Consider the following 101,437-nt stretch of genomic DNA (forward strand, 5'->3'; position numbering starts at 1 on the left):
TCGAGCTCAACGAGAAGATCCACGAGCTCATCGAGGGCTACCGCGACGTCCAGCCTCCGGCGGGCACCGAGGGCGCCGCCCAGGTCCGCCTGCACACGCACGCCTTCCCGCGCTCCACCGACTGAGAGGACACGCTGTCGTGCACTCCGACATTCATCTGATGCTCCACGCGCAGGACGCGGACGAACTGCGCGCGGCCGCCACCCGTCAGGTGCCGCGCGAACGACTGCGCGTCCGACTGGGGTCGGCCTTAGTGGCGCTGGGGCTCCGGCTGCTGCGGCAGCCCTGCCTGAGCGCCGACCGCGTCGCCCGCCTCGCATGAGCGGCCAGGGGGGAACGAAGACGGCGCGGCGGGGGCCGCTCGCCGCCGTCCTGGCGGCCAACGCCGTTTCGATCACCGGCAACTCACTCACTCTCATCGGCGTCCCCTGGTTCGCTCTCCAGACCACGGGCAGCCCGGGCAAGGCCGGCCTTGTCGCCTTCTGCGCGACCCTGCCGGTCGTCGTCTCCGCCGTCGCCGGCGGCCCGATCATCGACCGGCTCGGGCGGCGGCGGGTCAGCATGGCCACCGACCTCGTGTGCGCCCTCGCCCTCGCCGCGATCCCGCTGCTGCACTACGCGGGAGCGCTCCGCTTCTGGATGCTGTGCGCGCTCATGGCCGTCACCGGCCTCTTCCACGCGCCCGGCGAGACCTCCCGCTACGTGCTCATACCCGACCTCGCCGAACTGGCCGGGACCCCGCTGTCACGCGCCGCGAGTCTTTTCGACGCCGTCTCGCGCGGCGCTCGCATGGCCGGAGCGACCCTCGCCGGCCTGCTCATCGCACTGATCGGCGCGGAAGCGGTACTGCTGATCGACGCCGTGACCTTCTGCGGGTCCGCCCTGCTCATCGCGGTGGGACTGCGCCGGGTCGGCGCGGCCGAGCCGACCCGGAACGCCACGCCCGTCTCCTTCACCGCGTACCGGGGCGAACTGCGCGAGGGATACGCGTTCCTGCTGCGCACCCGGCTGCTGCTGGGCGTCGTACTGATGGTGATGGTCACCAACGGCCTCGACCAGGGCTGGAGTTCGGTCCTGCTGCCCGTACACGCCAAGGAGAACCTGGGCGGCGCGCGCGACCTCGGCCTGCTGGTCGCCGTCTTCGGCGGCTGCGCACTCCTCGGGGCCCTGCTCTACGCCGCGGTCGGGCACCGCTTCCGGCGACGAGTGCTGTTCACCGCCGCGTTCCTGATCTGCGGACTGCCACGGTTCGTGGTCGCCGCGCTCGTCGACGGCACGGTGCCGCTGGCCGTGACGATGGCGGCGGGCGGGCTGGCCGCCGGAATGCTCAACCCGATCCTGACCACGGTCATGTACGAGCGGGTACCGGAACACCTGCGCAGCCGGGTCGCGAGCGCGACCACGGCCGGCGTGCTGATGACCACCCCCCTGGGGGGCCTGGCGGCCGGCTACATCATCGAACAGGCCGGCCTGGCGGCGGCACTGCTCACGATCGGCGGGCTGTACTTCGTCACGACGCTCGCGCCCGCGGTGTTCCCGAGCTGGCGCGAGATGGACGCGGGGCGGGGCGAGCACCCCGACGTCAGCAGCTCGGGACCTTCCCGCCCTGCTCCAGTGAACGCAGCGAGTCCACCGCGCCCTTGAGGGTCGTCACCGGGATCAGGCGCATGCCCTCGGGCAGCTCCGCCTGCGCGTCGGAGCACTCGTCCTCGGGAACCAGGAAGACGGTCGCCCCGTCGCGACTGGCCGCCTGGGTCTTCAGCGACACCCCGCCGACCGCTCCGACCTTCCCGTCGGCGCTGATCGTGCCCGTGCCCGCGATGCTGCGTCCGCCGGTGAGATCACCACCGGCGCCGTCCCCTTCGAGCTTGTCGATGATGCCGAGGGAGAACAGCAGTCCGGCACTCGGCCCGCCCACGTCGGCGAGATGCAGCGACACCTTCACCTTGGCCGGGTCCTCGCCGAGATACGCGAGCGCCGCGCGTGTGGCGACATCCTGCGACTCCTCCATGTCCGCCACGTTGTGCCGCTCGATCTCCTTCTCCGACTTGCCCGCCGGATAGACGGCGTCGCGCGGCAGCACGGCCCGGTCGCCGCGGAACCAGCCGTCCGCGACGTCGCCGAGATCCACGTCGGCGGCAGGGCCGGTCGCGACGATCGTCGTCATCCGCAGCGCCCCCTCCGTCTCACGGGTCGGCACTCCGGAGATCGTGATCACCGGCGTGCCCTGGTCCTTGCCGAGCACATCCGCGGTCATCCCGGGCTGGGCCACGACGAACGGCAGGGGCGCGAACCCGGCGAGGGCGACCAGCGCGACGACGGGCAGGGCGCAAACGGCGAGGGCGCGGGGGCGCGAAAGACTGGAGAGCACGGTGCCAATGTATCCGGGCCGGCCGTGCGCGCCCTTGGGGCGCGGTTGTTCCTGGCGGTTGTGGGTGGGTGCGGGGGTCGGTGGCCGCGGTGCGCGCCCTTGGGGCGCGGTGGGGCGTGTGGGTGGTGCGGGGGTCGGTGGCTGCGGAGGGGGGATCGCGGACTGCTTTCCCGAGCCTGCCTCTCCCTAGGCTTACGACGCTCTACGTCCGCTCACCCCCCTCCTCCGCCCCCGCCCCCCTCCCGCCCGGTAAGCCCCGTGCCAGTTCTGGTCGTTCCCACGGCCCGTGCACTGTCCGGAAGGTGGGTCCCGCTCCCGCCCATCGGCTCCCGTCACGCCGGCGGTAGCAACCGCCGCGGGGGGTACAAGGCACGCGCCTTCACCGGCCCACCGGCGGGGGCGAAGGGCGCGGGCAGGGGGGAGGGGGACGCGCAGGGGGCGTGTTCGGGACGTAAGGCGTCGTGAGCCTAGGGGGAGGCAGGTTCGGGAAAGCAGTCCCGGACATGCCCCCGGAGCGGCACCCGGACACCAAGCAACACGGACCAGGCCACGCCCGAGACACGCAAAACCGGGCCCCGCCCGGCAGCGGCACCCGGACACCAAGCAACACGACCGGGCCCGGCCGGAGACGCGAACAACCGGGCAACGCCCGGAGGCGCGTCAGCGAAGCGCGTCCGCTACCTCGCGAGCCGCGTCGATCACGCGCGGGCCGACTCGTTCCGGCACGGAGTCCGCCAGCATCACCACACCGACGCTTCCCTCTATGCCCGTGACCCCTACCAGCGCCGCCGCCGCGCCGCTCGCGCCTGCCTCGAGCTCTCCATGGGTGAGGGTGTAGTCGGGCTCCGTGCTCTTGCCCTGGCGCGCGGCGAGGATCGCCTTGCCGGCCGCGCCACGGTCCAGCGGATGCCGGAAACCGGCCCGGTAGGCGACGTGGTAGTCCGTCCACGTCGGTTCGACGACGGCCACGGCGAGCGCTTCGGCTCCGTCGACCAGGGTGAGATGGGCCGTGGCCCCTATGTCCTCGGCGAGCGAGCGCAGCGCGGGCATCGCCGCCTCGCGGACGAGCGGGTGCACCTGGCGGCCGAGTCGCAGCACGCCGAGGCCGACCCTGGCGCGACCGCCGAGGTCACGACGGACGAGGGCGTGCTGTTCGAGCGTGGCGAGCAGGCGGTAGACGACGGTGCGGTTGACGCCGAGTTTGTTGGACAACTCGGTGACGGTCAGACCGTGGTCGGTATCGGCGAGCAGCTTGAGGACACGTAGTCCCCTGTCGAGCGTCTGGGAGGTCTCCGCGGTCACGACGCCCTCTCCTTCGGAGTGAGTGACGGCGGTCCTCCGAAGGGGTTGCCGCGGCACCGGTCCCATCGGCGACGCACCCAGAGGCCGCCGGCAGGCCATGGCACACCGACTGCGCTCCGCGGCGGCGCTGCCACGGGGCGTTTGTATTGCGGGGACATTAGCGAGCGGCACCGCTCAGCGGAAGCCCTCGTCCAGAATCCGGGCGTCGGGCCGCCGGTGATGGGTCATTGCTCCCCGTATGACGCGCAGGCGCACGTCAGCGCATACGCGTGGCCCACTCCTGGACCTTCTTGATCCGCTCCCGGATCTGCCCCGCCGTCGCCTCCGCGCTGGGCGGCCCGCCGCACACCCTGCGCAGCTCGGTGTGGATGACGCCGTGCGGTTTGCCGCTCTGGTGCACGTAGGCGCCGACCATGGTGTTCAACTGCTTGCGCAGCTCGAGGAGTTCCTTGTGGGAGACGACCGGGCGCCGTTCGGCGGGGAGTTCGAGGAGGTCGGCCTCGTCGTCGGGCTTCTTGCGGCTGTGCGCGATCTGGCGCGCCTGCCGCTTCTGGAGGAGGAGCTGCACCTGGTCGGGTTCGAGGAGCCCGGGGATGCCGAGGTAGTCCTGCTCCTCCTCGCTGCCGGGGTGAGCCTGCATGCCGAATTCGGCACCGTCGTAGAGGACACGGTCGAAGACGGCGTCGGACTCGAGGGCCTCGAAGGGGAGCATGTCCTGCTCGCCGGTGTCCTCGTCCTGCTCCTTCTCCGCCTCCGCCATCTCCTTCTCGGACTCGGCGTAGGGGTCCTCTTCGCCGTCCTTCTTGGGTTTGTCGAGGACGTGGTCGCGCTCGACCTCCATCTCGGTGGCGAAGCCGAGGAGATTGGGGATGGTGGGCAGGAAGACGGATGCGGTCTCGCCGCGCCGCCGGGATCGTACGAAGCGGCCCACGGCCTGGGCGAAGAACAGGGGTGTCGAGATCGTCGTCGCGTACACGCCGACGGCGAGGCGTGGCACGTCGACGCCTTCCGACACCATCCGGACCGCGACCATCCAGCGGGAGCCGTCCTCGCTGAACTCCTCGATCCGCTTGGACGCGGCCGCCTCGTCGGACAGCACGACGGTCGCCTTGGTGCCGGTGATCTCGCGGATCAGTTTGGCGTACGCGCGGGCCGAGTCCTGGTCGGAGGCGATGACGAGGCCGCCCGCGTCCGGGATGCCCTTGCGCACCTCGGTGAGCCGCTGGTCGGCGGCGCGCAGCACGTTCGGCATCCAGTCGCCGCGGGGGTCGAGCGCGGTGCGCCAGGCCTGTGAGATCGCGTCCTTGGTCATCGGCTCGCCGAGGCGTGCCGCGATCTCGTCGCCGGCCTTGGTGCGCCAGCGCATGTTGCCGCTGTAGGAGAGGAAGATGACGGGCCGGACGACACCGTCGCCGAGGGCGTTGCCGTAGCCGTAGGTGTAGTCGGCGGAGGAACGGCGGATGCCGTCGTTGCCCTCCTCGTACGTGACGAAGGGGATCGGGTTGGTGTCCGAGCGGAAGGGGGTGCCGGTGAGGGCGAGCCGCCGGGTCGCCGGCTCGAACGCCTCGAGACATGCCTCGCCCCACGACTTGGAGTCACCGGCGTGGTGGATCTCGTCGAGGATGACGAGGGTCTTGCGCTGCTCGCAGCGATTGCGGTGCAGCATGGGGCGTACGCCGACTCCGGCGTAGGTGACGGCGACCCCGTGGTACTCCTTGCTCAGCGGGCCCGCGCTGTAGTCCGGGTCCAGCTTGATGCCTATCCGCGCGGCCGCCGCGGCCCACTGCTTCTTGAGGTGCTCGGTCGGCGCGACGACGGTGATCTGCTGCACGACGTGGTGGTGGAGCAGCCAGGAGGCGAGGGTCAGCGCGAACGTCGTCTTGCCGGCGCCGGGGGTGGCGACGGCGAGGAAGTCGCGCGGCTGCTCCTGGACGTACTTCTCCATGGCGCCCTGCTGCCAGGCGCGCAGCTTGTTGGCGGTACCCCAAGGGGCGCGGCCGGGGAAGGCGGGTGAGAGGTGGTGGGAGGCGGTAGTAGTCACGGTCTCCGGTTCGCTGGCTCTCGGGTGCGGGTCGCTGCGTACGGGGTCGATACGTAAGACAACCGGGCCACCCTACCGGTGGCCCGGTTGTCCTACGGGCCTGACGGGCCCGCCTCGCGAGGTATGCGACCGGGGTCACAACGCGCGCAGTGCACTGCCGATCACGGCGGGGTCCGCGATCCGTCCGGCGGCGACGGAGACCACGAGGTCGTACGCGCGGTCCTGGTCGGCCCGTGCGAGATCGACCCCGTTGAGCGCGAGGAAGACGACCGCGCCGAGCCAGGCCGTGCGCTTGTTCCCGTCGACGAACGGGTGGTTCGCCGCCAGCGCGTGCAGCAGCGCGCCGGCCTGTTCGCAGACGTCCTCGTAGGCGGACACTCCGAACATCCGGGCCCGGGGCCGGTGGACGGCGGACTCGAGCAGTCCGGGGGTGCGCAGCTCGGGCGGCGTGCCGCCGAAGGCGAGCGCCGCCACGGCGGTCACGTCGGCGACGGTGAGGTGGCGTGTCACTCCCCCAGCCTCCTCAGCAGCTCGGCATGGTCTGCCGCGTAGCGGGCGGCCAGGGTGCGGACGAGCTCGCGCTCGGCGTGCAGGAAGCGGCGCGCGGCCTCGTGGAGCAGCGCCTCGGGAGTCGTCCCGCGTGCGTCCGCGAGGTCCTGGAACTCCTGGTGCTCGGGCTCGGTGAGCGTGACGACGTGGTCGCGGGTGGTTCGCATGGCACGACCCTATGGACCTTCGGCGGGGCGCTTCACCCGGTTTTGGCCTTCAGTCGTGTCGCCACCCATGCCCCGACCAGTGCCACGCCCGCCATCGGCAGGAACACCGCCGCGAACGCGACCGGGTGCGAGCCGGACGCACCGTCGGCCACGACGTGGCCCGCTCCCACCACGCCGCCGCCCAGCGCGGCGAACGCCGCACCGCCCGCCGCCAGCAGCAGCACGTTCGACAGCGCGTCCGAGATCTGCAGGGCGGCCGAGTTCGCGCCCGCCTCCTCTGGCGCGGACAGCTTCAGGAGCAGCACGCTCGTCGAGCCGATCACCAGCCCCATTCCGAAGCAGCCGAACGCCCACGCGACCGCGACGGTCCAGGCCGGCACCGCCTCGATCAGCACGCTCGGCGCGGTCACGATCGCCGCCGCGACCAGCAGCATGCCGAGCACGACGAGACGTTCGCGGTACGGCTCGGTCCGCGGCCGGGACTGTACGTACGAGCCCAGCGCCCATGTCGCGCCGCCGACCGCCAGTGACAGGCCGGCCATGGTCGGGGAGAGTCCCCGCTGGGTGACCAGCATCAGCGGTACGAAGGACTCCGCCGCGATGAAGGACCCGGCGGCGACGCCCCGCAGCAGGACCACGGACGGCAGTCCGCGTGCCGCCCGGTACGTCCCCTCCGGCAGCAGGCCCAGCGCGGACGGTACGAGGAGCAGCGCGCCGACGGCCGCGGGCAGGAGGGAGAGCCAGCGCAGGTCCTGGCCGGCGTACTGGAGGAAAGCGGCGCCGAGCGAGATGCCGAAGGCCAGCCGGATGCGTCGCCGGTCGAACGGCGGCACGGGCGCCGACGGGTCGGCGGGTCCGGAGGCCGTGCGGCGGATCGCGGGCAGGGCGAGCGCCAGTGGCAGCACGACCAGCACGGGGATGCCGATGAACACCCATCGCCAGCCGAGTTGCTCGGTGACGGTCCCGGCCGCGAGCGGTCCGACGACGGACGGGATCACCCAGCTCGCCGCGAACGCCGCCATGATCGCGGGTTGCAGGCGCCGGGGATACGCGCGGCTGACGACGACGTACAACGCGACGATGACCAGTCCGCCGCCCAGTCCCTGAACGGCCCGCCCGAGCACGAACACCCACATGGCGGCCGCGGTCCCCGCCAGCATCAGGCCCGCGGCGAACGCGCTCATCCCGAAGGCGAGAGCGCCGAGCGGCCCGCGGCGGTCCGCCCACTGCCCGGCGACGACCATGCCGAAGAGGCTGGTGGTGAAGTACGCGGAGAACGCGAAGGCGTAGAGGGGGATGCCGTTCAGCTCACGGGCGGCCACCGGCATGGCCGTACCGACGGCGGTGGCCTCGAAGGCGATGAGGAGGACGACGGAGACGATGCCGATGCTGAGGGCCCGGTGGTCGCGTCCGAGGACGCCGCCGTGCCGGCCGGGCGGGTCGTCGTTCTCGGGTGCCGGCGCGGGGCGCCGCGGGGCCTCGGCGTCACGCGGTTCGAGGGCGGTCATGCCCACAAGAGTAAGGGGCAAGCCGTGGGATGGACCCTGTCGCAAGTCGGATCCGGGCCGGTCCTTCGGTCGTACGACCTTGAACAGCGGCATACGGTCAACCTGTTTCCAGCCCTGGTCGAACCCTTGAGCTTCACCTCAAGTCCGCCCTATCTTCAAGGAGTTGGAACGCACGGCCGTGTGCCCGAGAGGCTCAGGGGCTCGACTGCAACTCGAGTTACATCGGTTCGAATCCGATCGCGGCCTCCACACAGGGCGGCCGCCCCTCACGACGAGGGGCGGCCGTCGTCCTACCCTGTCGCTCCCCCGCCGCCAAGGCGGCGCGCGAGGCGGCTCGCGAAGCGGCTGAGACGCGCCGATCGCCCTGTAGCGCACCGTTACGGTGTGGTCGCCCCCGGCACCGAAGAGGCCGGGACGACGGGTGGAGGGGATCGGCATGGCCGACCCGGAGGCCGGCGCCCACCGCGGTGCCGCGGAACTGAAGGTGAACTCCGACGAGCTCGGCGCGGTCGGGCACGACGCGTACGTCCTGCACGGGCGGCTGACCCGGGACGGCGACCACGCCCGCGCCTCGACGTTCGCGGCGGCGACAGCGCTGACGAACGGGAACTTCACCAGCGGCGCGGAACTGCTGAAGGTTCACGACCGCTGGAACACGCAGCTGCGGACCCTGCTCGACGCATGCGCGCAGATCTCCAACCACCTCGACTACTCGAAGGCGGCGCACGCGAAGGACGACGCAGGCATCGGCGGCGACCTGACCGCGGTCTCCAAGATCAGCGAATACTTCAAGTAGTCCCTGGAGGAAGCACACGATGCTGAAGTACGAGGACGTCGTCGACGCGCCCGTCACCAAGTTCAAGGAAGCCGCCGACGACTGGTCCCAGATGCTCACCAAGCTGGAGAAGCTGGCGGAAGACGCCCGGCGGGGCATGAAGGCCAAGTCGGACAAGGCCGACTGGCGAGGCCTGAACGCAGGTGTCACCAAGCCTTTCATCACCAAGACGGCCAAGGAGTTCGACGACGCGGAGGCCCAGGCCAGGGGCATCAAGCTGCTCCTGGCGGACGCGCACACATCGTTCAAGGCCGCCAGGGACGCACTCATCAGGATCCGGGACGAGGAGGGACCGGCCGCGGGCATCCACGTGGACGCGAGCGGCAAGGTCCGACCCCGGCACGACCTGCAGACCGACACGGCGGCACGCCACGATCCCGGCTATGCGGACGCACTGCGCAAACAGGAGCAAGCCGTGGCCGCCTGGCAGCGAAAAGTGGACAGAATCGTCGAGGACTGCTCGGACGCCGACGACTCCCTGAAGCGCGCCCTCGCCGCGAACGTCAAGGACGCGCACAACTTCACCGCCCCCAAGTACAAGAGCCTCGACGCCGAGGAGGCCGCACGGGCCGCGGCGCTGGCCGGCAAGGGGAGCGACCTGACACACACCGAACTCCAGGCTCTCAATGACCTGCTGCACGACAACGCCAAGTCGCCTGAGTTCGCCAAGAACTTCTACGAGAAGCTCGGCCCGGAGAAGTCGCTCGCGTTCTTCGGACAGCTGTCGACGGACACGTACCACTATGGGAAGCTGGACAAGGAGCGTCTGAAAGATGTTCAGGCTCTCCAGAAGAACCTCGGCCTCACCCTGGCCACGGCATCTCACGACTCGAAGTTCACCGCAGAGTGGGGTCCGGAGCTACGAAAGCTCGGCACCGAGCGCATCTCACTCTCCCGGCAGGACCCGCCGGGCACTGGCCCCTTCGGCTACCAACTGCTCGGCGGAATCATGCGTTACGGGAACTACGACGCAAAGTTCCTGAATCCCATCGCGGAACATGTGGCTCAACTGCACCAGAAGACCCCTCACTTGTTCTCCGAGAACAAGGCCGTCAACAACAGCGCGAGAGACCCGTTCAACCCTTCCGGCCTCAACGGGTCAGGTTACGACCCCGTCATCTCCATGCTGGAGGCCCTGGGTCACAGCCCCGATGCCGCGAAGCGCTTCTTCACGGACACGCCGACCGCATACAACGAAGACGGCACTGTGAACAAGGATGCAACTGCGGACCTCGGCAAATATAAAAACGGCACCCAAGTCAGCAGCTACCTCGACTTCTTCGGGAACGACAAGTGGAAGTCGTTCCATGATATCGACGTCTCGATCCAGAGTGAAATCAAGAACTCGGCCAATTTTATGCCGGACGCACTTGGCCACGCCCTCGAGGCGGCAGCGCTCGGCTATCCATGGGATGACCCCAGCCCTCATCCCGTAAGAGACGCTTCCACAGCCCAGGTCATGTCAAACGTCGTGGAGAAGTACGCGCTGGATCCTGGCCTGCTCAGGCACCAGGAAGCACTTGCGGACAGCATCGGCAACATGAGCGCCGGGTACATCAACGACATCACCTGGGCTCTGGAAGCCGGGGAGCCGGGGAGTGTTTATGCACCTACGGAAAACATCGAGGCCCACGCGAAATTGACGCAGGATGAAGCCCGGCAACTACTCAGCACGTTGGGGCAGCATCCAGACGCCTACGCGACCGTATCCAAGGCGAATGAGGTCTATACGACCAGCGTACTTGAAAACCAGGTCGACAAAAGCGGAGGAATCGATGAGGGAGCCCTTCGATCTGCTGTCCACACGGGAGCGGAGGTGCAGGGGATGTTGGACCAATCGCGCGCCGACCAAGTCGAGGCCACGAATCTCAAGGTTCATGAAGAATACGAGAAGGCTGTTGCCAAACGGAACGCTTGGGTGAACTTCGGTGCCACCACAGCACTGGCAGCCGGCATCGCTTTTCTTCCCGTAACAGCCGCTGCGGGCGCAGCTGTCGTACTCATCCCGCTGGCCACCGACACGGCCAGTGGTGCCGTCGGCCAGTTCATCGGCCAGGCTATCGGCGACGAGTCGGACAAGTCTGTCGGAGAACACAAGCAGAAGATTGAAGATCTCACTAGCGCGGAAAGAAGAGCCGTATTCTCCGCTGGTGAAGGGGCCGCGGAGGCCCCCATGCAGAGGTTCATGCGCTACCACGACATAGACCACAACAGCAACCTCGGCATGGACCTGAAGGAATCTATGCGAATCGGTTACGGAACAGGAAACGATCGCGAGAATCAGCAGGGAAACAGCCCTGTAGCCTGACGGAACATTAGAGAACGTACATAGGAGACGTGAGGCCAGTGCCACGAAACCGTTGGGCGTTGCCCATAGCGCTCGCGCTGCTGCTCGGGGCAACGGCTGTCGCGTGCAGCAAAGGTCAGCAGGAGAAAAAGAACCCATACGTCGCGGCATCAGAAGTCTGCGACGGCGTGTTCCAAGGGGCATCCGCTCGCGCGGTCGAATCCACCATGGGTAGTAGTTCATTCTCTTCCATGAACGCCGGCATCAGGGATCGTGTCGCAGATGCCTTGAAGGAAGGATTTTCGAGCGGTCGCTCCTGGACGTATAGCGAGGAGTTTTGTGAACTGAATCCGAAGGGGACGGGAGGGATCGGCCACGCAGCGAGGATCCGCTTTTCAATCTATGCCCCCAGAGACATCGGCGACGGAAGGTTGGCCGCCGGGCAGCGCTTTTACGCCATGGGCAAGGAGGCGAAATCTGGGCCCATTGGTGCACAATTGTATTTCGAATGCGTGAGCCCGCAATTGAAGGGATCCTCGGCGAGCGCTGCGCGAATTCTGGGCTCCTTGAAGCTTGAGCGTGACCTGCGGCGAGATAGCGTTCATCACCGCCAAGCCAATCTCACCATCATCCACGCGGTCTCTCTCGAAATGGCCAAGAATCTTGAGTGCGCGAATGATGGCGGATTGCCCAGTTCGCCAAGTTTCAAGGAAATCCCACCAGCGGAGGAGCCTCCCCACTGAGTGGTGGACACCCCCTGCTGCTACACATGGCAAGGTGACTCCTGGCAGACACACCTTCCGACTACCGCGCCGTGACGGAGAGGCGGCGCAGTGGGCAGGCAGGTCAGCGAACGAGCCCGCCCAGATCGATGTCGAGCTCGAAGGGCACGGCGGCCTTGACCCGCTCGCGGTGGATTCCGGTCGCGACGTACGCACGCGTGGTGTCGTCCAGCTCGTAGGAGTGGACGACAGGCATGCCGTGCTCCTCCTCGATCCGCCAGAAGTGCCGAATCCCCGCGCGCTCTTGGTGCCTTCATCGTCATCTGTGTCTCGACCGTGTGACCGGCGGGCGCCTGGCCTTCCAGGGTTGCGGTCAAGCGGCGGATGACGCGATCGTGCCAAGACCGCTGCGGGCACACCATGAAGATCAAAGCTCCGTCGATCAGCTCGGCGTGGCGCGGCAGGTTCGGGATGCGGTCGAGATCGTCGGACTCCCACCCGCTGTCGCGCGGCGGATAGAGCCACTCGGGGAGCATGACGGTCATGGTGTTTCGTCCAGGGGACGCCCAGTCCGCCTAGCCATCCGCAGCATGAACGTCAGGCGGGCGGAGCCGGCGTATCCCGCGACTCCTTGAGCTGTGCGGGGTTGGGTACCTGCCCGTTTCACGGGAAGGCACCCCGCCCTTCACCTCAGCCTTCCAGCAACTCGTACACATCCGGCACCGCCGGAAGCAGCGACGCGCAGGGCGGACACGCGTACACGTTGAACCCGGGCCCAGAGTTCGCATGCACCTCGGACACGATCACCGGCCGATCAGTCACCACGCCACACCGCACGCACATACGAACCGGCCGCCGCGCCTCAGGCGCGCAGGCAGGACACGTCCGCTGAGATGCAACGCGCCCCGGGGTGCCGGTGTTGCTGATCCTTGCCTCGTCCACCACAGCCCCGCAGACGTCGCACGCGGCTGCACCTCCCGATGCGGTGACCAGGCAGCCCCCGCCTCTCGCGGATCCCGGGCGTAGGGGCCGATCCCGAAATCCGTTGCCAGAGCCAGGCCCAGCCGTCGTTGCCGCTGCCCGAAGTCCAGAAGGTAAGGACGCACCAAGGCTGTGTCCTGGCCATTGATCGACCGCTCCAGCCCATACGGCGAACGCGCCGCAGGGAGGCGATCCGGAACGCCGCCACGTGGAGAAGTAGCAGTCGGGACGGTGCGCCCCTGGTCCACGTGACGCTGCACCGCCTTGGGCCGGATTCGGTGCCGGCCTGAGCCACGACGGCCCAACAATGGGCTCACCCAGAGCCTGATTCTGCGGATAAGGTCATCCACGTTGACGCTCCACTTCAGCGTTGACCGTGCCCCGGGAGGTCTAGCCACCTCGCCGGGGATCTCACTCCGCAGTATGCTACCTGAAGCATTAGGTAGCAATAGGAAGCATGCGGATGCTACCGCATGTGGTGAGCAGCTACAGGGCGTCTTAGCTTGCAGCTATGTCAGATGACCGCGACTGGAGGCCCGACCCGACGAGTCACGTGTACGTGTATCTCCAGGTCGTGCACCACCTTGCCGAGCAGATCCGCACTGGGCGACTCCCCGCAGGGTCACGCCTCCCAGCCGAACGCGACCTTGCCGATCAGTACGGCGTGGCCGTCAACACCATCCGTCGGGCCGTTCGTGAACTCCGCGATCAAGAACTCGTCATCACGGTCCCCATCAAGGGCACGTTCGTACGCGCTGACTAGCCGCCACCCCGAGGCCCTGCTGGTATGCCCGCGTTGTCAGTGCCCGCTCGGCCAGTGGTTCCCTGGGGGCGGGGACGTGGCATAGGTTCCCGCAGCGGCTTCGGCCGCCCTGCGTCGCCGAGTTCGCACGGCGAGGACGGCCACGGCGCTCCCGAGGACCGCGGCGGCACCGATGCCGGCGGCGATCCAGACGGTCGGAGTGCTCTTGGGGTCGGCTGATGCAGTCGGTCCGCTCTGTGGCTGGGCCGAGGCGTCCACAGGGCTGGAGGACTCCAGTGACGGGGACTTGGCGGTCTCGTAGCTGAAGTCCGGCAGCGGGTACTCGTCCGCAGGGCCGGGGTCACCCGGGGTCTGCAGCGCGCGCAGAGGACGCAGTGCGCCATAACCGATGTGGTCATTGCGCTTGCTGCCGCTGGTCGGGCCGCTGATGGTGTTGAGCATGACCCGCAGGACCTGGTTGTTGGTCCACTCCGGGTGCAGAGACCAGATCAACGCGGCGGTGGCGGAGGCGATGGCGGTGGCGTCGCTCGTGCCTTCTCCTTTGCAGATGTCGCCACTGCGACATGCGTGCAAGATGTCCACTCCTGGCGCAGAGACGTCAACCTGCGGGCCGTACTGGGAGAACTTCGCTCTCTTGAGGTCTCTTCCCAGGGCTCCAACGGCAACTACCCCTGGTGTCGAGGCCGGATACATCTCCCGGTTCAGACCGTCGTTGCCCGTACCCGCGAAGATCAGTGAACCCTTCTCCATGGCATACCTGACGGCAGCCGCCAGTTGCGGCGCCCCTTGGTCGACGGCCACGGACATATTGATGACCTTGGCACCTGCATCAACGGCGTAGCGAATCGCTTCCGGAGCAACGGCGTTGAACTGTTCGTTCGCTTCGGCCTTGTTCGCCAACCGCTCTTCCTCCGGCATACGAACCGGGAGGATCTTGGCGCCGGGCGCCAGCCCGAATGCACCATCCCCTCCTGCACTGCTGCCAGTTCCCGCGATGATGCCGGCCATCCCGGTGCCGTGGCCGTCATAGTCTGTCAACTCGTCTCCGGACTCGGCTGGGGCCAGGTCCTTGCCCTTGAGGACGCGACCTCGGAGATCTCCGTTGTCGGCATCAACGCCGGTGTCGATGACGGCGACGGTCACGCCCTTGCCGGTGCTGATCTTCCAAATCTCCTCCGCCCCCATGGCGTTCAGGTGCCACTGCTGTGAGCGGATGGAATCGGCGTGGGCCGGGGTGACCGCAATACCTGCCAGTACCATCGCCAGGAGCGTGGATGCCACGGCTCGGGTGCGTACCCGGCGATTGATGCTGGCAGGCATGGAGATCCTCTTCATTCGTGTCGGGTGATGCTCAGTCGATGACCGGTGGCACGACGCGACGGCTGTTCTGCTGCCAGGTCTCGTCGTCCTCGGCGAGGTAGTTCGGTCGGCCACCCTCAGTATTCTCACGGTTTGAGGAGGACCGCGAAGGCGTGCCCGTGGTTCCTCCACCTGCCGGTCCAGAACCGATTGGGGCGGACGGACGGCCGCCTGTCGTACCCGTCTGCACCGGACGGCCACCGACGATGCCTCCGGACTCGTTCGTGAAACGCCGACCGCCGGGGCTGCGATTTTGGCCGGATCCCATGCCTCCTCCCATGCCACCGGCACCGTGGGCCATGGGCGGACGGGCGTGCCCGGCGCCCTCGCCGCCGATCACCTGCCCACGTGGGATGCCGGTCATGGGCCCCGAGGGGTGGGTCACGGGACGTCCGCCGAAGATGCCATCCCTCGGAGTCCTCGCGCCTCCAGAGGAGGGTCCCGGCAGTTGGGCCGGCTGCCCCGGCAGCGTCGGCACACGAGGAACGCTCGGCACCCGCCCGGCTTCGCTCTGCTTCGCAGACGGCGGGACGGGGCCTCGACCGGGCAGCGGCGGTGTCGGGTTCACCGGCGGGTTCGTCGGGCCGCTTTCGGGGCGTACCGGACCGAGCACCGACGGGGCCGCCTGGGTCGGCGGCAGCGTGTTGACGCTGTCGATCTCCATAGCGACGGGGGGCTTCCTCAGCTCAGTGATGCCCGTAGGTGCCTCAGGCCCACTTGTGCGTACCGCTGCCGTCCCCTGAGCTGGTGATGAGCCACCCGAGACAGACGGGGAAACGGCCTTCCACTCACCGGCCCCATCGCCCGCAGAGGTGTCGCGTCCCGAGCGATACAGGTCCTGGTTGCCAACGGACTTGTCCGGCGGCGGCACGAACTCCGCCGGTGGTGGTCGGAAGGTCGGCTGCTCCAGGTTGTCCATCTGCGACGCCGACTGGTCGTACGCCTGCGCCAGCTTGCGCATCTCGGCGGCCGCCGCCAGGCGGTTCTGTTCCTGGGTGGCCGCCAGGGCGGCCTCCGCCTTGGACGCCACCGTCGACGCGTCGGGGTCGTTGTGGTGTGCCTTGGCCGCGTCGAGGTTGGCCTGGGCCTGGTCCTTGGAGGTGTAGCGGGGGATGGCGGCCTGGGCCCGGGCGATGGCGCCGGAGGCCTGGCCGAGCCACTTGGACGCGTCGTCGCTGTAGTCCGCCAGCCGGAAGGTCGAGGAGGCAAGGCTCGCGCCCCATTCGACGAACGCCTCGAAGCCCTCGCCCTCCCACCTCACCCGCTCGGGGCGGAACTTCAGCTGCTGAGCGATGCTCCGGATCTCGCCCGCGGCCGCCGACAGCCGGTCGGCCGCTTCCTGGACGTGGAAGCTGCTTGCCTGGTCCAGCCAGGCAAGCATCGCCTCGTGGGACATGCTCTCGAAGGGGGTCCGGCCCCTTCCGCCGCCTCCGCCACCGTCGTTGGCCATCTCCTGCCGCCTCCCCCTGCCGTCCACCGAAAATCTCGTACCGAAGCGCTACTTGAGCCCGCCGGCGCCCGCCGTGTCGCCCGGCTGGGCCGCCGGTGCGCCGTCGGCAGGTGGGCGCTGCTCTGCCGTCGGGTCCTGGTCGGCGTCGTAGTGCCGCTGTGTCCGGTGCTGGATCGCCAGCATCCGACGGCGGATGTCGTCGTCGATGTCGGCGTAGCCGTTCTTGGCGGAGACGACGGCGATGCCCATACCCTCCAAGCAGTCGCCCATCAGCTGGGACAGCTCCTTGAGCCGCTCGATCACGAGCTCGTACGACGCGTTCAGGCCCGCAGCCTCGGCCCAGGCGCCGTCGCCGCCCCCGAAGTGGTTGCGCTTGGTGTAGGCCGTGCCCACCTGGTCCGGTGCCGCGGGAGAGTCGCCCAGGTCGATGACGAGCTGATCGACCCGCTTCTTGAACGACACCATCGACTCGGCGTCGTACAGCATCGAGGCCAAGCCCGGGTTCACCGAGCGCAGTTGGCGCTCGTCGGCGGACATGCCATCCAGTCGGTCATCGTTGTCCGCCATCGCGCAACTCCCCCCGAGAAACACAGAAGACCAGTCCGTCACTCTACCGAGTGGTACAGACACTCGAAGGCCCCGGAAACAGTACCGGCCACACCCGGCCTGCTGCGTCCACGACTTGGGCGACGCCGACCACTGCTGCTCGTGGCTGGTCGGGAGCGGCTGAGCGGGCGGTCGGTGCGCCGGTAGGCTCCTGTGGCGTTGTCAGGCCTAGGGGGATTCGCAGATGGAACGAGCGCAGACGGAACGGCCACGACAGGGCGGCCCGCGCCGGATCGGCCCGTACCACCTCATCACCCGTCTCGATCCGACCGGCCCCGACTTCCCACCGGTCCCCGAGCAGCGCTTCGTCGCACGCAGCCCGGACGGTGAGCGCACGGTTCTCGTCAGCGCACCGCTCGACGGCGCCGATCCGGGACGTTTCCTCGTCGAGGCGGACGCCGCACGCCGGCTCGACGGTCCCTGGACGCTGCCGGTCGCCGAGGTCTCCCCGACGCCGCACAGCCCTTGGTACGCGACCCCGTATCTTCCGGTGCTGCCGCTGCCGGTGGCTCTGGCCGTGCACGGCGGCCCGCTGCCGGAGCACACCGTGCGAGCGCTGGGCACCGCACTGGCGGAAGCCCTCGCGGGCGCGCACGCGGCAGGCATCGCACATGCCGGACTCTCCCCCGCCTCCGTGCTGTTGGCCTGGAACGGGCCGCGCCTGTCGTGCTTCGGTGCGGCGCGCGCGGCGGCCCCGGACGGCGAGGCACGGACCGGCATCGCCGGGCTGGAGCCGGGCAGTCTGGCCCCCGAAGCCGCGGCGGGCGGGCGCCCCCGTCCGCCGGGCGACATCCACGTCCTGGGCGCGGTCCTCGCCTACGCGGCGACCGGCCACACAGTCCCCGACAGTGCCGAACTCCCGGAAGCCCTGCGCCCCTTGATCTCCCGCTGTCTGACGCGTGACGCGGCGGGCCGGCCGACCGCGTCCGAGTTGCTCCTGACGCTGCCCCCGTCGTCCGGTGTCCCCACATCGACGGTCCTGGATTCCGCCGGCTCGCTGCTGGGGCCCGGATGGCTGCCCGGTCGGGTGCTGGCGGCCATCGCCCGGCAGTCGTCGGAGGTCCTGGCGGCAGAGGTCCGTCTCCCGCAGACCTCCTGGGCCTGATGTCGATGCTCTCGCCTCTGCTGCACGACGGTCCGGTCGAGATCGGCGGCCACCGGCTCCTGGCCACGGCGGTACGGCCACCGTCCACGACTCTCGGCGTGAGCGGGAACTCGTCCGCCACCACGCCGTGCCCTACGAGTTGGGCACGGCCACCGCGGCCTGCGGCCGGATCGGCAGGCGGTTGACCGGGCGGCCGGTGGCCGCGCGGACCGCGGAGGCCACGGCGGCCGGGGAGGTGACCACGGGGGCCGCGCTCACGGGTTTGGCGCCGAAGGGGGCCACGACATCGCGTTCCTCGACGAGTTTCACGATGCGGATCTCGGGGGCGTCGAGCGAGGTCGGCAGGGCGTAGCCGGTGAGGTCGGGGTGGCGGATCAGGCCGCGAGCGGTGCGGAGGTTCTCGGTGAGGGCCGTGCCCACGCCCTGGGTGACGCCGGCTTCTATGCGGGCGGCCAGCTGCGCCGGGTTGAGGATGCGGCCCACGTCCTGGGCGACGGCCATCTCGACGACGCGGATCGAGCCCAGTTCGATGTCGACGTCGACGACGGCGCGGATCGCGCAGAACGCCAGGCCCACGAAGGCATCGCCCTGCCCGGCTGCGTCCAGGGGCTCGGTCGGGTGGGGGCGGCACTGGGCGGTGGCCCAGAGTTCCTTGCCGTCCATCGCCTCCGTCACGGTCGTCGACAGGACACCGTCGTACGACGTGATCTTGCCGTCCGTGATCTGGAGGAGTTCGGTGGACATGCCGAACTTGTGGGCCAGCGGCTGGAGCAGCTGGGTGCGGACCATCTTTGCGGCCCGCTCCACCGCACCGCCGGACACCCAGGTGTGACGGCCGTGGGCGGCCGGCCCGGCCGGGGGCTGGTCGGTGTCGACCGCGGCCACCCGGACGTCTTCTATGCCCAGCGTCTCCTGGACGATCTGACGGGCGAGCGTGGAGAACCCCGAACCGGTCTCCACGGCGGCGCAGATGACCGTCGCCGTCCCGTCGTGGATCTTGACCGTGGCCGTTGAGACCTCGTCGGTGCCTTCCGCGCCGAGCATGTGGACCATGCCGAGGGCGTAGCCGACGCCCCGGCGTACGGCGCCCGGTTCGCCGGCGCCCTCGGGGCCGCCGGGAAGGAGCCAGTCGTCCTCCGGGGTGTCCTTGGGGAGGGCCGGGAGGGGGAAGTCGCGTACGGCCTGGAGCAGTTCGGCGACGGGGGCCGGGCAGGTGACGGTCTGGCCGGTGGGCAGTATGTCGCCGGTGGCCAGGACGTTGCGCAGGCGGATCTCGGTCTGTTCGAGGCCGAGTTTCGCGGCGAGTTTGTCCATCTGCGCCTCGTAGGCGGCACAGACCTGCATCGCGCCCTCGCCGCGGACATGGCCCGACGGCGGGTTGTTCGTGCGGACCGCCCAGCCCTCGATGTGGGCGTGCGGGACGACGTAGGGACCGCAGGCGAACGCCACCGCGGCGGCCAGCGACTCGGAGGAGGCGTCGGCGTACGCGCCCGCGTCGAGGAGCAGTTGTGCCTCGACCTTGACCAGGTGGCCCTCCGCGTCCGCGTGGTGGCGGTAGCGCAGCAGCGTGGGGTGGCGGTGGGCGTGGCCGAGGAAGGACTCCTCGCGGGTGGCGGTGAGTTTGACCGGGCAGCCGGTACGCAGGGCCAGCAGTCCGAGCGGCAGTTGGAAACCGGGGTCCTCGCGGTCGCCCGTCGCGCCGGGGACTCCGGTGACGACGACCTTGACGCGCTCCGGTTCCAGGCCGAAGCAGGCGGCGGCGAGGTCGCGGTCGGTGTGCGGGTCGGTGGAGGCGACGTAGAGCTCGACGCCGCCGTCGGGGCGGGGCACGGCGAGGCCGGCCTCGGCGCCGATGGGGGCCGGGTCCTGGCGGCCGATGCGGTACAGGCCCTCGACGATCACCTCGCCGGTGGCGTCGGCGTCGCCGTACTGCAGCGGAATGTGGCGGATGAGGTTGCCGTCGGGGTGCAGCGGCTCTGCGGCGAACGCCTTCTCGGGGTCGGTGACCGGCTCGAGGATCTCGTACTCGACCGCGATGGCCGCGGCCGCGAGACGGGCGGTGTCGGGGTGGTCGGCCGCGACGGCGGCGATCGCCTCGCCGTGGTGGCGGACGATCTCGGAGGCGAAGACGGGCCGGTCGGCGATGCGCCTGCCGTACGCGCCCTCTCCCGGAATGTCCTGGTGGGTGATCACCGCCCGTACGCCCGGCATCTCCAGGGCCCCGGAAGTGTCGACGGAGACGATGCGGGCGTGCGGGTGCGGCGAGCGGAGCAGGGCGGCCCACAGCAGGCCCTCGGCCCACAGGTCGGAGGCGTAGGGGAAGGTGCCCTCGCTCTTCGCGCGGGTGTCGGCGGCGGGAAGCGACGCGCCGAGGCCGTGGGCAGGAGGGTCCGGCTGGGGACTGTCGACCGGCTGCGGCGTCGGCGTCGCAGTGGTGGCCGCGTCGTTGCTCACGCCATGCCTCCGTCGTGCGGGTGAATCTGCACACTACCTGCGCCGGGGGGTGCCTGGTGCGGGATGCGGGCTTCCTCGGCGTCGTCCGCCGCTTCGGAGCCGGACTCGGCGCTAGCCGCCCGTTCTGCGACGACCTCGCGCACGGCGTCGAGGACGCCGCGGTAGCCCGAGCAGCGGCAGAGGTTGCCGCACAGGGCCTGGCGGGTCTCCAGTTCGGTCGGCGCGTGGTTGCCCTCGAGGAGGTCGTGGACGGTCATGGCCATGCCGGGGATGCAGAAGCCGCACTGGACCGCGCCGCAGGCCGCCAGCGCCCGCTGGACGTCGGAGGGTTCGCCGTCGGTGGCGAGCCCTTCGACCGTACGCACCTCGGAGCCGGCGGTGGTCGCGGCGGGGACGAGGCAGGAGGCGACGAGGCGGCCGTCGACCTGGACGTTGCAGGCGCCGCATTCGCCCTGTGAGCAGCCGTCCTTGGCGCCGGCGAGGCCGAGGCGCTCGCGGAGCACGTAGAGCAGGGACTCGCCTATCCAGGCGTCGCTGACCGGCCGGTCGGTGCCGTTGACGCGCAGGACGTACGACGTCGGGGGGTGCTCCTCGTTGCCGGCGGAGGTTTCCGCGACCGCGACGGGGGCGTCCGGGCCGGGCATGGCTTCTGGGTCGGGGTCGGGGGCGGGAGCGGTGTCGGGGTCGGCAGGGGTGTCCGGGGCGGCAGGGGTGTCCGGGTCGGCAGCGGGGTGCTCGGCGGCCGGGGAGGACGTCTCGGTTGGCTCGGGGGACGTCTCGGCGGGTTCGGGGACCGCGTCGGCCTCGCCGACCGAGGCGGCGGTCTCGGCCGTCTCGGTCGGGGCGGCGCTGTCCTCCTGCGCCGCCTCCTCGGGTGCGGGCGCGGGCTCCGGCTCCGGCTCCGGCGCGGGCTCCGGCTCGAACTCGGGCTCAGGCCCGGCCGTGTGCTCATGCCCGACCGGGTCCGCCCACGGCGCCGGCGCTCCGCCCGGCAGGGTCGCCCACGGCGCGGGCGCGCCCCCGGGAAGCGTGGCGGACGGAGTCGCACCCGCCCAGGGCGCGTCGGGGCCGGGCGGCAGCGGGAACTCGCCCGAGTCGGACTCGGACGGCGCGGCGGGCTCAGGGTCCGCCTCCTGGAAGTCGTGGAAGGACCACTGGCCCGTGGCGTGCGCCTCGGACTCCGGCGCACCCTGCGCGGCCGGTTCCGGCCACTGGGGCGCCCAGCCGCCGGCCGGGTCCGTCCCCGCGGCAGGCGTCAGCGGTGTGATCATCGGCGGTACGTAACCGTGCCCCGGAGCCTCGAGCGGGGCACCCTCGGACGAGGTGACCTCCGGCGGGAGTTGGAAGAAGCCGGTCGCGTCGCCGTCGTACTCGCCGCCCTGCGGTGTGGGCTGCCAGCCGCCGGCCTCGCCGCCGTAGGAGTCGTACGAACCGTAGGAGCCGTACTGGTCGTACTGCTCGGAGCGGTCGGGGTGCTCGTACTGCTCGGGCCCGTCGTAGCCGCCCTGCTGCTCGTAGCCGCCCTGCTGTTCGTAGCCGCCCTGCTGCTCGTACTGGTCGCGCTGCTCGTGACCGTCGTACTGGTCGCCGTGCCGCTCCGGCTCGAAGCCCTCCGGCAGCTCGTGCAGATGCGGCGGAAGGCCGTGCGGGTTGTCCTCGTTGCTCACGACAGCGCCCTCCCCAGTGCCCGTCGGGCCAGCGCGGCGACGGTACGCCGCAGATGCAGTACGGCCGGTGACAGCACCGGTTGTTCCTCGCCGTCGGCCGCCGGCGCCGGGTCGGGGATGCACGCGGCGGCGACGTACTCACCGAACGCCGCGAGGGCCTCGCCCGCGAGCCCGCGCTCGCCGTCCCAGTCGATCAGCGACGCGATCCACCGCTCGGCCTCCAGGGGCCGCAGCGGCATCGGCGCGATAGCGCCCACCGCGCAGCGCACCCCGCGCCGCGCCGGGTCGAGCACGACGGCCACGGAGGCCGTGGCGCGGCCGGGGCCGGTGCGGCCGGTCGCCTTCAGGAAGACCTGCGGGGCGTGCAGGAGGGGTACGCGTACGAATCCGATGAGTTCGGCCGGACCGAGCATCTCCCGCCCGGCGAGCAGGTGCGAGACCGGGATCTCGCGGCGTGCGCCTCCGGGACCCGCGATCACCAGGTCGGCCTCGAGAGCGGCCAGCACCGGCAGGGTGTCGTTGGTGGGCGCCGCGCTGACGATGTTGCCCCCGAGGGTGCCCGCGTTGCGGATCTGGGGCGGTCCGGCCGCGCGCGCGGCCGCGGCCAGCGCGGGGATGAGGGCGGCGAAGTCCGGCCTGCCCATCCGGGCGTGGGTGAGCCCGGCGCCGAGCAGTGCGTGTCCGTCCTGGTAGCGCCAGCCGCGGATCTCGCTGATCCGGCCGAGGCCCACCAGGCCGGCGGGTCGGAGCTGCCCCTTGTTGACCGCGGCCATCAGGTCCGTGCCGCCGGCGACCGGGACGGCGGCGGGCATGGCGCTGAGCGCCGCCACGGCCTCGTCGAGCGAGGCCGGCAGCGTCACCGACTGTGCCGTGTGCGGTGCGTGCGTGGTCACCAAGCTGCCCCTTCCCGGTGTCCCGGCTGTCCCGCCTGTGTTGCCGTACCGTACGTGCTCACAGGCTGGACGTGGCAACTCTGGCACATCTTCCGGGCGGACCGCCGAGAGGGTCCGCGAAGGGTGCATCCGCCCCACAGGGGCGAGTTCGCGCCAATGGTCCGGTTTCGCACTCCGGTGCCCTCGCGGGCGGATTGCCGCGTCTCGGCGGCGCTTGTGCGTCTTTCTCCTTGCGGTGCCACCCTCCCACCGTCTCAGGACCCGGGCCGCGACGTGGCGGCCTCGGGCCGGGCTCACACGTTCGGGGGCGCGCCCTCGATCGGGCGTCCGGCGACTCCGGGGCGCCGCTGCCAGGGCAACGGCCCGCCAGGGGGCCGGTACTGGACACCGAGCACGTCGAGGCGGGCGTAGTGGACGGCCATCCGTCGCTCGAAGTCCGCGAAGTCCCGCTCCGCGGGCGGCGGCAGCGCGGACCAGGCGACCTCGGCGAACGCGGCGAGGCGCGGGAAGGCCTGGTAGTCGACACGGGCGCTGTCCTGCATCACCTCCGTCCAGACGTTCGCCTGTGTTCCGAGGATGCGGGCGGCGGCCTCGGGTGCGAGCGCCGGCGGGACGGGCTCGAAGCGGTAGACGTCCTCGAGCGTGCGGACGTAGCCGATGGGCATCGGCTCGTCGTCGCCGGCGGCCTGCCGGTGATCCAGGTACACCTGCTGCTCCGGGCACATGACGACGTCGTGGCCCGCTTCCGCCGCGGCGATGCCGCCCTTGTAGCCGCGCCAGGACGAGACCGCCGCTCCGGCGGCCAGCCCGCCCTCCAGGATCTCGTCCCAGCCGATGAGCCGGCGGCCGCGGTCCGTGAGCCAGCGGTCGAAGTGGCGGATGAACCACGACTGGAGCTCGTCCTCACCGGCCAGGCCGAGTTCCCTGATGCGCGTCTGGACGGCGGGCGACGCCTTCCACTGGTCCTTGGCGCACTCGTCGCCGCCGATGTGCACGAACGCGGACGGGAAGAGCTCGAGGACCTCCTCGAGGACGCCCTCGTAGAAGCGGAGGGTGTTCTCGGTGGGCGCGAGCACGTTCGGGCTGACACCCCAGTTGTCCCAGACGGTCAGGGCACTCGTGTCGACGACATCGGTGTTGCCCAGTTCGGGGTAGGCGGCGATGGCGGCCTGCGAGTGCCCGGGGATGTCGATCTCGGGGACGACGGTGATGTGCCGCTCGGCGGCGTAGGCGACGATCTCGCGGATGTCGTCCTGGGTGTAGTAGCCGCCGTGCGGCTTGTCGTCCCACAGCGGTGAGGCCCGGTGCCCGTACTTGGTCCGTGCCCGCCAGGCGCCGACGTCCGTGAGCCTCGGACTGCGCTTGATCTCGATGCGCCAGCCCTGGTCGTCGGTGAGGTGGAAGTGGAAGACGTTGAGCTTGTGCGCGGCCAGCAGGTCGAGCCAGCGCAGGACGCCGTCCTTGGGCATGAAGTGCCTGGCGACGTCGAGCATGAGGCCGCGCCAGGCGAAGCGGGGCGCGTCGTCGACGGTGACCGTCGGCACGTCCCAGGCGCGGCCTGGCAGGGGGGCCTTGCGGTACGCGTCGGGCCCGAGCAGCTGACGGAACGTCTGCGCGCCCCAGAAGACCCCGGCTGCGCTGCCGCCCTCGATGAGGACGGCCGCGTCCGGCTCGGATCCGTCCGTGGAGAGCCGATAGCCCTCCGGGCCGGATTCCCGGGCGACGTCCTCGCTCACGCGCAGCAGCACGCTGTGCGGACCGGCGCCGTCGGCGAGCGGCAGACCGGTGGCCGCGCCGACCTCCCGGCGCAGCCACCGCGCCACGCCCTCCGTACCGGGGTGGGCGTCCAGCGTGGTCCGCTCGTCGAGGGAGAAGCCGCCCGCGGCGGAGCCCCGCCAGTCGACGCCGGCCGGTGCGGGCACGAGGTCTGTCATGTCTTCAGCCTTTCGGAATGGTTTCCCGTGTTTCGAATGACGGGTGACGGGTGACGGGTGACGGGGTGCCGGACGGCGGGGCGCCGTGCCCGCGGCGGGGCGCGGCCCCGCGCGACGAACCGCCGGCGTGCGGGCGCCCCGCTCCCGTCGTCAGTCCTTCACCGCTCCGCCCAGTCCGGAAACGAGACGTCGCTGTACGAGTACGAAGAAGACGAGCACCGGCACCGTCATCACGGTCGACGCCGCCATGATTCCGCCCCAGTCGTTCTCGTCGGGCTTGAAGAAGACCAGCAGCGCCATCGGCAGTGTCGACTGCGAGGTGTCGCTGATGATGAACGACTTGGCGAAGAGGAAGTCGTTCCAGGTCGAGATGAACGAGAACACGCTCGTCGCCACCAGCCCCGGGAAGACCAGCGGGAAAAGGATCTGCCACAGGAAACGGCCGCGGCTCGCACCGTCGATGTACGCCGCCTCCTCCAGCGCCTCCGGCACGGCCTTCACGAAACCGCGCAGCATCCAGATGGCGAACGGCAGCGAGAAGGCGATGTGCGGCAGGATCAGTGAGCCGAGAGTGTTCAGCTGCCCGAAGTCCCGCATCAGGAAGAACAGCGGAATGGTCAGCGCCTCGACCGGCACCATCTGCGCCACCAGGAACATGATGAGCAGCGTCGTACGGAACTTGAACCGGAAACGGGTGACCGCGGTGGCGGCCAGGAATGCGATGAGCGCGGAGGCGACGACGACCGTTCCGGCGACGATCAGGCTGTTGACGAAGTAGCCGCCGAATTCCTCCTGCCGGAAGACCCGCCGGAACGAGTCGAGCGACGGGGAAAGCGTCCAGGGCCTGGCCTCCGTCGACTGGATCTCCCCGGCCGGTTTGAAGGCGGAGAGCACCATCCAGTACAGCGGAAAGGCGACGACGAGTGCGATGACCAGCGCCGCGGCCTCCGCCGGCAGCCGTCCGGGCCGCCGTACCCGTATCCGCGGGCGCACCAGGCTCATATCTCTTCTCCCTGACGTCGCAGCAGACGCAGATACACAAGGGTGACCGTCAGCAGAATCAGCAGCATGACGACGCCGATCGCCGACCCCAGGCTGTACTGCGAGGACGCGAAAGCTTTCTGATAGGCGTACACGTTCAGCACGAGATTCTGTCCCGCGATGCCTCCGCCGTTCGTCATCACATAGATCTGGGTGAAGACCTTGAAGTCCCAGATGATCGACTGGATGGTGACGACCACCAGAATCGGCCGCAGCATCGGCGCCATGACGGACCGCCAGATCCGCCACTGCGAGGCGCCGTCCAGTGAGGCCGCTTCGAGCACCTCCCCCGGAATCGCCTTGATGCCCGCGTAGACGGTCACCATCACGAACGGGAACGAGCACCACACGACTTCGAACAGGACGAGCGCGAAGGCGCTGAGCCGCCCGTAGGTCCATGAGAAGTCGCCGAGCCCCAGTATCCGGTTGACCGGCCCGTAGTCGGGATCGAAGAGGAAGACCCAGACGGTGGAGCCGGTGACAGCGGGGGTCGCCCAGGCGCCGAGCGCGGCCAGCATCAGGGCGAGCCGCGGCAGTGCGCGCACACGGGTCAGCAGCACGGCCAGCACGCAGCCGACGGCGAGTGTGGCGATCACGCAGGCCGCCGCGAAGACCAGGGTCGCCAGGAGCACCTGCCAGAACTGGCTGTCGGCGAAGAGGGTCCGGTAGTTGCCGAGGCCCTGGAAGCTGGTCGGTTCGCCGCCGCTGACCTGGGCCTGGGTGTATTCGAGGAAGGAGATCAGACCGAGTTGGTAGATCGGGTAGACGAGCAGCCCCGCGAGCACCACGAGGGCGGGCGCGAGATAGAGCCAGGGGGTCCAGGCTCCCCGGCGGCGCGGCGGCCTGCCCGAGGGGCGTGGTTTCGTTGCCGGCGGGCGGGCCGCGGTCCCCCGGGGGAGCGCGGCCGGCTCGGCGGCGGCAGTCCTGTACGCCATGGGGTCAGCCCGCGTCGGTGAACGCGGCGTCCATCTTCTTCGCGGCGTCACCGGAGGCCGTGGCGACGTCCTTCTTGCCGCTGACGATCTCCTGGAACATGGTCGGCAGGACGAGCGAGGCGTCGATCTGGCCCCACGCGGGCGACGCGGGGACGAACTTGGCGCCGGCGCCGAGTGTCTCGATGAAGGGCGCCACGAACGGCTGCTTCTTCGCGGCTTCCGCGCGTACGTCGGTGTACGTGGGGAGGAAGCCCATCGCGTCGAAGAGCTTGCCCTGCGTCTCCTTGCCGGCGAGCTTCTTCATCAGGTCCACCGCCAGCGTGCGGTGCGAACTGCTCTTGAGGACTCCGACGTTGTTGCCGCCGGCGAACGCGGGGGCGATCTCACCGGCCTTCAGACCGGGCAGCGGCACGACGGCGTACTTGCCCTTGACGGTGCCGGCCTCGACGGCCTGGTGGCTGAAGTCGCCGCCGATCGCCATGGCGGCCTTGCCGGAGGCGAAGGCGGTGACCGTTGCGTTGCCTCCCATGGAGGCGCACTTGGCGGCCGGGCAGTTGTCGTCGCCGAAGAGCGACGTGTACGCCTTGATGCCCTTCTGGGCGGCGGCGCTGTCGATGGCGGAGGTGTGGGAGCCGCCGCTCTCCTCGGCCAGTTCGCCGCCGTGGGACCAGATGAAGGGCATGGCGCCGTAGGTGTAGGCGCCGCCGACGGCCAGTCCGTAGAGGTCGGGCTTCGCCTTGCGGATCTTCTTGGCGGTGGCGATGAGCTCGTCCTGCGTCTTGGGCGCCGCGAGGCCGAGGTCCTTGAAGACGTCGGTGCGGTAGTAGAGCGCACGGACGCCGACGAAGAGGGGAGCTCCGTAAATCCTGCCGTCGACCGTGACGGACTGCCTGGCGGTCGGGTCGGTGTCCTTGGCCTCGTCCCAGGCGCCGAACTCGGCGGTGACGTCGGCGAGTCCGCCGTCCTTGACGTACCCGGCGGTGTCGGTGTTGCCGTACTCGATCAGGTCGGGGGCGCTCGACGGGTCGTTGAACGCCGCCTTGATCTTCTGGGCGCGGGTCTCGACCGGTATGTACTCGACCTCGACCTGCGCGCCCTCGTGGGACTTCTCGAAGGCGGCGACCGCGGCGTCGACGATCTGCTCCTTGGGCTTGTTGTTGACCTCCTGGAACAGCCAGACCCGCAGTGTGCCGCTCTTGTCGTCCTGCCGTGCGCTGTTGTCGGAGGTCTGGGGGGCGCAGGCGGTGGCCGTGAGGCCCGCGAGCGCGAGTGCCGCGGCCGGAGCGGCGATTCGGGAGATGAGCTTCATGCGGGGACCCCTACGAATTCAGGCGTTGCAACATACGCAACGGTCGTTTCGCACTGCACAACAGGCAGGAGGCTAGGCCCGACGGAACAGCCCGACAAGAGGGAGGTGAAAGGTCTCAACCACTCTGTGACCGGCCGAAGCATCCCTTGCAACGGCCCCGTGCAACGAAAAACGGCCCCCGGGCGCGCCGAAGCGCGTCCGAGGGCCGTTACCGGCTCGGGCGGGGGGGTACTTACTTCTTGTCCTTGCCGCCTTTGCCCTTGTCCTTGTCGCCGCCGACGCCCATGGACTCGTAGATCTCCTTGCACATGGGGCAGACCGGGTACTTCTTGGGGTCCCGCCCCGGCACCCAGACCTTCCCGCACAGTGCCACCACGGGAGTGCCGTCGAGGGCGCTCGCCATGATCTTGTCCTTCTGGACGTAATGGGCGTAGCGCTCGTGGTCGCCGTCGCCGTGCGACACCTGCGGTGCCGGCTCGACGAGGGTCCCCGTGCCTGTCCCGCGCTCGGGCTCAAGAGTGCTCATGAGCTCCAAGGGTACTCACGCCGCGGCACCTTTCGGGAGCAAGGGCCCTTCCCGTCCTTCCTGAGGGCCCGGTCAGTTCAGGCTCGGGTCGTCCGGATACGTGGCGAACATGGCCAGCTCGCTCCGCTGACGCCGCAGCACCGAGCGCCACAATCCCTCCGGCCGCGGCGAGGAGACGTCTCCCGGCTCCGACTCGACGACGTACCACGCGCCGTCCTGCAACTCGTCCTCCAGCTGCCCCGGCCCCCAGCCCGCGTACCCGGCGAAGATCCGCAGGGAGCCGAGCGCCGGGCCGAGCAGTTCGGGCGGGGCCTCCAGGTCGACGAGGCCGATCGCGCCGTACACCCTCCGCCAGCCGAGCGGACCCTCGTCGCCGGGTATCACGGCGACGCCGAGCGCCGAGTCCAGGGAGACCGGCCCGCCCTGGAACACCACGCCGGGCTCACCCGCCAGCGCCGCCCACGTCTCGAGGATGTCCCCCACGACCACCGGTGTCGGCCTGTTGAGAATCACGCCGAGGGAACCCTCGTCGTCATGATCGAGCAGCAGGACCACCGCCCGGTCGAAGTTCGGGTCCGCCAGGGCGGGAGCGGCGACGAGCAGCCGGCCTGTGAGCGAGGACACCTCGGTCATGCGAGACATGATCCCGCATCTTGGGCCCCCGCGGGGGCCGAGCGGCTCAGTACGCGATTCCCACGCGATGGGCGCAGCTCAGCGGGCGGGGGCGGGGGGTGTGGCCACAGGGCCAGGACGGTGACGGTGTGCGAAGCAGGGCGGACACAGAGTGCTGTACCGAATCCTTTACGGCTGAGAACGCTCCCGGGCCTTACAAAACAGGGCCTCCGCCCCCTTACCCTTTTCTCTGTCCCCCGACCGACCTACTCCGGAACGCGAGATTCATGACCGGCACAGACGATGTACTGCTTGTCCACGGCGGAACCCCGCTCGAGGGCGAGATCCGCGTCCGCGGCGCGAAGAACCTCGTGCCCAAGGCGATGGTCGCCGCACTGCTCGGCAGCGGCCCGAGCCGGTTGCGCAACGTGCCGGACATCCGTGACGTCAGAGTCGTGCGCGGGCTGCTGCAGCTGCACGGAGTGACGGTCCGCCCCGGCGAGGAGCCGGGCGAGCTGGTCCTCGACCCGACGCACGTCGAGAGCGCGAACGTCGCTGACATCGATGCCCACGCGGGCTCGTCGCGCATTCCGATCCTCTTCTGCGGCCCGCTGCTGCACCGGCTCGGCCACGCCTTCATCCCCGGCCTCGGCGGCTGCGACATCGGCGGTCGGCCGATCGACTTCCACTTCGACGTGCTGCGCCAGTTCGGCGCGACGATCGAGAAGCGGGCCGACGGCCAGTACCTGGAGGCCCCGCAGCGGCTGCGCGGTACGAAGATCCGCCTGCCGTACCCGTCGGTCGGCTCGACCGAGCAGGTGCTGCTGACGGCCGTGCTCGCCGAGGGCGTCACCGAACTGACGAACGCGGCGGTCGAACCGGAGATCGAGGACCTCATCTGCGTGCTGCAGAAGATGGGCGCCATCATCTCCGTGGACACCGACCGCACGATCCGGATCACCGGTGTCGACAAACTCGGCGGCTACACCCACCGGGCGCTCCCCGACCGCCTGGAGGCGGCGTCGTGGGCGTCGGCGGCGCTGGCCACCGAGGGCAACATCTATGTGCGCGGCGCACAGCAGCGCTCGATGATGACCTTCCTCAACACCTACCGGAAGGTGGGTGGCGCGTTCGAGATCGACGACGAGGGCATCCGCTTCTGGCACCCCGGCGGGCGGCTCAAGTCCATCGCGCTGGAGACGGACGTGCACCCCGGCTTCCAGACGGACTGGCAGCAGCCGCTGGTCGTGGCTCTGACACAGGCCACGGGTCTGTCCATCGTCCACGAGACGGTGTACGAGTCGCGGCTCGGCTTCACGTCGGCGCTGAACCAGATGGGTGCGCACATCCAGCTGTACCGGGAGTGCCTGGGCGGCTCGCACTGCCGCTTCGGCCAGCGCAACTTCCTGCACTCCGCGGTCGTGTCCGGCCCCACGAAGCTCCAGGGCGCGGACCTGGTCATCCCCGACCTGCGCGGCGGCTTCTCGTACCTGATCGCGGCCCTGGCGGCGCAGGGGACGAGCCGGGTGCACGGGATCGACCTGATCAACCGCGGGTACGAGAACTTCATGGAGAAGCTGGAGACGCTCGGCGCGAAGGTGGAGCTGCCGGGCGGTCCGATCGTCTGACGGCCCCCGCTGTGCGCGACGGCCCCCGCGGGATCCCGCGGGGGCCGTCGCGCTGTACGACGCCGTTTCCCCCACGCCGCCCTTCCCCGCGGCCGGGGCGGGCCCCGGCCCCCCAGGCGCCTCGAAAACGGCTCCGGGCCCGGCACGGGACTTCTCCCCGCCTGCGGCACCCCCAGCGCCTCCCACAAGCCGCTCCAGCCCCCGACCGGCCAACCCGCCGACCACGGACCACGTCAGCCCCTTCGGCAACGCCAGGCACGGGCATCTTCAGCCCCGCCGGCGATTAAGGCGCAAAGGCCCGGGGACAGCGCCCCCCAACCGGCAAAGCACCCCACCCGGCCCAGACCGCTCGGCCCGCCGACAACCTCCCCCAAGCACCCGGCGCCGGCCAGATGCGCACCCGGCACCGGCAACGCCAAGCACGAGCAACCTCAGCCCCGCCGGCGACTGAGGCGCAGGAGCCCGGGGCCGGCGCCCACACAACCCGGCAAAGCACCCCACCCGGCCCCGGCTGCGGCATGCGGAAGGGCGGCCACCCGGAGCCGGGTGGCCGCCCTCGTGCTGCCTGAGGCCTTACTTGCCCTTGGCGGCTTCCTTGAGCTTCGAGCCCGCGGAGACCTTCACGCTGTAACCGGCGGGGATCTGGATCGGGTCGCCGGTCTGCGGGTTCCGAGCGGTGCGAGCGGCACGGTGGGTGCGCTCGAAGGTCAGGAAGCCGGGGATGGTGACCTTCTCGTCGCCCTTGGCGACGACCTCGCCGACGGTCTCGGCGAGAGCGGCCAGAACGGCGTCGGCGTCCTTGCGGGTCACCTCGGCGCGGTCGGCCAGCGCGGCCACCAGCTCACTGCGGTTCATTTTGTTACTCCCGTGTTCTTCTTGCCTGTGAGGCGTGGATCGAAGCCGATGCTGCCAGGGCCCTCGGACAGTCCCCGGACCCGGGTCTGCTGTCAGACCCCTCCGCGCCCGCGGGGGCTACCCCCAGGACGCAGGTCCTCGGGGAAGCATCCTGCCCCCACCAGCGGCGGGAAAGCCAATCCGGCACCCTCCGGAGTCACCCCGGAGTCGCATGAAATCCACCACCGCCTCGTCGTGGTGACGTTCCGTCGACTGCCTCGGGACTCGGCGGAGTGGTCGGGCCGAGGGCCACGTGCTCCCTGATCCGCCACCCTAAAGGGGGGTTTGCAAGCCCGCGACCCGCGACGCGCCGTATGTCAGGCGGACGTGGGCCCTGTCACAGCGGCGCCCGCCGCTTTCGCCGCCTCCCGGACGGCCCCCGCGACGGCTCCGGCGACCTTGTCGTTGAAGACCGAGGGGATGATGTAGTTCGCGTTCAGCTCGTCCTCGGTGACGACGTCCGCGAGCGCCGCCGCGGCGGCGAGCATCATCTCGGTGTTGACCGTGCGGGACTGCGCGTCCAGCAGACCGCGGAACACGCCAGGGAAGACCAGCACATTGTTGATCTGGTTGGGGAAGTCCGAACGGCCGGTGGCGACAACTGCCGCCGTCTGGCGTGCGATTGCCGGATCGACCTCGGGGTCGGGGTTCGCGAGCGCGAACACGATCGCGCCGTCGCCCATGGCCGCGACATCGGCCGCGCCGAGCACGTTCGGCGCGGAGACGCCGATGAAGACGTCCGCCCCGACGACGGCTTCCTTGAGCGTGCCGGTGACACCCTCGGGGTTCGTGTTGTCGGCGATCCAGCACAGCGGCGAGTCGGGGTCGGCGGCCTTCAGGTCCTCGCGGTCGGCGTGCACGACACCGTGGATGTCGGCGACGACGGCGTGCTTGACGCCCGCCGCGATGAGGAGCTTGAGAATCGCCGTGCCGGCCGCTCCGGCGCCGGACATGACGACGCGCACGTCGCCGATGCCCTTGCCCACCACGCGCAGGGCGTTGGTCAGCGAGGCGAGGACGACGATCGCGGTGCCGTGCTGGTCGTCGTGGAAGACGGGGATGTCGAGGGCCTCCCGCAGCCGCGCCTCGATCTCGAAGCAGCGGGGCGCGGAGATGTCCTCGAGGTTGATGCCGGCGAAGCCGGGGGCGATCGCCTTGACGATCTCGACGATGGCGTCGGTGTCCTGGGTGTCCAGGCAGATCGGCCAGGCGTCGATGCCGGCGAAGCGCTTGAAGAGGGCCGCCTTGCCCTCCATGACCGGCAGCGCGGCCTTGGGGCCGATGTTGCCGAGACCGAGGACCGCGGAGCCGTCCGTCACCACTGCAACGGAGTTGCGCTTGATGGTCAGGCGGCGGGCGTCCTCGGGGTTCTCCGCGATCGCCATGCAGACCCGCGCCACACCGGGGGTGTAGATCATGGAGAGGTCGTCACGGTTGCGGATGGGGTGCTTGGACGCCATCTCGATCTTGCCGCCGAGGTGCATCAGGAACGTACGGTCCGAGACCTTGCCGAGGACGACGCCCTCGATGTCCCGGAGACCTTCCACGATCTCGTCCGCGTGCGCCGTGGAGCTGGCGGCGATCGTGACGTCGATCCGCAGCTTCTCGTGGCCGGAGGCGGTCACGTCCAGGCCGGTCACGGAGCCGCCGGAGGATTCCACGGCCGTGGTCAGCTGGGAGACCGCCGTTCCGCTGGCGGGCACCTCCAGCCGGACCGTCATCGAGTACGAGACGCTGGGCGCCGTTGCCATGACCGGGTTCCTCTGCTTTCCCTAGCTTCGTTGCTACGCGGCACCGCACCTCGGGCCCGGCAGCGCTGTGAAGATGGTGACACCTACCCGCCAGTAGCAGGTAATGCGGTCATATTGTTTTCGGAAACTGTTTTCCACCATACGAGAAACCAACCCGGAACTGAAGAGGCCCGCGCCACCTGGACAGGTGACGCGGGCCTCTCCCGCGGATGAATCCGAAAAACAAGGTGGCACCGACCCGCCATGCTCGCCTCGCGGCAAGTGGTCCCTCTGAGGGACGAAGGTTGGGCCCGGGGGCTTGGATCGAGCCGGTGCCGTAACCAGGCTAACGCACCTGCCCGGTAAGTGATTCCCGTACGGTGCGCCGACTTCGAAGCGGTCGCCCGTTCAGTCCCGCAGCAGGTCCGGCACGCCGTCCGCGTCCGGTTGGTCGCGGCGGCCGGAGACCACCGTGAGCTGCTGCGTGGCCCGGGTCAGCGCCACGTACAGCACCCGCAGACCCGCCGGCGACTCGTCGGCGATCTCAGCGGGTGAGACGACCACGGTCGCGTCGTACTCCAGCCCCTTCGCCTCCAGCGAGCCGAGCGCGACGACCCGTTCACCCAGCCCGGCCAGCCAGCGCGCCGCCTGCTCGCGCCGGTTCATCGCCACGACGACGCCGACCGTGCCGTCGACCTGGGCCAGCAGGCGCTCCGACTCGGCCCGTACGGCACCGGCGAGGTCGCCGTCCCGTACGACCGCGAACCGCGGGCGCACTCCGGTGGAGCGGACGGCGGACGGGGACTCCATGCCCGGCATGGCGAGTCTGAGCACCTTGGCGGCCAGTTCGGCGATCTCGGCCGGGTTGCGGTAGTTGACGGTCAGCTCGAAACGGCGGCGCGGGCGGGTGCCGAGCGCCTCGTCGCGTGCCTCCGCCGCCTCGTCGGGCTGTGACCAGGACGACTGGGCCGGGTCCCCGACGACCGTCCAGGTGGCGTGCCGGCCGCGGCGGCCCACCATCCGCCACTGCATGGGTGTGAGGTCCTGCGCCTCGTCGACGATGACGTGCGCGTACTCGGTGCGCTCCGCCGCCAGCCGCTCGGCACGCTCGCGCTGCGTCTCCTCGCGCTGCGGCATCAGCTCCTCGAGCCCGGTGAGCTGGTCCAGCGGGTCGAGCTCACGTCTCCTGCGCGGCCGGGCGGGCGTACCGAGCAGGGTGTTCAACTCGTCGAGGATCGCCACGTCGTGGACGGACAGACCCTCACGGCGCAGTGAGCGGGCCAGCCTGCGCACCTCGCCGGGGTTGAGGATGCGGCGTGCCCAGCGGCCGAGGCGCCGCTCGTCGGCCATGGCGGCGAGCACACCGCGCGGGGTCAGCTCGGGCCACCAGGCGTCGAGGAAGGCGATGAAGCTGTCCTCGCCGGTGACGTCCTCGTCGAAGGAGGAGCGGAGCTCCGCCGCGAGTTCGGGGTCGCTGGTGTGCCGGCTCCCGGCGCCCGACTTGGCGTACAGGGCGTCGAGCAGGAGCCGCCGGGCGCGGGGGCGCAGCAGGTTCACGGGGGCGGTTCCGCCCAGCACGTTGTGCCGGATGCGCTGCAGTTCATCGGCCTCCAGCTCGAGCCGCCGGCCGAAGGCGACGACACGCAGCCGGGCGGGCGGCCCGGCGGGGGTCTCCGGTTCCTCGCCGAAGGCGAGCTGACCGCCGGCGGGGGCGCCACCGGCGCCACCGGCAGGGGCGGGGGAACCGGACAGCTCGAGGGCGCCCCGCGCCGCCTTGCGCAGCACCTTCAGCATCCGCGAGGACCCCTTGACCCGGGCCACGGCGGGCTCGTCGTAGACCGTCGCCTCGGCTCCGTCGACGAGCGAGCCGACCGCCCGGATCGCGACCTGCCCCTCCTCGCCCAGCGACGGCAGCACGCCCTCGGTGTAGGAGACGAGCAGCGGCGTCGGGGAGACGATGAGGATGCCGCCCGCGTATCGGCGGCGGTCCTGGTAGAGCAGGTAGGCCGCCCGGTGCAGGGCGACGGCCGTCTTGCCGGTGCCGGGGCCGCCCTCCACATACGTCACGGACGCGGCGGGGGCACGGATGACCAGGTCCTGCTCGGCCTGGATGGAGGCGACGATGTCACGCATCGAGTGGCTGCGCGCCTGTCCGAGCGCCGCCATCAGCGCGCCGTCGCCGATGACCGGGAGCCGCTCGCCGTTCAGCGTGGCGGTCAGTTCCGGGCGCATCAGGTCGTCCTCGACGCCGAGGACCCTGCGGCCCTTGGAACGGATGACGCGGCGGCGGACCACCCGGCCGGGGTCGACCGGGGTGGAGCGGTAGAAGGGGGCGGCCGCCGGGGCCCGCCAGTCGATGACGAGGGGGGCGTAGTCGGAGTCGAGCACGCCGATCCGGCCGATGTGCAGTGTCTCGCCGATCTCGGCGGTGTTGTCCGGCCGTACGGCGCCGTCGGCGGGTTCGACGGATGTGTAGGCGCCGTCGGGTCCCTTCTTGCCGTCCTTGCCGTACAGCAGGTCGATACGGCCGAAGAGGAAGTCCTCGAACTCGTTGTTGAGGCGGTTGAGGTGGACGCCCGCGCGGAAGACCTGGGCGTCCCGCTCCGCGAGCGCGCCGGGGGTACCCACCTGCCCCCTCTTGGCGGCGTCGTTCATCAGGAACTCCGCCTCGTGGATCTTCTCCTCGAGACGGCGGTACACCTGGTCGAGATGTACCTGTTCGACACCGATCTCACGGTCTCGCACCGTGTCGGCGGTGGAGTCGATCGCGGATTCGACAGCGGCATCCTGCGCGGCCACCGGGCCCCCTTCTGACGTGCACTGGGCAGCCGTCAACCGTACGGCAAGGGGGGAGGATATTGCACCTGTCCGGGCCGTGGGCCGGAGGGGGACGGCTCACGAACACCGGACGCGGCGCCCCCGGGTCCAGGGCCCGGGACATGGCTACGGGGCCGGGGGCCGTACAGCTCCCCGGCCGGAGCGCGGCGCCCGCCCGGCGTGATCCTGACGGGAAATCCTAGGCGTCGACCTCGACCAGCCGTTCGCCGTCGAACGTACGGACCTCGAAGTGGTCGATGTCGTTGCGGTCCATCGCCGCCCCGCCGTGGACGTACAGCGGCTTCTTGGCGGCCGTGTTCGGGCTGTCGGGGATTCCGTAACCCCATTTGGAGACGGCCCACGACGTCACGACCTCCTCCTCACCGGTCTTGGACACGGCGATGAGGTTGCACTTCAGCGGCCCCTTGACGTTCTTGAGCTCCAGGACGGCGTGCGTGCCCCAGCCCTTCTTCTCCATGCCGACGGCCGCGCTGACCTTCGTGGTCGCATCCGTGGCCTGCACCTTCTCTTCCATGTGGTTGAAGAAGGCGTCCTCCGCGGGACTGGTGGGGTGCGGGTCGGCCCCTGCCACGTTGCTCCCGGTGCCGTCCGCGGTGACCACCACGGCGACGGCGGGCCCGCCGATGATCAGCGCCGCGGCGGCCGCGAGCAGGTACATGCCGCGCCTGCGCTTGTGCGCACGCTTGACGGCGACCTCGTTCAGCAGCCCGTCGAGCACCTTGGGGCTGGGGGACGTGGGCACGACGGGTACGGGACGGGGCGGCGGGAAGTCCTCCATGCCGCGCATACCGGGCAGGCTGTAGACATTGCTCTGCGGTGGCGCGGGGGCGGGTGCCTCCGCGAGCATCGCGAGCATCGGCTCCATGCCCGAGAACTCCTCGAGGTGGGCGGCACAGATGTCGCATCCGGCCAGATGCGCCTCGAAGGCGGAGGCGTCCGCTTCGTCGAGTATGCCGAGCACATACGCGCCGACGGCGTCGTGCACGGATTCCTGCTCGTACATGGTCATGCCGAGACCCCCCTCTCCTCAAGAGCGAGCTTCATGGAACGGAGCGCGTAGAACACACGGGACCGCACGGTCCCGCTGGGTATGCCGAGCGTTTCGGCCGCCTCATTGACCGTACGCCCCTTGAAATACGTCTCGACAAGCACTTCCCTGTGGGCGGGCGTCAAATCATCGAGTGCATCCGAGAGCGTCATCAGCCACAACGCCTTGTCGATCTCGTCCTCCGCGGGCATGACCTCCAGCGGCGACGGGTCGACCTCCTGCGGCCGGGCCTGCCGGCTGCGGTGACCGTCGATGACGATGCGCCGGGCGACCGTCACCAGCCAGGGTCGGACAGAGCCGGTCGCCCGGTTGAGCTGGCCGGCGTTCTTCCAGGCACGGATGAGCGTCTCCTGCACGACGTCCTCCGCGCGCTGGCGGTCGCCGGCGACGAGGCGCAGTACATAGGCAAGCAACGGTCCTGCGTGTTCGCGATAGAGGGCACGCATCAACTCCTCGTCGGGGACGGAGGTGTCGACACGCTGCTTCTGTCCCCCGGAGCCGTCCGGTCCCGGGAGATGCCCCCTGCGATGGCGGGCCCGTTGCGGACGGTCATCGGCCACGGCGGCATCCTTGCGCACCTGAACCTCCCGGTCGAGACCCTGTTTTCAACAGCCGGCTGCCGGGCGGTCCTGCCGGCACGTCCTGGTCCCCCTTCACTACGGGGGCGGTGCGAGGATCACTCAATGCCGGCCGAAGAAATCTCGAGATCTTTGACGGAGGCCTTCCGCCGGTGCCTCGCCACCCGCTCCCGGTTGCCGCACACCTCGCTGGAGCACCAGCGCCGACGCCTGCCGCGTGAGGTGTCCAGATAGACGCGTCGGCAGTTGTCGCCCTCGCACTGCCGCAGCCGGGCGCAGGCGACGGGATCGGTGAGGAGTTCCACCGCGTCCCGTGCGACGACCGCGAGCAGCGCCGCGCACTCCGGGGCCCCGCACAGTGCGCGTACCAGTGCGCCGTCCTCGCCGCGTACCGCGTTGATGCCCGGCGGCGGCACCTGTGCGCGGGAGTTGACCACCTTCAGGGCGTGGTCCGTGGGGCGGCCCTCGGGGCCGGTGCGCACCAGGCGGTCGATGCAGTCGCGCAGTTCGACGAAGCCGGCCACCCAGTTGCTGTCGACGCAGGCCAGCCGTGTTCCCGCGGGGACGAGACCGGCGCCGGTGAGCCAGCAGGCCAACCTCGCGGTGTCCGCCAGGGGTTCGGGCCCGACGGGCTGCCGGTCCCCCGGCTCCCTCGCCGTCGCCACCAGGTCCAGGCAGACGCGCCCGGAGTCGAACCGCCACTGGTACGCGTACGAGTCGCCCGCCGCTGTCATGCGCCTGTCACCGCCTCGGGTTCGCCGTCGGGTGTCCCCACCAGAGTGCCCGTCGGCGGGGACGGCCGAAAGCCCTCAACGGGACGTGGACGAATGAACATGCGCCTGCGACTCTCGCCCATGTCCGCCACGAGCACGGGCCTGTTGACTGGTCACATGACACAGAACAGGGGTGCAGGAGCGGTTCTCGCGGCGGCGACCGTGGCCATGGGCCTCGTCGCGGGCGTCTGGTTCGCCTTCGCGTGCGCGGTGATGCCGGCGCTGGGCCGCAGCGACGACCGGACCTACGTCGAGGTCATGCAGAACATCAACGAGGTGATCGAGAACCCGGTGTTCTTCGCCGGCTTCTTCGGCGCGCTCGTCCTCACCGCCGTATCGGCCTGGCAGCAGCGCCGCACACCGCCCGGCCGGTGGGTGAGCGCGGCGCTGGTCCTCTACGTCCTGGTGTTCGTGGTGACGTCCGCGGCGAACGTGCCGTTGAACAACGAACTCGCCGCCGCCGGCGCCCCGGACGCGATCGCCGACCCGGCCGCCGTACGGGAGAGCTTCGAGGACCCCTGGGTGCTCTGGAACACCGTGCGTGCCGTGCTCACCGCGGCGGCCCTGCTGTGCCTGTGGCGCGCCACGTCGCTGCTGCGCGCGGCGCGCTCCGGGCCGGCCGGTCAGGCGTCCGCGTACTTGGCGTCGGACGCCGGGTCCAGGGCCAGCCGGTAGCCGCGTTTGACGACGGTCTGGATCAGCTTGGGAGCGCCCAGCGCCGTGCGCAGCCGGGCCATCGCCGTCTCCACCGCGTGCTCGTCCCTGCCCGCGCCGGGAAGGACCCGCAGCAGGTCGGAACGGGAGACGACCCAGCCGGGCCGCTCCGACAGGGCGCGCAGCAGGGCCATACCGGCGGGCGGCACCGGGCGCAGCTCGTCGTCGACGAGGACGGCGTGACCGCGGATCTCGACGCGGCGGCCGGCGACGGGGAACGTACGGGCCCGGGCGGGCAGTTCGGCGCCGAGCAGCTGGACGAGCGGGCCGAGCCGGAACCGCTCCGGCTGCACCGTGGTGACGCCGGCGGCCTGCAGCGGCACCGCGGTGACCGGACCGACACAGGCCGCGAGGACGTCGTGCCCGAGGGCGTCCAGGAGATCGGTCAGAAGCCCCCGGCTCTCGGCACGGTTCAGGAGCGAGGCGGCGGCCGGGGCACTGGTGAACGTGACGGCGTCCAGGCCGCGCCCGATCGTCGCGTCCAGCAGCCGGTCGAGCGGGGTGAGGTCCTCGGGCGGCATCCAGCGGTAGACGGGTACGAGGACGACGTCCGCGCCTCCCGCCCGCAGCGACTCGACGAACCCGGGCAGCGGCTCGCCGTGCAGCTGCAGCGCGATCCGGCGGCCCGCCACGCCCTCGTCGAGCAGCCGGTCCAGAACCTCGGCCATCGACTCGGACGCCGGCGACCACTCCTCCGTGAGCCCGGCCGCGCGGATGGCGCCCTTGACCTTGGGCCCGCGTGCCAGCAGCTCGGCTTCGCGCAGCCGGCCGAGCAGCTTCTCGCCGAGCCCCCAGCCGTCGGCGGCCTCCACCCAGCCGCGGAAGCCGATGGCGGTGGTGGCGACGACCACGTCGGGGGTGTGGTCGATCAGCTCGTTGGTGGCGGCGAGCAGCTCCGTGTCGTCCGCGAGCGGCACGATGCGCAGTGCGGGGGCGTGCACGACCGCCGCGCCGCGCCGCTGCAGCAGCGCGCCCAGCTCGTCGGCGCGCCGGGCGGCGGTCACGCCGACGGTGAAGCCCGCGAGGGGGCCGTGCGGTTGGCCTGGGTCGTGCATCTCGGTCGTCCCCACTGAGGGCCTCTCGTCTGGATCTTGCCGGGGCTCGCGGGCCCCGGCACGCACATCTGCCGTATTGTCGTCGGTCGCCGGCTCCCCCGTGGCCCTCCGGGCACGGGCCCCTCCGCGTGGGCTCCTTCTTCCGCCTTGCAGGTGCACGTACCGGGCCCCGCGCGCTGATCCGGCACGATCCGAACGAAGGACCGTGTATGCCCCATCAGCGTTGCAGGCGGACTTGGAACGTGGCGACCGAGCCTGTCAAAGGCTCGTGACAGGCCCGGTTCGTTCATATTTCACCGTCGTTACGTACTGCGCCTGCTCAGACCCGTGCGTAGGCCGGATCGCGCTCCGTCCGCGCGTCCGCGGTGCGGACCGGTACGACGACGGGCCGGCGAAGGTACACCGCCCAGGTGACGGCCGCGCAGAGCACGTAGAAGACGAGGAAGGAGACGAAGGCGGCCGTTCCGGTGCCCGAGGTCTGGAAGGACTGGCGGAACGCGAGGTTGATCGCGAGGCCGCCGACCGCGCCGACGGCGCCGATGAGCCCCATGGAGGCACCGGACAGCCGCCGCCCGTACGCGGCCGCGGTCTCGCCGGTCATGCCCTTGGCGAGCGCCTTGTTCTGGAAGATGCCGGGGATCATCTTGTACGTCGAGCCGTTGCCGAGGCCGCTGAGCACGAAGAGGGCGATGAAGCCCACGAGGAACACGGCGAGGGATTCGCGGACCGAGGCGGTGACGACCACCACGGTCGCGGCCGCCATGGCCACGAAGTTCCACAGGGTGATGTGCGCTCCGCCGAAGCGGTCGGCGAGCAGTCCGCCCAGCGGCCGGATGAGGGAGCCGAGCAGCGGGCCGATGAAGGTGAGCGAGGCGGCCTGGAGAGGGGTGCGGCCGAACTGGGTCTGGAGCACGAGGCCGAAGGCGAAGCTGTAGCCGATGAACGAGCCGAAGGTGCCGAGGTAGAGGAAGGCCATGATCCAGGTGTGGCCGTCCCTGGACGCGTCGACGGCCGCTCCGGTGTCGTTCTTCACCGGCGCGAGGTTGTCCATCCACAGCGCGGCGCACAGCGCGGCGATCACGATGAGCGGCAGGTAGATGCCGAGCACCAGCCGCGGGTGGGCCGCACCCGCCGTGCCGATGATCAGCAGGGAGATCAGCTGGATCACTGGTACGCCGATGTTGCCGCCGCCCGCGTTGAGGCCGAGCGCCCAGCCCTTCTTCCGCAGCGGGAAGAAGGCGTTGATGTTGGTCATCGACGAGGCGAAGTTGCCGCCGCCGACGCCCGTGAGGGCGGCGACCGCGAGGAACGTCGGATAGGAGGTGCCCGGCTCCATCACCAGGAAGGCCGCGCCGGTCGGCAGCAGCAGGAGCAGGGCGCTGAAGATCGTCCAGTTGCGGCCGCCGAACCGTGCCACGGCGAACGTGTACGGGACCCGGATGACAGCACCGACCAGGGTCGCCGTACCGATCAGGAAGAACTTGCCGGCCGGGTCGATCCCGTACTCCGGTCCCATGAAGAGGACCATCACGGACCACAGGCTCCAGACGGAGAAGCCGATGTGCTCACTGAGCACGGAGAAGGCGAGGTTGCGCCGTGCGACCCGCTCGCCCCCGGTCCGCCAGAAGGTCTCGTCCTCGGGGTCCCACCGTTCGATCCATCGGCCTGCCATCACGCGCCTCCACCTGGTTCCGGTCGTGGAGGCGACGCTATGGACGGTGCGTTTCAGGTCCGGTGGTACGAGGTGACCGGTGCGAAACCTTGCTCTCACCCGCCGGTCGGACGGAATGTGAGCGAGGGCTTCCGGCGCCGTTCGGCCACAGGCGGGGACGGCGCCGGGCCGCCAGGTCCTCGGCCCAGCCGAAGGCCAGGACGCACACGGCGACGAGTGCCCAGGCGATCAGCAGCACCGGGACCCAGCTGTCCAGCAGCCAGGAGGCGCGCTCGGCGAGCAGGTCGATGTCCCACATCCGGTCCCACAGCAGCGCGGCGAGCAGGATGCACACGTTGTGCCAGAGGTAGACGGTCACCGCGCGCGCGTTGAGCAGCGTGATCAGGCTGTCCCACTGGCGCAGCTTCGGCGGCCAGGACTCCCATGACGGACTGAAGTGCAGCAGCAGCATCACCGCGCCGAGCGACCAGAGGGCGTCGGCGGGCGGAATGCCGTCCAGCTCGCCGCCGGTGGAGAAGCCGTGCTGTCCGGCCCACCAGATCCCGGCGAGCATCACGAACGGCGCGACGGAAGGCACGACGTAGCGCGGCAGGCGGGCGAGGATGCCCTCCTGGCGAGCCATGCCGAGGATCCAGCACGCTCCGAACGTGGTGAAGTCGGTGAGCGCCGAATCGATCCGTTCGGGCATGGAGAGATGGCCTGCGGCGAGGAGGAACGACAGGGCGACCGGTGCGGCGAGCGTGAGCCACGGAAGTCGGCGCAGCAGACGGAGCAGCAGTGGCGACAGGAGCACGAACCACAGGTAGGCGCGCAGGTACCAGAGCGGCTCCGCCATGTCGCCCGCCCAGTCGGCGGCGAGGAACGGCGGATCGCTCAGCGGCAGGATCCAGAAGACCGCGGAGGGGCCGGGGCGCCATCCCGCGACGAGCATCGCGGTGACGGCCGCGGTCGCCAGCACCCACAGCGGCGGGAGCAGTCGCCGTACCCGGCTGCGGATCACCCGCAGCGCCGGGCGGGAGAGGGAGCGTGCCATCAGGGAGCCGGCGAGCGCGAACATCACGCCCATGGACGGGAAGACGAGCGGCAGCCAGGCCCAGCCCACCAGGTGGTAGAGCACGACCCGGAACAGGGCGAGCGCCCGCAGCAGGTCGAAGTAGCGGTCCCTGCCGTCGGCGGGCGCCGGGGAGGTGCCGGCCGGAGAGGGCGGTCCGGCCGTCCGCGGTGACGTGTACGGGGTCATCCGGCCGGCCTCCGCTCTTCGGCGTGCGCCTGTTGGCCGCCGACGACTCCGGGAGCCTCGACCACTCCGGTGCGCCGCAGCTTCTGCCAGCGCAGCCGGCCGCCGGTCAGTGCGGTGATCCAGGACTGCAGAAGCACCACGTACATCAGCTGGCGGTAGAGGATCTGCTGGAGCGGCAGGGACAGGAGGTGGACCATGCGTTCCTTGTCGAGCCGGAAGGCATAGGCGGCACAGACGGCCTGCACGGCCAGTACGCCGAGCCAGGCGGCGATGGTCCTCTGAGTCGGGCCGAAGACCAGGCCGTACAGCAGGAAGACGTCGATCAGCGGGGCGAGCAACGGGGCGAGCACCATGAACAGGGAGACCAACGGCAGGCCGACGCGGCCGAAGCGGCCGGAGGGCCCGCGTTCGACGAGGGCGTGGCGGTGCTTCCAGATCGCCTGCATGGTGCCGTAGCTCCAGCGGTAGCGCTGCGACCACAACTGCTGCACGGACTCCGGGGCCTCCGTCCAGGCCCGTGCCCGCTCCGTGTAGACGACACTCCAGCCGTCGCGGTGCATGGCCATGGTGATGTCGGTGTCCTCCGCGAGGGTGTCCTCGCTCATGCCGCCGACCCGTTCGAGTGCGCTGCGCCGGAAGGCGCCGATGGCGCCGGGGATGGTGGGCATGCAGCCCAGGAGGTCGTACATCCGCCGGTCGAGGTTGAAGCCCATCACGTACTCGATGTGCTGCCAGGCTCCGATGAGGGTGTCGCGGTTGCCGACCTTGGCGTTGCCGGCGACGGCGCCGACACGGGGGTCGCCGAAGGGCTGGACGAGTTCGCGGACCGTGGACGGCTCGAAGACGGTGTCGCCGTCCATCATGACGACGATCTCGTACCGGGCGTTCCTGATGCCGTTGTTGAGGGCGGCGGGCTTGCCCGCGTTCTGCTGCCGTACGACCCGGACGCCGCGCAGCCCCATCGCCTCGACGATGTCCGCGGTGCCGTCGCTCGAGCCGTCGTCGATGACCACGACTTCGAGGGGATGGTCACTGGCCATCAGCGAGCGGACCGTGTTGGCGATGCATTCGCGTTCGTTGTACGCGGGGACCAGCACGGACACCGGCCTGGTGATGGGCGGCCCCCAGCTGAATCCCTTGCGGCGCACCTTGCGGGCGTGCACGAAGGACAGGATCAGCATCAGTCCGAAGCGGGCGAAGACCAGTACACCGATCACGGCCAGGCCGACGACCAGGACCTCGGTGGTGTTCTCGGAGACGGCGACGGCTCCGACGAACGCTTTGCCCTTCCACAGCTCGAGTCCGCCGACCGCCGTGTGGGCGGTGGGGACGCCGAGTGCCTCGGTGAGGTTGGTGAACCGGTAGCCGCGTTCCTTCATGTCCGGCAGGAAGCGGTCCAGCGCGGCGACGGTCTGGGAACGGTCGCCGCCCGAGTCGTGCATCAGCACGATGGAGCCCTGGGTGCCCTCGGGGGTGGCGCGCTCGATGATCGCGTCGACGCCGGGGCGCTTCCAGTCCTCGGAGTCGGTGTTGTTGAAGGCCGTGATGTAGCCGCGGCTGCCTATGTACTGGGTGACCGGCCAGGACTCGTTGTCGAGGGCGTCGGAGAAGGAGGAGTAGGGCGGCCGGAACAGCGAGGTGCGGATGCCCGCCGCGCCGGCGAGCGCCAGCTGGTTCTGCGACAGCTCCCAGTCGATGCGGTCCGTGGTCTGGAAGGACAGGTCGGGGTGGTTGAAGGTGTGCAGGCCGATCTCGTGGCCTTCGCGCACCATCCGTTCGACCAGATCGGGGTGGCGGGAGGCCATGGTGCCGGTGACGAAGAAGACGGCGTGCGCGTCGTACTGCTTGAGCTTGTCGAGGACCTTCGGCGTCCACACGGGGTCGGGGCCGTCGTCGAAGGTCAGCACGAGCCGCCGGTCGGGGACGCTCAGCGCCTTGGGGTTCTGCTTGTCGCGCGCGTCGATGACGGGGCCGCCCGCGAGTATGTGCTCGGGGACCTGGTCCGTGGGGGCCGGGGGGCGGACGCGGTGGTCGGCGAGGATCTCGCTGTGCACGTAGCCGCGGAGCATCAGCATCGCCAGCAGTGCGACGAGGAAGACCACGGGCAGCAGATAGCGCATGGGCAGTCTGCGGCGTACGACGCGCCTGCGGCTCCGCCGCGGCGGAGCCCCGGGGCGGGGGACGCTCATCTAGAGCGCGCCTTCTCGCACGGGCTGCCGGGGGAAGTCGCTGCCGGGAGCGGCGGACTCGGAGAGGCCGGGCTCGCCGGGAGTCGTGACGCCGGAGGCGGGAGCGCTGCTCACAGGTGCGGCGGAGGTCACGGCCGGCCCGCCGCCGGTGCCGTCGCTCACCGGCTGGACCGAGGACGCGGCGGATGCGGACGGCTGCGCGGCGGGCAGTGAGCGGCCGACATCTGCGCCGGCCGAGGGCCCGGGCGGGGCGGCGTCGCCGGAGTCGCCGCGGACAGGGGTGCCCGGCGGGGCGTGCGGTGTGGCCACCGTGGTCTGACGGTCCGTGGGGGCGGGCTGGATCTGGACGTGGTCGGGTTTCCTGTCCCCCGCCCCGCCGAGGCCCGGCATCCAGGGCGCGCTGGAGTTGCCACCGAGGAGGGCGGCGACGAGCGTGATCGCGTAACCGGCGCACGCGGCGGCCAGCACCCAGCCGATGAGACGGAGCTTCCTGCTGCGCCGGCCGCTCTCGTCCACGAAGACCGGCCCCTCGGCACCGTCCGGGGTGGCGGCGAGCGGCTCGACGGGCAGATCACGGAGCTTGCGCCCCAGGCCGTCGAGCTGGATCGTCACCTCGTGCGGCTCGTGCGTGTGACCCGTACCGACGTTTTCTTGCCAATTTTCCATGGCGTGTGGCACATCCCCCCACTGACTTGAGCCGGGTGCGCACACAGCCGGCCGGTCTCAGCCGGACACAGGGTCCCCACCCCTGTTCGAGCGCTTTCTACCGCGCTCCTTCACCCAGTGGCTGAATGTAGCGCAGCCTTGTGGAATCCGGGCGCCACCGTCAGCTGTTGTCACACATCAGCGACATATCACGTTCCGGCAACCATCCGTCGTGCACTCTTTCCAGCCACCCTTCATCCGCTGCGAGTTCAGCGGCGGCGCGTCGCAGCGCGTCGAGCCCCGGATGCCGCAGCCCCGTGCGCCAGACCATCGACAACGGGGACAGCGGTACAGGGTCGACGATCGGAAGCAGGACCGTGCCGGGCATGACGGGAAAGTCCACGACGGCGAGAACCGGATTACGGGTCTTCGCCATCACCCGCCGGAACTCCTCGGCGCCCACGGCCATGGGTGCCGGCGGTGCGACGGCGATACCGCGTCCGGCGAAGAGCAGCCGCGCCAGCTCCGTCCACTCCCGCGTCCGCGGATTGCCCGCACCGGCATATACGGTCTCGCCCGCGAGCGCGTTCAACGGAATGCTCCGCGACTCGGCCAGCGCGTGCTCCTCGGCCAGCGCGTGCTCCTCGGGCAGCAGCACGGCCATCGGCTCGTACCGTACGGGCTGCCGGTCAAGCAGGGCCTGCAGTGCGGGGTCCAGGCCGGCGAACCGGCCGAAGGAGACGTCGAGCCGTCCCGCCACGATCTCTCCTGCCGCGCCGGTCAGCCCGCTCTCGAAGCGGGCCATCAGCTCGCACTCGGGGGCGAGTTCACGGGCGCGCTCCAGGATCCGGCCCGACGTCATGCCCGCGGAGTTGAGGTCGACAAGGAGGGGGCGCCCGGCACCCGAGGCGGCGGCCAGCAGCTCGTCCTGCGCCTCGAGCACCCTCCGGGCGTACGGCAGCAGCCGCTCACCCTCGGCGGTGAGCGCCACCTGCCGGGTGGTGCGCACGAACAGTGCGACGTCCAACTCCCGCTCCAGCCGCCGGATGTCACGGCTCAACGCCTGCTGGGCGACGTAGAGACGGGCGGCGGCACGGGTGAAGTGCAGTTCGTCGGCGACAGCGGCGAACGCGCGGAGCAGCCTGGGTTCCAGATCCTGGGGCACAGCGCATTCAACAACACGGATGCGTGAATGGCCATCGAGGAGGTGTTGGACCGGCCCCGGAGACGGCGGCGAGGCTGGAGCCATGCCTCGTTTCACCCGGTCCCGGGAGACCGCTCCCCCACCGCCGACCGCGGTCACGTCCGACTCCTCGGCACGGGCTCAGCGGCCCGACTCCCCGACCCCGTGCCCGGCACGCAGGCAGCCCGGCCCCTACCGCCGGCTCTTCGCAGTCCCCGGAGCACGCGCCTTCACCGCGGGGAACCTCGTCGCCCGGCTGCCGATGGGTATGTTCAGCGTCAGCGCGGTCATCATGATCGCCGGGTCGCGCGGTTCCTACGCGCTCGCCGGGGCGGTCACCGCGACCGGTCTCGCCGTCACCGCCCTGGTCGCGCCCTGGACCGCGCGGCTCGTCGACCGGTACGGGCAGGCCCGGATCGCCGTGCCCGCCACCGTCCTGGCCGTGTTCGGCTCACTCGCGCTGCTGCTCTGCGTACGCCTCGACGCGCCCGACTGGGCGCTGTTCGCCTCGTACGCCGCGACCGCCACCAGCCCCAACACCGGCGGCATGTCACGGGCCCGCTGGGCCCACCTGCACCCGGGCGACGCGACGGCCCTTCACACGGCGAACTCCTTCGAACAGGCCGCCGACGAACTCTGCTTCATGCTGGGTCCGGTGGTCGCCGCGCTCCTGTGCTCGGCGCTCTTCCCGGAAGCGGGCACACTCGTGGGCGCGCTGCTTCTCCTGACGGGTGTGCTGCTCTTCGCCGCCCAGCGCTCGACTGAGCCACCGGTCGCACCACGGATCCCGGCCGGTTCACCGCTGCGGAGCAGAGGAATGCCCGCCCTGCTCGCCGTACTCCTGGCCACGGGCGCGGTCTTCGGTTCCATGGAGGTCGTCACCATCGCCTTCGCCGACGGACCGCTCGCCGGCCCGGTCCTCGCCCTCCAGGCCGCCGGCTCGTGCGCGGCGGGGCTCCTCTACGGGCGGTCCCCGCGCGCCGCCCGGCTGACCACGTGCCTTGCCGCGATGACGGCGCTGATGTCCCTGCCGCTCGTCGCCGCCGCGGGCACCGGGGTGCTGCCCGCGGTGGCGGGCGCACTGCTGGTCGCGGGGATGGCCACGGCACCGACCATGGTGACGGGGATGACGCTGGTGCAACGCCTGACTCCGCGGGCGCAGACCAACGAGGGCATGACACTCGCGGTCACCGCTCTGCTCGGCGGCGTCGCGGCGGGCTCGGCGACCGGCGGCTACGTGGTGGAGCGTCTGGGTGCGGCCCACGGCTACGCGATTCCGGTGTGCGCGGCGGCACTGGCGCTGTTGCTGGCGTCGGGCACGAGGACGGCGGACACCACGCCGGGCATCTGGGCGGCGGACACGACTGAGGCCCGGCTGCCGTAGCTGCCGGGCCCTGGTCGTACATGGGATGAGTGGAGATGGCGGGAATCGAACCCGCGTCCAACGGTGCAGAATCAGGGCTTCTCCGTGTGCAGTTCGCTGCGCTTTTCTCAGCCCCGGAGATCACGCGAACAAGTCTCCGACGGGCTCAGTCACTGTTTGATTTCCCTCTGCTCCCCGTGACCGGGTTCAGAGGTTTAGTTCCCTAGCTGATGCCAGGATCCGGGTCGGGAACAGCCCCGGGCTGACACTTCGCAAGTCGCTACTTAGGCAGCGAGGGCGAAGGAATCGCGCTTGGTGTTGGCGATTATTGGTTGCGACATATGGTTTACGAGATCATTGCCGCTTCCTCGACACGCTTCCCCTGCTTCGACATCCGCTGTCGAAACCGATCATCCCCATGTTTGCCACTATTGAGTTGAATCCAGCTCGCGCCCCTCGCGGGGCCGCACCCTGTCACCAGGGCACTTGCCATCGTACGTGACCAACGCACGAAGGTGCCAGCCTATTCCGCGCGAGCTGCGACCGGGCAGGCCGCGACCGCCGAACCACGACCGCGCGAGCCCACGACCGCGCGAGCCCGCGACCGCCGGCTACGACCGCTGCTTGCGCCGGACCGCCGACATCGCGCGGTCCGCCTCGCGGCGGTCCTGCTTCTCGCGCAGCGTCTGGCGTTTGTCGTACTCCTTCTTGCCCTTGGCGAGGGCGATCTCGACCTTCGCCCGCCCGTCCTTGAAGTACAGCGCCAGCGGGACGATCGTGTGCCCCGTCTCCTGGGACTTCGACTCGAGCTTGTCGATCTCCTCCCGGTGCATCAGCAGCTTCCGCTTGCGGCGGGCGCTGTGGTTGGTCCAGGTGCCCTGGCTGTACTCCGGCACATGGACGTTGTGCAGCCACGCCTCGTTGCCGTCGATCTGGACGAAGCCGTCCGCCAGCGAGGCCCGCCCCTGACGCAGCGACTTCACCTCGGTACCCATCAGCACGAGACCGCACTCATAGGTGTCGATGATGTGGTAGTCGTGCCGCGCCTTCTTGTTCTGCGCGATCAGCTTGCGCCCTGTTTCCTTAGCCATAGTGCAGTCATTTTCGCACTACGACCCTCCCCCGAGGCCACTCAATACCGTCTGCGCCCGCTTCTCGGCCCCTTCGCCCGTCACGAGGTCGGGAGTGATGCCCGAGTCGTCGACGCTGTGACCGGACGGAGTGCGGTAGTGACCGACGGTGAGCTCGGCGACGGAGCCGTCGGGCAGCCGGCTCGGCATCTGCACCGAGCCCTTGCCGAAGGTGCGCGTACCGACCGTGACCGCACGGCCCCGGTCCTTGAGCGCGCCCGTGACGAGCTCGGCGGCGCTCATGGTGCCGGCGTCGACGAGCGTGACGACAGGCCGCTCGGTGTCACCGCCCTGCTCCGCGTAGAGAGCGCGCTGCTCGCCGCGTACGTCGTACGTGGCGATCAGGCCGCCGTCGAGGAAGGCCGAGGCTGCCGTGACCGCCTCCGAGACCAGGCCGCCGTCATTGCCGCGCAGGTCGAGAAGGACACCGGCGCCCTCGGGGGCGCCGCGCACGGCCTTCCGAACCCGCTCGCCGGAGCCCTTGGTGAACGAGGAGACCCTGATCACTACGGAGCCTCCCGGCAGACGGTCCACGGTGACGGTCTCCGTGGTCAGCACAGCGCGGGTCAGGGTCTCGGACCAGCGTCGGCCGTCACGCTCGAGATCCAGGGTCACAGCGGTCCCGTCGGCGCCACGGAGCAGTGCCACGACCTCGGTGACCGGCCGCCGTGACACGTCGCGACCCGCGATGCCGAGGAGCCGGTCACCGACCTCGATGCCCGCCCGGTCGGCGGGGCCGCCCGGCTGCACCTTGGCGACCTCGACCTGCCCGTCGGCGGTGCGTCTGGCACCGAGGCCGACGCCGCTGTACTCACCGTCGAGCGCCTTCTGGAACTCCTCGAACTCCTGCTTGTCGTAGACCGCGCCCCAGCGGTCACCGCTGCGGCTGACGACTTCCTCGGCCGCCTCCGTACCGGACTTGCCCTCGGCCGCCGCCTCCGCGGCGGCACGCGCGACATCCTCGCGGTCCACGGTCGCGGCGGCGGCACGGGCGGAGAGCGGACGGGGCGCGGTGTGCTCCTCCTGCGGCAGGCAGTTGACGGCCGCGGCAGTGGCGATGACGACTCCGAACACCAACGTCAGGGCGGCCCCGCGGCGAATGCCGTGGGGCCGGGGACTGAACTCGGGGCCCGACATGGCGTCGAGTCTAGGACAAGCAAAGGGCGCCGTACGGAGGTTGACCGCACGGCGCCCAGGGCACTTGTCACACCTTCAGGTACTTGCGCAATGCGACGAAAGCGGCCACAGCAGGCATCAGGAGCCCGATCGCCAGCACCAGCGGCAACTTGGTGATCACGGCGTCCCAGCCGATGAAGTTGACCAGCTGCATCTTCTCGGAGAGCGCCAGGCCGTGGTCGATGAGGAAGTAACGGCCCACCAGCAGCATCACGGAGGCGACCGCACCGCCCAACAGGCCGGCGAAGGCGGCCTCCATGATGAACGGCATCTGGATGTAGAAGCTCGAGGCGCCGACGAGACGCATGATGCCGGTCTCACGCCGACGGCTGAACGCGGAGACGCGCACGGTGTTGACGATGAGCATCAGCGCGATGATCAGCATCAGGCCCATGACGAAGATCGCGGCCACGTTCATGCCGTTCATCAGGGAGAAGAGGTTCTCCAGGATGTTGCGCTGGTCCTGGACCGACTGCACACCGTCGCGGCCCGCGAAGGCGGTCGCCACGACCTTGTACTTCTCCGGATCGTCCAGCTTCACCCGGAACGACTCCTGCATCTGGTCCGGGGTGATGGTGGAGGCGATCGGGGTGTCGCCGTACTGCTCGCGGTAGTGCTTGTACGCCTGTTCCGCCGTCTCGTGGTGAACCACGTCGACGACGTCCATCTTCTTCAGATCGGCCTCGATCTGCTCCTTCTGCGCCGTGGTGACGGCCCCCTTGGCGCACTGGGGCGATGTCGCCGCGTCGTTCTTGTTGCAGAGGAAGATGGAGACGTTGACCTTGTCGTACCAGAAGTCCTTCATCGTGCTGACCTGCTCACGCATGAGCAGCGCACCGCCGAACAGGGCGAGCGAGAGGGCTACGGAGACGATCACCGCGAAGGTCATCGTGAGATTGCGGCGGAGACCGACACCGATCTCCGACATCACGAACTGGGCGCGCATGGCGTGCTGTCAGCCTTTCAGTCTTGCAGTCTGTCCGGGCTCAGTGCTGGTAGCCGTAGACGCCGCGTGCCTGGTCGCGGACGAGACGGCCCTTCTCGAGCTCGATGACGCGCTTGCGCATCTGGTCCACGATGTTCTGATCGTGCGTCGCCATGATCACGGTGGTGCCTGTGCGGTTGATCCTGTCGAGCAGCTTCATGATGCCGACAGAGGTCTGCGGGTCGAGGTTTCCCGTCGGCTCGTCCGCGATGAGCAGCATGGGGCGGTTGACGAACGCGCGGGCGATGGCGACACGCTGCTGCTCACCGCCGGAGAGCTCGCCGGGCATCCGGTCCTCCTTGCCGCCGAGGCCGACGAGGTCCAGCACCTGGGGCACGGCCTTGCGGATCTCGCCGCGCGGCTTGCCGATGACCTCCTGGGCGAACGCGACGTTCTCCGCGACGGTCTTGTTGGGCAGGAGGCGGAAGTCCTGGAACACGGTGCCCAGCTGGCGGCGCATCTGCGGCACCTTCCAGTTGGAGAGCCGGGCCAGGTCCTTGCCGAGGACATGGACCATGCCCTGGCTGGCGCGCTCCTCGCGCAGGACCAGCCGCAGGAACGTCGACTTGCCGGAACCGGACGAGCCCACGAGGAAGACGAACTCGCCCTTCTCGATATCGAGGGAGACATCGCGCAGGGCAGGACGGTTCTGCCTGGGGTATGTCTTTGAGACGTTGTCGAATCGGATCACGGGTGCACCACGGTCAGCCGGGAGTAGGTGAGCGTGACCTTACGCGACTGCGCCTCCGACGCGCAGTCCCCGCCCTGACTTGCGCATTTTGTCCGGTCACGGATCGGGTGTTATCCGGCGGCCCGCGCCGAAAAGCGCGCGAGCTGGCACAGTGGTAGGGGAACAGACGCGTTTCCCTGAGCGTTCCCGGGAGACAGATGTGCTTGCGGTCCGCTCCTGCGGCCCCGGCGCGCGGGAGGAGGAGAGCGCATGACCTACGACCGACTTGTGTGCGCCAACTGCGCAGCACCCGTCACCGAGGGCCGCTGCCCGGTCTGCAGGGCCAATCGTGAGCGGCTGCAGCAGGACGGGCCGCTCGCGGGCCTGAGCCCGGCGGCACTGCTGGTCCTGCTGGTGGTGCTGGTGGCGGCGGTGGGCCTGCTGGCCACACAGACCGCGTAGGCGCGCCGCCCACGCGAAAGCATGGAAGAGCCCGGGGCCATCGGCCCCGGGCTCTTCCTGTGTGCGTTACTCCGTTACGGCCCGTGTCGCCTAGGCGACAGCGCGGCCGCCACCCACGAGACGCGGCAGCATACGGAAGCCGATGCCACCGGCGATCATCGTCGCGGCACCGATGATCAGGAACGTGGTCTCGGCGGCGCCGGTCTCCGCCAGCTCACCGCCGTCGCCTTTGCCCGCACCGGAGTCGCCGGTCCCGGCGAGCTCTTCCTTGCCCTGGCCCTGCTCGACGGGCTTCGAGCCGGCGTTGTCGGTGTCGGTGTTGTCACCGTCACCGCCGTCGCCGCCACCGGCGTTGCCGTTGCCGCCCGAGTTGCCGTTGCCACCGTCAGCGCCACCATCGGCACCACCGTCAGCGCCACCATCGGCACCACCGTCAGCACCACCATCGGCACCGCCGTCAGCGCCACCATCGGCACCACCATCGGCACCGCCGTCAGCACCGCCGTCAGCACCACCGTCAGCGCCACCATCGGCACCGCCGTCAGCGCCACCATCGGCACCGCCGTCAGCACCGCCGTCAGCGCCACCATCGGCACCACCATCGGCACCGCCGTCAGCACCACCGTCAGCGCCACCATCGGCACCGCCGTCAGCACCACCATCGGCACCACCGTCAGCGCCACCATCGGCACCGCCGTCAGCACCACCATCGGCACCGCCGTCAGCACCGCCGTCCGTACCGCCACACAGCGTCGGGTCGATGATGCAGTCGTCGTCACCGTCGCCATCACCGAGGATGCCGACATTCACCTCGGCCTCGATGCCGCCGACCTCCGCCGAGCCGGTCAGGTCGAAGGCCTGTGCGGCCCCTGCGGCGGTCAGCGACGCACCCGCGGCGATCACGGCACCGGCGGCTATACGCGCGACGCGAATCCGCGTCTTCTTGGTCATCTGGCTGCTACCCCCAGTAGCTATCTCGTTGTTGGAGCAGCGTCAGGGGCAGCTGGTTCAGGAGCCGACGTACCGCGCCCCCGTTCGCACACGCCCCAGAAATACGCATGCCGAGCGCCACCCTTCCCAGTTTCCGCGGAAGCGTCAAGGTCGTTAGCGGACGCGATGCCCGAAATGCTGCCAGTTGCCTGACCTGCGGGGATACAACTGTGACATAAACGGGAACTGCCGCCCACGGGGCGGCAGTTCCCTTGTCGACAAAGCGCTTCGCTACTTCTCCTGCTGCTTGCGCCAGCGAATTCCCGCCTCGAGGAAACCGTCGATCTCACCGTCGAGCACCGCCTGCGGATTACCCACTTCGAAGTCGGTGCGCAGGTCCTTGACCATCTGGTACGGGTGCAGCACGTACGAACGCATCTGGTTGCCCCAGGAGTTGCCGCCGTCGCCCTTGAGGGCGTCCATCTTGGCCTGCTCCTCCTGACGGCGACGCTCGAGCAGCTTCGCCTGCAGGACGTTCATCGCGCTCGCCTTGTTCTGGATCTGCGAGCGCTCGTTCTGGCAGGAGACCACGATGCCGGTCGGGACGTGGGTCAACCGCACCGCGGAGTCGGTGGTGTTGACGCCCTGGCCGCCGGGGCCCGACGCGCGGTACACGTCCACGCGCAGCTCGGACTCGTCGATCTCGACGTGGTCGGTCTTCTCGACGACGGGCAGCACCTCGACGCCCGCGAACGACGTCTGACGGCGGCCCTGGTTGTCGAAGGGCGAGATGCGCACCAGACGGTGCGTGCCCTGCTCGACGGAGAGCGTGCCGTAGGCGTAGGGCGCCTTGACGACGAAGGTGGTCGACTTGATGCCGGCCTCTTCCGCGTACGACGTCTCGTAGACCTCGGAGCCGTAGTTGTGCCGCTCGGCCCAGCGCAGGTACATGCGCTGGAGCTGCTCCGCGAAGTCGGCGGCGTCGACGCCACCCGCCTCCGCGCGGATGTTGACCAGCGCCTCGCGCTCGTCGTACTCGCCGGACAGGAGGGTGCGGACCTCCATCTCGTCCAGCGCCTTCCTCACCGACTGCAGCTCGTCCTCGGCCTCGGCGCGGGTGTCCGGGTCGTCCTCGGCCTCGGCGAGCTCGAAGAGCACCTCGAGGTCGTCGATACGGCCGCGGAGCGCCTCCGTCTTGCGCACCTCGGCCTGCAGGTGCGAAAGCTTGCTGGTGATCTTCTGCGCCGCGTCGGGGTCGTCCCACAGGGACGGTGCCGCCGCCTGCTCCTCGAGCACGGCGATGTCTGCCCTCATCCTCTCGAGGTCCAGAACGGCCTCGATCGACCCCATGGTCGAGGAAAGGGACTTCAGCTCTTCGGATACATCGACGACTGCCACGGGTCCAGCGTAACGGCTGAGCGGACGGACCAGTGCTGGCCCCGGCGGCCCGGAGCCGGCGCGGCCCCGCGCCACCGGCCGGTCCCTACGGCTCCGAGGGCGCCGACTGCCGGTTGTCGGGCGGCACCTCGCCTCCGTCGCCGCTCGTGGCCAGCCAGCCACCGACGCCGATCGCCGCCGCGACGGCGAGAGCGACGACACCGAGAGTGATACGCCGCCTGCGTACCGCTGTGGACCGATTGCGGGCGGAGCCCGGCCTGCGCTGGCCCGGCGCACGCGGGGCCCGCGCCGTCCCATGGGCGCCGCCGGCGAGCTCGTCGGGCGCGGGCACCCGCATCGAGGTGTGGGTGTCGCGGTTGGAGTCGGCCGGGGCCGCGCCGGGGACCAGCGGGACGGCGCCTCTGCGGCGCGGCTCACCGGGGGCGGGCGGCAGGGTCTCCTCGTACGGCTCCGCCGGGGGCTCCGCGTCGGGCTCGTCGACCTCCAGCGGCGGAATGCCCGCCAGCATCGGCAGCAGGTCGTGCAGCCGGGAGGCCACCTCGGAGGCGCGCAGCCGGGACGCCGGGGCCTTCGCCAGGCACTGGACGAGGAGCTGCCACAGCTCGTCGGGGATGCCCGGCAGGGGCACCACGGTCTCCGTGACGTGGCGCCGCAGGACCGCGCCGGGATGCCCGCCGCCGAAGGGGGTGAAGCCTGCGAGCAGTTCGTAGAGGACCGTGGCCAGGGCGTAGATGTCGACCGCGGCGCGGGGCGGCAGACCCTCGACGATCTCGGGCGCGATGTAGTCGGGGGTGCCGATGATTCCCGAGGGGTTCGGAGCGCCGCCGCCGGTGGGGCGCTGCGCCTTGGTGCGGCGCGGGGTGTCGATCAGCTTGGCGACACCGAAGTCGGTGAGGAGCGCGGGGTGCGAACCGGCGGGCCCCAGCGGACCCTCCATGTCGAGCAGGATGTTCTCCGGCTTGACGTCCCGGTGCACGATGCCCGCCGCATGGGCGGCCGCCAGGCCGTCGGCCACGTCCGCGATGATCGCGACCGCGGCCTCCGGCGCGAGGCGGCGCTCACGGTCGAGACGGGTGCGCAGGTCGGTGCCGCGGACGAGTTGCATGACCAGCGCGAGATCGTTGCCGTCGACGACGAGGTCGCGGACGCCGACGACCCTGGGGTGGTCGAGCCCGAGCAGGGCGGTGCGCTCCTGGACGAAGCGGCCGACCAGTTCCTGGTCGGAGGCGAGATCCTCGCGAAGAAGCTTGACGGCGACAGGACCCTCGGGTCCTTCGCCGAGCCACACCGTGCCGGCGCTGCCCCGTCCAAGGATCTGGTGGGCCGTGTACCGGCTGCCGATATTCCGTGCCAAGACTGCTCCCTCAGCGGCTGGCGTTGCCCCACAACGTACGCGGGCATCCGGGTGCTGTGTGCCCCGGATGACACCAACCTCCACTTCTGCGGGATAAGTCGGCCCGCAGAAGTCGACAAAACGACAGGGTTACTGCTGGTTACCGATCTGGTCGGCGGTGTCCTTCGCCTCGCCGAGCTCCGAGATCCAGTTCGTCACCGTCGAAATGGCGTCGCCGATGGCATCCCAGTAGCCCTTGCCCTCGGCGACCCAGTCCTGGAGCGGAGTGAGCTCCCAGATCAGCCAGCCGGCCACGACGAACAGCAGCACCGTGAACAGGCAACCCTTGAGGCAGCCCAGCCCGGGGATGCGCATCGGGTTCGCGCTCTGCCTCGGCTGGCGGGGCGGTCGCGGCGCGGGCGGCTGCTGGGGCGGTGGCGCCTGCGGGGGCGCGTACTGCTGCTGCTGAGGCGCGTACTGCCGGCCCTGCGGCTGGTGCGGCTGCGGTGCCGGCGCGTAGGGCTGCGGCTGCGGACGCTGGGGCGGCCGCTGCTGCCGGTTCTGCGGCGGCTGCTGCGGGGCCTGGCGCTGCGGGCGGCGCCGCAGCGGATCCTCGCTCGGGTCGATGTACTGGATCTGCGTCTGCTCGTTGCGGTCGCGCGCGGCACGGAGCTGGCTCTGCCAGGGGTGCGGCTCCTCCGGGACCGGCCCGCCCGGCGGCACCGGCGGCATCACGGCGGTCGGGTCGGCCGTGCCCCCGGGCCGACCGGTCTGCGGCATGACGCTGGTGGCGGCGGACGGGTCGTAGGCCGAACTGCCGCTGCCGCTGCCGGTGTTCGGGAGGACCTGTGTCGGGTCGGAGGCGCCGGGAGTCTGGGGGACCGGGGCCGGCGCGGGATCGGGCGCCAGCAGCGCGGCGACGCCGAGGGCGGCGTCGACCTGGGCGGCGTTCGAGTGCACGCCGATTCCGGCCGCCACGGTACGAAGACCGCGGGCGAGGTTCTCGGCGCTGGGCCGCTCGGAGGGCTCCTTGCGCAGGCAGCGCTCTATGACCGTCCACAGCGGCTCGGGCACCGTGGTGGGGCGGCGGGGCTCCTCGCTCAGGTGGCGGTGCAGCACCTCGAGCGCGGTGCCGCCCGCGAACGGGGGCCGCCCGGTGACCAGCTCGTACAGCAGGATGCCGGCGCCGTAGATGTCTACCGCGGAGGTCTGCGGGCGGCCCTCGGCCGACTCCGGCGCGACATACGCGGGGGTGCCGACGAACTCGTGGGTCCTGGTCAGCCCCGGGGAGTCGGCGAGACGCGCGATGCCGAAGTCGGTCAGCATCGGGTGCATCTGGCCGTCGGCGTCGGTCTTGAGCAGCACGTTCGCCGGCTTGAGGTCGCGATGGACGACGCCGTCGGCGTGGCTGGAGGCGAGCGCGTCCGCGATCTGGGCGGTCATCAGCGACGCGGCGACCGGGCTGAGCGGCCCGTTCTCACGCAGGTAGCGGTGCAGGTCCGGACCGTCGACCAGATCCATGACGAGGGCGAGGAGATCGCCCTCGACGACGAGGTCGCGGGTGCGGACGATGTTCGGGTGGGTGAGGCGGAGGAGGACGGAACGCTCCCGGAGGAAACGCATCACCACGTCCGCGTCGTTCGCGAGCTCCTCCTTGAGGACCTTGATCGCGACGGTCTCACCGGGCTGGCCCGCGACGGCCGCCTCGGCGCCCGCGGTCTCCCTCTGACGGGCTCGCCAGACGGTGCCCGTGGCGCCGCGCCCGAGGGGCTCCTCGAGCAGGTACTTGCTGCCTACCGGCCGCACGTCATGCGCTCCCTGCTGATCGTGATCCTCACATGGCCCGGTCCACCGGACGAGTCTCGGTCCGCCGGGTTGTCCGCCCCACTTTAGGGGGTGTCTTTCCTGCCGCCCCTGTTCGAGGGACAGACGCGGGCATCGTACGGATGGTTGCCGGGTCCGCGCGCAGTGAACATCACGATCCCTTCCGTCCGTAGTTCCGCGAGATGACTTCTACGGGTGACCACCAGGTGCTTTTCCGTCCGGATTTGTTCCCCCTACCGACCGGTCAAGATCGATTATGGGTGGGGGGCGGGCAAGTTGTCAGTGGCGGATGCGAGGATGCCTCCAGCACGGAGCCGTGGGACGGGAGACCCGCGCGCGTGCCGACCTGCCGGGTGGGGGCGATCTGGGCGGCTCCCCTGCCGGGCACCCCGCGCAGAAGGGATGGCTGACGGCGATGCAGATCCGGCTGACTGTTCTCGCGCCGCGGGGCGGACAGTCCGCGCCCGCCGGGCGCCCGTGCGACGTGATCGTGACCGCGCCCGCGGGCACGGCGCTCGCCGCTGTGGCCTCCGGCCTCGCCGCCGTCGTCTCCGGGCCCGACGTCTCCGGCACCGTCGTCCTCTACGCGGGCCAGGAGCGCCTCGATCCCCAGCGCCGCACCCTGGGCGAGCCGCCGCTGATCGACGGCGCGGTGCTGTCCCTGCAGACCCCGGCCACCGACGAGACGGACGGCAGCGACGTCTCCGCGCAGCTCCACGTCGTCGCGGGGCCCGACGCGGGAGGCGTCCACCTGCTGCACGGCGGCCGGATCAGCATCGGCCGGTCCGCCGACGCCGACGTGCCACTGGACGACCCGGACGTCTCGCGGCTGCACTGCGCGGTGACCGTCGCGGACGACGGCCGGGTCACGGTGACCGACCTCGGCTCCACGAACGGCACGACGGTCGACGGGACCCCCGTGGCCGGACGCCCCGTCCGCCTGCCGACGGGCGCGCTGCTGCGCCTGGGCGAGTCGACCCTCCGCCTCTCTCCGGGAACCCGGCAACCCGCGCTCGCCACCACCCCGGACGGCGAGGGCCATCTGCGCGTCCCGGGCGGGGCGGGGCCCGGGGCCACAGGGACCGGCGCGACCGCCACCGGCGCCGCAGGGCCGGACCATGCCGCCGGACCGGCGGCTTCCGGAGGGCACGGCCACCGGAGCCCGGGCGCGGACGGCGCGTCGGCGCAGACCGAGGCGTCCGCCCGCGGCGCGCACGCCCCCACCGCGTCCCGCGGGCCGGCATGGGCCGTCCCGGCAGCGGGGCAGGGGCAGGGGCAGCCACCGGCCTCCGGTGGGACCGCGGCGTACGACATCGGGGACCGGTCGCCGGACACTGGTCCGTCCGCCGCCTCCGCTCGCCCGGCTCCCTCGGCTCTCCCGACTCCATCCGCTCCATCCGCTTCGTCCGCTCTGTCCGCTCTGTCCGCTCCTGACGCGGGGACGCACAGCCGCGCCGGGCAGGGCCCCGGCCACCACGGCCACCACGGCCACCACGGCCACCACGAGTCGGACGCGGCCCGGCTCGGCCCGCCCGCCCCCGGCAGCGAGTCCGGCTCGTACGGACAGGACCGCCGGCCGGCCACCACGGGCGACATCGGCCGGGTCACGCAGGTCGATACCGGGGACACCCATCACATGTGGGCCCCAGAGGCACGGGTGCCCTCGCAGTACGCTCCCGGCGACGCTCCGCAGGCCCCCGGTCCGCAGGAGGCGCCCCGCAGGCGCGGCATAGGCGCATGGGCGAGGCGGCTCGCGGGAGGACGGGGCACGGCGGTGGCGGAGGAGCCCGGCCTGACCGGACCGGCCACCGCCGCGACCGCGCCGTCCGTCGAGAGCTGGCCCGACCCCGCGGCCGTACTGCTCACCGCGCTCGGCCCCGGGCCGAGGCTGTGGGAGCGGGACCCGGAGCACCCCGAGGCGCTCGTCCTGCGGCTCGGTACGGCGGACCGGGCCGAACTGCCGTCGGTGCCGGTGACGGTCGCCCTGCGGGAGGCCGGTTCGCTCGGGCTCGCCGGGCCGCGCGCCCGGCTCGCGGGCCTCGCCAGGTCCGTCGTGGCCCAGCTCGCCGCGATGCACTCCCCCGGCGACCTGGAGATCGTGCTGATCAGCACGGACCGCGCCCGCACGCTCGACGAGCGCAGGAACGAGTGGTCGTGGCTCGGCTGGCTGCCGCATGTGCGCCCGGCGCACGGACAGGACTGCCGGCTCCTGCTCGCCTACGACCGCGACCAGGCCACCGCCCGCGCCGCGGAACTGACGCGGCGGCTGGACGAGGGCCCGCTCGGTGTCGGGTGGCCGAGCGCCGACCGGCGGACCGTGACGGAGGCGGCCGCCCGCCACCAGGGGCCGCGCACCGTCGTGATCGTGGACGGGGACCCCGGCTCCGCCGCGCTGCGCGAGACGGCTGCCCGCCTGGCCGGTGCCGGCCAGGCGGCCGGAATCCATCTGATCTGTCTTGCGGAGACGGCCTCGGCCTCGCCGCTGTCCCCCGTCGCGGCGACCTACGAGTCGGCCTGCGCGGCCTCGCTGCCCTTCCGGGAGTGCGGGGCGGCGGCCCTGCTGAGCGGGGACGTGGCGACCGCGTTGCGGCTGATGCGGGTGGCCGGCGGACAGCCTGCCGGCCACGGCACCATCGGCGTGGTGGACGCGGTGTCCGCCGCCTGGGCGGAGCGCTTCGGCCGGGCGCTCGCCCCGCTGCGGGCCGAGGGCGCGAGCGTCCACCCCGGCAGGGCCGCGGTGCTGCCGCGGTCCGCTCGGCTGCTGGACGAACTGGAACTGGCACGGGCCACGCCGGCCTCGCTGATGGCGCGCTGGGCGTCGGCCTGCGACGGCACAGTGGTTCTCGGTGCCGGCCCTCGCGGACCGCTGGCCGTCGACCTGACGGAGGAGGGCCCCCATCTGCTGATCGAGGGCCCCGCGGGCAGCGGCCGTACGGAACTGCTGCGTTCGGTGGCCGCGTCCCTGGCGGCGGCGGGCCGCCCGGACAGGCTCGGGCTGCTGCTCGTCGACGGGGCGGGCGGCGAGCGCGGCGACGGGCTGGCCGTCTGCACCGAACTGCCTCATGTCACCGAGCACCTGGTGGCGAACGACCCGGTGCGGATGCGGGCGTTCGCGCAGGCCCTCGGCGCGGAGCTCAAGCGCCGGACGGCCGCGCTGGACGAGTCGGGCACCCGGGACTTCGCCGAATGGCGCACGCGCCGCGAGGTCGCCGACCGGATGGTGGGCCAGCGGGCGCCGAGCCCCGCCGAGCAACGGGGCGATCTGGACTCTCCCGCCTCCGGGACGCTCAGGCTCCGGCCCGGCGGGCGTACGCGGAGCACGGAGCCGGACCCGTTGCCGCGCCTGGTGGTCCTCGTCGACGACTTCGACGCACTGGTTGCTCCGGCGCTCGGCAGCCCGGGCCGGCCGGCGGCCGGTTCGGTCGTGCGGGCCCTGGAGGCGGTGGCCAGGGACGGCGCGCGACTCGGCGTCCATCTGGTGGCCACGTCGTCGCGGCCGGACCGCACCGCGGACACGCGGCTGGCCGAAGGCGCGCGGCTGCGGGCCGTCCTCGACGCACCGCCGATCGCGCCGGGACCGGACGATCCGGCGCCGGGCCGGGGCAGGCTGGGGCATCCGGACGGGCGGGTGACTCCGTTCCAGAGCGGCCGGGTGACCGGTCGCATACCCCGTACGGCGACCCTGCGGCCCACCGTGGTTCCGCTCGAGTGGGAACGGATGGGCGATCCACCCACCCGCCGCCCCGTCCGCGAGCTGGGGAACGGTCCGACCGATCTGGCGTTGCTGGCGAGTGCCCTGGAGAGGGCCGCGCGTTCGGTCGACGCGGCGCCCGTCGCACCGCTGACACCGGCGCACCCCTGACCCGCCGGGCACCCGCCATTTGACCTGACATCACGTCACAAGGCCATCACGAAAGAGTGATAGTCGCCGGGGGCGCTATTGCGGCACCCGTACCACGGGCGTAGACCTGTCGCACGGACCGGCAACGGGACGGCAGACAACCGCACGGAGGGCCGGACCCGCCTCGGGCGCGAGCAGGGCACGCACCGGCCGCACGGACGACGTGAGCCAGAGGGGCGCGAGCAGACGCAACGGGCGCGGGCAGGCGCAACGGGACAGGCGCGACAGGTCAGGGAAAGCAGCGCACGGGAGAGACGGGGCAGTGATGCGCAGAACTCTTCGTACGGGCAGGGCCGCAGTGGTGTTCGCCGCGATCGGCTCTCTCGCACTCACCGCATGCGGCGGCGACTCGGGCGGCGAGCCGGGTGACGGTGGACCGACCAAGGGCAGCGAGTCGCCCGCTTCGGTCCAGCTGCCCAAGCTGGACGGCGAGAAGATCGAGGTCGCCGCTGTCTGGAGCGGCCCGGAGCAGGAGAACTTCACCAAGGTCCTCGACGAGTTCGAGAAGCGCACCGGTGCCACGGTCACCTTCGTCCCCGCGCAGGACCCGATCGTCAACTTCCTCGGCACGAAGATCGCCGGCGGCAGCCCGCCCGACGTGGCGATGCTGCCGCAGGTCGGCGCGATCCAGCAGGCCGTGGCCCGCAAGTGGGCGAAGCCCATCGGCCCGGAGGCCAAGGCGCAGCTGGCGAAGAACTACTCGAAGGCGTGGCAGGACCTCGGCGCCGTCGACGGCACGCAGTACGGCGTGTACTACAAGGCCGCCAACAAGTCCCTGATCTGGTACAACAACGCGGTCTTCGAGAACGCCGGGGCCACGGAGCCGAAGACCTGGAAGGACTTCCTCTCCACCGCGGAGACCATTTCGGCGTCGGGCGTCACCCCGGTCTCGGTCGCCGGTGCGGACGGCTGGGTCCTGACCGACTGGTTCGAGAACATCTACCTCTCTCAGGCGGGCCCGGAGAAGTACGACCAGCTGGCCAAGCACGAGATCAAGTGGACCGATCCTTCCGTGAAGGACGCGCTCACCACACTCGGCGAGCTGTTCGGCAAGCCGAACCTGATCGCGGGCGGCACGGACGGCGCACTCCAGACGGAGTTCCCCGCGTCGGTGACCCAGACCTTCAGCGGCGGGGACGCGCCCAAGGCCGCGATGGTCTTCGAGGGCGACTTCGTGACCGTCAACATCGCGCAGACCGATGCCGAGATCGGTACGGACGCGAAGGTGTTCCCGTTCCCGGCCGTCGGCGCGCAGCCGCCGGTGGTGACCGGTGGGGACGCGGCGGTGGCGCTGAAGGACAGCAAGGGCGCCCAGGCACTGCTCACCTTCCTGGCCTCGCCCGACGCCGCGGCGATCCAGGCGGCGGCGGGCGGCTTCATCTCGCCGAACAAGTCCCTGGACGTGGCCGCGTACCCGAACGACGTGCAGCGCGACATCGCGAAGGCGCTGATCGCCGCGGGTGACGACTTCCGCTTCGACATGTCGGACCAGATGCCGCAGTCGTTCGGCGGGACACCCGGCAAGGGCGAGTGGAAGATCCTTCAGGACTTCCTGAAGAACCCGAAGGACGTCGCGGGCGCCCAGCAGAAGCTGGAAGCCGACGCGGCCAAGGCGTTCAAGAGCTGAGGTCGTGTCCGCCGTCACGGCGGGGGGCCCGGCCAGTCCGGGACCCCCCGTCGACAAACGCAAGAGCGTGACAGGCACACGTAAAATAGTCGCGGCAGGCTTTCTGCTGCCCGCGCTGGTGCTGCTGGGCGCGCTCGTGGTCTACCCGATCGGGTTCTCCCTCTACAGGTCCTTCTTCGACCAGCCCGGCGACGGCTTCGCCGGGCTCGGCAACTACGTCGAGATCTTCACCGACGACACGATCCTCACCGCGGTCAGGAACAACGCGATCTGGGTCGTCGTCGCGCCGACCGTCGCCACCGCCCTCGGTCTGATCTTCGCGGTGCTGACCGAGCGGGTCCGCTGGGGCACCGCGTTCAAACTGATCGTCTTCATGCCGATGGCGATCTCGATGCTCGCCGCGGGCATCATCTTCCGGCTCGTGTACGAACAGGACCCGGAACGCGGGGTGGCCAATGCCGTGTGGGTGGGCGTGCACGACTCGTTCGCCGAGTCGGCCGGCTTCCCGAGGGCCCGCCCGCTGCCCGTGCACCCGCTGGAGGCCGCGGGCGGCGGCGCGTACGTCACCAAGGAGCCCGTCTCCGCGAGCACTCCTGTTCAACTGCCCCTGGTCGGTGTGGCCCCAGCGAAGATGCCCACGGACGCCGAGCCCGCGAAGCCTGCGCAGCCGGGTGACGGAAAGGTCCACGGCACGGCCTGGCTGGACTTCACCCGGGGCGGCGGCGGCAAGCCGAACGTCGTCGACGCCAAGGAGCTCGGGCTCAAGGGCATCAAGGTGGAGGCGGTCAAGGACGGCAAGGTCGTCGCGGAGGCGCGCGCCGGGGCGGACGGCACGTTCACGCTCCCGGCCTCCGCGGACGGCGCGGTGCTGCGGCTGCCGGCCGAGAACTTCCGGGAGCCGTACAACGGCGTCAACTGGCTCGGCCCGACCCTGGTCACCCCCGCGATCATCGGCAGCTACGTGTGGATGTGGGCGGGCTTCGCGATGGTGCTGATCGCGGCCGGTCTGGCGAGTGTGCCGCGCGAACTCATGGAGGCCGCCCGCGTCGACGGCGCGAACGAGTGGCAGGTGTTCCGGCGCATCACAGTGCCACTGCTGGCGCCCGTGCTGGCGGTCGTCCTGGTCACGCTGATGATCAATGTGCTGAAGATCTTCGACCTGGTCTTCATCATCGCGCCGGGCTCGTCCCAGGACGACGCGAACGTCCTCGCGCTCCAGCTGTACCGGTCGTCGTTCGGCACCGACGCCGACCTCGGCCTGGGCAGTGCGATCGCGGTGCTGCTGCTTCTGCTGGTGCTGCCGGTGATGTTCTTCAACATCCGCAGGATGCGAAGGGAGACCCGGCGATGAGCGCGACCGACACCCCGGCGAGGACAGACACATCGGTCAGGGCGAGACACTCCCTCGCCACCCGGATCGCGGCGCGCGCCGGCGGTGGCGTGCTGCGGGTCTTCCTGATCCTCGCCGCCCTCTTCTGGCTGATGCCGACGGTCGGGCTGCTGCTCTCCTCACTGCGCGACAGCGGTGACATCGCGGCGAGCGGCTGGTGGAAGGTGTTCACCGCGCCCGCCCAGATCACCACCGACAACTACTCGCGTCTGCTGGAGAACGAGGCCATCACCGACTCCCTGTTCTCCACGGTGATGATCACTGTGCCCGCCACTGTGCTCGTCGTGGTCATCGGCGCACTCGCCGGGTACGCCTTCGCCTGGATGGAGTTCCCCGGCCGTGACTGGTGGTTCATGGTCGTGGTGGGCCTGCTGGTGGTGCCGGTGCAGGTCGCGCTCGTTCCCGTCTCCGAACTCTTCGGTGCGATCGGCATCTTCGAGACGACGATCGGCGTGGTCCTGTTCCACGTGGCCTTCGGTCTGCCCTTCGCGATCTTCCTGCTGAGGAACTTCTTCGCGGAGATCCCCCGCGAACTGCTGGAGGCGGCCAGACTCGACGGCGCGGGCGAGATCCGGCTCTTCACCCGGGTCGTCATGCCGCTGGGCGGCCCGGCGATCGCTTCGCTCGGCATCTTCCAGTTCCTGTGGGTGTGGAACGACATGCTGGTCGCGCTGATCTTCGCCGACTCCGACAGCGCCCCGATCACCGTGGCGCTCCAGCGTCAGGTACGGCAGTTCGGGAACAACATCGACGTGCTCGCGCCCGGCGCGTTCGTGTCGATGATCATCCCGCTCGCGGTGTTCTTCGCCTTCCAGCGTCAGTTCGTCTCGGGCGTCATGGCGGGTGCGGTCAAGTGAGCGGCTGACGGGCGCACGGACGCTCAGGTGCCGGCGCCCACCCGGTCGGCGAGCTCGGCCGGGACGTACTGGCGGTTGAGAATGTCCTGTACGGCGACGTGCTCCCCCGCGACGATCGTCTGCGCGGCGTGCGGGGTGAGCACGGCGACGTACTGGTAGCCGAAGAGCGTGGGCCGCACGCGGGTGAGGATCCGGGAGACGCCGGCCAGGGTCCTGGCGGCGACGCCACCGCCGAGCAGGGACCAGAAGGGCGCGCCGGTCGACGTGAGCCGCAACTGGTCGTACCCGGCGGCCCGCACGGTGCGGCGCAGGCTGCTGCGGGTGAAGAAGCGCAGATGGGTCTCGTCGAGGATGCCGCGCCTGTCGTAGCCGAAGGCGCCGAGTGCGACCCGGAGCCGCGAGTACCAGTGGCTGAAGTTGGGCACGGACAGCAGCATCCGGCCGCCGGGCCGCAGCACCTCCCGAAGCTCCCGCAGTACGTGCTCGGGCCGGGAGAGGTGCTCGATGACGTCTCCGGCGATCACGAAGTCGTAGCCGGTGCCGGCCTCGGGCGGCACCCCCTCCTCCAGATCGGCGAGGACGAAGTCGGAGCAGCGCTCCCGCACGCCGGGAACCTCGACGAAGTCCAGGCCGGTGACGGTGTGCCCGAGCGCCTCGAGACGCTCGGCGAACTGGCCGCCGGAGCACCCGACGTCGAGCACCCGGCCGGGCGGCAGACCCCGCATGATGCCGAGGATCGCGGAGTGCGAGGAGCCGTCGCCCTCCTTGAAGGCGTACTCGACGGGCTTGGGAATCCAGGGGCAGGTGCCGAAGCCCTTGAGCGCGAGCCGGTACTCGAGAACGTCCTTGACGACGTCCTTCGCGTAGCGCACTCCGTTGACGTAGCAGATCTCGTCGCCGTAGTAGGTCGGTACGGGGATCTCCTGGATCCGCATTCCGGCGTCGAGGAGCTGGACGATGATCTGTGTGTCGAAGTCGAAGGCGTCGGTGTTCCGGTCGATCGGCAGCCGGCGCAGCGCCGCGACGCTGTAGGCCCGGTAGCCGGAATGGAATTCGGTGAGCCGGGAGCCGAGCAGGGCGTTCTCGAAGCGGGTGAGGATGCGGTTGCCGAGCCACTTGTAGAGCGGCATGCCGCCCTTGAGTGCGCTGCCGGAGCGCATCATCCGGGAGCCGAACACCGCTTCGCACTCGCCGCGTTCGAGGGGCGCGACCATGTCGGGAAGCAGTTCTGGGGCGTACTGGCCGTCGCCGTGCAGCAGCACCACGATGTCCAGACCGCGTTCGGCGGCGAGCGCGTAGCCCGCCTTCTGGTTGCCGCCGTAGCCGAGGTTCTTGGTGTGCCGCATCACGACGGTCGGCGGCATTCCCTCGAGCTGCGACCAGCGACAGCCCGCGGTGAACGTCTCGTCGCTGCTCGCGTCGTCGAGGATGAGGATTTCCGCGATGCGGGTCCGGAAGTCCTTGGGGATGCGGTCGAGCGTCTTCTCCAGCGTGGACTCGGCGTTGTACGCCACGACGAGGAGGCCGATCCTCGGGCTGGGGCTTTCCTTCACTGGGGCTTCTCCACTTGCCGTCGGTGCGGGTCGTCGCGGCGGTCGGTTGACGGGTGGGGCGGGGATGACGAGTGGGACGGAGGTGACGGCTCGCCGTTGCGCTGGGCCACGACGGGAACGGGCTCGCCGGGTGGGGGCAGGGGCGGCTCGGCCAGCACTCGGCGCAGACCGGTCACCGTCCCGGCCGCGACCAGCAACCAGCCGGCCTCGGCCAGGTGCAGCGCCCAGTCGTTCCAGCGGACCGCGCCCGCTCCGGTGTAGACGACGACCGTGACGGCGCCGACGACGACGCCGTACGCGAGGCCCTCCCACAGCCCGAAGAGGCAGAGACCGACGACGGGCCAGGCCAGGTACTGGACGGCGGAGCCGGTGCTGAGCAGGAGCAGCAGCGTCAGGGAGAGCGCGACCGCGTAGGCGGGGGCGGTGGGGCGCGCCCAGGCGAGCCACGCTCCGGCGGCCGTGCACAGCAGTACGAAGACGAAGTGGAAGTCGCTGTGCAGCGCCGCGACGAACGACTCGGACGCGCCCGCCCAGTCGGCGAACCGCACGAGGCCCCACAGCCTCGCCCGGCCCCCCTCGTATTCGAGGACCTTCTCCCTGAGTGCGACGGGCACGGTCGCGAGCGCCGGCCCCCACAGCAGCAGCAGTACGGCCACCAGGCCGGCACAGAGTCTGGCGGCGACCGGCCGGCCGGCGCGTGCCGCCGCCACGATCAGGGCGGGGACGGCGACGATCGGAACGAGTTTGACGCTCACCGCGAGCGCGGCGGCGATCCCGGCGGCGAGGGGGGCGCGGCGGTCGGTCAGCAGCCAGGCAGCCAGCACCGCGAACATGATCGCGACCGAGTCGGTGTTCCCGTGATAGCCGGAGGTGGCGAAGAGGACGGGGCTGAGGGCGCAGCCGATCGCACACACCGTGGCCGTTCGCAGGGGACGCCGGCGGCGCAGGATCTCGAACACCAGGACGGCGGAGACGAGATCGGCGAGGCAGGCCGGAGCCCGGATGAGGCTGCCGAACGGAATGCCGAGGTTCTCCAGTTCATGGAATCCGGAGAGCATCCAGCCCGTGAGGGGCGGGTGGTTGTAGACGGGCAGGCCGGGCATCGGCTGCTCGTAGATCCGGACGGGTCCGACCTGCGAGATGGTGGTGGCGAATCCGTCGAAGATGCGGACGTCGGCGGGTCCTCGTTCGAGGGCCGCGAGAACGGTCTTGGCGACGAGAGCGAGTGCCGAGACGCCGATGACGAGAATCCTGGCTCTGTGCACATCGAGCGCCGGCGTTGTCGTTTCCGTTCGCGTTCCGCCCATGGCCGCCGAACGTAGCAACCCGAAACGCCCTGATCTCGGACCTATAAGCACACTTCGGCGCAGCGGAGTTCACTGCGCTGCGATCTTCGGCGCACACCCCTGTGCGTGAATCACCCGTACGGCGGGGTGATCAGGACCGCAGAGCCGCCACCGCTCCCCGCGCCACCTCGTCGAGATACCCCTCGGGCAGCCCGCCCCGCACCACGACCAGCCGCCAGTAGAGCGGCCCGATGATCACATCGAGTGCCCGGTCCGGGTCCGCGGATTCCGGGAGTTCGCCGCGCGCCACCGCGTCGCGGACGATCAGCGCCGCCACGCCACGCTGTCCGTCCAGCAGCGCCGCCTTGATCGCGTCCGAGATCTCGGGGTTCCGTGCCGCTTCCACCAGGAGGTCGGGGATGACCTGCGAGGCCACGGGATGGCGCAGCGCGTGCGCCGCGACCTCGAGAAGCGCCCGGACGTCCCCGTACAGGGACCCGGTCGCAGGCGCCGGCAGCCCTTGGGCGGCGAACGCGGAGACCAGGTCCAGCACGAGGGACAGCTTGGACTTCCAGCGCCGGTACACGGCCGTCTTCCCGACGCCCGCCCGCCGGGCGATGCCCTCGATCGACATCCGGGCGAAGCCCACGGCCGCGAGCTCCTCGAAGACGGCGCCCCGGATGGCGTCGGTCACTTCCTCCCTGAGCACAGCGGCTCCGGCGGGGGCGCGTCGCGGGGTTCTGGGGTCCGTCGTCATGCGGAGAGCATACGTCGCGACGACGGAACGGTTGCGTTCCGACGTGGGCCCGGCCTACCCTCCCCGTAGCGACGAAACGGTGCCGTTCCATCGTTACCGCCGTCGGCGGACATCCGACGGCATGCCCCGACCGCGCCCCGCACGCGCCCCGGAAAGCGAGCCCGCGTGACCACAGCCACCCCCTCCGCGCCCGCAGCACCTGCCCCACCTGCCCCACCTGCCCCACCGGCCCCGCCCGCGGCGGCCACCGCCCCAGCGGCCCCCACCGACCTCGCCGCGCTCGCCGCCCGCCACGGGCTGACCGTCAGCGGTGCCCGGCCCACCCTGCCCGCCTATGTCCGGCAGCTCTGGTCGCGCCGCCACTTCATCACCGCGTTCGCCACCGCCAAACTCACCGCCCAGTACAGCCAGGCCCGCCTCGGCCAGCTGTGGCAGCTGATGACCCCGATGCTCAACGCCGCGGTCTACTACCTGATCTTCGGCGTGCTGCTCGGCACCGCCGACCATGTCCCCGACTTCGTGCCGTTCCTGGTCACCGGCGTGTTCATCTGGACCTTCACCGCCAACTCGATCCTGTCCGGCACCCGCGCCGTCTCCGGCAACCTCGGTCTGGTCAGGGCCCTGCACTTCCCACGCGCCGCGCTGCCCATCGCGCTCGCCCTGCAGCAGCTGCAACAACTGCTCTTCTCGCTCGGCGCGCTGATCGTCATCCTGATGGGCTTCGGGCAGTTCCCCACCGTCTCCTGGCTGCTCGCCGTCCCCGCACTGCTGCTCCAGGCGGTATTCAGCACCGGCCTGTCCATGGCCATGGCGCGCGTCGCAGCGCGTACCCCCGACATCTCGCAGCTGATGCCGTTCCTGCTGCGCACCTGGATGTACGCGTCGGGCGTGATGTGGTCCGTCGACAAGGTCGTCGGGGACCGCGAACTGCCGCAACTGGCGGCTCTTGTGCTCCAGTACAACCCGGCCGCGCTCTACATCGACCTGGTGCGCTTCGCGTTCATCGACTCGTTCACCGCGGACCGGCTGCCGCCGCACGTCTGGGCAGCGGCCCTCGTGTGGGCGGTGCTCTGCGGGGCGGGCGGATTCCTGTACTTCTGGAAGGCAGAGGAGCGGTACGGCCGTGGCTGACACCCGAAACCCGAACTCGAACCCGGCTCCCGCCCCGGCCACGGACGAGGACGTGCCCCCGACCGTCGTCGTCGACGGCGTCCACATCACCTACAAGGTCAACGGTGCCCGCACCGGCCGGGGCAGCGCCACGACCGCCCTCAGCCGGATCGTCTCCCGGCGGGCCGCGCCCGGTGTCCGCGAGGTGCACGCCGTCAAGGGCGTCAGCTTCGCGGCGTACCGGGGCGAGGCCATCGGCCTGATCGGATCCAACGGCTCCGGCAAGTCGACGCTGCTCAAGGCCGTCGCCGGTCTGCTGCCGACCGCGCGGGGGAAAATCTACACACAGGGCCAGCCCTCTCTGCTCGGCGTCAACGCCGCGCTGATGTCCGATCTGACCGGCGAGCGCAACGTCATCCTCGGAGGTCTCGCGATGGGTATGACCCGCGCGGAGATCCGTGAACGCTACGACGGCATCGTCGACTTCTCCGGCGTCAACGAGAAGGGCGACTTCATCTCACTGCCGATGCGCACGTACTCCTCCGGCATGGGTGCCCGGCTGCGCTTCTCCATCGCCGCCGCCAAGAGCCACGACGTACTGCTCATCGACGAGGCCCTCTCGACCGGTGACGCCCGCTTCCGCCGCCGCAGCCGGGAACGCATCGACGAACTGCGTCAGGAGGCCGGCACGGTCTTCCTGGTCAGCCACAGCAACTCGACCATCACGGAAACCTGCGACCGCGCGCTGTGGCTGGAAGCGGGCACACTGAGGATGGACGGTCCGGCGGACGAAGTCGTCGCGGCGTACGAGGAGTTCACCGGGGCCGGGAAACGGGCCGGGCGGTAGGCTCCCCTGCCGGGCGGCGAGGGGGGATGGGTCGGGATGAACGGTCGAGGGCCACAACCGCTGCGGGACGACGACCCGCGCGAGATCGCCGGGTACCCGCTGCGGGCCCGGATCGGCGAGGGCGGCATGGGAACCGTCTTCCTCACCAGCAGCCACGACGGCGCCCTGCCCGTCGCCCTCAAACTGATCCGCCGCGAGCACGCGCGGAGCGACAACTTCCGCCGGCGCTTCGCCCGCGAGGTCGAGGCGGCGCGGCGGGTGCACGGCCCGCACCTCGCCCAGGTCGTCGACCACGACGCGGAAGCGGACCGGCCGTGGCTCGCCACCCGCTACGTACCGGGGCTGCCGCTCGGTGAAGCGCTGGACGGTCACGGTCCGCTGCCGCCGGCATGCGTCCTCCGGCTGACCGCCGGCGCGGCCCGCGCGCTGGACGCCGTGCACACCGCCGGCCTCATCCACCGCGATGTGAAACCGGGGAACCTGCTGCTGACCGCGCAGGGGCCCTGGCTGCTGGACTTCGGCATCGCGCGCACCGCCGACGGCACATCCGTGCTGACCACCGTCGGCCGCATGGTCGGAACCCCCAAGTACATGTCCCCGGAACACGCGCTGGGCCGACAGCTCACTCCGGCCTCCGACATCTTCACGCTGGGCCTCGTGGCGGCGGAGGCGGCCACCGGGCACCATCCGTACGGCGAGGGCGGCGGGCTCGTCGTCGCGACCCGCATCGCCGGCACCGACCGCGAACCCCCCGACCTGTCCGCGCACCCGCCTGCCCTGCGCCATCTGCTGACCGCCACCCTGGCTGCCCGTCCGGAGGACCGGCCGTCGGCGGCGGAGGTGGCCGAGCTGTGCGGACCGTCCGAATACGCCGGCTGGCTGCCGAAGCGGATCGCGTCGGCCGTCACCGCCGTCGAACGCGCGGCGGCCCGGACCGCGCACCGCCCCCAGGACCCCCGCGCCGGCACCTGGCGTCGCCTCCGCGGCACCCACTGAGCACCGCGAAGTCGCGCTCCGCCGCTGCGACAGGCTCCGCCACGACCGGGGCACGGCCCGGGTCAGCCGTGCCCCGGTAGCGCGGTCGCCGGGGCCCGACCCGAACAGCGCCCGTGGCACGGCCCAGGACACGGGCACGAAGGCAGATTCGGACGGGGGTGCAGGGCACGGCCCCCGACACGGGCGCAGGGGCAGACCCGGACACGAGCGCGCGGGTGCCGCCCCGGACGCGGGCTCGTGGACACACCCGCACGGCGCGTGGACGCACCCGCACCCGCACCAGCACCAGCACCAGCACCAGCGATACGGCACCCGACCGGGCGCAGCCCGAACAGCCTCCGCAGACCCACCCCGAACGCAGGCCGGAGCACGGACCCGTGCCCGAGCGCCGAGGGGTGGGCGCGGGGCGCCCGGCGCGCCGCCCACGACGCGCGCGGACCCGGCCCCGCCTCACGGCGGAACCGGGTCCGGATTGCGCGGCGTGCCCGTCAGCTGTGGGTACGCAGCAGCTGCCTCATCGTCCGCATCGCGACAGACAGGTTCGCCAGGTCGAACGTGTCCGAGCCCTGGATCTCCTCCAGCGTCGACCTCGCCCGTCCCAGGATCGCCGCGTTCTTCTGCTCCCAGGCCTGGAAGCGCTCCTCCGGCGTCGAGGTTCCGTTGCCCACGGACAGCACATCGGCCGTGAGCGCCGCGTGCGCCGCGTACAGGTCCTCGCGGATGGAGGCGCGGGCCATGGACTGCCAGCGGTCAGCCCGCGGCAGTTCGATGATCCGGTCCATCAGCTTGGTGATGGAGAGCCGGTCCGCGAGGTCGTAGTACACCTCGGCGACCGCCAGCGGGTCCTGCCCGTTGCGGTCCGCGATCGCGACGATGTCGAGCGTCGGGAAGGCGGAGGAGAATCCGGCCACCCGCAGCGCGAGGAACTCCGGAACGCCCGCCCCGGTGAGCTCGTCCAGGATGCCCTGGTACCACTCCAGGTCCGCGCCGCGCAGCATCTTCGGCAGCGCCGACCACACCTGCTCGACCCGCTCGGCGAAGAACTCGATCGTCTCCGCGAGCTCCAGCGGCTGCGGCCGGTTGCCCAGCAGCCAGCGCGTACCGCGCTCGACGAGCCGGCGCGAGTGCAGCCGGATCCGGATCTGGACGTCCGCGGCGACCTGGTTGTCGAGCGCCTCGACGGCGTCCCACACGGCGCCGAGCCCGAAGATCTCGCGCGCCGCGGTCTGCGCCCGCACGATCTCCTCGATCGACGCCCCGGTCTCCTCGCGCAGCCGGTGCAGGAAGGTCGAACCACCGGTGTTGACCGTGTCGTTGACCAGCACGGTCGTGATGATCTCGCGCCGCAGCGCGTGGGCGTCGATGGCGTCGCCGAACTTCTCCCGCAGCGGCTTGGGGAAGTAGGCGTGCAGCAGCCGGCGCAGGTACGGGTCGTCCGGCAGGCCGGTCCCGATCAGGTCGTCCGCCACCGTGATCTTGGTGTACGCGAGGAGCACGGCCAGCTCGGGCTGGCTCATGCCCTTGCCGGCGCCCAGCAGTTCACGGATCTGCCGGTCGTTGGGCAGGAACTCCAGCGCCCTGTCGAGGTCCCCGTCCCGGCCGAGCCGGCGCATGAAGCGCTGGTGGGCGTGGAGCAGGGAGGGCGACTGGGCGACGGCGTTGGCGAGCGCCGTGTTCTGCGCGTAGTTGTTGCGCAGCACCAGCGAGCCGACCTCGTCGGTCATCTCGGCGAGCAGCTTGTTGCGCTGCTTGACGGTCATGTCCCCGTCGGTGACGAGACCGTTGAGCAGGATCTTGATGTTGACCTCGTGGTCGGAGGTGTCGACGCCGGCGCTGTTGTCGATGGCGTCGGTGTTGATCTTTCCGCCGTTGCGGTCGAACTCGATGCGTCCCAGCTGCGTGCAGCCCAGGTTGCCGCCCTCGCCCACGACCCGGACCCGCAGGTCCTCGCCGTTGACGCGGATCGCGTCGTTGGCCTTGTCGCCGACGTCGGCGTTCGACTCGGAGGCGGCCTTGACGTAGGTGCCGATGCCGCCGTTCCACAGCAGGTCGACCGGCGCCTGGAGGATCGTCTGCATCAGCTCCGCGGGGGTCGTCTTCGTGACGCCCGCATCGATGCCGAGGGCCTCTCGCATCGCCGCGTTGACCGGGATCGACTTGGCGCTGCGCGGGTGGATGCCGCCACCCTGGGACAGCAGTTCCTTGTTGTAGTCGGCCCAGGAGGAGCGGGGCAGCTCGAAGAGCCGGCGGCGCTCGGCGTAGGAGAGGGCCGCGTCCGGGTTCGGGTCGATGAAGATGTGGCGGTGGTCGAACGCGGCGACGAGCCGGATGTGCTCCGACAGGAGCATGCCGTTGCCGAACACGTCACCGGACATGTCACCGACACCGACGACGGTGAAGTCCTCGGTCTGGGTGTCGTGGCCGAGCTCGCGGAAGTGCCGCTTCACGGACTCCCAGGCACCGCGGGCCGTGATGCCCATGCCCTTGTGGTCGTATCCGGCGGAGCCGCCGGAGGCGAAGGCGTCGCCCAGCCAGAAGTCGTACGCGACCGCGACTTCGTTGGCGATGTCGGAGAAGGACGCGGTGCCCTTGTCCGCGGCGACGACGAGATACGTGTCGTCCTCGTCGTGCCGGACCACCTGGGCCGGCGGTACGACCTCGCCCGCGACCATGTTGTCGGTGATGTCGAGAAGCGCCGAGATGAAGATCTTGTAGCAGGCGATGCCCTCCGCCAGCCACGCGTCACGGTCCACGGACGGGTCCGGCAGCTGCTTGGCGACGAAGCCGCCCTTGGCGCCGACCGGCACGATCACGGTGTTCTTGACCATCTGCGCCTTGACCAGGCCGAGGATCTCCGTACGGAAGTCCTCACGCCGGTCGGACCAGCGCAGACCGCCTCGCGCGACCTTGCCGAAGCGCAGGTGGACGCCCTCGACCCGCGGCGAGTACACCCAGATCTCGAACGCGGGCCGCGGGGCCGGCAGGTCGGGGATGGCCTGCGGGTCGAACTTCATCGACACGTAGCCGTGTGTGGCGCCGCCCGCCGCCTCCTGGAAGAAGTTCGTGCGCAGCGTGGCCTTGATGACCGTGAGGAAGGCACGCAGGATGCGGTCCTCGTCGAGGCTGGCGACCTGGTCGAGCGCGCCGTCGAGCTCCTCGAGCAGCCCGTCGATCAGCTCGGTGCCCGCCCGCTGGCGGTCCGGCGCCATCCGCGCCTCGAAGAGGTTGACCAGCAGCCGGGTGGTGTGGACGTTGTTGCGGAGGGTGTCCTCCATGTAGTCCTGGCTGAAGGTCGAACCGGCCTGGCGCAGGTACTTCGCGTACGCGCGGAGCACCATCGCCTCGCGCCAGTTGAGCCCGGCGCCGAGGACCAGCGAGTTGAAGCCGTCGTTCTCGGCCTCGCCCGTCCAGACGGCGGCGAAGGCGTCCTGGAACCGTTCGCGGGCGTCGTCGGCGAGGTAGTCGCCGTTCGAGCCGTTCTTCGGCATGCGCAGCCCGAAGTCGTAGATCCAGGCGTGGGTGCGGTCGGCACAGCGCAGCTCGTACGGGCGCTCGTCGACGACCTCGCAGCCCAGGCGCTGCAGCACGGGCAGCACCGCCGACAGGGAGACCTGCTCACCGGTCCGGTAGATCTTGAAGCGGCGCTCGCCGGGGCCCGCGCCGACCGGCTCGTACAGGGAGAGCGCGAAGTCCTTCTCGGAGCTGGTGACCTCCTCGAGGCGCACCAGGTCGGCCACCGCGGAACGCGGGGGGTGGTCGGCCTTGTAGCCCTCGGGGAACGCTCCGGCGTAGCGGCGCAGCAGCTCCGCGGCGTGCTCCTCGCCGAACTCGGCGTTCAGCGCCTCGCCGAAACCGTCGGCCCAGGAACGGGCGGCCTCGACCAGCCGGCCCTCGATGCGCTCGGTGTCCGCGTCGGTGAGGTGCGGCAGCTCGGTACCGGCGGGGACGCGTACCACGAAGTGGATACGGGAGAGGATCGACTCGGTGTTCCAGGCGGTGAAGTCGACGCTGGTGCCGCCGAGCTCCTCCTTGAGGATGTCGATCAGCCGCAGCCGCACACCGGTCGTGTAGCGGTCGCGCGGCAGGTAGACGAGCGCGGAGTAGTAGCGCCCGTACTCGTCCTGGCGCAGGTACAGGCGCAGCCTGCGGCGTTCCTGGAGGTACAGGACGCTGGTGACGATCGACCGCAGCTGGTCGGCGGGGGTCTGGAAGAGCTCGTCACGCGGGTACGTCTCGAGGATCTGCAGCAGGTCGCGGCCGTCGTGGCTGTTGGGCGAGAAGCCGGCGCCCTGCAGGACCTCCGCGACCTTGCGGCGGACGACGGGGACGCGGCGCACGGACTCGGTGTACGCGGCGGACGAGAACAGTCCGAGGAAGCGGCGCTCGCCGACGACGTTGCCGTCGGCGTCGAACTTCTTCACACCGACGTAGTCCAGGTAGCTGGGGCGGTGCACGGTGGCGCGGCTGTTGGCCTTCGTCAGCACGAGCAGCTTGTGCTCGCGGGCCTTGGCTCGTGCGTCGGCGGGCAGCCGGCTGAAGGACGGGCTGACCGGGTGCGTCTCGTCCTCGTTGTGCTGGGGGTCGGAGCGCAGGATGCCGAGGCCGGTGCCGGGAACCGCCGCGAGGGCGTCGGAGTCGGTGAGCTCGTACTCCCGGTAGCCGAGGAACGTGAAGTGGTCGGCGGCGAGCCAGCGCAGCAGCTCACGGGCCTCCTCGACGTCCTGGTCGGGCAGGTCGTCGGCGGTGGGCTCGTCCGGCAGACCCTCGGCGATCCGCAGCGCGGCGTCGCGCATCTTCTCCCAGTCCTCGACGGCCTCACGGACGTCGGACAGGACACGCAGCAGATCGGCGGTGATCTGCTTCAGGTCGGCGCGGTCGGTCTCGCGGTCCATCTCGACGTGGATCCACGACTCGACCAGGGCGTCGTGCGGAAGGTCCTTGGCGTTCGTGCCGGAGGGCAGCACCTCGATGAGCCTGCCGGTCACGTCGCGCCGGACGACGACCTGCGGGTGGATCACGACGTGGATGCCGCGACCCTGCCGGGACAGCTCGTTGGTGACCGAGTCGACGAGGAAGGGCATGTCGTCGGTGACGACTTCCACGACGGAGTGGCTGCAGGTCCAGCCGTTCTCCTCGACGGTCGGGGTGTGGACCCTGACGTTCGCCGTGCCCTGCGGGCGGTTCTCCGCGAGCCGGTAGTGGGAAAGTGCCGCACCGAAGACGTCGACCGGGTCGCGGCCGGTGAGGTCCTCCGGAGCTGTGTGCAGGTAGTAGCGCTGGAGGTACGTGAGCAGGGTGTCCCGGTCGGGCTGCTTTCCCTGATCTGTCCCAGTCGGAAGGTGCCCCCCGGCCGGGCTGTTCTCAGCTACCCGGGCAGCCCGTGCGAGCAGCTCGGCCTTGGCTTCGTCCAGCTTGGTCTGCATGTCCTCTGGCTCCTGTCGCGCGCCGTTGCGTGACGTAGGTGAAAGATGCGGCGAATCGCTGCGACGCGGGGTGTCCGGTCACAGTCGACGGTATGCCGCGATGAGAGTCGTCCGGGCCGTTGTCGGCCTTTTCTGTCTGGCGGAGACAGTCCGGACGGGAGGGGTCAGCGATCGCCCGGACGCTGTAGCACTCCGGGCGCAGGCCGGGGGCTTCGCTGCCCCCACGGCATATCGCGCTGATCACGCCCCCAGGCTATCCCCCCGCACCCCTGAACCGTCATGAGCCGTATGTGTACAAAAGCGGGGTCCGAAGTTTGACAGTCTGGACAGCGACAAAGGCCCTCTTGGCAACCAATCAACCGGGAGCAGCCATGACCACGAAGATCCTCATCGTCACCGGGGACGCCGCGGAGTCCCTGGAGGTCTTCTATCCGTACCAGCGACTGCTGGAGGAGGGCTACGAGGTACACATCGCGGCCCCCGCACGCAAGAAGCTGCAATTCGTCGTGCACGACTTCGAGCCGGGCTTCGACACGTACACCGAGAAGCCGGGCTACACCTGGCAGGCCGACCTGGCCTTCTCCGAGGTCGACCCCGGATCGTACGCGGCCGTCGTGATCCCCGGTGGTCGAGCGCCGGAGTATCTGCGCAACGATCCGGAGCTCCGCAAGATTCTCAAGGCGTTCTTCGACTCCGACAAGCCCGTGGCCCAGATCTGCCACGGTCCGCTGCTGACGGCGGCCACCGGAGGGCTGGAGGGACGCCGGGTCACCTCCTACCCTGCGCTGGAGCTGGACATGCAGGCGGCCGGGGCGTCGTTCCAGGACGTGGAGGCGGTCGTCGACGGATTGCTGGTCTCCTCACGGGCCTGGCCGGACCATCCGGCCTGGATGCGGGAGTTCCTCAAGGTGCTGCGGGAGACGGCGCCTGTGACGTGACGCAGCACGGATGAAGGCGGGCAGGAGGGCGGTCTGCTCCCCGGGGGCCGTGTCGTGGGCAGGGACGCGGGCCGGGACGTGGGCCGGGTCAGGCGACCAGTTCCTCCGCCACGGTCACGGCCTCCTCCAGTGAGTCGACCACCGGCACCCCCACGGTTTCCAGGCTGGCCCGGCTGTGGGATCCGCCCGTGTAGAGCACGGCCTTTGCGCCGACATGAGCCGCCGCGACGGCGTCGTCAGCCGCGTCACCGATGACGACGACGCGTTCGGCGGTGACGCCCGTGAGCCCGGTGAGTCCCGCGAGGTGGCGCACCATGTGCTCGGCCTTGCCGGAGGTCGACGCACCGACGCGGCCGTCGACGCGGACGAACCGCTCCTCGATGCCGTGCCGCCGCACGATCGGTATCAGGTGCTCGTGCGGGGCCAGGGAGAGCAGTGACTGGGTCAGCCCCGACAGCTGGCGCCGGGTGAGCAGCTCCGCCGCGCCGGCCGCGAGCGAGCAGGTCTCGGCCCTCGTCCAGTAGTGCCTGTGGAACGCGGCGTCCATCACGAGCCACTCGTCGTCCGTGGGCAGGCGCCCCAGGAGGCGCTCGTAGAAACGGGGGACGGGCACGCAGTACAGCTCGCGGTAGCGCTCGAGCGTTATCTGCTCGAGGCCGAGCTCCGCGAAGGCGGCATTGGTCGCCTCGATGACCGCACCGATGTCGTCGAGGAGTGTGCCGTTCCAGTCCCAGACCAGATGTGCCCGCGTCTCCCGCGTCCCCTGCTTCCCCATGCCGGAAACCGTACAGGCCGGGTACGACAACGTCCGCGGCCGGTCAGCCGACGATGTTCGGGATCTCCTGCACACCGAACCACAGCAGCTCGTGGTCCTCCGCGCCGTCGACGGTGAACTGCGCGTCGTCGTCGCCGTGGTCGGCCGCGCCGAGCGCCGCCACCGCGGCGAGGACGTCGTCCACCGCGTCGTCGGCGTCCACGTGCACGGCCGCCGCCTTGGCCATCGGGACGGCGGCGGCGAGCCGAACCTCGCCGAGCCCGCTCGGGTCGAGACCCCGGTCGGGGTCCGCGACGGCGTCCTGGTCCGGCACGTCGACGGCCACGACGACACGGCGGCGGGCCGCGTCGGGAGCGCCGGCCAGCATCCTCAGGGACGCGGCGGCGGCCCGGCTGAGTGCGGCGTACTCGAGTTCCTCGATGTCGTCGGAGACGTACCACTCGCGCAGGCCGGGGGTGACGGCGAAGGCGGCAAGCGGGCCGGGACCGAGTTCGCCCGCCTTGTGCGCCGCTGCGAGACCGGGAAGGGTCAGGGGGACGTACACGCGCATGACAGGCCGCTTTCCGTAGTCGGTGACGCCATCAGGATACGTGCGGCGTACCCCTTCGGAGTGCGCTCGCCGCCCCGCCCGCCGTCCACCCCGTACACCGCCGCAGGTGCCCGCGCCCCGTGCTCACGGCACTTCCTCACCCTGATAGGTGACATTCACCGCCGGGCCCGTGGGAGTGCGGCCCGCGTTGCGGCACCACCGTGGACGCCATAGAAGTTCCCCCGTCGAAGCTACTTCCCGGTACTCGACCGGGACCAGCGCATCGGGGGCGATCTGCATGGACAGGACCAGGCCCGCAGGCAGGCACGACCAGAGGCGGCCGGCCGCACACGCGGCGGCGGCACTCACCCGCGCACGCGGCAGGCAGCACAAACCGCACTACTGGTTCGCCGACCGCCTGCTGGCGGTGCTGAGCGGCCGGCGTCCCGTGCACTGGATGCTCGGGCACACGATCGGAGAGGCGTACGAGCAGCTGGTCCGCCTCGCACCGGGGGCGCCGCTGCGTCCGGCGGACCGGGTGACACCGGTCGTCCGCCACTGCGGCGAGTTCCACCCGGGGCCGGGAGTGATCGAGGCATTCGCCCGCATCGGCTCTGGCGACCGGGTCAGCGCGATGGCGTTCCGCCTGGAGCAGGGCCCGGACCTGCGCTGGCGGTGCGCGGCGGTGGAACTGGGCGGTGAACGGCGCGAAACGGCGGATGCACGATGAGCCCGGCCTCGAACCGGCTCGTGCGGGCCCTGGCAGGCGCGCAGGGGGCCTCGATGAGCCCCACCGGTACTCTCTGGACCTCCCGGCCCGGGTACGGCCTCCTGAGGGCCCTACCGGGCCGGGGCCACCGACAGGAACCGCGGCGGGGCCCAGTCAGCGGCCCGACACCCGCGGGCCCGGCAAACCGTCTCCGCAGACCGGCGGCGGTGCCGACCGGTTCGGCGACCCGGCACATCCAGGCCGACACCCGTGTCCCGCCACCCGGCTGGGCGGCCCGGCACCTGGGGCCCGGCACCCGTCTCCGCGGCCACGCTCCGGATGGCGTCACGCCTCCTGGGGAAGCGCCCAGGGCCACAGCCGGCGGCTCGCCCGGCGACACCGGATACCAGCAGCCGGCAGTCGGCGACGGGCGGGCGCCCCGGGCCGAGGCCCGGCCTGAATCGACGGAAGGCCCAGGTCGAACCGGACCGCAAGGAGAAACGCGGCCGGGGCCGGACACCTCACGGTGTCCGGCCCCGGCCGTCGGATACGGCGTACCCGGTCACTTCTTGCGGCGGCGCCCCGTCGTCTTCTGCGCCTTGCGGCGCTCCGCCCGCGTCATGCCGTCCGACTCCGACCGCGCCGGGCCGTCGCCGTTGTCGAAGTCGCCCTCGACGACACCGCCCTCGCCGTCCACCGTCGGAGCGGAGAAGTGCAGCCGGTCGGGACGCTGCGGAGCCTCGAGACCCTTCGCGCGGATCTCGGGACGCCCGGCGCCCGCGGGCACGGCATCCTCCTTGGCCAGCGAGGTCTTCTCCGCGGCCTCGACCGGGACCTCCTCGACCTGCTGCTCGACCTGTACCTCCAGGTTGAACAGGTAGCCGACGGACTCCTCCTTGATGCCCTCCATCATGGCGGTGAACATGTCGAAGCCCTCGCGCTGGTACTCGACCAGGGGGTCCTTCTGGGCCATCGCGCGCAGGCCGATGCCCTCCTGGAGGTAGTCCATCTCGTAGAGGTGCTCGCGCCACTTGCGGTCCAGGACCGACAGCACGACGCGCCGCTCGAGCTCACGCATGATGTCCGAGCCGAGCTGCTTCTCGCGCTCGTCGTACTGCGCGTGGATGTCTTCCTTGATCGACTCGCCGATGAACTCGGCGGTGATACCGGCCCGGTCGCCCGCCGCGTCCTCCAGCTCCTCGACCGTGATCTTCACGGGGTAGAGCTGCTTGAACGCGTTCCACAGGCGGTCGAGGTCCCACTCCTCCGCGAAGCCCTCGGCGGTCTCCTGGCGGATGTAGTCGTCGATCGTGTCGTCCATGAAGTGGCGCACCTGCTCGTGCAGGTCCTCGCCCTCCAGGACACGGCGGCGCTCGCCGTAGATGACCTCGCGCTGGCGGTTCAGCACCTCGTCGTACTTCAGGACGTTCTTGCGCGTCTCGAAGTTCTGCTGCTCCACCTGGGACTGCGCCGAGGCGATCGCGCGGGTGACCATCTTGTTCTCGATCGGGACGTCGTCGGGCACGTTCGCCATCGACATCACACGCTCGACCATCTGCGCCTTGAACAGGCGCATCAGGTCGTCACCGAGCGAGAGGTAGAAACGGGACTCGCCGGGGTCGCCCTGACGGCCGCTGCGGCCGCGCAGCTGGTTGTCGATACGGCGGGACTCGTGCCGCTCGGTGCCCAGCACGTAGAGGCCGCCGAGCTCCTTGACCTCGTCGTGTTCGGCCTTCACGGCCGCCTCCGCGCGCTCGAGCGCGGCGGGCAGGGCCGCGGCCCACTCCTCGACGTGCTCGACCGGGTCGAGACCCGCCTGACGCAGCTCCGCCTCGGCGAGATCGTCCGGGTTGCCGCCGAGCTTGATGTCGGTACCACGGCCGGCCATGTTCGTGGCCACCGTGACGGCGCCCTTGCGGCCGGCCTGGGCGACGATGGTCGCCTCCCGGTCGTGCTGCTTGGCGTTGAGCACCTCGTGCTGGACACCGCGCTTGCTGAGCTGCTGCGAGAGGTACTCGGACTTCTCGACCGAGGTGGTGCCGACCAGGATCGGCTGGCCCTTCTCGTGCTTCTCCGCGATGTCGTCGACGACGGCGGCGAACTTGGCGACCTCGGTGCGGTAGATCAGGTCGGACTGGTCCATGCGGACCATCGGCCTGTTCGTCGGGATCGGTACGACGCCGAGCTTGTAGATCTGGTGGAACTCGGCGGCCTCGGTCATCGCCGTACCGGTCATGCCGGACAGCTTGTCGTACAGGCGGAAGAAGTTCTGCAGGGTGATCGTGGCGAGCGTCTGGTTCTCGTCCTTGATGTCCACCCCTTCCTTCGCCTCGATCGCCTGGTGCATGCCCTCGTTGTAGCGGCGACCGGCGAGGATACGGCCGGTGTGCTCGTCGACGATCATGACTTCGCCGTCGATGACGACGTAGTCCTTGTCCTTCTTGAACAGTTCCTTGGCCTTGATGGCGTTGTTCAGGTAGCCCACGAGCGGGGTGTTCACGGACTCGTAGAGGTTGTCGATGCCGAGCCAGTCCTCGACCTTGGCGACACCGGCCTCGTGGATGGCGACGGTGCGCTTCTTCTCGTCGACCTCGTAGTCGCCGGTCTCCTCGATGCCCTTGAGCTGGTTCCCGGCCTCGCCCTTCGTGAGGCGGGTGACCAGCTTGGCGAAGTCGCCGTACCACTTGGTGGCCTGGTCCGCGGGGCCGGAGATGATCAGCGGCGTACGGGCCTCGTCGACGAGGATGGAGTCGACCTCGTCGACACAGGCGAAGTTGTGGCCGCGCTGGACCAGCTCCTCCTGCGACCAGGCCATGTTGTCGCGGAGGTAGTCGAAGCCGAACTCGTTGTTCGTGCCGTACGTGATGTCGCAGTTGTACATCTCGCGGCGCTGGGACGGCGACATGTTGGCCAGGATGCAGCCGACCTCGAGGCCGAGGAACTTGTGGACGCGGCCCATCATCTCGGAGTCGCGCTCGGCCAGGTAGTCGTTCACCGTGATGATGTGGACGCCCTTGCCGGACAACGCGTTCAGATACGCCGGGAGGGTACCGACGAGGGTCTTGCCCTCACCGGTCTTCATCTCGGCGACGTACCCGAGGTGCAGGGCGGCGCCGCCCATGAGCTGGACGTCGTAGTGGCGCTGGCCGAGCACGCGCTTGGCCGCCTCGCGGACGGTCGCGAACGCCTCGGGCATCAGGTCGTCCAGGCTCTCACCGTCTTGGTACCGCTGCTTGTACTCGTCGGTGAGCGCCCGCAACTCGGCGTCGGAGAGGTCGAGGAAGTCCTCTTCGATGGAGTTGACCTGGTCCGCGATGCGGTGCAGTTTGCGCAGGATCTTGCCTTCGCCTGCACGCATGAGCTTGTTGAAGACGGACACTGAGGTTGGTCTCCTTGCCGGTCGGGCCTGGCACTGGGTCTGTGATGGACACTGGCGCGGGCACGGCAGGTGGGCCCCACCGCATCGGCCATCGTAAGCGAGGACCCCGCCGCCTCGGGAGGTCCATGGCCACTGAGGCCTGCTGTCCGCCATCAGGTGAACGCGTGGAACGCACGGAAGGTGCCGGGGAGACGGCAAAAGTGCTCGCACCGGGCCGCCGCGCTGACCAGAATCCTTTCATGGAGCCGATCACCCTCACCACGGAACGCCTGCTGCTGCGGACCTTCACCCCCAAGGACACCGCAGCCGTCCACGAAGCCTGCCAGGATCCCGACATCCAGCGGTGGACGACGGTTCCCTCCCCCTACGAATGGCAGCACGCGGCCGATTTCACCGAGCACATGGTCCCCGACGGCTGGCGCAGCAGCACGATGTGCACGTTCGCCGTGCTGCCGCGCGAGGGCGGGCCGCTGATGGCGTCGGTCGCCGTGACCATGCGCACCTTCTCGGGGACCTGGGAGATCGGCTTCTGGACGGGCAAGGAGCACCGGGGGCGGGGCGTGATGGCGGAGAGTGTCACCGCCGTGTCCCACTGGGCCTTCACAAGGCTGGGCGCCACCCGCGTGGAGTGGCGGGCCGAGGTGGGGAACACCGGTTCCCGGGCCGTCGCCGAGAAGGCCGGATTCCGGATGGAGGGCGAGCTGCGCGCGGCCCTGCTCAACAAGGGCACCCTGCGGGACGTGTGGGTCGGCGGGCTGCTGCCGTCCGACCTCGGCCTTCCGGGCAACCACCCGTATCTGCCGGCCCGCTCCTGACCACCCCTGCCCGGTCTCCTCCGGGCCGCCGGGGCCGCACGGTCCGGGCCCGGCGGCACTGTCAGTGGCTCCCTCTATCGTGCGGGACATGACGACGCCGCAGCCGACCATCGAACTGTCCGCCGACGAGGCCCGCCGCATCGCACTGCGCGCCCAGGGCTTTCTGGGCGCGCCCGACCGGCGCGGCGGGGTCCGGGGCGTACTGCGCCACCTCGGCGCCGTGCAGCTGGACACGATCTCGGTGCTGGCGCGGTCGCACGAGCTGATTCCCTACGCGAGGCTCGGCGCCGTCGGCCGCAGGACCGTCGAGGACGCGTACTGGACGGACGGGCACAGCTTCGAGTACTGGTCGCACGCGGCGTGCATCCTGCCGGTCGAGGAGTGGCCCCACTTCGCCTTCCGGCGCCGCGCGTACCGCGCCCGCCCGCAGTGGCACCACGACCTCCCCGACGGCGCGTACGACACGGTGATCAAGAAGCTGCGCACGGAGGGGCCGCTGACCGCGACCGGTCTGGGCGGGGCGAACAACGGCGGGGAGTGGTGGGACTGGTCCGCCTCGAAGGTCGCCGTCGAACGCGCCCTGATGTACGGCGAGGTGGTGTGCACGGAGCGGCGCAGCTGGAAGCGGGTGTACGACCTCGCGGAGCGGGCGATCCCCGACGCCGTCCTGCACGACGACCTGGACGACACCGAGTGCCGGCGCCGTCTCGTCCGGCTGGCGGGTCAGTCGCTCGGCGTCGGCACCCGGGCGGACATCGCGGACTACCACCGGCTCAAGGGCGAGCAGTTCGACGCCGTGGTCGCGGACTCCGGGCTGGTGCCCGTCTCGGTCGAGGGCTGGGCCAAGCCCGCGTGGGCCGATCCCGCGGCACTCGCGTCGCCGCCGCGTGGCCGGCACCGGACGACCCTGCTGTCACCGTTCGACTCGCTCGTCTGGGAACGTGCGCGCACCGAGCGGATCTTCGGCTTCACCCACCGGTTGGAGGCCTACGTGCCCAAGCCCAAGCGGGTGTACGGCTACTTCGCGATGCCGCTGCTCGCAGGGGGGAAGCTGCTGGGCCGCGTCGACCCGGCACGCGAGGGGAAGACGCTGGTCGCCCGGCAGGTCTCCATGGAAACGCCCAAGGCCGTGGCGCCGATGGCGCAGGCGCTGCGCGAGGCCGCGGAGTGGGTGGGCTGCGACTCGGTCCGTGTCGAGCGGGTCGACCGGCCCGAACTCAAGGCGGACCTGGTCAAGGCACTGGGCTGAGGGCCGGCGACCGGAGTGCCCGCCGGCGGGCACTCCGGTCGCCGGCCCGGCTCGCGGACCTGTACCGGACCTCTGCCGGCGCCCTGTCGGTCCTCTACCGGATCTCTACCGGATCTCGAGGATCTTCTCCCGCATCGCGTAGACCACGGCCTCCATCCTGGAGTGCAGCTGCAGCTTCTCCAGGATGTTGCGCACGTGGTTCTTGACCGTGTTCTCCGAGATGAACAACTCCTTGGCGATGTCACGGTTGTTCATCCCCGTGGCCACGAGCTTGAGTACTTCCAGCTCCCGGTCGGTGAGTCGCGGCGCCGGCACCAGCCTGCGCTCGTCGGTGCGCTGGATCATCGACTTGAACTCGGTGAGCAGTTTCGACGCCATGGACGGGCTGATCTGCGACTGCCCGTCAGCCACGGCACGGATGGCCGTCGCGACCTCGTCCGTGGAGATCTCCTTGAGGAGATAGCCAGTCGCACCGGCCTTGATCGCGTCGTAGAGATCGGCTTCCTCGTCGCTGATCGTCAGCATGATGATCTTCGCGCTGGGGGCGACTTCCTTGATGGAGGTGCACGCCTCGATGCCGCCCCGCTTCGGCATGCGCACATCCATCAGCACGATGTCGGGCAGAAGGTCAGCCGCCTTGTCCACCGCCTCGGCACCATCGCCCGCCTCGCCGACGACCTCGATGCCTTCCTCGTGCGCGAGCACGATCTCCAGCCCTCGCCGGAACAACGCGTGATCGTCCACGACGAGGACCCGGATGGGCTCCTTGCCGGAACCGCACGCGTCCTCGTTGCCGTGCACTTCGCTGTCCGTGTGCGTTTCACCGGGGTGGCCCGCGCTGCCGTGTACCGGACCAAAACCGTCCGCCATCGTTCCTCCCCCTGAAGGCCGTGGCCCGAAGAGCATGTGTGGTTCACCAACGTCAGTGCGGGGCGCACCGGTTGGCTTACGACGTCATGCTTTCATGCCCGGACGTCGGAGCGGTGATCCTGTGGTCGCACGATGGTGCCCCTGGGGGCGCACGAGGCGCTCCAGGGGCACCGAATTCCTGCCGTCGGGGTCGGCCCGGGATTTCGGCGTCAGCCGCCGAGTGCGCCTCCGGCGCCGCCGGCCTCCGACCCGGCCAAGGGATCTGTCTCCAGGTGAATGACGCCGTAGTCGTAGGCGTGTCGGCGGTAGACGACACTGGGCTGCTTCGTCTCGGAGTCGACGAAGAGATAGAAGTCGTGACCGACCAGTTCCATCTCGTAGAGCGCCTGGTCGAGCGTCATCGGGGCTGCCGTGTGCAGCTTCTCGCGCACCACCAGCGGCCCTTCGCCCTGCACCTCGATCGATCCGATCTTGGTGGTGGGTACGGATTCAGCCGCCTCTTCGGTGAGCGGCCTGCCGTTGCCGGCGCTCAGCTCTGCGACGCCCGGAACGGAATCAGCCACATCGGCGGCGGACAGGCGGCCGTTGCCGCGGCGGTTGTGACGCTTGTCGTGCTCCTTGCGAAGCCGTGCCTCCAGCTTGCCGGTTGCGAGGTCCAGCGCTGCGTACGGATCGGCGGCTGCGGCCTCTGCCCGGATCACCGGGCCCCGTGAGCGGAGTGTGATCTCCACACGGTCGGAACGGTCGGCCTGCCGCGGGTTGTGCTCCTTGGACACCTCGACGTCGAGGCTGATCACCTTGCCGTCGAGCTTCTGGATCTTCTCCAGCTTCAGCTTCTCGGCCACGTGCTTGCGGAACCGCTCGGGCACCTCGGTCTTGCGGCCCTTGACGACGATGTCCACGCAGAACTCCGTTCCCGGATTCGCTCCGCCCGCTCACCGGCTGCGGAGCTTCTCCCACTTGCACCAGGCCCCGGTGGTCCCCGGAGCCTCGGACTTGGCGACTTTCACCTCCTCCTCCCCACTCGGCAAGATCTCCACCCACCCCAATTTCGAAGTGTCGCCACCACTCGTTCCCGGCCGGGAAATCCGGCAGCCAATTCGGTGAGGCAGGCGAGTCGCCATTCCTCACAACCGAACATAGCTCTCTCGGACGGGTGTCGGCACCCGCTACCCGGAGGTACCTCCGATCAGGGGTTTTTGCCCTCTCACTACCTGCAACGATGCAAGTTCCCCGTCAGTTCCGGTTTATTTCGAAAGACACCGGTGGAACTGCGACGACCGCCGCCCTCACCCGTACCGGCCGACGGGGATCCGGCACGGCCACGGCACCCAGTGCCCTCGCCGCCTCGACCAGCGTGGCCCCGGTCGTCATGAGGTCGTCCACCAGCACGGCCCTGCCGCCCGCGAGGAGGCGCGCACCACCGTGCCGTACCTCCAGCGCCCCCGCCACGTTGGCGAGCCTCTGGACGGCGGTCAGGCCCGCCTGGTCCGCGACCCGGCGACGCTGCCGCAGCACCGGCAGCACTCGTGCGGCCGTGCCCGCACGCCGGAGTTCGGCAGCGGCCGCCAGCGCGATCCGCCGTGCCGCGTCATGGCCGCGCGCCCGGACGGCACCGGGTGCGGACGGCACCGGCACCAGCAGCAGTTGCCCGCCGGACCCGCCCGAGTCCCCCACGGCAGCCCGCACGGCTCCGGCGAGCGCGGCACCGAGCGGCCCGGCCAGGCCGAGCGCGCCCCGCTCCTTGTGGGCCAGGATCAGGGCCCGGACCGAGTCCGTGTAGGTCGCGGCGGCATGCACTTCCGGAAGCCCGGCCGGCTCCGGCACCGGTCTGGCCCGGCGTGCCGCCCTTCGCAGCATGTGCCCGCACGACTCGCACAGCTGTGTACGAGGCGCGCCGCAGCCACCGCAGGCGACCGGGAGGACCAGGCCGCGGATTTCGCGCCACCACGTCCGCATGGGACCACTGTGGCCGCGCCGTGAACGGCCCGCCACCCCTGTGGAAAACGGTGCCCGCCCGTGCGGGAGCAGCCCGTCCCGCGCTCGCCGCCACGGGGCCACGGTCCGCCCGCGCGACGTGCTCCCGGGGCGGCCCTATCCCGGGTAGACCGGGAACGTGCCGTTCTTGACCAGTGTCTGCCAGTTGGCTCCGGCGGGGAGGCGCACGATGCCGTCCTCCTCCGAGTACGCGACCAGGGGCTGGCTCTCGTCGTCCGACGCGGCGACCGTCTTCACCTGGTTGAGGCCGGGCAGGACGCCCTTGGGCACAGTGGAGCCGTCGGTCTGGATGTAGCGCACCTGCTGCACGCCACCGGCCTCCTTGCCCACGACCACGAGCCGGCTCGGCCCCGCCCACGACACGGCTGTCACGGTCTCCATCTGCGGTGCCGCGGGCCGCAGTTCGGTGACGGTCACGAGCGTGTCGTCGTCGTCACCGTGGCGTTCCACCCGCCCGATCTTCAGCGTCGTGCTGCCGTCCTTCGTCAGCAGCAGTGCGATCCGGGCACCGTCCGCCGACGCCCTCACCGCCTCGATACGCGCTCCGCCGAGGCCCGGAACGATCTTGACTTCCTCCGCGGCCTCCGCGCCGTTCGCGAGACGCTTCAGCGCCGGCCGCTCAGGATCACGGTCGGCCACCCACAGATCTCCACGCCCGTCCCAGCTCGGCGCGGACAGGCGGTTGTCCAGGCCCTTGCCGGAGCTGGTGATCACGGGATCGTCCAGCTCGCCGTCGGAGACGATCGACGCCAGGAACAGACTTGCGAAGTTCTCGGAGACGGCGGCCGCCTTGTGCTCGTCCCTGGCCACGCCGACGGCGCCCACCTTGAGCCGGCCGTCACCGAACGGTCCGGCCACGTTGTGGGGCTCTTCGGCGTCGGCCGCACCGGCCGCCAGCAGCGCCAGCCTCTTCTTGCTGTCGACGAAGTACTGGTTGTCGGGGCGCCCGGTGGCGTGGTCGGGCGCGTACCCCTCCGCCTGACCCGCGCTCAGCACACACAGTTGCGAGCCGTTCGAGCGCAGCAGCTCCACCTGCTCCAGCCTGGCCGACGAGAGGTCCTTGATGGTGAACATGATCTGCGACGCCATCTTCATGCACTGCGCCCGCCCCACATGGGACGCCTTCTCGTCGAGGGGCACCTTGAGCCCGTTGCGGTCGTCGAACGCCAGCGACGTGACGCCGTCCTTCAGCTTCAGCGCGGTGCCGCTGGGGAACCTCGACTCGACGACCGGCTTCAGCCAGTTCGTCGGCCCCTCCAGCAGCGCCTTGACCGCCTGGGTCACCGGGTCCATGCCGGTCACGGGATCCTGCCGCTGCCTTATGTAGACGGGGTCCGCGACCACGACGTCGCGACCGGACGCGAAGTAGTACTTGTTGACCGAGCGGTAGTTGCGCTCGAAGTCGGACGCACCGAGCAGCAGCCCGGCGGGCAGGCTGTCGATACGCCACTGCTTGCCGTCGGGACCGGCCTTCTGCGAGAGGTGGATCGTCCTGCGGTAGTCGCTCGGGGTGACGGGCTGGTAGGCGTGCTGCGAATCCACCGTGGCTATGTGCCTGCCGAGCAGCGGATAGCTCATCCCCGGGGTGTCCCGCGGGCCGGGAACCGGCGTCCCCGGGTCGGGTGCCGACGCCAGCACCGTGGTGCCGGCCTCCGGCTGCCACTTCTTGGACGCCTCGGGCGTCAGGTACGAGCGGGCCGTGTCGAAATTGGTGTCGTCGCTGGTCATCGCTTCGAGGAAACCTGTGACGATCTCGTCCGGGGTCGCGTCCTTCCTCGGCGGTACCGCGTACACCCGCACCTGCGAGTCGGCACGCTGCGACGCCTTCACCGCATGGACGTCACCGGTGTCCGGCATCGAGGCGCATCCGGCCAGCAGCACACTGCTGCAGCCGAGCAGAGCCGTTGTGCGCCGAACGCCCGCCGGCCCGTAACGACGGGTGTCAGCGCCCACGAGTCGTGTCCTCCCGCTCCGATGAAGTCCTTGCTGCCGGGGCTTCGCCCCGCTCGCCCGCCTGCCTTGCCACCACCCGGGAGCCGCTGCCGGGCAGCGCCGTCGGATCGACCTCGGGGGTCGAGGCGCGCGGCGGCAACGGCGACAGGTCCGACGCCGACTGGACGGGCACGGACGTCAGCCGGTGCCCGTTCGCCTCAGGTTTCCCCGACGACCCGGCACGCTCCCGGTTCTGCCGCGAGTCCTCCGGCTCCAGCGGTATCGGCGAACCGCGCAGCGGTTCGTCCGCGGTGCGCGGCAGTGTCAGACGGAACTGCGAGCCACCGCCCGGCTCGCCCCAGGCCTGCAGCCAGCCACCGTGCAGCCGGGCGTCCTCGACGGCGATGGACAGTCCGAGGCCGGTACCGCCGGTGGTCCGGGCACGCGCCGGGTCGGCTCGCCAGAACCGGTTGAAGACGCGGGTCGCCTCGCCGGGCTTGAGCCCTACCCCGTAGTCCCGGACCGCGACGGCGACGGCGCCTCCGGCCACGGCCATACGGACCACGACGTCCTTGCCGTCGCCGTGCTCGACTGCGTTGACCACCAGATTGCGCAGCACCCGCTCGACCCTGCGGGCGTCGGCCTCGGCCACGACCGGCTGCTCGTCGCCCACCACCCGTATCCGGCTGCCCTTGCGCTCGGCCAGCGGCTCGGCACCGCCGATGACGCGCCGCACGACTTCGCGCAGGTCTATCGGCTCGGCCTCGAGCGCCGCCGCGCCGGCGTCGAAGCGACTGATCTCGAGCAGGTCGGAGAGCAGCGACTCGAAACGGTCGAGCTGGTCACCGAGCAGTTCGGCGGAACGCGCCGTCACCGGGTCGAAGTCAACGCGTGCCTCGTGGATGACATCGGCGGCCATCCGCACGGTCGTCAGCGGCGTACGCAGTTCGTGCGAGACATCGGAGACGAACCGGCGCTGCATCCTGGAGAGCTCCTCCAGTTGCTGGATCTTCAGCTGAAGGTTCTGCGCCATCTTGTTGAAGGCCTCGCCGAGCCGCGCGATGTCGTCCTCGCCGGTGACCTTCATCCGTTCCTGGAGCCGGCCCGCCGCAAGCCGCTCGGCGATACCGGCCGCCATCCGCACGGGGGTGACGATCTGCCGCACCACCAGCCAGGCGATCGCACCGAGCAGCACCACGACGAACAGCCCGGCGGTCGCCAGGGTGCCTCTGACCAGGTTGAGCGACTGCTCCTCCTGCGCGAGCGGGAAAAGGTAGTACAGCTCGTACGGATTGCCCTCGATGTCGTTGAGCTGGGTGCCGACCACCAGCCCGGGCTGCGCGTCGAGCACGTTGTCCGTGTACTGGATGCTGAGGTACGTCTCGAACGTCCCCGCACCCTGCCGTACGGCGTCCCTCAGCTCCTGCGGGATGCTCGCGGGGTCCACTCCCCCGGAGGTGCGCGGCGCGCGGCTGGTGCCCGCCCCCTGCGCGTCGGCGCTGAGCGCGACGACGTCGAAGGCGCCCTGGCCGCCGCTGGACAGCTGCACCACGAGATCGGAACGCCAGGTGCGCGCGTTCCCGTCGGCGGCGGAGTCGTCGCGCCCGCCGCCTGGACCGATCGGGGCGTTCGCTTTCTCCCGCGCCACGGCGAATCCGCCGGCCGCCTGACTCTGGGCCGCCTGGCCCTTGGCGTCGAGCAGTCCGTTGCGCACCTGGCCGATGACGACGAAACCGAGCAGCACCACCACTCCGAGCGACATCAGCAGCGTGCTCACGACCACCCGGAGCTGGATGTTCCGCCGCCACAGCCTCGCGGCGGGCAGCAGCGGGCGCCTCACCCAGCGCATGACGAGCCGCGGCACGGGCCCGCCGGGGGCACCGTCCTGGAGCAGCCGTCCGCCGTGTCGCAGACGGCTGAATCGTGAGGAGCCACGCCCCGGCCCGGCAGCCCGCCCCGTACGGACCCCCGGCTGGCCGGGCTTCGGAGCAGCGCTGCCGCCGGCCATGTCAGCTCGGCCCGGCCTTGTAACCGACACCACGGACGGTCACCACGATCTCCGGGCGCTCGGGGTCTTTCTCGACCTTCGAGCGCAGCCGCTGCACGTGAACATTCACCAGCCGGGTGTCGGCGGCGTGGCGGTAACCCCACACCTGCTCGAGAAGCACCTCGCGGGTGAACACCTGCCAGGGCTTGCGCGCGAGCGCGACGAGCAGGTCGAACTCCAGCGGAGTGAGAGCGATCGACTGACCGTCCCGCTTCACGGAGTGACCCGCGACATCGATGACCAGGTCCCCGATCGTCAGCTGCTCCGGAGCAGGCTCCTCCGACCTCCGCAGCCGTGCCCGGATCCGGGCGACCAGTTCCTTGGGCTTGAACGGCTTGACGATGTAGTCGTCGGCCCCGGACTCGAGACCGACCACGACGTCGACAGTGTCACTCTTGGCGGTCAGCATCACGATCGGAACCCCCGACTCGGCCCTGATGAGCCGGCACACCTCGATGCCGTCCCGTCCGGGCAGCATGAGGTCGAGGAGCACCAGATCAGGCTTGGCCTCCCGGAAAGCGGCAAGTGCCTTGTCACCGTCCGCTACGAACGACGGCTCGAAACCTTCACCACGCAGCACAATGCCGAGCATCTCGGCCAGTGCGGTGTCGTCGTCGACGACAAGGACTCGTCCCTTCATAAACGACATCATCCCATTAGCTAATCGTTACCTGGCGTGACCTGGCACACAGCTCCGCTATCCCGCCCCCTGTGACCGGCGACAACGTCCCCTCCTCGGTGACGATCGCCGTCACCAGATCAGGCGGCGTGACATCGAATGCGGGGTTGTACGCCTGGGTTCCCAGAGGGGCTACGGACAGCCCACTGCTACCGGAACCGGCCACCACGGACTGCGGGGATGTTACCTCCGTCACCTCGCGCCCCGGGCGCTGCTCCACCTCGATCGCCGCTCCGTCGGGAGTGTCCGGGTCCACGGTCGTCGTCGGCGCCACCACGATGAACGGCACATGGTGGTACTTGGCCAGCACGGCCAGCGGGTAGCTGCCGACCTTGTTCGCCACCGACCCGTCCGCGGCGATCCGGTCCGCACCGATCAGCACCGCGTCCACCTCGCCGGCCGCGAAGAGCGATCCCGCGGCGTTGTCCGTCAGCAGCGTGTAGGGCATTTTGTTGCGGGCCGCCTCGTACGCGGTCAGCCGCGAGCCCTGCAGCAGCGGCCGCGTCTCGTCCACCCACAACCGTCGCAGCCGCCCCGCCCGGTGAGCGGAGAGCGCGACGGCGAAGGCCGTTCCCTCACCGCCGGACACCAGCGCTCCGGTGTTGCAGTGCGTCAGGATCCGATGACCTCCGCCGGGCAGCAGCTCCTCCAGCAGCACCAGACCGTGCTGGGCCATACGACGGCTCGCATCGGCGTCCCCGCGGTGCAGCTCCCGAGCGGCGGCGAGCGCAGCGCCGGCGGCCTGCTCGGTGCCTGCGCCGCGGCCCACGGCAGCCCGGTACGCGGACGCCGCCAGTCGCACGCCGTACCCCAGGTTCACCGCGGTGGGCCGCGCGTTCGCCAGCAGTTCCGCGGCCTCGTCGACGTCGAAGCCCCGTATCGCGGCAAGGGCCACCCCGTAGGCACCGGCGATGCCCAGGACCGGCGCTCCGCGCACCGCGAGCGACCGGATCGCCCGCACCAGGGCAGGCACGTCGGTGCAGACCAGTTCGACCTCTTCCACGGGCAGCCGGGTCTGGTCGAGAAGCACCAGCACGGGCCCTTCCGGCGGCTCGTCCCAACGGAGCACCGGAAGCTGGGGCGGCTCGGCGACGCCCGGGTTCTGTGCGTACGGATCAGCCATCCGACCAGTCTGCCCCCCGGCGCTCCGACAATGAAGGTACGAAGGTGACCCGGCCCCCGGTCCACCGACGGTCTCCGCGTGGCACGATGGCAGCCAACCAGCCGCCTTTCGAGGCGGCGGGGCACCGTGAACGTGCCGGCTCGACGAGCCGGCCCCGCGACCAACCCATGAGGTGGACGACCGTGAACGACACTCCGGGCTGGGCATCGCCCGGGTCGGCTCCCTCCGACGGGCAGAACGCCGGCGTGCCGCACCCCGCTCCGCCCGCCGACGGAGGCGCTCCCCCCTCGAAGTGGTCCAAGGAGCAGCCCCCTCCCGGACAGTGGTCCGCTCCGGTCGGGCCCGGCAGGGCCCCCGCTCCTCCGCCGCCGCACTGGGGAGGAGGCCGGCACCACGACGGCGGCTGGGGCAGGCCTCCGGCCGCGAAGCCGGGCGTCATCCCGCTCCGCCCTCTCGGCGTCGGCGAGATCCTCGACGGCGCGGTGTCGACGATGCGCGCGCACTGGCGCACCGTCCTGGGCGTGACGATCACGCTCTCGGTGGTCTCCCAGATCTGCAGCATCCTCGTGGAGCGCTATCTCCTTCCCGAGCCTCCCGACATCGACCCCAACGCGACGCCCGAGGAAACCCTGGCGCAGTCGGTCGACTCGCTGCAGGCGAGCCTGCTCGCCATGGGACCCGCCCTGCTCATCGTGGTGATCGGCACGCTGCTCACCATCGCACTGCTCACCGTCGTGATCAGCCGCTCGGTGCTCGGACGCCCCGTCACCCTCGCCGAGGCCTGGAACGAGGCACGGCCGCGCCTGCCCCACCTGCTGGGTCTCACCCTGCTGCTGCCTGCGGGCAGCGCCGCGATCATGACCGTCGGTGTGCTGCCCGGGATCCTGATCGGCGGCGCCGGCGTCCTCCTCTCGGTACTCGGCGGGCTCGCAGCCGTCGCCGTCGTCGTCTGGCTTTGGGTGCGCTTCACTCTCGCCTCTCCCGCGCTCGTGCTGGAGCGCCAGGGCGTCTTCACCTCGCTGCGCCGCTCCGCCAAGCTGGTCCAGGGCGCCTGGTGGCGCATCTTCGGCATCTCCCTGCTGACCGTGCTGCTGACCTTCGTCGTGAGCATGGTCATCGCCATCCCGTTCACGATCATCGCTTTCGCCGCGGACGGCGGCGTCGCAGTGGGCGACTTCTTCACCGGGAAGAGCCCGGAATTCGGCTGGCCCTTCCTGATCATCACCGGCATCGGTTCGGTCATCGCGTCGTCGATCACATACCCGATCTCCGCCGGTGTGACAGTGCTCCTCTATGTGGACCAGCGGATCCGCCGCGAAGCCCTCGACCTCGAACTCGCACGCGCGGCAGGCCTCCCCGGCTACGGGTCGGCGCCGCCCGGCAGCGACTCCACCGGGGGCTGATGCGGTGTTGGGCACGGGGGGCGCCACGGCAGCACTGCTGATCCGGGCGAGTGACGACGTACCGGTGGACACACCGCGCGTTCCCGCACGCGAGGCAGCGGAGCGGGAACTGTCGAAGCCGATGTACCACGAGAACGATCCGAACCTTCTCCAGCGCGCTCTCAACAGCTTCTGGGACTGGTTCGGTGGCCTCCTCGACTCCGCGTCCGGCGGAGCCCCCGGAGGCCTGGTCGGAATGATCGCCGTCGTCCTCGTCGTCCTCGCCCTGGCGGCGGCACTCTGGTGGCGGCTCGGCAAACCCCAGCGCACCGCCGGGGTCTCGGACTCTCTCTTCGACGACAGCCCGCGCAGCGCCTCCGCGCACCGCGCTGCCGCAGAGACGCATGCCGCCGCCGACCGCTGGAACCAGGCCGTCCAGGAACGGATGCGTGCCATGGTCCGCTCCCTGGAGGAACGGGCTCTGCTGGACGCCCGGCCGGGCCGCACCGCCGACGAGGCGGCCGCGGAGGCGGGCCGACAACTTCCCGAACACGCAGACGAACTGCGTGCGGCAGCCCGCACGTTCGACGACGTCACATACGGCGGTCGCACCGCCGACCGGCGAGCGTACGAACGCCTCCGGGACCTGGACCTCGCGCTGGAGCGCACCAAACCCCTCATGGCCACCGCTGCCCAGGGAGCGGCCGAATGACCGGGCTCACCGGCAGCACCACGTCCATGTCGCCCTCCACACGCCAGGTGTGGAACCGCGTCCGCGGGCTGCTCCTCGCACTCGTGATCCTCGTCGTCGCCGGCATCGGCATGGCCGCTCTGCGGTCCGGCGACCACCACGGCCAACTGGATCCGCGCTCCGCCGACCAGTACGGCAGCCGTGCCGTCGCGGAGCTCCTGAAGGACCGGGGAGTCTCGACCCGAGTGGTCACCACCCTCGATGCCGCCACCGACGCGGCCGGCCCCGGCACAACGCTCCTCGTCACGGAGCCCGACATGCTGACAACAGGTCAGCAACGTGGCCTGCGGTCCGCCACCACCTCCTCCGGAGGCCGCACGGTACTGATCGCCCCCGGCCCGGCCTCCGTCAAAAACCTGGCTCCCGACGTCGACGTCGACTTCCCCACCGAGGTCTCCGTCCGCAGCCCGCAGTGCGACCTGCCCGCCGCCCGCAGCGCGGGCAGTGCCGATCTCGGCGGTGAACGCTACTCGACAGACGCGTCCCCGGCCGATGGCTGCTACCTCGTGGACGGGCTCCCTTCCCTGCTCAGGCTCGAAGGTACCGACAACGGCGACACCGTCCTTCTGGGCGCCCCTGACATCCTCTACAACGACCGTCTCGACAAGCACGGCAACGCCTCCCTGGCACTGCAGCTCCTGGGCTCCCGCCCGGAGCTGGTCTGGTACATCCCTTCGCTCGACGACCCCTCCGCGGCAGGGTCGTCCGACGGTGAACTCGATGACGACGGCTCCGGCGACGGCGAGGACGCCTTCTTCGATCTCATCCCCGGCGGCTGGCTGTGGGGCACGCTGCAACTCGCCGTGGCCGCTGTCCTCGCCGCCGTCTGGCGCGGTCGCCGTCTCGGCCCGCTCGTGACCGAGCGGCTGCCGGTGACCATCCGTGCCTCGGAGGCCACCGAGGGACGCGCCCGCCTCTACCGCAAGGTGAACGCGCGCGACCGTGCCGCCGCTTCGCTCCGCGCCGCGACCAGGAACCGGGTTGCCCCGCTCCTCGGTGTATCGGCGGCCGACACCCACTCACCCGAAGCGTTGCTTCCCGCGCTCTCGGCCCACCTCCCCGAGGGGGAGCGCAACATCCGCGAGCTGCTCTTCGGCGCACCCCCGACCGATGACAGCGGCCTCGTCCAACTCGCAGACCAACTCGACGCCCTCGAAAGAGAGGTACGCACCTCATGAGCGCCCCGTCCCCCGAGACAGCCGAGAACTCGGACCGCGCCCGCGCCTCCCTGGAGGCCCTGCGCACCGAGATCGCCAAGGCCGTGGTCGGCCAGGACCCCGCTGTCACCGGACTCGTCGTGGCCTTGCTCTGCCGCGGCCATGTCCTCCTCGAGGGAGTGCCCGGCGTCGCCAAGACGCTCCTGGTCCGCGCTCTGGCCGCCTCGCTCGAACTCGACACGAAGCGCGTCCAGTTCACTCCCGACCTGATGCCCAGCGATGTCACCGGGTCTCTTGTCTACGACACGCACACCTCCGAGTTCTCCTTTCAGCCGGGCCCGGTGTTCACCAATCTCCTGCTCGCCGACGAGATCAACCGCACGCCGCCCAAGACCCAGTCGTCGCTCCTCGAAGCAATGGAGGAGCGCCAGGTCACGGTCGACGGAACCCCCCGCCCGCTCCCCGAGCCGTTCCTGGTCGCGGCGACTCAGAACCCTGTCGAGTACGAGGGCACTTACCCCCTTCCGGAAGCACAGCTGGACCGCTTCCTGCTCAAGCTGACCGTCCCCCTTCCGTCCCGCGAGGACGAGATCAACGTCCTGACCCGGCATGCCGACGGATTCAATCCGCGCGACCTCGATGCGGCGGGGGTGCGTCCCGTCGCCGGCCCTGCGGAGCTGGAGGCCGCCCGCGCCGCCGTGGCCAAGACCTCGGTCTCAGCGGAGATCGCCGCCTACGTCGTCGACATCTGCCGTGCCACCCGCGAATCCCCGTCGCTGACTCTGGGCGCCTCACCTCGAGGCGCCACGGCCCTGCTGTCCACCGCCCGCGCCTGGGCCTGGCTCACCGGACGCGACTACGTCATCCCCGATGATGTGAAGGCCCTGGCCCTGCCCACCCTTCGGCACCGGCTCCAACTCCGGCCCGAGGCGGAGATGGAAGGAGTCACCGCCGACTCCGTCATCACCGCGATCCTCGCCCACGTCCCCGTACCCCGCTGAGGCTGTCCATGGCCCTCACTGGAAGAACCGCGCTCCTCGCCGCTCTCGGCTCTCTCCCCGTGGGCATCCTCGCCCCGAGCTGGACGGGGATGCTCGCTGTCAACGCGCCTCTCTCACTAGCAATCCTGTGCGACTACGCCCTCGCCGCGCCAGTACGAACGCTCCGATTCACCCGAAGCGGCGACACGTCAGTTCGACTGGGTGACGCAGCCGAAGTCGTTCTGACCGTCACCAATCCCTCCGGCCGCCGTCTACGCGCCGATCTCCGCGACGCCTGGCCTCCCAGCAGTTGGCTCCCGGGGACCGAGCAGGCGGCGGCCCGCCACACACTGACCGTCCCGGCAGGCGAGCGTCGTCGTCTCACGACGGCCCTGCGCCCCACGCGACGCGGCGACCGCCACGCAGAACACGTCACTGTCCGTTCCTACGGGCCTCTGGGACTGGCGGCCCGGCAGGGAAAGCACAATGTTCCCTGGACGGTACGCGTGCTGCCGCCGTTCACGAGCCGCAAGCACCTGCCCTCACGGCTGGCACGACTGCGGGAGCTCGACGGTCGCACCAGTGTCCTCATCCGCGGACAGGGCACCGAGTTCGACAGCCTTCGCGACTACGTGCCCGGTGACGACACCCGCTCCATCGACTGGCGGGCCACCGCCCGCAGATCCACGGTCGCGGTGCGTACGTGGCGACCGGAGCGGGACCGGCACATCCTGATCGTCCTCGACACCGGCAGGACATCAGCCGGTCGGGTGGGAGACGTGCCGCGCCTGGACGCCTCCATGGACTCCGCACTGCTGCTCAGCGCACTGGCTTCACGGGCCGGCGACCGGGTCGGGCTGCTGGCGTACGACCGCCGCGTCCGTGCTCAGGTCCTGGGCCGCTCCGCCGGCGACATCCTGCCCGCGCTCGTCAACGCTTTCGCGCCGCTGGAGTCGGAGCTGGTCGAGACGGACGCCCGCGGCCTCAGCGCTGCCGCGTTGCAGAACGCTCCCCGCCGGTCCCTGATCGTTCTTCTGACCAACCTCGACGCCGCTCCCATCGAAGAGGGCCTGCTGCCCGTCCTCCCGCAGCTCACCCAGCGCCACACCGTGCTGGTGGCATCCGTGGCCGACCCGCACATCGAGCGCATGACCGGAACGCGTGGCTCGGTCGAGGGCGTCTACGACGCCGCGGCCGGCACACAGGCCCAGGCCCAGAGGCGCCGCACGGCCGAGCAGTTGCAGCGCCATGGCGTCACGGTTGTCGACGAGACGCCCGAGAAGCTCGCGCCGGCGCTGGCCGACGCCTACCTGGCCCTCAAGGCCGCCGGTCGCCTCTGAGTCCGGCCGATCGCGGCCGGACTCGGGGCAGGCTTTTTACAAAGGGCCTGCCCCCTGCCTAAAGGGTCCTGAACGCAGGAAAGCCCCGCACCAGAGGTGCGGGGCTTTCCCACAATGATTGTTCGGCGGCGTCCTACTCTCCCACAGGGTCCCCCCTGCAGT

General features: G+C 70.6%; 80 protein-coding genes, 1 tRNA gene, 1 other RNA gene and 1 pseudogene (1 of these 83 running past the window's edge). 30 read left to right on the plus strand and 53 right to left on the minus strand.

The window, feature by feature from the left end:
- The 3 genes in view from ACFYV1_RS22035 to ACFYV1_RS22045 are tightly spaced (at most 14 nt apart) and all read left to right on the plus strand, a layout consistent with a single transcriptional unit that may run on beyond the window.
- Positions 1–125, plus strand: partial view of an ArsR/SmtB family transcription factor gene (locus tag ACFYV1_RS22035; RefSeq protein ID WP_389397213.1) — the end only. Its footprint begins 484 nt before the window's first position; the window shows 125 of its 609 coding nt (coding positions 485–609); its start codon lies off the left edge, out of view; it ends in the stop codon at positions 123–125.
- 14 nt (positions 126–139) lie between these two features.
- Positions 140–322, plus strand: coding sequence for a hypothetical protein (locus tag ACFYV1_RS22040; protein WP_389397214.1), 183 nt, complete (start codon positions 140–142; stop codon positions 320–322).
- Complete coding sequence (locus tag ACFYV1_RS22045) at positions 319–1,644, plus strand: MFS transporter (RefSeq protein ID WP_389397215.1); 1,326 nt, start codon at positions 319–321, stop codon at positions 1,642–1,644. The genes ACFYV1_RS22040 and ACFYV1_RS22045 overlap by 4 nt, the downstream gene beginning before the upstream one ends.
- On the opposite strand, the gene ACFYV1_RS22050 is transcribed toward ACFYV1_RS22045, so the two are convergent.
- The 6 genes from ACFYV1_RS22050 to ACFYV1_RS22075 form a co-directional block, all read right to left on the minus strand.
- Entirely contained in the window at positions 1,583–2,371 is a 789-nt protein-coding gene (locus tag ACFYV1_RS22050; protein WP_389397216.1) for a PDZ domain-containing protein, read from the minus strand. The two genes, ACFYV1_RS22045 and ACFYV1_RS22050, sit on opposite strands and share 62 nt — an antisense overlap.
- 660 nt (positions 2,372–3,031) lie before the next feature.
- Positions 3,032–3,673, minus strand: a complete 642-nt coding sequence (locus tag ACFYV1_RS22055) for an IclR family transcriptional regulator (protein WP_389397217.1) — start codon at positions 3,671–3,673, stop codon at positions 3,032–3,034.
- Positions 3,674–3,929: 256 nt separating this feature from the next.
- Positions 3,930–5,714, minus strand: coding sequence for a DEAD/DEAH box helicase (locus ACFYV1_RS22060; RefSeq protein ID WP_389397218.1), 1,785 nt, complete (start codon positions 5,712–5,714; stop codon positions 3,930–3,932).
- A 135-nt stretch (positions 5,715–5,849) separates the two neighbouring features.
- Positions 5,850–6,224: a type II toxin-antitoxin system death-on-curing family toxin gene (locus ACFYV1_RS22065; protein WP_389397219.1), complete on the minus strand. Its 375-nt coding sequence runs from the start codon at positions 6,222–6,224 to the stop codon at positions 5,850–5,852.
- A complete protein-coding gene (locus ACFYV1_RS22070) occupies positions 6,221–6,430 on the minus strand; it encodes a hypothetical protein (RefSeq protein WP_389397220.1) in 210 nt (69 codons plus the stop codon). Before ACFYV1_RS22070 ends, ACFYV1_RS22065 begins: the two co-directional genes overlap by 4 nt.
- A 32-nt stretch (positions 6,431–6,462) precedes the next feature.
- Complete coding sequence (locus ACFYV1_RS22075) at positions 6,463–7,938, minus strand: MFS transporter (RefSeq protein ID WP_389397221.1); 1,476 nt, start codon at positions 7,936–7,938, stop codon at positions 6,463–6,465.
- Positions 7,939–8,112: 174 nt separating this feature from the next.
- Between ACFYV1_RS22075 and ACFYV1_RS22080 the strand changes: the two genes are divergently transcribed.
- The 4 genes from ACFYV1_RS22080 to ACFYV1_RS22095 all read left to right on the plus strand — a co-directional run bounded on the left by ACFYV1_RS22080 (position 8,113) and on the right by ACFYV1_RS22095 (position 11,803).
- Positions 8,113–8,187, plus strand: a tRNA-Cys gene (locus tag ACFYV1_RS22080).
- A 187-nt stretch (positions 8,188–8,374) separates the two neighbouring features.
- A complete protein-coding gene (locus ACFYV1_RS22085) occupies positions 8,375–8,734 on the plus strand; it encodes a hypothetical protein (RefSeq protein WP_389397222.1) in 360 nt (119 codons plus the stop codon).
- 19 nt (positions 8,735–8,753) lie between these two features.
- A complete protein-coding gene (locus tag ACFYV1_RS22090; RefSeq protein ID WP_389397223.1) occupies positions 8,754–11,081 on the plus strand; it encodes a hypothetical protein in 2,328 nt (775 codons plus the stop codon).
- A gap of 59 nt (positions 11,082–11,140) precedes the next feature.
- On the plus strand, positions 11,141–11,803 hold the full coding sequence (locus ACFYV1_RS22095) for a hypothetical protein (RefSeq protein ID WP_389397224.1): 663 nt from the start codon (positions 11,141–11,143) through the stop codon (positions 11,801–11,803).
- Between the two features lie 103 nt (positions 11,804–11,906).
- Here ACFYV1_RS22095 and ACFYV1_RS22100 read toward each other — a convergent pair.
- A pseudogene (locus ACFYV1_RS22100) lies at positions 11,907–12,327 on the minus strand (Uma2 family endonuclease).
- A 947-nt stretch (positions 12,328–13,274) separates the two neighbouring features.
- On the opposite strand from ACFYV1_RS22100, the gene ACFYV1_RS22105 reads away from it, so the two are divergent.
- On the plus strand, positions 13,275–13,526 hold the full coding sequence (locus ACFYV1_RS22105) for a GntR family transcriptional regulator (protein WP_389397225.1): 252 nt from the start codon (positions 13,275–13,277) through the stop codon (positions 13,524–13,526).
- Positions 13,527–13,562: 36 nt separating this feature from the next.
- Here the strand turns inward: ACFYV1_RS22105 and mycP are convergent, their stop codons facing one another.
- Genes mycP through ACFYV1_RS22120 form a run of 3 tightly spaced genes read right to left on the minus strand, consistent with a single transcriptional unit; the run spans position 13,563 to position 16,902 of the window.
- The gene (gene mycP, locus ACFYV1_RS22110; RefSeq protein WP_389397226.1) at positions 13,563–14,846 is read right to left on the minus strand and encodes a type VII secretion-associated serine protease mycosin; all 1,284 of its coding nucleotides are present in this window, start codon (positions 14,844–14,846) and stop codon (positions 13,563–13,565) included.
- A gap of 31 nt (positions 14,847–14,877) precedes the next feature.
- Positions 14,878–16,335 carry a WXG100 family type VII secretion target gene (locus ACFYV1_RS22115; protein WP_389397227.1) on the minus strand — a complete coding sequence of 486 codons (1,458 nt, stop codon included), beginning with the start codon at positions 16,333–16,335 and terminating at the stop codon, positions 14,878–14,880.
- A 48-nt stretch (positions 16,336–16,383) separates the two neighbouring features.
- Positions 16,384–16,902 carry a hypothetical protein gene (locus ACFYV1_RS22120; RefSeq protein ID WP_389397228.1) on the minus strand — a complete coding sequence of 173 codons (519 nt, stop codon included), beginning with the start codon at positions 16,900–16,902 and terminating at the stop codon, positions 16,384–16,386.
- Positions 16,903–17,125: 223 nt separating this feature from the next.
- On the opposite strand from ACFYV1_RS22120, the gene ACFYV1_RS22125 reads away from it, so the two are divergent.
- Positions 17,126–18,046, plus strand: a complete 921-nt coding sequence (locus ACFYV1_RS22125; RefSeq protein WP_389397229.1) for a serine/threonine protein kinase — start codon at positions 17,126–17,128, stop codon at positions 18,044–18,046.
- A gap of 132 nt (positions 18,047–18,178) precedes the next feature.
- Here the strand turns inward: ACFYV1_RS22125 and ACFYV1_RS22130 are convergent, their stop codons facing one another.
- The 9 genes from ACFYV1_RS22130 to ACFYV1_RS22170 form a co-directional block, all read right to left on the minus strand.
- Positions 18,179–20,500 carry a xanthine dehydrogenase family protein molybdopterin-binding subunit gene (locus tag ACFYV1_RS22130; protein ID WP_389397230.1) on the minus strand — a complete coding sequence of 774 codons (2,322 nt, stop codon included), beginning with the start codon at positions 20,498–20,500 and terminating at the stop codon, positions 18,179–18,181.
- On the minus strand, positions 20,497–22,167 hold the full coding sequence (locus ACFYV1_RS22135; RefSeq protein ID WP_389397231.1) for a 2Fe-2S iron-sulfur cluster-binding protein: 1,671 nt from the start codon (positions 22,165–22,167) through the stop codon (positions 20,497–20,499). Before ACFYV1_RS22135 ends, ACFYV1_RS22130 begins: the two co-directional genes overlap by 4 nt.
- A complete protein-coding gene (locus tag ACFYV1_RS22140; protein WP_389397232.1) occupies positions 22,164–23,060 on the minus strand; it encodes an FAD binding domain-containing protein in 897 nt (298 codons plus the stop codon). The genes ACFYV1_RS22135 and ACFYV1_RS22140 overlap by 4 nt, the downstream gene beginning before the upstream one ends.
- A 293-nt stretch (positions 23,061–23,353) precedes the next feature.
- Complete coding sequence (locus ACFYV1_RS22145; RefSeq protein ID WP_389397233.1) at positions 23,354–24,994, minus strand: beta-N-acetylhexosaminidase; 1,641 nt, start codon at positions 24,992–24,994, stop codon at positions 23,354–23,356.
- A 150-nt stretch (positions 24,995–25,144) separates the two neighbouring features.
- A complete protein-coding gene (locus tag ACFYV1_RS22150; protein WP_389397234.1) occupies positions 25,145–25,996 on the minus strand; it encodes a carbohydrate ABC transporter permease in 852 nt (283 codons plus the stop codon).
- Positions 25,993–26,970, minus strand: coding sequence for a carbohydrate ABC transporter permease (locus ACFYV1_RS22155; RefSeq protein WP_389397235.1), 978 nt, complete (start codon positions 26,968–26,970; stop codon positions 25,993–25,995). The genes ACFYV1_RS22150 and ACFYV1_RS22155 overlap by 4 nt, the downstream gene beginning before the upstream one ends.
- 4 nt (positions 26,971–26,974) lie before the next feature.
- Entirely contained in the window at positions 26,975–28,279 is a 1,305-nt protein-coding gene (locus tag ACFYV1_RS22160; protein WP_389397236.1) for an extracellular solute-binding protein, read from the minus strand.
- A gap of 232 nt (positions 28,280–28,511) precedes the next feature.
- Positions 28,512–28,805, minus strand: a complete 294-nt coding sequence (locus tag ACFYV1_RS22165) for a DUF3039 domain-containing protein (protein WP_389397237.1) — start codon at positions 28,803–28,805, stop codon at positions 28,512–28,514.
- A gap of 72 nt (positions 28,806–28,877) precedes the next feature.
- Positions 28,878–29,438: a YqgE/AlgH family protein gene (locus tag ACFYV1_RS22170; protein ID WP_389397238.1), complete on the minus strand. Its 561-nt coding sequence runs from the start codon at positions 29,436–29,438 to the stop codon at positions 28,878–28,880.
- Positions 29,439–29,704: 266 nt separating this feature from the next.
- Between ACFYV1_RS22170 and murA the strand changes: the two genes are divergently transcribed.
- Complete coding sequence (gene murA, locus ACFYV1_RS22175; protein WP_389397239.1) at positions 29,705–31,045, plus strand: UDP-N-acetylglucosamine 1-carboxyvinyltransferase; 1,341 nt, start codon at positions 29,705–29,707, stop codon at positions 31,043–31,045.
- Between the two features lie 573 nt (positions 31,046–31,618).
- On the opposite strand, the gene ACFYV1_RS22180 is transcribed toward murA, so the two are convergent.
- The 6 genes from ACFYV1_RS22180 to ACFYV1_RS22205 all read right to left on the minus strand — a co-directional run bounded on the left by ACFYV1_RS22180 (position 31,619) and on the right by ACFYV1_RS22205 (position 38,867).
- Positions 31,619–31,900 (minus strand): HU family DNA-binding protein, encoded by a 282-nt coding sequence (locus ACFYV1_RS22180; protein WP_004571953.1) that lies wholly within the window; start codon positions 31,898–31,900, stop codon positions 31,619–31,621.
- 356 nt (positions 31,901–32,256) lie between these two features.
- Positions 32,257–33,690, minus strand: a complete 1,434-nt coding sequence (locus tag ACFYV1_RS22185) for an NAD-dependent malic enzyme (protein WP_389397240.1) — start codon at positions 33,688–33,690, stop codon at positions 32,257–32,259.
- Positions 33,691–34,077: 387 nt separating this feature from the next.
- Entirely contained in the window at positions 34,078–36,468 is a 2,391-nt protein-coding gene (locus ACFYV1_RS22190) for a HelD family protein (protein ID WP_389397241.1), read from the minus strand.
- 217 nt (positions 36,469–36,685) lie between these two features.
- Complete coding sequence (locus ACFYV1_RS22195) at positions 36,686–37,516, minus strand: zf-HC2 domain-containing protein (RefSeq protein WP_389397242.1); 831 nt, start codon at positions 37,514–37,516, stop codon at positions 36,686–36,688.
- Entirely contained in the window at positions 37,513–38,133 is a 621-nt protein-coding gene (locus tag ACFYV1_RS22200) for a sigma-70 family RNA polymerase sigma factor (protein WP_389397243.1), read from the minus strand. Before ACFYV1_RS22200 ends, ACFYV1_RS22195 begins: the two co-directional genes overlap by 4 nt.
- 98 nt (positions 38,134–38,231) lie before the next feature.
- Positions 38,232–38,867 (minus strand): CGNR zinc finger domain-containing protein, encoded by a 636-nt coding sequence (locus ACFYV1_RS22205; protein WP_389397244.1) that lies wholly within the window; start codon positions 38,865–38,867, stop codon positions 38,232–38,234.
- A 156-nt stretch (positions 38,868–39,023) separates the two neighbouring features.
- On the opposite strand from ACFYV1_RS22205, the gene ACFYV1_RS22210 reads away from it, so the two are divergent.
- On the plus strand, positions 39,024–39,581 hold the full coding sequence (locus ACFYV1_RS22210; RefSeq protein ID WP_389397245.1) for a DUF1772 domain-containing protein: 558 nt from the start codon (positions 39,024–39,026) through the stop codon (positions 39,579–39,581).
- Here the strand turns inward: ACFYV1_RS22210 and ACFYV1_RS22215 are convergent.
- The 6 genes from ACFYV1_RS22215 to ACFYV1_RS22240 form a co-directional block, all read right to left on the minus strand.
- Positions 39,530–40,675, minus strand: coding sequence for a uroporphyrinogen-III synthase (locus ACFYV1_RS22215; protein ID WP_389397246.1), 1,146 nt, complete (start codon positions 40,673–40,675; stop codon positions 39,530–39,532). The two genes, ACFYV1_RS22210 and ACFYV1_RS22215, sit on opposite strands and share 52 nt — an antisense overlap.
- 319 nt (positions 40,676–40,994) lie before the next feature.
- Complete coding sequence (locus ACFYV1_RS22220; RefSeq protein ID WP_389397247.1) at positions 40,995–42,347, minus strand: nitrate/nitrite transporter; 1,353 nt, start codon at positions 42,345–42,347, stop codon at positions 40,995–40,997.
- Positions 42,348–42,384: 37 nt separating this feature from the next.
- Positions 42,385–43,587, minus strand: a complete 1,203-nt coding sequence (locus tag ACFYV1_RS22225; RefSeq protein WP_389397248.1) for an acyltransferase — start codon at positions 43,585–43,587, stop codon at positions 42,385–42,387.
- On the minus strand, positions 43,584–45,707 hold the full coding sequence (locus tag ACFYV1_RS22230; protein WP_389397307.1) for a glycosyltransferase: 2,124 nt from the start codon (positions 45,705–45,707) through the stop codon (positions 43,584–43,586). Before ACFYV1_RS22230 ends, ACFYV1_RS22225 begins: the two co-directional genes overlap by 4 nt.
- A 69-nt stretch (positions 45,708–45,776) precedes the next feature.
- Complete coding sequence (locus tag ACFYV1_RS22235; protein ID WP_389397249.1) at positions 45,777–46,442, minus strand: hypothetical protein; 666 nt, start codon at positions 46,440–46,442, stop codon at positions 45,777–45,779.
- 160 nt (positions 46,443–46,602) lie between these two features.
- A complete protein-coding gene (locus ACFYV1_RS22240) occupies positions 46,603–47,586 on the minus strand; it encodes a LysR family transcriptional regulator (RefSeq protein WP_389397250.1) in 984 nt (327 codons plus the stop codon).
- Positions 47,587–47,668: 82 nt separating this feature from the next.
- Here ACFYV1_RS22240 and ACFYV1_RS22245 point away from each other — a divergent pair, with 82 nt between their 5' ends.
- A complete protein-coding gene (locus tag ACFYV1_RS22245) occupies positions 47,669–48,988 on the plus strand; it encodes an MFS transporter (RefSeq protein ID WP_389397251.1) in 1,320 nt (439 codons plus the stop codon).
- 27 nt (positions 48,989–49,015) lie between these two features.
- Here the strand turns inward: ACFYV1_RS22245 and ssrA are convergent.
- From ssrA to ftsE, 5 genes are all read right to left on the minus strand, one after another.
- Positions 49,016–49,385, minus strand: a transfer-messenger RNA (tmRNA) gene (gene ssrA / locus ACFYV1_RS22250).
- A gap of 193 nt (positions 49,386–49,578) precedes the next feature.
- On the minus strand, positions 49,579–50,058 hold the full coding sequence (gene smpB / locus ACFYV1_RS22255; RefSeq protein WP_389397252.1) for an SsrA-binding protein SmpB: 480 nt from the start codon (positions 50,056–50,058) through the stop codon (positions 49,579–49,581).
- 18 nt (positions 50,059–50,076) lie between these two features.
- Complete coding sequence (locus ACFYV1_RS22260; protein ID WP_389397253.1) at positions 50,077–51,234, minus strand: S41 family peptidase; 1,158 nt, start codon at positions 51,232–51,234, stop codon at positions 50,077–50,079.
- Positions 51,235–51,301: 67 nt separating this feature from the next.
- Entirely contained in the window at positions 51,302–52,219 is a 918-nt protein-coding gene (gene ftsX, locus ACFYV1_RS22265; RefSeq protein ID WP_005316905.1) for a permease-like cell division protein FtsX, read from the minus strand.
- Between the two features lie 40 nt (positions 52,220–52,259).
- On the minus strand, positions 52,260–52,949 hold the full coding sequence (gene ftsE, locus ACFYV1_RS22270) for a cell division ATP-binding protein FtsE (RefSeq protein WP_389397254.1): 690 nt from the start codon (positions 52,947–52,949) through the stop codon (positions 52,260–52,262).
- A gap of 249 nt (positions 52,950–53,198) precedes the next feature.
- Here ftsE and ACFYV1_RS22275 point away from each other — a divergent pair, with 249 nt between their 5' ends.
- On the plus strand, positions 53,199–53,390 hold the full coding sequence (locus ACFYV1_RS22275; RefSeq protein WP_389397255.1) for a hypothetical protein: 192 nt from the start codon (positions 53,199–53,201) through the stop codon (positions 53,388–53,390).
- A gap of 21 nt (positions 53,391–53,411) precedes the next feature.
- Positions 53,412–54,533 carry a hypothetical protein gene (locus ACFYV1_RS22280; protein ID WP_389397256.1) on the plus strand — a complete coding sequence of 374 codons (1,122 nt, stop codon included), beginning with the start codon at positions 53,412–53,414 and terminating at the stop codon, positions 54,531–54,533.
- 78 nt (positions 54,534–54,611) lie between these two features.
- Here ACFYV1_RS22280 and prfB read toward each other — a convergent pair whose 3' ends face one another.
- The 3 genes from prfB to ACFYV1_RS22295 form a co-directional block, all read right to left on the minus strand.
- Positions 54,612–55,718 carry a peptide chain release factor 2 gene (prfB, locus tag ACFYV1_RS22285; protein ID WP_389397257.1) on the minus strand — a complete coding sequence of 369 codons (1,107 nt, stop codon included), beginning with the start codon at positions 55,716–55,718 and terminating at the stop codon, positions 54,612–54,614.
- A gap of 85 nt (positions 55,719–55,803) precedes the next feature.
- Positions 55,804–57,072 (minus strand): serine/threonine-protein kinase, encoded by a 1,269-nt coding sequence (locus tag ACFYV1_RS22290; RefSeq protein ID WP_389397258.1) that lies wholly within the window; start codon positions 57,070–57,072, stop codon positions 55,804–55,806.
- A 129-nt stretch (positions 57,073–57,201) separates the two neighbouring features.
- The gene (locus ACFYV1_RS22295) at positions 57,202–58,857 is read right to left on the minus strand and encodes a serine/threonine-protein kinase (RefSeq protein WP_389397259.1); all 1,656 of its coding nucleotides are present in this window, start codon (positions 58,855–58,857) and stop codon (positions 57,202–57,204) included.
- Positions 58,858–59,290: 433 nt separating this feature from the next.
- Between ACFYV1_RS22295 and ACFYV1_RS22300 the strand changes: the two genes are divergently transcribed.
- The 4 genes from ACFYV1_RS22300 (at position 59,291) to ACFYV1_RS22315 (ending at position 66,650) form a co-directional block, all read left to right on the plus strand.
- Positions 59,291–62,737 (plus strand): FHA domain-containing protein, encoded by a 3,447-nt coding sequence (locus ACFYV1_RS22300; RefSeq protein WP_389397308.1) that lies wholly within the window; start codon positions 59,291–59,293, stop codon positions 62,735–62,737.
- Positions 62,738–63,041: 304 nt separating this feature from the next.
- On the plus strand, positions 63,042–64,403 hold the full coding sequence (locus ACFYV1_RS22305; protein ID WP_389397260.1) for an ABC transporter substrate-binding protein: 1,362 nt from the start codon (positions 63,042–63,044) through the stop codon (positions 64,401–64,403).
- Between the two features lie 4 nt (positions 64,404–64,407).
- Entirely contained in the window at positions 64,408–65,754 is a 1,347-nt protein-coding gene (locus ACFYV1_RS22310; protein ID WP_389397261.1) for a carbohydrate ABC transporter permease, read from the plus strand.
- Positions 65,751–66,650: a carbohydrate ABC transporter permease gene (locus ACFYV1_RS22315; RefSeq protein WP_389397262.1), complete on the plus strand. Its 900-nt coding sequence runs from the start codon at positions 65,751–65,753 to the stop codon at positions 66,648–66,650. The genes ACFYV1_RS22310 and ACFYV1_RS22315 overlap by 4 nt, the downstream gene beginning before the upstream one ends.
- Positions 66,651–66,673: 23 nt before the next feature.
- On the opposite strand, the gene ACFYV1_RS22320 is transcribed toward ACFYV1_RS22315, so the two are convergent.
- The 3 genes from ACFYV1_RS22320 to ACFYV1_RS22330 all read right to left on the minus strand — a co-directional run bounded on the left by ACFYV1_RS22320 (position 66,674) and on the right by ACFYV1_RS22330 (position 70,246).
- Positions 66,674–68,203 (minus strand): methyltransferase domain-containing protein, encoded by a 1,530-nt coding sequence (locus ACFYV1_RS22320; RefSeq protein WP_389397263.1) that lies wholly within the window; start codon positions 68,201–68,203, stop codon positions 66,674–66,676.
- Positions 68,200–69,510, minus strand: coding sequence for a glycosyltransferase family 39 protein (locus ACFYV1_RS22325; protein ID WP_389397264.1), 1,311 nt, complete (start codon positions 69,508–69,510; stop codon positions 68,200–68,202). The genes ACFYV1_RS22320 and ACFYV1_RS22325 overlap by 4 nt, the downstream gene beginning before the upstream one ends.
- A gap of 130 nt (positions 69,511–69,640) precedes the next feature.
- On the minus strand, positions 69,641–70,246 hold the full coding sequence (locus ACFYV1_RS22330) for a TetR/AcrR family transcriptional regulator (protein ID WP_389397265.1): 606 nt from the start codon (positions 70,244–70,246) through the stop codon (positions 69,641–69,643).
- Positions 70,247–70,411: 165 nt separating this feature from the next.
- Here ACFYV1_RS22330 and ACFYV1_RS22335 point away from each other — a divergent pair, with 165 nt between their 5' ends.
- Genes ACFYV1_RS22335 through ACFYV1_RS22345 form a run of 3 tightly spaced genes read left to right on the plus strand, consistent with a single transcriptional unit; the run spans position 70,412 to position 73,199 of the window.
- Positions 70,412–71,377, plus strand: coding sequence for an ABC transporter permease (locus ACFYV1_RS22335; protein ID WP_389397266.1), 966 nt, complete (start codon positions 70,412–70,414; stop codon positions 71,375–71,377).
- 52 nt (positions 71,378–71,429) lie between these two features.
- Positions 71,430–72,203, plus strand: a complete 774-nt coding sequence (locus ACFYV1_RS22340; RefSeq protein ID WP_389397309.1) for an ABC transporter ATP-binding protein — start codon at positions 71,430–71,432, stop codon at positions 72,201–72,203.
- Positions 72,204–72,239: 36 nt separating this feature from the next.
- Positions 72,240–73,199 carry a serine/threonine-protein kinase gene (locus ACFYV1_RS22345; RefSeq protein ID WP_389397267.1) on the plus strand — a complete coding sequence of 320 codons (960 nt, stop codon included), beginning with the start codon at positions 72,240–72,242 and terminating at the stop codon, positions 73,197–73,199.
- A gap of 488 nt (positions 73,200–73,687) precedes the next feature.
- Here ACFYV1_RS22345 and ACFYV1_RS22350 read toward each other — a convergent pair whose 3' ends face one another.
- Positions 73,688–78,622, minus strand: a complete 4,935-nt coding sequence (locus ACFYV1_RS22350; RefSeq protein ID WP_389397268.1) for an NAD-glutamate dehydrogenase — start codon at positions 78,620–78,622, stop codon at positions 73,688–73,690.
- Between the two features lie 371 nt (positions 78,623–78,993).
- Here ACFYV1_RS22350 and ACFYV1_RS22355 point away from each other — a divergent pair, with 371 nt between their 5' ends.
- A complete protein-coding gene (locus tag ACFYV1_RS22355; RefSeq protein ID WP_389397269.1) occupies positions 78,994–79,560 on the plus strand; it encodes a DJ-1/PfpI family protein in 567 nt (188 codons plus the stop codon).
- 88 nt (positions 79,561–79,648) lie between these two features.
- Here ACFYV1_RS22355 and ACFYV1_RS22360 read toward each other — a convergent pair whose 3' ends face one another.
- Together ACFYV1_RS22360 and ACFYV1_RS22365 are read right to left on the minus strand one after the other, a co-directional pair.
- Positions 79,649–80,335 (minus strand): HAD family hydrolase, encoded by a 687-nt coding sequence (locus ACFYV1_RS22360; protein ID WP_389397270.1) that lies wholly within the window; start codon positions 80,333–80,335, stop codon positions 79,649–79,651.
- A 43-nt stretch (positions 80,336–80,378) separates the two neighbouring features.
- Positions 80,379–80,885, minus strand: coding sequence for a DUF6912 family protein (locus ACFYV1_RS22365; RefSeq protein ID WP_389397271.1), 507 nt, complete (start codon positions 80,883–80,885; stop codon positions 80,379–80,381).
- Positions 80,886–81,162: 277 nt separating this feature from the next.
- On the opposite strand from ACFYV1_RS22365, the gene ACFYV1_RS22370 reads away from it, so the two are divergent.
- Entirely contained in the window at positions 81,163–81,594 is a 432-nt protein-coding gene (locus ACFYV1_RS22370; RefSeq protein WP_389397272.1) for an Rv3235 family protein, read from the plus strand.
- A 541-nt stretch (positions 81,595–82,135) separates the two neighbouring features.
- Here the strand turns inward: ACFYV1_RS22370 and secA are convergent.
- A complete protein-coding gene (secA, locus tag ACFYV1_RS22375) occupies positions 82,136–84,952 on the minus strand; it encodes a preprotein translocase subunit SecA (protein WP_389397273.1) in 2,817 nt (938 codons plus the stop codon).
- 239 nt (positions 84,953–85,191) lie between these two features.
- Here secA and ACFYV1_RS22380 point away from each other — a divergent pair, with 239 nt between their 5' ends.
- Positions 85,192–85,767, plus strand: coding sequence for a GNAT family N-acetyltransferase (locus ACFYV1_RS22380; RefSeq protein ID WP_389397274.1), 576 nt, complete (start codon positions 85,192–85,194; stop codon positions 85,765–85,767).
- 88 nt (positions 85,768–85,855) lie between these two features.
- Complete coding sequence (locus ACFYV1_RS22385) at positions 85,856–87,016, plus strand: winged helix-turn-helix domain-containing protein (RefSeq protein WP_389397275.1); 1,161 nt, start codon at positions 85,856–85,858, stop codon at positions 87,014–87,016.
- Between the two features lie 105 nt (positions 87,017–87,121).
- On the opposite strand, the gene ACFYV1_RS22390 is transcribed toward ACFYV1_RS22385, so the two are convergent.
- The 7 genes from ACFYV1_RS22390 to mtnA form a co-directional block, all read right to left on the minus strand.
- A complete protein-coding gene (locus ACFYV1_RS22390; protein ID WP_389397276.1) occupies positions 87,122–87,886 on the minus strand; it encodes a response regulator in 765 nt (254 codons plus the stop codon).
- A gap of 209 nt (positions 87,887–88,095) precedes the next feature.
- On the minus strand, positions 88,096–88,788 hold the full coding sequence (hpf, locus tag ACFYV1_RS22395; RefSeq protein ID WP_389397277.1) for a ribosome hibernation-promoting factor, HPF/YfiA family: 693 nt from the start codon (positions 88,786–88,788) through the stop codon (positions 88,096–88,098).
- 334 nt (positions 88,789–89,122) lie between these two features.
- The gene (locus ACFYV1_RS22400; RefSeq protein ID WP_389397278.1) at positions 89,123–89,845 is read right to left on the minus strand and encodes a ComF family protein; all 723 of its coding nucleotides are present in this window, start codon (positions 89,843–89,845) and stop codon (positions 89,123–89,125) included.
- Between the two features lie 135 nt (positions 89,846–89,980).
- Entirely contained in the window at positions 89,981–91,837 is a 1,857-nt protein-coding gene (locus ACFYV1_RS22405; protein ID WP_389397279.1) for an LpqB family beta-propeller domain-containing protein, read from the minus strand.
- Positions 91,827–93,824 (minus strand): MtrAB system histidine kinase MtrB, encoded by a 1,998-nt coding sequence (gene mtrB, locus ACFYV1_RS22410; RefSeq protein WP_389397280.1) that lies wholly within the window; start codon positions 93,822–93,824, stop codon positions 91,827–91,829. Before mtrB ends, ACFYV1_RS22405 begins: the two co-directional genes overlap by 11 nt.
- Before the next feature lies 1 nt (position 93,825).
- Positions 93,826–94,515, minus strand: coding sequence for a two-component system response regulator MtrA (gene mtrA / locus ACFYV1_RS22415; protein WP_005316841.1), 690 nt, complete (start codon positions 94,513–94,515; stop codon positions 93,826–93,828).
- Between the two features lie 4 nt (positions 94,516–94,519).
- On the minus strand, positions 94,520–95,665 hold the full coding sequence (gene mtnA / locus ACFYV1_RS22420) for an S-methyl-5-thioribose-1-phosphate isomerase (RefSeq protein WP_389397281.1): 1,146 nt from the start codon (positions 95,663–95,665) through the stop codon (positions 94,520–94,522).
- A gap of 182 nt (positions 95,666–95,847) precedes the next feature.
- Between mtnA and ACFYV1_RS22425 the strand changes: the two genes are divergently transcribed.
- From ACFYV1_RS22425 to ACFYV1_RS22445, 5 genes are read left to right on the plus strand one after another with little or no spacing between them, the layout of a single operon-like run.
- Positions 95,848–97,068 (plus strand): glycerophosphoryl diester phosphodiesterase membrane domain-containing protein, encoded by a 1,221-nt coding sequence (locus tag ACFYV1_RS22425; protein ID WP_389397282.1) that lies wholly within the window; start codon positions 95,848–95,850, stop codon positions 97,066–97,068.
- A 4-nt stretch (positions 97,069–97,072) separates the two neighbouring features.
- Positions 97,073–97,759 (plus strand): DUF4129 domain-containing protein, encoded by a 687-nt coding sequence (locus ACFYV1_RS22430; RefSeq protein ID WP_389397283.1) that lies wholly within the window; start codon positions 97,073–97,075, stop codon positions 97,757–97,759.
- Entirely contained in the window at positions 97,756–98,976 is a 1,221-nt protein-coding gene (locus ACFYV1_RS22435) for a DUF4350 domain-containing protein (protein ID WP_389397284.1), read from the plus strand. Before ACFYV1_RS22430 ends, ACFYV1_RS22435 begins: the two co-directional genes overlap by 4 nt.
- A complete protein-coding gene (locus ACFYV1_RS22440; RefSeq protein ID WP_389397285.1) occupies positions 98,973–99,956 on the plus strand; it encodes an AAA family ATPase in 984 nt (327 codons plus the stop codon). Before ACFYV1_RS22435 ends, ACFYV1_RS22440 begins: the two co-directional genes overlap by 4 nt.
- Before the next feature lie 8 nt (positions 99,957–99,964).
- Positions 99,965–101,275, plus strand: coding sequence for a DUF58 domain-containing protein (locus tag ACFYV1_RS22445; RefSeq protein ID WP_389397286.1), 1,311 nt, complete (start codon positions 99,965–99,967; stop codon positions 101,273–101,275).
- Positions 101,276–101,437: the final 162 nt, after the last annotated feature.

The organism is Streptomyces sp. NPDC003023 (assembly GCF_042888225.1).
Classification (GTDB): domain Bacteria; phylum Actinomycetota; class Actinomycetes; order Streptomycetales; family Streptomycetaceae; genus Streptomyces.

What these genes read in the sequence shown, in the direction of transcription:
- ACFYV1_RS22315 (WP_389397262.1), top strand. Translation starts at nt 65,751, where the DNA reads ATGAGCGCGACCGACACCCCGGCGAGGACAGACACATCGGTCAGGGCG.
- ACFYV1_RS22235 (WP_389397249.1), bottom strand. Translation starts at nt 46,442, where the DNA reads ATGGAAAATTGGCAAGAAAACGTCGGTACGGGTCACACGCACGAGCCG.
- ACFYV1_RS22090 (WP_389397223.1), top strand. Translation starts at nt 8,754, where the DNA reads ATGCTGAAGTACGAGGACGTCGTCGACGCGCCCGTCACCAAGTTCAAG.
- mtnA (WP_389397281.1), bottom strand. Translation starts at nt 95,665, where the DNA reads ATGGCTGATCCGTACGCACAGAACCCGGGCGTCGCCGAGCCGCCCCAG.
- ACFYV1_RS22385 (WP_389397275.1), top strand. Translation starts at nt 85,856, where the DNA reads ATGACGACGCCGCAGCCGACCATCGAACTGTCCGCCGACGAGGCCCGC.
- ACFYV1_RS22440 (WP_389397285.1), top strand. Translation starts at nt 98,973, where the DNA reads ATGAGCGCCCCGTCCCCCGAGACAGCCGAGAACTCGGACCGCGCCCGC.
- ACFYV1_RS22120 (WP_389397228.1), bottom strand. Translation starts at nt 16,902, where the DNA reads ATGGCGGACAACGATGACCGACTGGATGGCATGTCCGCCGACGAGCGC.
- ACFYV1_RS22345 (WP_389397267.1), top strand. Translation starts at nt 72,240, where the DNA reads ATGAACGGTCGAGGGCCACAACCGCTGCGGGACGACGACCCGCGCGAG.
- ACFYV1_RS22355 (WP_389397269.1), top strand. Translation starts at nt 78,994, where the DNA reads ATGACCACGAAGATCCTCATCGTCACCGGGGACGCCGCGGAGTCCCTG.
- ACFYV1_RS22075 (WP_389397221.1), bottom strand. Translation starts at nt 7,938, where the DNA reads ATGACCGCCCTCGAACCGCGTGACGCCGAGGCCCCGCGGCGCCCCGCG.
- ACFYV1_RS22225 (WP_389397248.1), bottom strand. Translation starts at nt 43,587, where the DNA reads ATGACCCCGTACACGTCACCGCGGACGGCCGGACCGCCCTCTCCGGCC.
- ACFYV1_RS22125 (WP_389397229.1), top strand. Translation starts at nt 17,126, where the DNA reads ATGGAACGAGCGCAGACGGAACGGCCACGACAGGGCGGCCCGCGCCGG.
- ACFYV1_RS22185 (WP_389397240.1), bottom strand. Translation starts at nt 33,690, where the DNA reads ATGGCAACGGCGCCCAGCGTCTCGTACTCGATGACGGTCCGGCTGGAG.
- ACFYV1_RS22350 (WP_389397268.1), bottom strand. Translation starts at nt 78,622, where the DNA reads ATGCAGACCAAGCTGGACGAAGCCAAGGCCGAGCTGCTCGCACGGGCT.
- ACFYV1_RS22280 (WP_389397256.1), top strand. Translation starts at nt 53,412, where the DNA reads ATGGAAGAGCCCGGGGCCATCGGCCCCGGGCTCTTCCTGTGTGCGTTA.
- ACFYV1_RS22245 (WP_389397251.1), top strand. Translation starts at nt 47,669, where the DNA reads ATGCCTCGTTTCACCCGGTCCCGGGAGACCGCTCCCCCACCGCCGACC.
- ACFYV1_RS22210 (WP_389397245.1), top strand. Translation starts at nt 39,024, where the DNA reads ATGACACAGAACAGGGGTGCAGGAGCGGTTCTCGCGGCGGCGACCGTG.
- mycP (WP_389397226.1), bottom strand. Translation starts at nt 14,846, where the DNA reads ATGCCTGCCAGCATCAATCGCCGGGTACGCACCCGAGCCGTGGCATCC.
- ACFYV1_RS22390 (WP_389397276.1), bottom strand. Translation starts at nt 87,886, where the DNA reads ATGGCGGACGGTTTTGGTCCGGTACACGGCAGCGCGGGCCACCCCGGT.
- ACFYV1_RS22145 (WP_389397233.1), bottom strand. Translation starts at nt 24,994, where the DNA reads ATGACAGACCTCGTGCCCGCACCGGCCGGCGTCGACTGGCGGGGCTCC.
- ACFYV1_RS22400 (WP_389397278.1), bottom strand. Translation starts at nt 89,845, where the DNA reads ATGCGGACGTGGTGGCGCGAAATCCGCGGCCTGGTCCTCCCGGTCGCC.
- ACFYV1_RS22070 (WP_389397220.1), bottom strand. Translation starts at nt 6,430, where the DNA reads ATGCGAACCACCCGCGACCACGTCGTCACGCTCACCGAGCCCGAGCAC.
- mtrA (WP_005316841.1), bottom strand. Translation starts at nt 94,515, where the DNA reads ATGATGTCGTTTATGAAGGGACGAGTCCTTGTCGTCGACGACGACACC.
- ACFYV1_RS22230 (WP_389397307.1), bottom strand. Translation starts at nt 45,707, where the DNA reads ATGCGCTATCTGCTGCCCGTGGTCTTCCTCGTCGCACTGCTGGCGATG.
- ACFYV1_RS22180 (WP_004571953.1), bottom strand. Translation starts at nt 31,900, where the DNA reads ATGAACCGCAGTGAGCTGGTGGCCGCGCTGGCCGACCGCGCCGAGGTG.
- ACFYV1_RS22370 (WP_389397272.1), top strand. Translation starts at nt 81,163, where the DNA reads ATGGACAGGACCAGGCCCGCAGGCAGGCACGACCAGAGGCGGCCGGCC.
- ACFYV1_RS22380 (WP_389397274.1), top strand. Translation starts at nt 85,192, where the DNA reads ATGGAGCCGATCACCCTCACCACGGAACGCCTGCTGCTGCGGACCTTC.
- ACFYV1_RS22260 (WP_389397253.1), bottom strand. Translation starts at nt 51,234, where the DNA reads ATGTCGGGCCCCGAGTTCAGTCCCCGGCCCCACGGCATTCGCCGCGGG.
- ftsX (WP_005316905.1), bottom strand. Translation starts at nt 52,219, where the DNA reads ATGCGCGCCCAGTTCGTGATGTCGGAGATCGGTGTCGGTCTCCGCCGC.
- ACFYV1_RS22215 (WP_389397246.1), bottom strand. Translation starts at nt 40,675, where the DNA reads ATGCACGACCCAGGCCAACCGCACGGCCCCCTCGCGGGCTTCACCGTC.
- ACFYV1_RS22275 (WP_389397255.1), top strand. Translation starts at nt 53,199, where the DNA reads ATGACCTACGACCGACTTGTGTGCGCCAACTGCGCAGCACCCGTCACC.
- ACFYV1_RS22325 (WP_389397264.1), bottom strand. Translation starts at nt 69,510, where the DNA reads ATGGGCGGAACGCGAACGGAAACGACAACGCCGGCGCTCGATGTGCAC.
- ACFYV1_RS22170 (WP_389397238.1), bottom strand. Translation starts at nt 29,438, where the DNA reads ATGACCGAGGTGTCCTCGCTCACAGGCCGGCTGCTCGTCGCCGCTCCC.
- ACFYV1_RS22160 (WP_389397236.1), bottom strand. Translation starts at nt 28,279, where the DNA reads ATGAAGCTCATCTCCCGAATCGCCGCTCCGGCCGCGGCACTCGCGCTC.
- ACFYV1_RS22330 (WP_389397265.1), bottom strand. Translation starts at nt 70,246, where the DNA reads ATGACGACGGACCCCAGAACCCCGCGACGCGCCCCCGCCGGAGCCGCT.
- ACFYV1_RS22365 (WP_389397271.1), bottom strand. Translation starts at nt 80,885, where the DNA reads ATGCGCGTGTACGTCCCCCTGACCCTTCCCGGTCTCGCAGCGGCGCAC.
- ACFYV1_RS22105 (WP_389397225.1), top strand. Translation starts at nt 13,275, where the DNA reads ATGTCAGATGACCGCGACTGGAGGCCCGACCCGACGAGTCACGTGTAC.
- ACFYV1_RS22155 (WP_389397235.1), bottom strand. Translation starts at nt 26,970, where the DNA reads ATGGCGTACAGGACTGCCGCCGCCGAGCCGGCCGCGCTCCCCCGGGGG.
- ACFYV1_RS22045 (WP_389397215.1), top strand. Translation starts at nt 319, where the DNA reads ATGAGCGGCCAGGGGGGAACGAAGACGGCGCGGCGGGGGCCGCTCGCC.
- ACFYV1_RS22360 (WP_389397270.1), bottom strand. Translation starts at nt 80,335, where the DNA reads ATGGGGAAGCAGGGGACGCGGGAGACGCGGGCACATCTGGTCTGGGAC.
- ACFYV1_RS22300 (WP_389397308.1), top strand. Translation starts at nt 59,291, where the DNA reads ATGCAGATCCGGCTGACTGTTCTCGCGCCGCGGGGCGGACAGTCCGCG.
- ACFYV1_RS22150 (WP_389397234.1), bottom strand. Translation starts at nt 25,996, where the DNA reads ATGAGCCTGGTGCGCCCGCGGATACGGGTACGGCGGCCCGGACGGCTG.
- murA (WP_389397239.1), top strand. Translation starts at nt 29,705, where the DNA reads ATGACCGGCACAGACGATGTACTGCTTGTCCACGGCGGAACCCCGCTC.
- ACFYV1_RS22165 (WP_389397237.1), bottom strand. Translation starts at nt 28,805, where the DNA reads ATGAGCACTCTTGAGCCCGAGCGCGGGACAGGCACGGGGACCCTCGTC.
- mtrB (WP_389397280.1), bottom strand. Translation starts at nt 93,824, where the DNA reads ATGGCCGGCGGCAGCGCTGCTCCGAAGCCCGGCCAGCCGGGGGTCCGT.
- ACFYV1_RS22195 (WP_389397242.1), bottom strand. Translation starts at nt 37,516, where the DNA reads ATGACCATGTACGAGCAGGAATCCGTGCACGACGCCGTCGGCGCGTAT.
- ACFYV1_RS22435 (WP_389397284.1), top strand. Translation starts at nt 97,756, where the DNA reads ATGACCGGGCTCACCGGCAGCACCACGTCCATGTCGCCCTCCACACGC.
- ACFYV1_RS22205 (WP_389397244.1), bottom strand. Translation starts at nt 38,867, where the DNA reads ATGACAGCGGCGGGCGACTCGTACGCGTACCAGTGGCGGTTCGACTCC.
- ACFYV1_RS22220 (WP_389397247.1), bottom strand. Translation starts at nt 42,347, where the DNA reads ATGGCAGGCCGATGGATCGAACGGTGGGACCCCGAGGACGAGACCTTC.
- ACFYV1_RS22305 (WP_389397260.1), top strand. Translation starts at nt 63,042, where the DNA reads ATGCGCAGAACTCTTCGTACGGGCAGGGCCGCAGTGGTGTTCGCCGCG.
- ACFYV1_RS22085 (WP_389397222.1), top strand. Translation starts at nt 8,375, where the DNA reads ATGGCCGACCCGGAGGCCGGCGCCCACCGCGGTGCCGCGGAACTGAAG.
- ACFYV1_RS22115 (WP_389397227.1), bottom strand. Translation starts at nt 16,335, where the DNA reads ATGGCCAACGACGGTGGCGGAGGCGGCGGAAGGGGCCGGACCCCCTTC.
- ACFYV1_RS22445 (WP_389397286.1), top strand. Translation starts at nt 99,965, where the DNA reads ATGGCCCTCACTGGAAGAACCGCGCTCCTCGCCGCTCTCGGCTCTCTC.
- smpB (WP_389397252.1), bottom strand. Translation starts at nt 50,058, where the DNA reads ATGGCTAAGGAAACAGGGCGCAAGCTGATCGCGCAGAACAAGAAGGCG.